General features: G+C 47.2%; 101 protein-coding genes (2 of these 101 running past the window's edge). 44 read left to right on the top strand and 57 right to left on the bottom strand.

Going from position 1 to position 115,343, the window contains the following annotated elements:
* A protein-coding gene (locus ACOJUO_RS06105) for a fumarylacetoacetate hydrolase family protein (RefSeq protein ID WP_422135842.1) crosses the window boundary here: on the bottom strand, positions 1-357 show its 5' portion. The gene continues 306 nt to the left of window position 1, outside the view; 357 of the gene's 663 nt are visible here — the first part of the coding sequence; the start codon lies at positions 355-357; the stop codon falls past the left edge of the window.
* A gap of 153 nt (positions 358-510) precedes the next feature.
* Between ACOJUO_RS06105 and ACOJUO_RS06100 the strand changes: the two genes are divergently transcribed.
* Positions 511-771 (top strand): DUF4404 family protein, encoded by a 261-nt coding sequence (locus tag ACOJUO_RS06100; RefSeq protein WP_317144543.1) that lies wholly within the window; start codon positions 511-513, stop codon positions 769-771.
* A gap of 242 nt (positions 772-1,013) precedes the next feature.
* Positions 1,014-2,243, top strand: coding sequence for a phosphoglycerate dehydrogenase (gene serA, locus ACOJUO_RS06095; RefSeq protein WP_422135841.1), 1,230 nt, complete (start codon positions 1,014-1,016; stop codon positions 2,241-2,243).
* A gap of 37 nt (positions 2,244-2,280) precedes the next feature.
* Here the strand turns inward: serA and ACOJUO_RS06090 are convergent, their stop codons facing one another.
* A complete protein-coding gene (locus ACOJUO_RS06090) occupies positions 2,281-2,478 on the bottom strand; it encodes a type II toxin-antitoxin system VapB family antitoxin (protein WP_422139244.1) in 198 nt (65 codons plus the stop codon).
* Positions 2,479-2,744: 266 nt separating this feature from the next.
* Here ACOJUO_RS06090 and dsbB point away from each other — a divergent pair, with 266 nt between their 5' ends.
* Positions 2,745-3,299 (top strand): disulfide bond formation protein DsbB, encoded by a 555-nt coding sequence (gene dsbB, locus ACOJUO_RS06085; RefSeq protein WP_422139243.1) that lies wholly within the window; start codon positions 2,745-2,747, stop codon positions 3,297-3,299.
* Here dsbB and ACOJUO_RS06080 read toward each other — a convergent pair.
* Positions 3,283-3,912, bottom strand: a complete 630-nt coding sequence (locus tag ACOJUO_RS06080) for a helix-turn-helix transcriptional regulator (RefSeq protein ID WP_422139242.1) — start codon at positions 3,910-3,912, stop codon at positions 3,283-3,285. The two genes, dsbB and ACOJUO_RS06080, sit on opposite strands and share 17 nt — an antisense overlap.
* 112 nt (positions 3,913-4,024) lie before the next feature.
* Between ACOJUO_RS06080 and ACOJUO_RS06075 the strand changes: the two genes are divergently transcribed.
* A complete protein-coding gene (locus tag ACOJUO_RS06075) occupies positions 4,025-4,435 on the top strand; it encodes a VOC family protein (protein WP_422135837.1) in 411 nt (136 codons plus the stop codon).
* A gap of 186 nt (positions 4,436-4,621) precedes the next feature.
* Here the strand turns inward: ACOJUO_RS06075 and vapC are convergent, their stop codons facing one another.
* The 8 genes from vapC to ACOJUO_RS06035 all read right to left on the bottom strand — a co-directional run bounded on the left by vapC (position 4,622) and on the right by ACOJUO_RS06035 (position 12,166).
* The gene (gene vapC / locus ACOJUO_RS06070; RefSeq protein ID WP_422135836.1) at positions 4,622-5,035 is read right to left on the bottom strand and encodes a type II toxin-antitoxin system tRNA(fMet)-specific endonuclease VapC; all 414 of its coding nucleotides are present in this window, start codon (positions 5,033-5,035) and stop codon (positions 4,622-4,624) included.
* Positions 5,035-5,274 (bottom strand): type II toxin-antitoxin system VapB family antitoxin, encoded by a 240-nt coding sequence (vapB, locus tag ACOJUO_RS06065; RefSeq protein WP_422135835.1) that lies wholly within the window; start codon positions 5,272-5,274, stop codon positions 5,035-5,037. Before vapB ends, vapC begins: the two co-directional genes overlap by 1 nt.
* A gap of 95 nt (positions 5,275-5,369) precedes the next feature.
* Positions 5,370-6,341, bottom strand: a complete 972-nt coding sequence (locus ACOJUO_RS06060; RefSeq protein WP_422139241.1) for an alpha/beta hydrolase — start codon at positions 6,339-6,341, stop codon at positions 5,370-5,372.
* A gap of 64 nt (positions 6,342-6,405) precedes the next feature.
* Positions 6,406-7,050, bottom strand: coding sequence for a transcription termination/antitermination NusG family protein (locus ACOJUO_RS06055; RefSeq protein ID WP_422135833.1), 645 nt, complete (start codon positions 7,048-7,050; stop codon positions 6,406-6,408).
* A gap of 196 nt (positions 7,051-7,246) precedes the next feature.
* Positions 7,247-8,212, bottom strand: a complete 966-nt coding sequence (gene modA / locus ACOJUO_RS06050) for a molybdate ABC transporter substrate-binding protein (protein ID WP_422135832.1) — start codon at positions 8,210-8,212, stop codon at positions 7,247-7,249.
* A gap of 304 nt (positions 8,213-8,516) precedes the next feature.
* Positions 8,517-9,680, bottom strand: a complete 1,164-nt coding sequence (locus ACOJUO_RS06045) for a phosphoglycerate kinase (protein WP_422135831.1) — start codon at positions 9,678-9,680, stop codon at positions 8,517-8,519.
* Positions 9,681-10,008: 328 nt separating this feature from the next.
* The gene (gene metK, locus ACOJUO_RS06040; protein WP_422135830.1) at positions 10,009-11,172 is read right to left on the bottom strand and encodes a methionine adenosyltransferase; all 1,164 of its coding nucleotides are present in this window, start codon (positions 11,170-11,172) and stop codon (positions 10,009-10,011) included.
* Between the two features lie 22 nt (positions 11,173-11,194).
* A complete protein-coding gene (locus ACOJUO_RS06035; RefSeq protein ID WP_422135829.1) occupies positions 11,195-12,166 on the bottom strand; it encodes an ArsR/SmtB family transcription factor in 972 nt (323 codons plus the stop codon).
* Positions 12,167-12,482: 316 nt separating this feature from the next.
* Here ACOJUO_RS06035 and ACOJUO_RS06030 point away from each other — a divergent pair, with 316 nt between their 5' ends.
* The 3 genes from ACOJUO_RS06030 (at position 12,483) to tkt (ending at position 16,275) form a co-directional block, all read left to right on the top strand.
* The gene (locus ACOJUO_RS06030; protein ID WP_422135828.1) at positions 12,483-13,007 is read left to right on the top strand and encodes a MerR family transcriptional regulator; all 525 of its coding nucleotides are present in this window, start codon (positions 12,483-12,485) and stop codon (positions 13,005-13,007) included.
* A gap of 80 nt (positions 13,008-13,087) precedes the next feature.
* Positions 13,088-14,110: an ACR3 family arsenite efflux transporter gene (gene arsB, locus ACOJUO_RS06025; RefSeq protein ID WP_422135827.1), complete on the top strand. Its 1,023-nt coding sequence runs from the start codon at positions 13,088-13,090 to the stop codon at positions 14,108-14,110.
* 167 nt (positions 14,111-14,277) lie between these two features.
* Positions 14,278-16,275 (top strand): transketolase, encoded by a 1,998-nt coding sequence (tkt, locus tag ACOJUO_RS06020; RefSeq protein WP_422139240.1) that lies wholly within the window; start codon positions 14,278-14,280, stop codon positions 16,273-16,275.
* 257 nt (positions 16,276-16,532) lie between these two features.
* Here tkt and ACOJUO_RS06015 read toward each other — a convergent pair whose 3' ends face one another.
* The 4 genes from ACOJUO_RS06015 to ACOJUO_RS06000 all read right to left on the bottom strand — a co-directional run bounded on the left by ACOJUO_RS06015 (position 16,533) and on the right by ACOJUO_RS06000 (position 21,743).
* Complete coding sequence (locus ACOJUO_RS06015; protein ID WP_422139239.1) at positions 16,533-17,891, bottom strand: SET domain-containing protein; 1,359 nt, start codon at positions 17,889-17,891, stop codon at positions 16,533-16,535.
* Between the two features lie 498 nt (positions 17,892-18,389).
* Positions 18,390-19,325 (bottom strand): ankyrin repeat domain-containing protein, encoded by a 936-nt coding sequence (locus ACOJUO_RS06010; protein ID WP_422139238.1) that lies wholly within the window; start codon positions 19,323-19,325, stop codon positions 18,390-18,392.
* 449 nt (positions 19,326-19,774) lie between these two features.
* On the bottom strand, positions 19,775-20,950 hold the full coding sequence (locus ACOJUO_RS06005; protein ID WP_422139237.1) for an ankyrin repeat domain-containing protein: 1,176 nt from the start codon (positions 20,948-20,950) through the stop codon (positions 19,775-19,777).
* A gap of 121 nt (positions 20,951-21,071) precedes the next feature.
* Positions 21,072-21,743 carry a thiopurine S-methyltransferase gene (locus ACOJUO_RS06000; RefSeq protein WP_422135822.1) on the bottom strand — a complete coding sequence of 224 codons (672 nt, stop codon included), beginning with the start codon at positions 21,741-21,743 and terminating at the stop codon, positions 21,072-21,074.
* A gap of 330 nt (positions 21,744-22,073) precedes the next feature.
* On the opposite strand from ACOJUO_RS06000, the gene ACOJUO_RS05995 reads away from it, so the two are divergent.
* The 5 genes from ACOJUO_RS05995 to ACOJUO_RS05975 all read left to right on the top strand — a co-directional run bounded on the left by ACOJUO_RS05995 (position 22,074) and on the right by ACOJUO_RS05975 (position 27,800).
* Positions 22,074-23,390: a Bcr/CflA family multidrug efflux MFS transporter gene (locus ACOJUO_RS05995; protein ID WP_422135821.1), complete on the top strand. Its 1,317-nt coding sequence runs from the start codon at positions 22,074-22,076 to the stop codon at positions 23,388-23,390.
* A 118-nt stretch (positions 23,391-23,508) separates the two neighbouring features.
* Complete coding sequence (locus ACOJUO_RS05990; RefSeq protein ID WP_422135820.1) at positions 23,509-24,519, top strand: type I glyceraldehyde-3-phosphate dehydrogenase; 1,011 nt, start codon at positions 23,509-23,511, stop codon at positions 24,517-24,519.
* A 135-nt stretch (positions 24,520-24,654) separates the two neighbouring features.
* Positions 24,655-26,052, top strand: a complete 1,398-nt coding sequence (gene ahcY, locus ACOJUO_RS05985; protein WP_422139236.1) for an adenosylhomocysteinase — start codon at positions 24,655-24,657, stop codon at positions 26,050-26,052.
* A gap of 88 nt (positions 26,053-26,140) precedes the next feature.
* A complete protein-coding gene (metF, locus tag ACOJUO_RS05980; protein WP_422135818.1) occupies positions 26,141-26,992 on the top strand; it encodes a methylenetetrahydrofolate reductase [NAD(P)H] in 852 nt (283 codons plus the stop codon).
* Between the two features lie 82 nt (positions 26,993-27,074).
* Positions 27,075-27,800, top strand: coding sequence for a 16S rRNA (uracil(1498)-N(3))-methyltransferase (locus ACOJUO_RS05975; RefSeq protein WP_422139235.1), 726 nt, complete (start codon positions 27,075-27,077; stop codon positions 27,798-27,800).
* Here ACOJUO_RS05975 and ACOJUO_RS05970 read toward each other — a convergent pair.
* From ACOJUO_RS05970 to ACOJUO_RS05945, 6 genes are all read right to left on the bottom strand, one after another.
* Positions 27,766-28,266: a chemotaxis protein CheW gene (locus ACOJUO_RS05970; protein WP_422139234.1), complete on the bottom strand. Its 501-nt coding sequence runs from the start codon at positions 28,264-28,266 to the stop codon at positions 27,766-27,768. The genes ACOJUO_RS05975 and ACOJUO_RS05970 overlap by 35 nt on opposite strands.
* 12 nt (positions 28,267-28,278) lie before the next feature.
* Positions 28,279-34,428: an Hpt domain-containing protein gene (locus tag ACOJUO_RS05965; protein ID WP_422139233.1), complete on the bottom strand. Its 6,150-nt coding sequence runs from the start codon at positions 34,426-34,428 to the stop codon at positions 28,279-28,281.
* A 56-nt stretch (positions 34,429-34,484) separates the two neighbouring features.
* Positions 34,485-36,572 (bottom strand): methyl-accepting chemotaxis protein, encoded by a 2,088-nt coding sequence (locus ACOJUO_RS05960; protein WP_422135814.1) that lies wholly within the window; start codon positions 36,570-36,572, stop codon positions 34,485-34,487.
* A 137-nt stretch (positions 36,573-36,709) separates the two neighbouring features.
* On the bottom strand, positions 36,710-37,255 hold the full coding sequence (locus ACOJUO_RS05955; RefSeq protein WP_422139232.1) for a chemotaxis protein CheW: 546 nt from the start codon (positions 37,253-37,255) through the stop codon (positions 36,710-36,712).
* Positions 37,252-37,626 (bottom strand): twitching motility response regulator PilH, encoded by a 375-nt coding sequence (pilH, locus tag ACOJUO_RS05950; RefSeq protein ID WP_422135812.1) that lies wholly within the window; start codon positions 37,624-37,626, stop codon positions 37,252-37,254. The genes ACOJUO_RS05955 and pilH overlap by 4 nt, the downstream gene beginning before the upstream one ends.
* 311 nt (positions 37,627-37,937) lie before the next feature.
* The gene (locus ACOJUO_RS05945) at positions 37,938-38,297 is read right to left on the bottom strand and encodes a response regulator (protein WP_422137046.1); all 360 of its coding nucleotides are present in this window, start codon (positions 38,295-38,297) and stop codon (positions 37,938-37,940) included.
* A 453-nt stretch (positions 38,298-38,750) separates the two neighbouring features.
* On the opposite strand from ACOJUO_RS05945, the gene ACOJUO_RS05940 reads away from it, so the two are divergent.
* Both ACOJUO_RS05940 and ACOJUO_RS05935 read left to right on the top strand, forming a co-directional pair.
* On the top strand, positions 38,751-40,121 hold the full coding sequence (locus ACOJUO_RS05940; RefSeq protein ID WP_422139231.1) for a TolC family outer membrane protein: 1,371 nt from the start codon (positions 38,751-38,753) through the stop codon (positions 40,119-40,121).
* A 176-nt stretch (positions 40,122-40,297) separates the two neighbouring features.
* Complete coding sequence (locus tag ACOJUO_RS05935) at positions 40,298-40,600, top strand: PTS fructose transporter subunit IIB (RefSeq protein ID WP_422135810.1); 303 nt, start codon at positions 40,298-40,300, stop codon at positions 40,598-40,600.
* 7 nt (positions 40,601-40,607) lie between these two features.
* On the opposite strand, the gene ACOJUO_RS05930 is transcribed toward ACOJUO_RS05935, so the two are convergent.
* Both ACOJUO_RS05930 and ACOJUO_RS05925 read right to left on the bottom strand, forming a co-directional pair.
* Complete coding sequence (locus ACOJUO_RS05930) at positions 40,608-42,344, bottom strand: hypothetical protein (RefSeq protein WP_422139230.1); 1,737 nt, start codon at positions 42,342-42,344, stop codon at positions 40,608-40,610.
* Positions 42,345-42,367: 23 nt separating this feature from the next.
* Positions 42,368-43,894 carry a hypothetical protein gene (locus tag ACOJUO_RS05925; RefSeq protein ID WP_422139229.1) on the bottom strand — a complete coding sequence of 509 codons (1,527 nt, stop codon included), beginning with the start codon at positions 43,892-43,894 and terminating at the stop codon, positions 42,368-42,370.
* A 433-nt stretch (positions 43,895-44,327) separates the two neighbouring features.
* Between ACOJUO_RS05925 and hslO the strand changes: the two genes are divergently transcribed.
* The 7 genes from hslO (at position 44,328) to rsd (ending at position 54,931) form a co-directional block, all read left to right on the top strand.
* On the top strand, positions 44,328-45,248 hold the full coding sequence (gene hslO, locus ACOJUO_RS05920) for an Hsp33 family molecular chaperone HslO (protein WP_422139228.1): 921 nt from the start codon (positions 44,328-44,330) through the stop codon (positions 45,246-45,248).
* Positions 45,249-45,493: 245 nt separating this feature from the next.
* Entirely contained in the window at positions 45,494-47,095 is a 1,602-nt protein-coding gene (pckA, locus tag ACOJUO_RS05915) for a phosphoenolpyruvate carboxykinase (ATP) (RefSeq protein WP_422137045.1), read from the top strand.
* A 1,032-nt stretch (positions 47,096-48,127) separates the two neighbouring features.
* Positions 48,128-49,312, top strand: a complete 1,185-nt coding sequence (locus ACOJUO_RS05910) for a hypothetical protein (protein WP_422139227.1) — start codon at positions 48,128-48,130, stop codon at positions 49,310-49,312.
* Positions 49,313-49,625: 313 nt separating this feature from the next.
* The gene (locus ACOJUO_RS05905; protein ID WP_422139226.1) at positions 49,626-51,962 is read left to right on the top strand and encodes a Tex family protein; all 2,337 of its coding nucleotides are present in this window, start codon (positions 49,626-49,628) and stop codon (positions 51,960-51,962) included.
* Between the two features lie 210 nt (positions 51,963-52,172).
* Complete coding sequence (gene gshA / locus ACOJUO_RS05900; RefSeq protein WP_422135804.1) at positions 52,173-53,747, top strand: glutamate--cysteine ligase; 1,575 nt, start codon at positions 52,173-52,175, stop codon at positions 53,745-53,747.
* A gap of 40 nt (positions 53,748-53,787) precedes the next feature.
* Entirely contained in the window at positions 53,788-53,991 is a 204-nt protein-coding gene (locus ACOJUO_RS05895) for a hypothetical protein (RefSeq protein WP_422139225.1), read from the top strand.
* Positions 53,992-54,460: 469 nt separating this feature from the next.
* Positions 54,461-54,931, top strand: a complete 471-nt coding sequence (rsd, locus tag ACOJUO_RS05890) for a sigma D regulator (protein ID WP_422135803.1) — start codon at positions 54,461-54,463, stop codon at positions 54,929-54,931.
* A 69-nt stretch (positions 54,932-55,000) separates the two neighbouring features.
* On the opposite strand, the gene ACOJUO_RS05885 is transcribed toward rsd, so the two are convergent.
* Positions 55,001-55,708: an FKBP-type peptidyl-prolyl cis-trans isomerase gene (locus ACOJUO_RS05885; protein WP_422139224.1), complete on the bottom strand. Its 708-nt coding sequence runs from the start codon at positions 55,706-55,708 to the stop codon at positions 55,001-55,003.
* A gap of 422 nt (positions 55,709-56,130) precedes the next feature.
* On the opposite strand from ACOJUO_RS05885, the gene ACOJUO_RS05880 reads away from it, so the two are divergent.
* A complete protein-coding gene (locus ACOJUO_RS05880; RefSeq protein ID WP_422135801.1) occupies positions 56,131-56,601 on the top strand; it encodes a hypothetical protein in 471 nt (156 codons plus the stop codon).
* A gap of 267 nt (positions 56,602-56,868) precedes the next feature.
* Complete coding sequence (locus ACOJUO_RS05875; protein ID WP_422139223.1) at positions 56,869-58,770, top strand: ATP-binding cassette domain-containing protein; 1,902 nt, start codon at positions 56,869-56,871, stop codon at positions 58,768-58,770.
* 173 nt (positions 58,771-58,943) lie between these two features.
* Here ACOJUO_RS05875 and ACOJUO_RS05870 read toward each other — a convergent pair whose 3' ends face one another.
* Positions 58,944-59,177, bottom strand: coding sequence for a cell division protein ZapB (locus tag ACOJUO_RS05870; protein ID WP_317144590.1), 234 nt, complete (start codon positions 59,175-59,177; stop codon positions 58,944-58,946).
* Between the two features lie 533 nt (positions 59,178-59,710).
* Here ACOJUO_RS05870 and ACOJUO_RS05865 point away from each other — a divergent pair.
* From ACOJUO_RS05865 to ACOJUO_RS05835, 7 genes are all read left to right on the top strand, one after another.
* On the top strand, positions 59,711-59,938 hold the full coding sequence (locus tag ACOJUO_RS05865; protein ID WP_317144591.1) for a hypothetical protein: 228 nt from the start codon (positions 59,711-59,713) through the stop codon (positions 59,936-59,938).
* Between the two features lie 253 nt (positions 59,939-60,191).
* Entirely contained in the window at positions 60,192-61,349 is a 1,158-nt protein-coding gene (gene metX, locus ACOJUO_RS05860; RefSeq protein WP_422135799.1) for a homoserine O-succinyltransferase MetX, read from the top strand.
* On the top strand, positions 61,346-61,948 hold the full coding sequence (gene metW, locus ACOJUO_RS05855; protein WP_422135798.1) for a methionine biosynthesis protein MetW: 603 nt from the start codon (positions 61,346-61,348) through the stop codon (positions 61,946-61,948). The genes metX and metW overlap by 4 nt, the downstream gene beginning before the upstream one ends.
* Before the next feature lie 4 nt (positions 61,949-61,952).
* Positions 61,953-62,429: a DUF4426 domain-containing protein gene (locus ACOJUO_RS05850; protein WP_422139222.1), complete on the top strand. Its 477-nt coding sequence runs from the start codon at positions 61,953-61,955 to the stop codon at positions 62,427-62,429.
* Positions 62,426-63,046 (top strand): XTP/dITP diphosphatase, encoded by a 621-nt coding sequence (locus tag ACOJUO_RS05845; RefSeq protein WP_422139221.1) that lies wholly within the window; start codon positions 62,426-62,428, stop codon positions 63,044-63,046. Before ACOJUO_RS05850 ends, ACOJUO_RS05845 begins: the two co-directional genes overlap by 4 nt.
* Positions 63,047-63,118: 72 nt before the next feature.
* Positions 63,119-64,258: a radical SAM family heme chaperone HemW gene (gene hemW / locus ACOJUO_RS05840; protein ID WP_422139220.1), complete on the top strand. Its 1,140-nt coding sequence runs from the start codon at positions 63,119-63,121 to the stop codon at positions 64,256-64,258.
* A gap of 83 nt (positions 64,259-64,341) precedes the next feature.
* Positions 64,342-64,671 (top strand): DUF3392 family protein, encoded by a 330-nt coding sequence (locus ACOJUO_RS05835; RefSeq protein WP_422135794.1) that lies wholly within the window; start codon positions 64,342-64,344, stop codon positions 64,669-64,671.
* A gap of 48 nt (positions 64,672-64,719) precedes the next feature.
* On the opposite strand, the gene trmB is transcribed toward ACOJUO_RS05835, so the two are convergent.
* The 9 genes from trmB to hemC form a co-directional block, all read right to left on the bottom strand.
* Positions 64,720-65,436, bottom strand: coding sequence for a tRNA (guanosine(46)-N7)-methyltransferase TrmB (gene trmB / locus ACOJUO_RS05830; protein ID WP_422135793.1), 717 nt, complete (start codon positions 65,434-65,436; stop codon positions 64,720-64,722).
* Between the two features lie 81 nt (positions 65,437-65,517).
* On the bottom strand, positions 65,518-66,030 hold the full coding sequence (locus ACOJUO_RS05825; RefSeq protein WP_422139219.1) for a hypothetical protein: 513 nt from the start codon (positions 66,028-66,030) through the stop codon (positions 65,518-65,520).
* A gap of 6 nt (positions 66,031-66,036) precedes the next feature.
* Positions 66,037-66,495, bottom strand: a complete 459-nt coding sequence (locus ACOJUO_RS05820; protein WP_317144599.1) for a hypothetical protein — start codon at positions 66,493-66,495, stop codon at positions 66,037-66,039.
* A 66-nt stretch (positions 66,496-66,561) separates the two neighbouring features.
* Positions 66,562-67,044: a DUF29 domain-containing protein gene (locus ACOJUO_RS05815; RefSeq protein WP_422139218.1), complete on the bottom strand. Its 483-nt coding sequence runs from the start codon at positions 67,042-67,044 to the stop codon at positions 66,562-66,564.
* Positions 67,045-67,100: 56 nt separating this feature from the next.
* Entirely contained in the window at positions 67,101-67,481 is a 381-nt protein-coding gene (locus ACOJUO_RS05810; protein ID WP_422135791.1) for a DUF423 domain-containing protein, read from the bottom strand.
* Complete coding sequence (locus ACOJUO_RS05805) at positions 67,478-68,725, bottom strand: heme biosynthesis HemY N-terminal domain-containing protein (protein WP_422139217.1); 1,248 nt, start codon at positions 68,723-68,725, stop codon at positions 67,478-67,480. The genes ACOJUO_RS05810 and ACOJUO_RS05805 overlap by 4 nt, the downstream gene beginning before the upstream one ends.
* Positions 68,722-70,068, bottom strand: coding sequence for a uroporphyrinogen-III C-methyltransferase (locus tag ACOJUO_RS05800; RefSeq protein ID WP_422135789.1), 1,347 nt, complete (start codon positions 70,066-70,068; stop codon positions 68,722-68,724). Before ACOJUO_RS05800 ends, ACOJUO_RS05805 begins: the two co-directional genes overlap by 4 nt.
* Positions 70,065-70,841 carry a uroporphyrinogen-III synthase gene (locus ACOJUO_RS05795; RefSeq protein WP_422139216.1) on the bottom strand — a complete coding sequence of 259 codons (777 nt, stop codon included), beginning with the start codon at positions 70,839-70,841 and terminating at the stop codon, positions 70,065-70,067. Before ACOJUO_RS05795 ends, ACOJUO_RS05800 begins: the two co-directional genes overlap by 4 nt.
* A 13-nt stretch (positions 70,842-70,854) precedes the next feature.
* Entirely contained in the window at positions 70,855-71,775 is a 921-nt protein-coding gene (hemC, locus tag ACOJUO_RS05790; RefSeq protein ID WP_422139215.1) for a hydroxymethylbilane synthase, read from the bottom strand.
* 177 nt (positions 71,776-71,952) lie between these two features.
* Between hemC and ACOJUO_RS05785 the strand changes: the two genes are divergently transcribed.
* The gene (locus tag ACOJUO_RS05785; RefSeq protein WP_422135786.1) at positions 71,953-72,444 is read left to right on the top strand and encodes a DUF29 domain-containing protein; all 492 of its coding nucleotides are present in this window, start codon (positions 71,953-71,955) and stop codon (positions 72,442-72,444) included.
* 18 nt (positions 72,445-72,462) lie between these two features.
* Here the strand turns inward: ACOJUO_RS05785 and ACOJUO_RS05780 are convergent, their stop codons facing one another.
* Both ACOJUO_RS05780 and ACOJUO_RS05775 read right to left on the bottom strand, forming a co-directional pair.
* The gene (locus ACOJUO_RS05780; protein WP_422135785.1) at positions 72,463-73,197 is read right to left on the bottom strand and encodes a LytR/AlgR family response regulator transcription factor; all 735 of its coding nucleotides are present in this window, start codon (positions 73,195-73,197) and stop codon (positions 72,463-72,465) included.
* On the bottom strand, positions 73,175-74,275 hold the full coding sequence (locus tag ACOJUO_RS05775) for a sensor histidine kinase (RefSeq protein WP_422135784.1): 1,101 nt from the start codon (positions 74,273-74,275) through the stop codon (positions 73,175-73,177). The genes ACOJUO_RS05780 and ACOJUO_RS05775 overlap by 23 nt, the downstream gene beginning before the upstream one ends.
* 255 nt (positions 74,276-74,530) lie before the next feature.
* Here ACOJUO_RS05775 and argH point away from each other — a divergent pair, with 255 nt between their 5' ends.
* Complete coding sequence (argH, locus tag ACOJUO_RS05770) at positions 74,531-75,910, top strand: argininosuccinate lyase (protein WP_422135783.1); 1,380 nt, start codon at positions 74,531-74,533, stop codon at positions 75,908-75,910.
* Between the two features lie 152 nt (positions 75,911-76,062).
* Complete coding sequence (locus ACOJUO_RS05765; RefSeq protein WP_422139214.1) at positions 76,063-77,145, top strand: Fic family protein; 1,083 nt, start codon at positions 76,063-76,065, stop codon at positions 77,143-77,145.
* Positions 77,146-77,341: 196 nt separating this feature from the next.
* Here ACOJUO_RS05765 and ACOJUO_RS05760 read toward each other — a convergent pair whose 3' ends face one another.
* The 4 genes from ACOJUO_RS05760 to ACOJUO_RS05745 all read right to left on the bottom strand — a co-directional run bounded on the left by ACOJUO_RS05760 (position 77,342) and on the right by ACOJUO_RS05745 (position 82,426).
* Positions 77,342-78,376, bottom strand: a complete 1,035-nt coding sequence (locus tag ACOJUO_RS05760; protein ID WP_422139213.1) for a polysialyltransferase family glycosyltransferase — start codon at positions 78,374-78,376, stop codon at positions 77,342-77,344.
* A gap of 357 nt (positions 78,377-78,733) precedes the next feature.
* Entirely contained in the window at positions 78,734-79,273 is a 540-nt protein-coding gene (eda, locus tag ACOJUO_RS05755) for a bifunctional 4-hydroxy-2-oxoglutarate aldolase/2-dehydro-3-deoxy-phosphogluconate aldolase (RefSeq protein ID WP_422135780.1), read from the bottom strand.
* A gap of 5 nt (positions 79,274-79,278) precedes the next feature.
* Positions 79,279-80,700 carry a cytidylyltransferase domain-containing protein gene (locus ACOJUO_RS05750; protein ID WP_422135779.1) on the bottom strand — a complete coding sequence of 474 codons (1,422 nt, stop codon included), beginning with the start codon at positions 80,698-80,700 and terminating at the stop codon, positions 79,279-79,281.
* Positions 80,701-81,694: 994 nt separating this feature from the next.
* Positions 81,695-82,426 (bottom strand): lipopolysaccharide kinase InaA family protein, encoded by a 732-nt coding sequence (locus ACOJUO_RS05745; protein WP_422135778.1) that lies wholly within the window; start codon positions 82,424-82,426, stop codon positions 81,695-81,697.
* A gap of 312 nt (positions 82,427-82,738) precedes the next feature.
* Between ACOJUO_RS05745 and ACOJUO_RS05740 the strand changes: the two genes are divergently transcribed.
* From ACOJUO_RS05740 to ACOJUO_RS05725, 4 genes are all read left to right on the top strand, one after another.
* Entirely contained in the window at positions 82,739-84,418 is a 1,680-nt protein-coding gene (locus tag ACOJUO_RS05740) for an endonuclease/exonuclease/phosphatase family protein (protein WP_422139212.1), read from the top strand.
* A 96-nt stretch (positions 84,419-84,514) separates the two neighbouring features.
* Positions 84,515-86,101 carry an acyl-CoA ligase (AMP-forming), exosortase A system-associated gene (locus ACOJUO_RS05735; RefSeq protein ID WP_422139211.1) on the top strand — a complete coding sequence of 529 codons (1,587 nt, stop codon included), beginning with the start codon at positions 84,515-84,517 and terminating at the stop codon, positions 86,099-86,101.
* Entirely contained in the window at positions 86,098-87,324 is a 1,227-nt protein-coding gene (locus ACOJUO_RS05730; protein ID WP_422139210.1) for a pyridoxal-dependent decarboxylase, exosortase A system-associated, read from the top strand. The genes ACOJUO_RS05735 and ACOJUO_RS05730 overlap by 4 nt, the downstream gene beginning before the upstream one ends.
* 377 nt (positions 87,325-87,701) lie before the next feature.
* Positions 87,702-88,556: a hypothetical protein gene (locus ACOJUO_RS05725; RefSeq protein WP_422139209.1), complete on the top strand. Its 855-nt coding sequence runs from the start codon at positions 87,702-87,704 to the stop codon at positions 88,554-88,556.
* A gap of 60 nt (positions 88,557-88,616) precedes the next feature.
* Here ACOJUO_RS05725 and ACOJUO_RS05720 read toward each other — a convergent pair whose 3' ends face one another.
* The 4 genes from ACOJUO_RS05720 to ACOJUO_RS05705 form a co-directional block, all read right to left on the bottom strand.
* Positions 88,617-88,892 carry a BrnA antitoxin family protein gene (locus tag ACOJUO_RS05720; RefSeq protein ID WP_422135772.1) on the bottom strand — a complete coding sequence of 92 codons (276 nt, stop codon included), beginning with the start codon at positions 88,890-88,892 and terminating at the stop codon, positions 88,617-88,619.
* A gap of 25 nt (positions 88,893-88,917) precedes the next feature.
* Positions 88,918-89,157 carry an acyl carrier protein gene (locus tag ACOJUO_RS05715; protein ID WP_422135771.1) on the bottom strand — a complete coding sequence of 80 codons (240 nt, stop codon included), beginning with the start codon at positions 89,155-89,157 and terminating at the stop codon, positions 88,918-88,920.
* A gap of 490 nt (positions 89,158-89,647) precedes the next feature.
* The gene (locus ACOJUO_RS05710) at positions 89,648-90,652 is read right to left on the bottom strand and encodes a glycosyltransferase family 2 protein (RefSeq protein ID WP_422139207.1); all 1,005 of its coding nucleotides are present in this window, start codon (positions 90,650-90,652) and stop codon (positions 89,648-89,650) included.
* A 101-nt stretch (positions 90,653-90,753) separates the two neighbouring features.
* Complete coding sequence (locus tag ACOJUO_RS05705; RefSeq protein ID WP_422139206.1) at positions 90,754-92,139, bottom strand: O-antigen ligase family protein; 1,386 nt, start codon at positions 92,137-92,139, stop codon at positions 90,754-90,756.
* Between the two features lie 113 nt (positions 92,140-92,252).
* On the opposite strand from ACOJUO_RS05705, the gene ACOJUO_RS05700 reads away from it, so the two are divergent.
* Positions 92,253-93,389 carry a glycosyltransferase gene (locus ACOJUO_RS05700; RefSeq protein WP_422135768.1) on the top strand — a complete coding sequence of 379 codons (1,137 nt, stop codon included), beginning with the start codon at positions 92,253-92,255 and terminating at the stop codon, positions 93,387-93,389.
* Between the two features lie 34 nt (positions 93,390-93,423).
* Positions 93,424-94,806, top strand: a complete 1,383-nt coding sequence (locus ACOJUO_RS05695; RefSeq protein WP_422135767.1) for a PIG-L family deacetylase — start codon at positions 93,424-93,426, stop codon at positions 94,804-94,806.
* Here ACOJUO_RS05695 and ACOJUO_RS05690 read toward each other — a convergent pair.
* From ACOJUO_RS05690 to ACOJUO_RS05650, 9 genes are all read right to left on the bottom strand, one after another.
* Positions 94,803-95,729, bottom strand: a complete 927-nt coding sequence (locus tag ACOJUO_RS05690; RefSeq protein WP_422139205.1) for a glycosyltransferase family 2 protein — start codon at positions 95,727-95,729, stop codon at positions 94,803-94,805. The two genes, ACOJUO_RS05695 and ACOJUO_RS05690, sit on opposite strands and share 4 nt — an antisense overlap.
* Positions 95,726-96,673, bottom strand: coding sequence for a lipopolysaccharide kinase InaA family protein (locus tag ACOJUO_RS05685; RefSeq protein ID WP_422139204.1), 948 nt, complete (start codon positions 96,671-96,673; stop codon positions 95,726-95,728). The genes ACOJUO_RS05690 and ACOJUO_RS05685 overlap by 4 nt, the downstream gene beginning before the upstream one ends.
* 1 nt (position 96,674) lies before the next feature.
* Positions 96,675-97,439, bottom strand: a complete 765-nt coding sequence (locus ACOJUO_RS05680; RefSeq protein ID WP_422135764.1) for a lipopolysaccharide kinase InaA family protein — start codon at positions 97,437-97,439, stop codon at positions 96,675-96,677.
* 628 nt (positions 97,440-98,067) lie between these two features.
* On the bottom strand, positions 98,068-99,156 hold the full coding sequence (locus tag ACOJUO_RS05675) for a HigA family addiction module antitoxin (protein WP_422139203.1): 1,089 nt from the start codon (positions 99,154-99,156) through the stop codon (positions 98,068-98,070).
* A gap of 186 nt (positions 99,157-99,342) precedes the next feature.
* The gene (rfaP, locus tag ACOJUO_RS05670) at positions 99,343-100,152 is read right to left on the bottom strand and encodes a lipopolysaccharide core heptose(I) kinase RfaP (protein ID WP_422139202.1); all 810 of its coding nucleotides are present in this window, start codon (positions 100,150-100,152) and stop codon (positions 99,343-99,345) included.
* The gene (locus ACOJUO_RS05665; protein ID WP_422139201.1) at positions 100,152-101,294 is read right to left on the bottom strand and encodes a glycosyltransferase family 4 protein; all 1,143 of its coding nucleotides are present in this window, start codon (positions 101,292-101,294) and stop codon (positions 100,152-100,154) included. The genes rfaP and ACOJUO_RS05665 overlap by 1 nt, the downstream gene beginning before the upstream one ends.
* Complete coding sequence (gene waaC / locus ACOJUO_RS05660; protein WP_422135759.1) at positions 101,291-102,298, bottom strand: lipopolysaccharide heptosyltransferase I; 1,008 nt, start codon at positions 102,296-102,298, stop codon at positions 101,291-101,293. The genes ACOJUO_RS05665 and waaC overlap by 4 nt, the downstream gene beginning before the upstream one ends.
* On the bottom strand, positions 102,295-103,338 hold the full coding sequence (gene waaF / locus ACOJUO_RS05655) for a lipopolysaccharide heptosyltransferase II (protein WP_422135758.1): 1,044 nt from the start codon (positions 103,336-103,338) through the stop codon (positions 102,295-102,297). The genes waaC and waaF overlap by 4 nt, the downstream gene beginning before the upstream one ends.
* Before the next feature lie 289 nt (positions 103,339-103,627).
* Positions 103,628-104,554, bottom strand: coding sequence for a branched-chain amino acid transaminase (locus ACOJUO_RS05650; protein WP_422135757.1), 927 nt, complete (start codon positions 104,552-104,554; stop codon positions 103,628-103,630).
* A 13-nt stretch (positions 104,555-104,567) separates the two neighbouring features.
* On the opposite strand from ACOJUO_RS05650, the gene ACOJUO_RS05645 reads away from it, so the two are divergent.
* A complete protein-coding gene (locus ACOJUO_RS05645) occupies positions 104,568-104,915 on the top strand; it encodes a hypothetical protein (RefSeq protein WP_422139200.1) in 348 nt (115 codons plus the stop codon).
* Here ACOJUO_RS05645 and glnE read toward each other — a convergent pair.
* Positions 104,879-107,824 carry a bifunctional [glutamate--ammonia ligase]-adenylyl-L-tyrosine phosphorylase/[glutamate--ammonia-ligase] adenylyltransferase gene (glnE, locus tag ACOJUO_RS05640; RefSeq protein ID WP_422139199.1) on the bottom strand — a complete coding sequence of 982 codons (2,946 nt, stop codon included), beginning with the start codon at positions 107,822-107,824 and terminating at the stop codon, positions 104,879-104,881. The genes ACOJUO_RS05645 and glnE overlap by 37 nt on opposite strands.
* Positions 107,824-108,702, bottom strand: a complete 879-nt coding sequence (locus tag ACOJUO_RS05635) for a LysR family transcriptional regulator (protein WP_422139198.1) — start codon at positions 108,700-108,702, stop codon at positions 107,824-107,826. The genes glnE and ACOJUO_RS05635 overlap by 1 nt, the downstream gene beginning before the upstream one ends.
* A gap of 104 nt (positions 108,703-108,806) precedes the next feature.
* On the opposite strand from ACOJUO_RS05635, the gene ACOJUO_RS05630 reads away from it, so the two are divergent.
* Complete coding sequence (locus ACOJUO_RS05630) at positions 108,807-109,490, top strand: pirin family protein (RefSeq protein WP_422135753.1); 684 nt, start codon at positions 108,807-108,809, stop codon at positions 109,488-109,490.
* Between the two features lie 26 nt (positions 109,491-109,516).
* Positions 109,517-110,137, top strand: a complete 621-nt coding sequence (locus ACOJUO_RS05625) for an isochorismatase family protein (RefSeq protein WP_422135752.1) — start codon at positions 109,517-109,519, stop codon at positions 110,135-110,137.
* Between the two features lie 37 nt (positions 110,138-110,174).
* Here ACOJUO_RS05625 and ACOJUO_RS05620 read toward each other — a convergent pair whose 3' ends face one another.
* On the bottom strand, positions 110,175-111,836 hold the full coding sequence (locus tag ACOJUO_RS05620; protein ID WP_422139197.1) for a hypothetical protein: 1,662 nt from the start codon (positions 111,834-111,836) through the stop codon (positions 110,175-110,177).
* Positions 111,837-111,945: 109 nt separating this feature from the next.
* Positions 111,946-113,640, bottom strand: a complete 1,695-nt coding sequence (locus ACOJUO_RS05615) for a hypothetical protein (RefSeq protein ID WP_422139196.1) — start codon at positions 113,638-113,640, stop codon at positions 111,946-111,948.
* A gap of 99 nt (positions 113,641-113,739) precedes the next feature.
* On the opposite strand from ACOJUO_RS05615, the gene ACOJUO_RS05610 reads away from it, so the two are divergent.
* Both ACOJUO_RS05610 and aceE read left to right on the top strand, forming a co-directional pair.
* A complete protein-coding gene (locus tag ACOJUO_RS05610) occupies positions 113,740-114,129 on the top strand; it encodes a hypothetical protein (protein WP_422135749.1) in 390 nt (129 codons plus the stop codon).
* Positions 114,130-114,907: 778 nt separating this feature from the next.
* A protein-coding gene (gene aceE, locus ACOJUO_RS05605) for a pyruvate dehydrogenase (acetyl-transferring), homodimeric type (RefSeq protein ID WP_422139195.1) crosses the window boundary here: on the top strand, positions 114,908-115,343 show its 5' portion. It continues 2,222 nt past the right edge of the window; 436 of the gene's 2,658 nt are visible here — the first part of the coding sequence; the start codon lies at positions 114,908-114,910; its stop codon lies beyond the right edge, outside the window.

Below are 115,343 nucleotides of genomic sequence, written 5' to 3'. Positions count from 1 at the left end.
CCATGGCAGTCCTTTTTCTTTTAGCCGGGACTGAACATCCCGGAGTGTCAGATCCAATGCCAGCCCTATTGCCTTGATGGCATCAATGCTCTCATTCTCGCTGGCATTCTGGAGTCGGGTGTCCATCAGAATTGCTATTTCTGTTTCGTGGTGAACTTCACCGCGATCGACGGGAATGGCAAAGGGTATTTCCAGAGCTGTCAGTGATGTTGAAGGTTTGATAAACAACACGGGATCGTCGGGCAGCGGATTGTTCAACTCCCGAATGTGCTCGGCATAATTTCGGCCGACACACACCACTTTGCCGGCCGGCAGATCAATGCGGTCGCCACTTAGCCAGTGATGCCTGTACTTCATAGGGCGTCCTTCTTGCTTGTTTGTTCTTGTGTTTTTATTTTGCTCATGGCCTGGCACATCGCTAGTATTTATCAGCCGGGTACGACTGCTGAAGCTATCATTCACAGTACAAATATTGTGTTTTCCAGATTAACCTGATCACAGGAGCACGTCATGTCTGAAGAACTCCACCTGAATATCCAGAATCTGCATGACCTGCTTGAAGGACAGCCTGTGGACGAATGTACTGCAGGGGCTCTCAAGCAAATTACCGATGAACTGCAGCTGGCTCTGGCTCAGGCAGAGGGCGATATTCCTCTGCAGGACTACAACGAACAGCTCGAGCAGGAAGCGATCAAGTTTTCCGAACAACATCCTGCATTGTCTCAGGCCATCAGACAGATTCTGACTACGCTATCAAGCATAGGTGTCTGAAACAGAAAACACATAATAACTGCTCTGCACGCGAGGTTTAAGTCCTGCAGTGGTGATTGGACAAGGAACATCTGATTCATACACTCAAGGTAAGGGTTTTTCTCTTTTTTATGCTATTATCCACACCCCGGTCGGTTCTGAAACCAGATGACTCGGGTTGTATTCAGCCATTGACAGTATTTCCCACTCAATCTGGCTGAAGTACTTTTCAAGGTAGATTAAAAGACATCCGAGCTATTGTTATGCCCTCTATTTCCCTGGACAAGAGTAAGATTCGATTCCTTCTTCTGGAGGGGGTTCATCAGTCTGCTGTGGAAGTGCTTGAAGCTTCCGGCTACACCAATATTGATTATGTTTCCAAGTCCTTACCAGACGATGAGCTGAAGCAGCGGATTTCCGAAGCGCACTTTGTAGGCATTCGATCCCGAACCCAGCTGAGTGAAGACGTCTTTGCTGCAGCCCAGAAGCTGATCGCTGTTGGTTGTTTCTGCATCGGTACCAACCAGGTAGAGCTGGATGCTGCTACGTCACGGGGAATCCCGGTCTTTAATGCACCTTATTCCAACACTCGCTCTGTTGCTGAGCTGGTTCTGGCTGAGGCCATTCTTCTGTTGCGGGGTGTGCCTGAAAAGAATGCCGTTGCTCACCGGGGTGGCTGGCAGAAGAGTGCCGCCAATTCCTATGAAATTCGCGGTAAAAAGCTGGGTATTATTGGCTACGGCAGTATCGGAAGCCAACTAAGTGTTTTGGCTGAATCTATGGGCATGGACGTTTATTACTACGATGTGGTGACCAAGCTCTCCATCGGTAATGCCAGTCAGGTCGGCAGTCTCAATGATCTGCTGTCCATGTCTGATGTTGTCAGCCTGCACGTTCCTGAAACACCCGCCACTCAATGGATGTTTGGCGAAGAGCAGTTTGCGGCTATGAAGGAAGGCAGTATTCTGATCAATGCTTCTCGCGGAACTGTTGTCGACATTCAGTCCCTGGCTTCGGCGATTGAAACGGGCAAGTTGCTGGGGGCTGCAATCGATGTTTTCCCGGAAGAACCACGTTCTAACAGTGATGAGTTTGTCAGCCCTCTGCGTGGACTGGATAACGTCATTTTGACACCTCACGTGGGTGGCAGTACTCAGGAAGCGCAGGAAAATATTGGTCGTGAAGTCTCCGAGAAGTTTGTTATGTACAGTGATAATGGTACAACATTGTCGTCTGTTAACTTCCCTGAAGTCTCATTGCCTGGGCATCCGGACAAGCATCGTATCCTGCATATTCACAAGAATATCCCCGGAGTTCTGGTAGCCATCAACAAGGTTTTCTCCCTGAACAATATCAATATCAGCGGTCAGTTCCTGCAAACCAATGAATCCGTGGGTTATGTGGTCATTGACGTAGATGCCGATCACAGTGACATTGCGCTGGAGAAGCTGAAAGAAATCGACGGCACCATTCGTTGCCGGGTTCTTTACTGAGTTTGATGTAGCCGGGCCGCAGGCCCGGTTTCCAGGGTTAGTCATCGTCAACTCTCAGGCAATCCAGATCGCCTTCCCAGTTGAGCTTTCCACGATATTGTCTGATCAATTCTTGCCTGCTCAGCTTGATCAAAAGCCTGAGTCCTTTTTCAATAGCCTCACGCTTCGTTTTTAACCCGGTTATTTCAAGGGCATCACGCATGAGCGTTTCATCAATGACTGTATGGATTCTCATAACAGCGTCTCGTATAGAGCATATGTTGAGTTGATTCTCTGGATATGTTTTAGACTGTAAATCAGAAGTCGGGAGAGAATTTCTTAATTGCTTTGAAGTCTTCTGAAAATGTCGATAAACAGCTCCTATGGAAACAATTGATCCCGTCAGTTTCTTGTAATGTGTCTTACACTCAACAGGGGCATGCAGTATCTTTAGCTGTCGGACTCCAAGTTGAGTCTCCAACCTACTCAGAACAATATACAGGCTTTTGGAGAAGCGCTGTTTTGACGAAACTCTCTCATCTCTGGACTGATTTCAGAACGGATCCTCTTGGGGCTATCCGTGACTGGCAGAATGCCAGAACCACCTGGCTGATCATGCTGCTGACGGTTGTTTTTCTGGAGTCTGTAGCCCTTTATTTTCAGTACGTCATGTATCTGGACCCCTGTGAACTTTGTGTTTATCAGCGTCTGGCTGTATTGCTGATTGGCCTAGCAGCCCTGATCCTGCTGGTGGCGCCACGAAACAAACTGGCAAGAGGTCTCGGATACATCATCTGGATTGCCGGTGCTGCCTATGGGTTGGATGCTTCGATCAAAATGCTGGGCTACTACACGTCTGCAGACTTGTTCATGACCTGCAAGGCTCTGCCTAGCTTCCCATTCGATCTGCCGCTTTATGATTGGTGGCCTCAAATGTTCCTGCCGTCCGGTTTCTGCGGGCAGGATGGCTGGCTATTCCTGGGAATGAATATGGCTCACTGGATGACGTTTATCTTTGGCGTTTATATTGCGGCTTATATGCTTTGTCTGATCAGTCTGTTCAGGAAATCAAAGTAATCGAGTAAGCACACCTTCGGGCGCCCCGGAGTATATGTTCCAGGCGCTCAACCCTTGCCATCCCCTCAAAAAGTTCTGCAAACACTTTTAATTCTGACTGGCAGAACCCCTGACAGGCCTTGGCTGCTGAGCAGATCGGGCAATGGTTTTCATAGAAGATAAACCCCACATCGGTGGCTTCGTAATCTGCCATGTATCCTTCCCTGGAGCGGACCTTGGCCAGCGCTTTTATTTTGCCTTCCAGATCTTTATGGCTATCGAGTGCCTCATGATATTGTCGGCCTGTTTCTTTCGAGCGATGTTCTATCAGTTCATCCAAGCCCTGTTCACCAAATACATTCTTGATGGAAATCAGCATGTCTACCGTAAGCTGATCATGACGATCAGGAAAGTGTGACTGCGACTTTTCCGTCAGCCGCCAGAGCTTCTTGGGGCGACCGACTCCTTTACAGACTTCCTCACTGGATACCAGGCCTTCTTTCTCCATTCTTTCGAGATGTTGTCTGGCACCCATGCTGGTGATGTCGAGTGTCTTGCCCAGTTCCACGGCAGTTTTTGCACCTTCCTTCTTCAGGAGCTGGAGGATTTTGTTTTGGGCTTTTTCACTTTTCATGGCCTCAGTATATGAGGGGGGACTTAGTTAGTAAATAAAAAACTTTACAAATTAAAACCGTTGCCATAGCCTGAATATGTAAATAAAAAACTTTACATATCTGGAGAGGGTTATGAACGCCTATCTTGAACATGCCAATATCACCGTCCCCTCAATTGATGAAGCCACTCGTATTTTGGGTGCGGCTTTTCCTGATTTTCGGATAAGAGGTGGAGGAGAGTTCCGTGGCCGCCGCTGGGTACATTTTGGCAATGACACAACTTATATGGCGCTGAATGAATACCCTGAAGGTAAAGCGAGTAAACCAGACTACAGTCACTTTGGCGTTAATCATATTGGCTTTGTGGTTAAACAGCTTGATGAGCTGGATCAAAGACTTAAGGAAGAAGGTTATAAGTTGATTCCGGACTTTCAGGAGGAAGGCGATTTCCGCAGACGTCATTACTATTGCGACGGTAATGGTATGGAGTGGGAGTTTATTGAGTATGCAACCGAAGACGTATCAAAAAGAAATCATTACTGAATTAAAACTAAGGCACTAAAATAATAAACCCTGTGTCGTTTATTAGTCTGCTTCACTGAGGATTACCTTCGTTTATTTTGGTTGCCGGTGCTTCTAACTTAAACGGGTAAGCCTCCGTATTGAAGAAGGCAGTGTCAGATCCTGTCTATCTCCAGCTAGCTGGCCGTTTTGAGCTTCGTTTGTCTTTTATTGCCCTCTTTGCTCAAGCCAGTTCTCGACCCGTAGCCCTTCTACGCGATCAAACTCTCTTACATTATTGGTTACAGCAATCAACCCTTCACTGCGTGCATGAGCGGCTATATGCATATCATTAACATCTATCACCAATCCCTCTCTTTCAAGGTTTGCACGTGTATTGCCGAAGTGAGCAGATGCCTTAGGGGTATATTCCAGGACCTCCAGCCTGCTGACAAAGCTCTCGACGTTATCCCTGTTTCTTTTCGGATTGGCGCTTTTTTCTACACCGTGAAGTAGCTCTGACAATGTGATGGAGCTTATAGCAATCTGTCCATCATAAGCATTGAAAACAGATTGCAGTTCCGCTGGCCTGCGTTTTATCACGTAAATCGAGATATCAGTATCAAGTAAGAACTTCAACATCAGAATTCCTCTCGACCTCTCTGATCCTGAGAGGCTCGTTCAGCCATAAACTCATCGGTGACGCCTTCTGCAGGGTCTGCATTAAAGAATGAGTCCCAGGTCTTTCCCAAAGGAGAGAGAATTCGATCATTGCCACGAACCCTGACGCTGACTTTTTTGACGCCATCAGGAAATTGGGTTTCTGCGGGGAGTCGAACAGCCTGTGTCCGGTTGTTAACAAAGACAGTACCCTGAGCCATCGTTGCCACCTTTAGGTTGATGATATATGCAAAATTTTTATCTCAATGACTATATGGCAAGTTTTAAAACTTTGGGACTGACAGCAAAACTGACCTCAGGCTGACTGGGCATTCAGCTTGCTGGTCAACCAGCTGAGATAATCATCAATGGTTTCGTCCAGCTCATTGGGCAAGTGGTGTCGGGCATCTTCTAAATAGTAGACACTGGGCTGGGTATAGAGCTTCTCAAGTACAGGAATATTGTGTTTGGCATCGACCGTACGGTCGAATGTACCCTGCAGAATAAGCGGGCTGACCGATGATTTTATCTTGCTGGATTCAATGCGCCTGATCCAGCGATCCATCGCCAGTACCCATTGTATGGGCAGAATGGTGGCGGACAGAGGATCGTTGTGGGACAGCTCTAGAAACGATTTTTTTCTGGAATTTCGGGTGTAAGTCCGGGGCAACTGGGTAATGAACAATTTCGCCAGCTGCAGCTGCAATCGTCCCAGTGTCCAATTCCAGGGCCTGACCAAAGGAGCGGATAAAATGACCTGTTCGAAGGGACTGGCCTTGTGATGGGCCTCGCGGTTAATCAGGCAGTCTGTCAGGATCGCGCACCCTGTACTCTGGCCAAAAGCATGCCAGGGTTTGGGCAGGTGACCTTCACAATGTGTCAGTATGTCTTCAAGAATCAGAGTGTAAACAGAAAAATCCGGGATAGTGGCGGGCTTGCCGCTGGAGAGCCCATGACCGGGCAGGTCATAGGCCAGAACATTGAAGCCCTGTTCAAGGAGGAAGCGGATGATTCGGGCGAAGAGTCCAACATGGTCGTAGTAACCATGAAGAAGAAAAAAAGTGCCTCTGGCATCGCACTTCTCAAACAAATGGCAGGCCAGCTTGTAGTTGCAGCTGTCGATTGTCCCCATAAAGTGACGAACATCCGCTGATCCGGTTTCAAAATTGATACCATAGAAATCAAGGTATGCTTTGATGTCCGGATTCTGGCCAGCGATTGAATCCCGGGCTCCCAGAGGAAAAACCAGAGGTTTGATCTGTTCCTTAAGGTTTTCAGGATTCAGCATAGGGTGCTCTGTTCCTATGTTGGGCTCAGGGCTGTCGTTAATCCTGAACGGGTTGCACCTTTCATCAGGCTTTTTCCAGATCCTCTAGCCTGACTTCTATTTGCTTCTCGGAAACGACTTCACAGACGGTATCGCCTTGTGTATTTCGCTGCATTTTGATGTATTGCACCAGAATCATACCCCGAGCAGACCCGACGTTATTTATAAACGTCATCTCCAGTTTTTGATAGAGAGGATGATTCATAATGACTTTGTCACCTTTTTTAAAGCTGACCCCTCTGCCTGAGCCCGTACCTTCACTTTCTGCATGACTATTAAGCGTTTCGACAATTAACCGGATATCCTTGATCACTTCATGGCCATTTGGGATAGGTTTTGGCAGCAGGACTTGCACATCCTGCTCCTGACTTTTGCTCAGGCGACCATCTTTATGGAGCTGGCGGGTAATCCGGTTAAAAGAGATGATCTCGCAGACGCCTCGGGTGGAACGTATCTTGTGGAAACGATCCAGATCCTTGAGGTCCAGGTAAAGAAATACATAACCGGGAAAGAGAACCTCTTCCTTCAAAAGGCCCCTGATTCGAACCTTTACCATCGGGCAGTATGCATCAAATCCTTGGGTTTCAAGGTTTTCCTGGGCTCTCTGCTCTTGACGAGGCCTGGTTTTAAGCAGGTACCATCCCTCTTGCAAGCACTCTTGATTCTGCATACATATTCCCTGAATGCTTTCTGCTATATAAAACGAAAGTGCAAATAACCTGATGTGGAACTATCTGACAGTGACTTTTAACGGTCACGCGTTAACTGTCACATCAATAACGGCTATTGAACTGATTGCACTTTGATCTGAGCAGCCACATCTCGATGTCTATTAAAAGTGCCTCATTATAATTCCCATGGTCGAACTATGCACCGCTTAACATCCACATTGCTGTATTTAACCAGACGATAACCAGCGCAGCTTTGGGGTAGCGTGACTCGCGTTTGTGGAGAGACACTGCGGGACTGGGGACAAGGTTTAAATCCTGTTTTTTGGCAGCTGCTCTTTGATAACCATTGTACCCAATGAATCTCTGCGTTTCATCGGAGAGAAGGTATTCGACCAGAGTTTTGGCAGCGGCCTCATGCTCGGTAGCCTTGAGGATGACCAGCTCTTGAAGCAGTGGTGTGTAAAGTGACTGCGGGACTAAAGTTACACTCACTGGGAAAAGAATGCTATTGAAGTCGACTTCTTTCACCTGGGAAAAAGGCGCAAAACCAGCATCGGAAGAATTTTTTATATTGGTCCATGTTTCCCTGACATGGTCATTGTAAGAGAGCCTATCCTGATCTCTGATTATTCGGTAAAGATAATATTTTTGAAGGACGGACACAGCGGCGTGCCGGTAGGGTGCAGCTTCCCGGTCTGCAATGTGAATTGTTGGAGGGTTGTTATCTATAAGGTAGGTTTTTATGTCGTTGGGTTTTAACGGGCTCCGCTGACCGTGCCAGAATGCCAGCAAACCCTGGGCATAGATCTTCCTGGAATTTGCTAGAATCTTATTCATTTGTTCCAGTTCTGCCGTCTTTAAATTGTCAGCAGATAGAAACAGATCAAATTTCTGAGTGTTGTCACTGACCCGGTACCTCAGGTCTTGAGAAGTGCCATAGTACAGTTCCAGGGTGTGACCATACCGTGACTGGAACTGCCCTTTCAGGCTTTCCAGAACATGTTGAAAGCTCGCTGCCACAGCAACCTTGATAGTGTCAGCCTCTGATAGGGGAGTAATGGTGAGCAGGCATCCAAAAATGAAAGTCAGAATCGGCAGGTCAGGAATGGCTTTCAATTTAGAGAAAGATTTTGGGTGTCTAACAAAACGAAAGTGAAACAAGATTTTTCTCCACAACCCATTGAGCGAGTTACAGAGCTTAGTTTAGGTTCCAGGAGGCTGACCGAGAATAGACTGCCCCACGCGGCAATTGCTTTAGCTCCTGAGACCATGCAGCGGCAGCAAATTGGTCTGAAAATCCACTTTTGTTCGTCAAATAGCTCGCTATTTTCCCCACAAAACCGAATTTTCGTCCTCAATTTTCTGCCGTCCTCGCTACGGGGTCGCCTAGACGGGGTCGCCTAGACGGGGTCGCCTAGACGGGGTCGCCTAGACGGGGTCGCCTAGACGGGCGCTATTCTCTATTTTACTGACAGGCTTCTTCCAGCATCGCCACAGCCGGGAGCTTCTTGCCTTCTACAAACTCCAGGAAGGCACCGCCGCCCGTAGAAATGTAAGATACTCGGTCTTTAATTCCATACTTGTCGATTGCGGCCAGAGTATCACCTCCACCGGCGATAGAGAAAGCGTCAGACTCGGCTATGGCCAGAGACATGGAGCGAGTGCCTTCACCAAACTGGTCAAATTCAAAGACACCCACAGGGCCGTTCCAAAGAATGGTTTTAGAGGACTTCAGAATTTCATTGAACAGTTTCTGGGTTTGGGGGCCTACGTCAAAGATCATGTCGTCGTCTTCTACTTGTGATACCTGTTTAACGACAGCGGTTTCATTTTCATCAAATTTCTTACCGCAGATTACATCTACAGGCATAGGTACGTTAACCTTTTCCATCAGTGCCCTGGCATTAGGGATCAGATCTTCTTCGTAAAGGGATTTACCGACATTGTGACCGGCAGCAGCGAGAAAGGTGTTGGCAATACCGCCGCCCACGATCAGCTGGTCGCAGACGTCAGATAGGGATTCCAGTACCGTCAGTTTGGTGGAAACTTTGGAGCCACCCACGATGGCACACATTGGACGCTCAGGGTTTCCCAAGGCTTTACCCAGGGCATCCAGTTCACCCGCCAGCAGGGGGCCTGCACAGGCAATTTCAGCAAATTTACCCACGCCGTGAGTGGATGCCTGAGCACGGTGTGCGGTACCGAATGCATCCATTACATAGACATCGCACAGGGCTGCCATTTTTTTAGACAGTGCTTCGTCATCGTTCTTTTCACCCCTGTTGAAACGCACGTTCTCAAGAATGACCAGTTCACCCTCGGCAACGTCAAAACCACCGTCGACCCAGTCTTTGATCAGGCGAACCTCTTTGCCTAGCAGGTTGCCAATGTAGTCTGCAACAGGCTTCAGGGAGAACTGTTCGTCGTATTCACCTTCTGTCGGACGACCCAGATGAGAGGTTGCCATGACTTTGGCACCGGATTCCAGAGCGCGCTTAATGGTGGGCAGAGAAGCAAGGATTCGTGCATCGCTGGTGACTTTGCCATCTTTGACCGGAACGTTGAGGTCTTCACGGATCAGGACTCGTTTGCCAGCCAGATCCAGGTCGGTCATTTTCAATAGGTTCATCAGGGTCTCTCCCTATGCACGGGGTCAATGAAGATCGACTGCTGTCTGGATGAGACAACAGTACTGAAGGGTAGAATTGGCATGGACAATAGCACAAAAATATGGCGCCCGGTACGTACCTTTAGCCTGATATGAACCAAATCAACAGGCTTTCAGGAGTTAACGCGGGACAACAAAAATTTCATTGTAAAATCGTCGGTCAACAGACTCGGAAGGAAGGTTTAACAGAATTGGATAGAATATGTGATCAGTTGCTGAACCGGCATTTATACAAAAGCTGAAAGGGCTGCACAAAGCAACCCTTTTATTATTTTATTAAATGTATCGATTACAGACCTGCTGCAGCTCTCAGTGCGTCAGCCTTGTCGGTGCGCTCCCAGGAAAATTCTTCCTCTTCACGACCAAAGTGACCGTATGCGGCAGTAGCCCGATAAATTGGACGCTTCAGGTCCAGCATATCGATCAGACCCTTAGGACGCAGATCGAAATGCTCACGAACCAGCTCTTCAATTTTGGCATCAGCAATCTTGCCAGTACCGAAAGTGTCGATAGAGATAGATGTGGGCTCCGCAACACCAATCGCATAAGACACCTGGATCTCGCACTTGTCAGCCAGGCCAGCAGCCACAACGTTCTTGGCCACGTAACGACCTGCATAAGCAGCAGAGCGGTCAACCTTTGACGGGTCCTTGCCAGAGAAGGCACCGCCACCGTGACGAGCCATACCACCGTAGGTGTCTACAATGATTTTGCGCCCTGTCAGACCACAATCACCCACCGGGCCTCCAATCACGAAAATACCGGTTGGATTAATGTGGTAACGGGTCTCTTCATGGAGCCATTGCGCTGGTATAACCGGCTTGATGACTTTTTCCAGAATTTCTTTCTGCAGCTCTTCCTGGGAGATGTCAGGGTGGTGCTGTGTCGACAACACCACGGCGTCCACACTTTGTATTTTGCCTTCGCTGTCGTAACGCATGGTGACCTGGCTTTTGGCATCCGGGCGCAACCAGGGCAGGGTACCGTTTTTACGCAGCTCGGCCTGACGCTTAACCAATGCGTGAGAGTAGTAGATAGGGGCAGGCATCAGTACCGGTGTTTCATTGGTCGCGTAACCAAACATCAGACCCTGGTCACCCGCGCCCTGTTCATGCCCATCTGTTTCATCAACACCGACAGCGATGTCCGGAGACTGTTTGCCAATAGCATTCAGAACGGCGACACAATCACCGTCAAAGCCGAGGTCGCCATGGTTGTAACCAATGTCAGTGACCACTTTACGAACCAGTTCTTCGATATCAACGTAAGTGTCGGTACGCACTTCACCCGCTACAATCACCATGCCGGTTTTTACCATGGTTTCAACCGCGACACGGGCTTCCGGGTCATCCTTGAGGATGGCGTCCAGAATAGCGTCGGAAATCTGGTCGGCAATCTTGTCCGGATGACCTTCGGAAACCGACTCGGAAGTGAATAGCGTGTAATCTGCCATAGTCGTCTTTCGCCTCTTGAAACTATTCAGCCCAGGGTTTAAAAAACCGCCTGACCTGAATCTGAAAACCATTACGCAGCCCCAGATACTGGGACTCACCTATTGCCAGACCTGCATCCAGTGCCCAACCGTCAAGGTCTTCAACACTGAATCCAAGCCACAAATCGCCACAGGATTCCCGCACCCAATCCTGATTGTGACTGCTGAGTTCACTGACCAGCATACTGCCACCGGGCTTCAACAGTTCTGAAACGCGGGTGAAAATACCAGAAGGACTGGCTACATGGTGTAACACCATGTTAGCCACTATGCAGTCAAACTGACCTTCCAGCGCATTCAGGGTATCTATTTCCCCATGAATGCACTCAACGTTTTTCAGACCCCGCTCTTTTACCCTCTGTTGACTGATGGCCAGCATTTCTGCGGAATTGTCCACAGCATAGACCCGCTGAAAATTCTCACTCAGCGTTGCCAGAAAATCGCCCTCACCCGGTCCCAGCTCCAACACCCGCTGATGGTCAGGCAGTTCAGTTTTTTCCAGAACGTCGGCCACACATCGGGCGTAGAGATCATGATCAGCAATGAGTTCCTGATGCTGACGAAACTGATCCACATTACGGGCAAAGAACGCCATGGATTGCTCCGCCCTTTGGCCTCTGACTTTTAATAGACGACCGGTCAGGGAAGGCGACAACGACAAAGTGTCGACCGCTGAAAAAAGGGAACGCATGACATCACTACTGATTCCTTCCGGAGGGGGCAGCGCCCGACGGTAAAAAATGGTATTACCTTCCTTGCGGGTACTCACAAGTCCGGCCTGAGAGAGAACCTTGAGATGGTGGCTCATGGCAGGCTGACGCATATCGAAGAGGCTGCTGAGTTCAAGCACCCCGAAAGAGTCTGTGCTCAGAACTCTCAGGATTTCAAGCCTCAGTACGTCGCCATAGGCTTTTCCCAGAGCGGCAAGCTGTTCGACTGATCCTGATTCCGACACGCAAGGCTCCTCACCGCTGCACCGTTGACTTCTCGCAGACGGCCAGAAGATCCTATTCCGTCTATCCAAGGCGGAAGTCTAGCAAGCAGTACATGGTATATCAAAACTTTTTGATATAGATATTCATACGGGACGGGGTGATTTAACCTATGTCGACCTGTCGTGTGGGTTTATCACCGCGACAATGCAAATTGAGTGTGCAAATTGGATGCAAGCAATAACCTTAGTTGACTCGGATGAATTTGCTTTGATTTTCCGTTGACTCGTCTATTAGTGTAGGGCTGAGAATTGACCGCGTATTCACCGGAGAGGCCAGATGCTTACGGTTACCCAATTGGCCAGAAAGTTCGATATATCTCGCACTACCATTCTCTACTATGAGCGTGAAGGTCTGTTAATGCCTCACACTCGATCCGGGAATGGCTACCGATGGTATGGGCAACATGAAATCAAGCGCCTTGAAGCGATTATGGCTTATCGTGCTTTCGGAATACCGATCAGCAATATTGTACGGCTTCTCGACGGTGAAGACGAAATGGAGCAGGAACGCATTTTGCGTGGCCAGCTGATGGCTCTTGAGCACGAGATCCAGAAGTTGCGTCAACAGCAAAAGGCTATCGTGTTGCTTCTTAAACAACCTTCATTACTGGAGCAAAATATGGTCAACAAAGATCGTTGGGTAGAGATTATGAAAGCGGCCGGGTTCAGCGAGGAGGATATGAAAAGCTGGCATCAGCAGTTTGAAAAAATGGAGCCGCAGGCACATCAGGAATTCCTGGAGTCCCTGAGCATTGATAAAGAGGAAATCGATAAAATCCGCGTCTGGTCCAGGCAACCCTGAAACCGATAGACTTTCCACCCAGTCCACCGATAATAGCTTTTGCCGCGACATCTGGCGATTTAAGAATATGAGGTCAGCTTATGGGTATTTTTGAACGCTATCTCAGCCTCTGGGTTGCTTTGGGTATTTTTGCAGGGCTTTTTGGTGGACTGCAATTTCCAGAATTTTTTGAGGTTCTGGGTCGATGGCAATACGCCAGCATTAATCTGGTCATTGCTGTACTGATCTGGCTGATGATCTATCCAATGATGATGCAGGTGGATTTTTCTGCCATTAAAAACGTTCGTCGTCGTTCAAAAGGGCTGATCGTTACCGTCACTGTTAACTGGCTGATCAAGCCTTTCACCATGGCACTGCTGGCCGTATTGTTTATTCGCTATGTTTTTGGCGACTGGATCAATCCTGAGCTGGGTAAAGAGTACATTGCCGGTATGATTCTACTGGGTGTCGCACCCTGTACTGCCATGGTTTTTGTCTGGAGTCAGTTGACCAGGGGAGATCCTAACTACACTCTGGTTCAGGTCGCCATCAATGATCTGATTATGCTTATTGCGTTTGCGCCTCTTGCCGCCTTTTTGCTGGGAGTAACAGAAGTATTTGTACCCTGGAATACCCTGTTTCTGTCCGTAGGACTGTTTGTGGTGATTCCAGTGCTTGCAGGCTGGTTGACCCGTAAAGCTGTTCGCAGCGAACAAACACTGAGTCGATTTTTGACAGGCACCAAGCCCTTTTCGATCATTGGATTAATTGGCACGGTCATTCTTCTTTTTGGGATCCAGGCCAACACGATTATTGCCCATCCCCTGAATATCTTCCTGATTGCCATACCCCTGATCATCCAGACCTATCTGATTTTTGCCATCACCTATTTATGGATGAAGAAGTGGAAGCAACCCCATAACATTGCCTCACCCGGTGCAATGATTGGAGCCTCCAACTTTTTTGAACTGGCTGTTGCCGTGGCCATCAGTCTCTTTGGACTGAACTCCGGGGCCGCTCTGGCAACGGTTGTGGGTGTGTTGGTGGAAGTGCCAGTGATGTTATCGCTGGTCGCCTATGCCAATCGTACACGACAGTCATTCACTGAACGGGAGTCTTCCTGATCACTGACTTTCGACTTGCCGACGCCCCATATTTTCACAGGCAATAGCTATCAATAAAATGTTCAGGTGATTCAGGATAGTCATATATAGCGATTTCAGTTTCCGACTGAAGGCATTAGAATAGCGCCAATTTTAAAACAGACTGGATCTTCGGAGCCCTGATTCCTATGTCCTCACGTCGTGAGCTAGCCAATGCCATCCGCGCCCTGAGTATGGACGCTGTACAGAAAGCCAAGTCCGGACACCCCGGTGCCCCAATGGGTATGGCTGATATTGCTGAAGTATTATGGCGTGATTATCTGAATCACAACCCGGCTAACCCCCAATGGGCTGACCGTGACCGTTTTGTTCTGTCCAACGGTCATGGTTCCATGCTGCTTTACTCTCTGCTGCACCTGAGCGGTTACGATGTGTCTGTTGAAGACCTCAAGAGCTTCCGCCAGTTGCACTCCAAAACCGCAGGCCACCCTGAGTACGGTTACGCTCCGGGCATCGAGACCACTACCGGTCCTCTGGGGCAGGGTATTGCTAATGCCGTGGGTATGGCTGTTGCTGAAAAGACCCTGGCTGCACAGTTCAACCGTGAAGGTCACGAAATTGTTGACCACAACACCTATGTCTTCATGGGCGACGGCTGCATGATGGAAGGTATCTCCCACGAGGTGTGCTCGCTGGCAGGGACTCTGGAGCTGGGTAAACTGATCGTTTTCTACGACGACAATGGCATCTCTATTGATGGCGAAGTAGAAGGCTGGTTCACCGACGACACCGTTCAGCGTTTCGAATCTTACAACTGGCACGTTGTTCCAAATATTGACGGTCACGATCCGGAAGCGATCCGTGCTGCTATTGAGGCCGGTCGAGCTGAAAAAACCAAACCTACCCTGATCTGCTGCAAGACTGTCATCGGTTTTGGTTCTCCCAATAAGGAAGGCAAGGAAGAGTGCCACGGTGCACCTCTGGGTGACGAAGAGATCAAACTGACCCGCGAGCGTCTGGGTTGGGAACACCCTGCTTTCGAAATCCCGTCCGACATCTACAGCCAATGGGATGCCAAAGAAGCCGGTGCTGCCAAAGAAAGCGCATGGAACGAAAAGTTTGCTACTTATCAGGCTGCTCACCCGGAACTGGCTGCTGAATACCTTCGTCGTCAAAAAGGCCAACTGCCTGCTGACTTTTCTGCAAAGGCCGATGATTTCATTAAATCCTGTCAGGTAGAAGGTGAGAAAGTGGCCAGTCGTAAAGCTTCCCAGAATACTCTGAATGCTTTTGGTCCTTTGTTGCCTGAACTGCTGGGTGGTTCTGCTGACCTGGCGGGCTCAAACCTGACCTTGTGGAGCGGTTCCAAAGGCGTTAAACCTGCTGATGCCAGCGGCAACTATGTGTTCTATGGTGTGCGTGAATTCGGCATGACCGCGATGATGAATGGTATTGCCCTGCACGGCGGTTTTATCCCTTACGGTGCCACCTTCCTGGTCTTTATGGAATACGCCTGCAATGCTGTGCGCATGGCCGCTCTGATGAAGCAGCGCGCTATTCTGGTTTATACTCACGACTCGATTGGTCTGGGTGAAGACGGCCCTACTCACCAGCCGGTAGAACAGATTGCCAGCCTGCGTATGACACCAGACGTGAATGCCTGGCGGCCCTGTGACACCGTTGAGTCGGCGGTGGCCTGGAAACATGCGATTGAGCGTGAAGATGGCCCCACTGCACTGATCCTCTCCCGTCAGGGTCTGCCCTGTATGCACCGTGAAGCTGATCAGGTGGCCGACATTGCCCGTGGTGGTTATGTACTGAAGGATTGTGAAGGCACTCCCGAACTGATCCTGATCGCTACCGGTTCTGAAGTGGAACTGGCCATGAACGCTGAAGCTGCCCTGACTGCCGAGGGTCGCAAGGTTCGCGTGGTATCCATGCCATCTACTGACGTCTTCGATGCTCAGGATGCGCAATACAAGCAGAGTGTTCTGCCTCTGGAAGTCCCTGCCCGTATCGCGATTGAAGCCGCTGCAGCTGACTTCTGGTACAAGTACGTTGGCCTGGACGGACGGATAATCGGCATGACCACTTATGGTGAGTCTGCGCCGGCCGGTGACCTTTTCCCATACTTCGGGTTTACTGTAGAAAATATTGTTGCTGCGGCTGAAGAGATTCTGGACTGATAAGTATCTGGCCAGTTGGTTTAGCATATTCTGGCGAGTGGATTTTTTCATCCTTCAAGGCGCAACGACGGGCGCGTAGCCATAGCTACGCTACCAGAGTTGGAACGCAGAAGGATGGAAAAAGCCGCAGTCCAGAATATGCGAAACCAACTGGTTAGGTACTTGGCAATAGCAGGGAAATCATTGCTCTGAATGGCTTTTAAAAGTGTTTGAAAAAACGGCAGATGATTGATATCAACTGCCGTTTTTTTGTTCTGCTATAAGAAGAAGTTTCTCCATTTTAATTGTGAAACGGTAACCCAGGTTTGTTTTCCATTAAAAATTGTATTCGTTAAATGCTCTTTCAATTCTTCAATACTTTTAGGCGTTAATTTATCTATAAAAGTTTTTTTTCGTTGTCCGGTTTTCCCCGGAAATAGATGTGAAGCCAGATCATTTAAAATTGAAGATTTATCAGAAAAAATGATTTTGAGAAGGATCTTCTGAGAGAGAGCTAATTCTGTATCAATGTCATTAAGAGTTGCGGGTGCATCATTTGTTTTGTGAATCTCGTGTAGTGTTTGTATGATCTCATCAATTTCATCAGCAAGTTCTTTTGGCAGTATAATCTCTTTGTTCATTGTTTTTGCTGATCTTTTTTCCCCAGTGTGTAAATCTTTTAGATTCAGCTTTTTAACCCTGTCGATTATCTTGTTTCTTTTTTTTTCGGTTGTTTTTTCCACATCTGACTTGCTGAAGTCTATTTCAGAGTCTTCCTTATTTTTATCGTAATCGAATAAAAGTTCTTCTCCTGGTTTAATATCTTTTGTAGTGACCACTCTCAGTTGAAGACTGTCCTGATCCCCCCATTTTACAGTCATACTGCCTGAATAGCGTATAACGATATTGGGATCCTTGGAGTGATTAAGGAATCGGATATCCTTCTTACCGTCACGACCAATTTCAATGGCCGGTCTGCCAGATTTTGCAATAGACGCGCCCGACCATACGACAAAGGAGTCATTTTCCGGGAATTCGATCTTACTGTTCACAGTGTTCATCGTAAAGACATGATATTTGCCGGTATTAGAATTACGGATTCTGTACACCAATGGTCCTTCGTAGTCACATACTTCCTCATCCTTTTTGAAGCTCCGGGTAGCAATGACACCGGTACCGTGAACCACGCCTGCTGTTGAGGTTTTGATACCGGGAGTGGATTCAGTGCCTGGAGATGATGGAGTTGTTGCTCTTTCTGAATCCGGAGATTCAGGGGAATACATCGCTTCTTGTCCATTAGCAAAAGGGTTCCCATTACTCTGAGTAAAACGGAGAAGCTCAGAGGATATCAAGTCGCTGAAAGATGACAGGCTTTTTATGATGTTTGAATAATTTTCTCCGGGAACTACCCTGGTCTTTCTGGCTTTTAAAAGAACCATTGTATGGTTAAGTATCGTCTCTGTATCATCAAAACAACCACTATTGCAACTGGATGGCAGAGATTTCCCGGCTGCTGCGTTTCCTTCAACTTGCCGCAAGCATGATTTCTTTGCCGGGGGAGCAGCCGTGTCTGTTTCGTCAAATCGACGTAAGGTTGGCATTAGGCGAAGATCTGATCCAGATCCAGTGGGTTGCATTGATATATCCTCAATGGTTTTCTTGATATTTCACTGTTATTGACCGTAATAATCGTTTTAAGTTCAAAAGCGTCTCAGGTGCTACCTCAAAAATAGTGATCTACCCAATTCATAATTATTTGTATCGCTGTTTCTTTACAAAAGTGGTCAGCCACGTATTCAGCCATCAACCCATGGTTATGTGCTGCCTCTACCCATGTTCGGATGAGCACAACGGTAGATTGGTCTGAAAAAAACAGCCACCCCAAAAGTGCTTCTAACGCTGGAAACTCTGTTCCCATACAACTATTTCCCATCTGTTGGAAGGGTATAAGTTTGGCTCAGTGTCATGCATCTAACAAACTAAAACCTGACTGTGATTTGAGGCTCGCTTGATTTGGCAGATCAATGGATTTGACTTAAGGAGTTAATCTTTTCATAGCAAGGGCTGTTACATTCAAGCATTTAAGGAGTTAACCGGAATAGATGCAAGAAAAGTCATGGGTTATACACCCATGATTATCTCTCTAACATAGCTCTGATAATAAGCTGGGCATGAGAAGGAGGTATATTATTATTTATATCAATGTTTGTTACTCCAGAGTCAGGAAGGAAGGAAATTTGAACATCGGATTCTCTAAAAGGTGGTAGATTCCTTTCATTACGATAGTCTGTGAGTAATTTTTTGATTTCAGAGAATGAAGCGCCATTATCTTTGTGACTAAACGCACTATTAAGAACGTCAACACAATGGCCCGCTCCATCAAGAATTTGAGTGTTGGCTTCCCACGTTAATAATTGCTCCACAACATTTGGATACCTACCAATAACTGCAAGCATGAGTGCTGTTCGTCCATTAGTTCCATTTACTACTTCAAATGTCTGGTCCAATTGTTCCTGATTCACATACAAAGCCTTCACTAAATCCAGTTTTCCGAATCTGCAGGCAAGAGCAAAAGGAGTAATTGCAGAGTAGTAAAGATTATTAATAACATGAAATGATCTTGTGCACTTGGAAATTTCATCGGCTCCATACTCGGATATCAACCTTTTAGCTTCTGCAATATCAGCGTCGGTACTATCAGCGTTTGTAATGACCCATACGAGTCTATCCACAAACTCTTCAAGCTTCTCACGGCCTGTAGAGGTAGCCATGGCATCACTTTTCGTCGTTTTGCGCGGTTGAGATTCGGTATCCGGGTCATCATGGGATGGTCTTCTTTGTGCTTCGAAATTATTCTCACCGTCGCTTCGATGAGCATCATATGCCAGAGAGGGCACATCAATGATGCGATCCGCGATGGGAGTAGCAGATGCCTGGTTATATTCTTGTGAAATCATTTGTGACTGTGGGCCGATGATTGCGACAGTGACACCTAAAAAAATCGCACCACTCTCATCTAGTGTCATTGAAACATTCACATCAATCAGACGTGGTTGCTGTATGTCAGTCATTGGGATATTCATATTTAAACAAGTCCGTAAGTAATTGTGTTTGAAAACGGCTATGAGCTTTAATATCTCAATGTCTCTGACAATACTAATTAACTAAAGTTCCTTCTTGCATTTCGAAAAATGCAAATTACTCAAAAAAGAATGATCATTCAAGATAAAACGCCATGTCTTGACGCCAGGATATTCTTGGCAGCGTTAATTTTGGAATGCTCGGCACGACTACAGGCAATATATTTAAAACCTACTTTTGACTTGCGGTTGTCTTCATTTTGTAGATCAATCTCACTGACTTAAGCTGTTAAGCTTTTCGCAGCGAGGGACAACCAGATTCAAGCACCTGAGAAATTGACCGGAATAGATGCAAGGTAAGTCATAGGTTACACACCCATGACTATTCCTTGGATAAAGGTTCATCTGTCTTCTGTCATCTGAAAGTTACACACCCATGACTATTCACTGGATAAAGATTCGAGAAGGTTCGGGTTTTCAGAAAAGAGGTGTTCCAGTAGCTCCGGGGTTTCACGACGGAGACGACTGACAAAACCCGGATTTTCAGAAAAGAATTTTTCAAGTGCCTTCGGCTGTGTAGTAAGGAGATATACCAGAAACTCCGGGCTTTCACGACCGATCTGCATGAGACAACCCGGGTTTTCAGAAAGGTATTTTTCAAAAATTTCCGGATGTTCAGAAAGGAATGCTGGAAGGTTAATAGTAGCACTCATTTCCCCAGTATCTTTAATGTAATAACCATGAATAGCGGGTTCTTTAAAAGGTGGTAGATTGTTTTCTTTGCGATAGTCTATTAATAATTCTCTGATTTTAGTGTATGTATCTTGTTTGCTGCTGTTAAAAACTGAATTAAGCTTATCAGCACAATTGTTATCTTCATCAACAATTTGAGGGTCAGCCCCCAAGTCTAATAATTGCTTCACTACATCTGCATGGCCATGATTAACTGCAAGCATGAGTGCCGTCCTTCCATTAACCCCATTTTCCATATCAAATGTCTGGTTTAATTGTTGCTGATTCACGTACAGAGCCTTCACTAAATCCAGCTTACCGAATCTGCATGCAAGAGCAAAAAGAGTAATAGCAGTGTAACGTCTAGTGATATTTGTATGATAAGAAAACGGAACTGTTAACTTGGCAAGTTCATCGGCACCGTACTCGGATATCAACCTTGCGGCTTCCGAAGTATCAGCGTCAGTGCTTTCAGGGTCTGTAATCACTTTAAAAAGGCTCTCTGCAAAAGGCTCCAGATTGTCGCGCCCGGTAGAGATAGCCATAGCCTCACCTTTCATTGATTTGCAAAGTTGAGATATGGTGCCCGCGTCATCACTGAATGGCCTTTTTTGTGCTTTGAAACTATCACTACTATCACTTTGAGCCGTTTCATTTGAAGTTGAAGCTTGTGCATACGCTTCAATATTACGATCCACGATGGGTGTAGCAGAGTTTTGGGTATAACTTTCTGGTAAATTTACTTGTGGTGGTAGCTTCAAAGTTGAGAAAACGTAAAACGAAGAAACCTCATCATTCTTATCTAGTGTAACTTTAGTAGTCACTTCTCCAATAGTCGCACCATCATAATTTAATGGACCAATGCCAGTTTTTGATATATCCATGTTCAAACATCTCCGTAAGTTATTTAATGTAAATACGCTTGGGAATTTCATTCCGTTGTCACATGTAGACAGCGATAGTCAACCAAGGTTCCCTCTTAGTTTTGAAAAAAACGCAAATTTCTCAAAAAAGACCGGGAGGCTGAGAACTTAATGCGAGTTTGTAGACCACTTCAATCAGCTCGTTGACGCCCTTCTCTCTCAGGTTGGTTGATGCCGGTGCGCTGTGTGTGTCCAGCTTAATTACTTCAAACTGCGGTGAATAAAGTGCTCTGACTTCATGCTCCTCGACTGAGAAAGGCGGGCCGGACACCAGGTCCTGATCGTACTCAACAGTGATTAATAGGCCTTCTTGTAAATGGGGCGCAGCGTTTGCCAGATGGTTGACATACTGCTGCCTCATCTCCCGGGGCAATGCAACCAGAGCAGCACGGTCGTAAAAAACGGTGCTTTGGATGGAACCTTCCGGCAAAGCAAAAAAATCACCTTCGAGGATATGGATATCATCGGCTTGCCAATGTCGGTAACCCTGAGCCTCTTTCACTGCCGGTTGCAGTGCCTGCTCCTGATAGAAGGACTCAACCGCTGTTTTTACCAACTCGGTGCCGATCACTTCCAGTCCCTGCTGCCTGAGCCAGACCATATCCAGGCTTTTGCCACACAATGGCACCAGCACTGACCGGGCTTCTGACAGGTTCAGTTGGGGCCAGTATTTCAATAATGTCGAGTTGAACTCAGATCTGTGGAAACCAATCCGTCCTTCTTTCCAGCGATTAACCCAGTCAGGATTGCTCATTGTGTCCTCTCATGCATTCAAGTCGTATTTGGTTTGATTTTGGCGATCAGCACTGACGAAACACTGACAACGGCGAAGCTCAAGAGCCTATACCAGAGTGCAACCCTGATATTATAAATTTACCTATCAAATATATTTTTTTATGTCGATAAGATTTAAGATAGCGGTGTAAAACTGCCATCTCTTCTGTATACGACAGCGAACTTATTTTTATTCCTCAATCCTGCGACGGCAGTGTCGCAACCTTTCACTTGTGCAGCTCAAACAGAAGGAATACAGCACAAACATTTAATGATTTCAGCGCCTCATCCGCTTGATCGAAGGAAGTACATGACCATCAATATCGAAAGCAGTCCTGAGCCAAAAGCAACCAGGCAAGAAGATAAAAAGCAGGGCATTTCAATGAGCCATAGCCGTGACAGGCTACTTTTCATATTGACCCTGGGCGCTTTAACCGCACTTGGCCCTATGGCAGTGGATCTCTATCTCCCGGCAATCCCCGCGATAGCAGAAGATATGGGAGAACCCCTGAGCATTATCCAGTATACACTCAGTGCCTATACCGTAGGCTTTGCCCTGGGACAGCTGTTGTACGGACCTCTCTCAGACCGCTTTGGTCGCAGAAAAATCATGTTTCCGGGTCTGGTTGCTTTTCTTGTTACCAGTGTCTTGGCTTCACTCTGTGAAAACGGCTTGCAACTGATTATTGTCCGGGTTCTGCAAGCTATGGCCGCCTCTGCGGTTATGGTCACTATTCCTGCCATGGTTCGGGATCTGTTCTCAAGGCAGCAAAGCGCAAAGATTATGTCGTCTATTTTAATGGTCATGACAATAGCTCCTCTGATTGCTCCCCTGCTGGGAGGTCAGATGCTTAAATTCATGGGTTGGGAAAGTCTGTTTATTTTTCTGGCTGTCATGTCCGCACTTGCCATGGTGCTGGCCGCTTCAAAAGTTCCGGAAACCCTCCCGGAGGAGAAAAGACTGGTGATTCCTGCCAGTCAGCTGTTCCTGATCTATCTGTCCGTCCTGAAAAACCGGGAAGCTATGGGCTGTATCCTCTGCCATGGGTTTTTCTTTGGCGGTATGTTTGCCTTTATTGCCGGCTCACCCTACGTGTATATCGAGCTGTATGGGGTCAAGCCAGAGCATTACGGACTGCTGTTTGCTGTCAATATTATGGCCATGATGGTCATGAATATGATCAATATCCGTCTGATAGATCGCCTGCCACTGTTCACTATCCTGAAAACAGGGAGCATTCTTGCCAGTATCAGCGCAGTAGTGATGTTGGTTAATGCAAAGTTTGAGATCGGCGGGCTGGTTGGGTTGATGATTCCTGTCGTGATTTACGTCAGCTGTATTGGTCTGACAGGCCCTAACTCCAACGCTCTGGCCCTGTCTCACTTTCCAAGGTCTGCGGGCACAGCCAATGCTATGTCCGGTGCACTTCGCTTTACCATTGGCGGTGTTTCTTCTGCGGTGGTTGGTCTTTTGCATAATGGAACTGATGTACCTATGACAGCGGTAGTAGCCGTTTGTGGTTTGCTCTCCTTCGTATCCTTGCTAATAGTCAGGAATAAGGGTGTGCCATCGGATGAAGTGATGCCGGAAGACACATCCGATTCTGAAGTCCGGACTTCCGCCTGATCATCAGGAACAAGCGCCCTGCCCTGGCAACAAGGTAGGGCAAATATTTTTTATCCCTTCACTAGTTGCGCTTATAATACCGCCTCAATTCAGCAGTAATGAGCCTGACAGCAAGACTATGTTTCGAATAGCCATCAACGGGTACGGCCGTATCGGCCAGTGTGTTCTTCGTGCTCTTTACGAGAATGGTTATCGCAAAGACTTGCAGGTTGTCGCCATTAACGAGTTGTCCGATGAGGACACCCTGACCTATCTGACTCGCTATGACACCACTCACGGTCGCTTTCCAGCCAAGGTAGAGTCGGAGGAAAATCAGCTCATAGTGGCAGGCGACCGGATTCAGCTTATTCACGAAGCCCGGCCTGAAAATATTGACTGGAAAAGTCTCGATATTGATCTGTTGCTGGAGTGTTCAGGGTCGTTTAATGACAGGGCAATAGCAGAGCAACACATAGAGAGTGGAGCCAGAAAGCTGCTTTTTTCACAGCCCGCTCAACCGGATGTAGACGCCACTATTGTCTACGGTATCAATGAGCAGGATCTCAGTCGTGATCAGCGCATTGTGTCCAGTGCTTCATGCACCACCAATTGCATTGTTCCTGTTATCAAGACACTGAATGACGCCCTTGGTATTGAGTACGGTAGTATCACAACTATTCATTCGGCGATGAATGATCAACCGGTGATTGATGCTTATCATCACAGTGATCTCAGGCTGACCCGCAGTGCGTTGCAGTCCATCATCCCCGTAGATACCGGCTTGGCAAAGGGCATCGACAGATTGCTTCCTGACCTTGGCGGCTGCTTCAAAGCCAATTCAATCAGGGTGCCCACCATCAATGTTTCCTGCATGGATCTCTGCGTTCATGTCAATCAGGAAACAACCGGAGAGGAAGTTAACCGGATTCTGGAACAAGCTACCCATGGACGTCTGGAGGGGATTCTGGGTTTCTCTAATGAACCCCACGCATCCGTAGACTTCAACCATGATGCCCGCTCATGTGTGGTCGATGGTACCCAGACCAAGGTGACTTCAGGCAAGCTGATCAAGCTGCTTTGCTGGTTTGATAACGAGTGGGGGTTCTCCAACCGTATGCTGGATGTGGCCAACCACTGGCTGAGGCAATAGGAAAAAGCTGGCCGGTTGATTGAATTCCCGACCTGTTGCTTATTTGAAATCTATATCAAAAAAAATTGATATAGGTTGGTGCGACTGTTAGACTTCAACCTGTTTTCGGTAATTACGCATAACAGGATCATACCCATGAGCGCTACTCCTGCAGTTGTTCAGAGCTTTACTGACTATCGAGTTGCCGACATTTCCCTGGCCGAGTGGGGTCGCCGCGAAATTCAGATCGCAGAAGGTGAAATGCCTGCACTGATGACTATTCGCCAGAAGTACCATGATCAGCAGCCTCTGAAAGGCGCGAAGATCATGGGCTGCATTCACATGACCATTCAGACCGCTGTACTGATTGAAACCCTCGTCGATCTGGGGGCTGAGGTCCGCTGGTCTTCCTGCAACATTTTTTCCACCCAGGATCACGCTGCTGCAGCAATAGCAGCTGTGGGTATCCCTGTATTCGCCTGGAAGGGGGAGACGGAAGAAGAATTCTGGTGGTGTATCGAGCAGACCATTCTGACAGAAGAAGGCCAGCCCTGGGATGCCAATATGATTCTGGACGACGGTGGCGACCTGACTCTGATGCTGCACGACAAGTACCCTGAAATTCTGGATAACATCCACGGTATCTCCGAAGAGACCACCACCGGGGTTCATCGTTTGCTGGAAATGCTGGAAAAAGGCACTCTGAAAGTACCGGCGATTAACGTTAACGACGCAGTTACCAAGAGCAAGAACGACAATAAATACGGCTGTCGTCACTCATTGAATGATGCTATCAAGCGGGGTACAGATCACCTGCTGGCGGGCAAAAAAGCCCTGGTTATCGGTTACGGTGATGTTGGTAAAGGCTCTGCGGCTTCACTGCGCCAGGAAGGCATGATCGTTAAGGTCACCGAGATTGATCCTATCTGTGCCATGCAGGCTTGCATGGACGGCTTTGAAGTGGTTTCTCCTTACATTGACGGTGTCAACGATGGCACTGCTGCCAGCATCAACAAAGACTTGCTGGGTACTACCGACATGCTGGTAACCACCACCGGTAACTTGCATGTTTGTGATCGTGAAATGCTGAAAGCGCTGAAGAGTAGCTGTGTTGTCTGCAACATTGGTCACTTTGATACCGAAATTGATACGGCTTTCATGAGAGAAACATGGGAGTGGGAAGAAGTTAAGCCCCAGGTCCACAAGATCTGGCGTGACAAGGGCAGCAATGATCATCTGATTCTGCTCTCGGAAGGTCGCCTGGTCAATCTGGGTAACGCCACAGGTCATCCATCGCGTATCATGGACGGTTCATTTGCCAACCAGGTCCTGGCCCAGATTCATCTGTATGAAGAAGGCTTTGCCAATCTGCCCCCTGCCGAGAAGGCTGAGAACCTGTATGTGAAGGTTCTGCCCAAGAAACTGGACGAAGAGGTGGCAAGCTATATGGTTCAGGGCTTTGGCGGGGTAATTACCCAGCTGACCCAACAGCAGGCAGACTACATTAATGTCGCTGTTGAAGGTCCATTCAAAGCGGATGAGTACAAGTACTGATCTGCACTGAGCCTGCGTCTCTGCGCAGGCTCCTGACGCTTATAGAGAACCGTAAGCGACAGAACAGTGATAAAGGTTTTAATTAACGATGACAACTAATGATAAAAAGCTGACAATCAGCTTTGAATTTTTTCCGACCAAAACGGAAGAGGGTGCTAAAAAGCTCGATCAGACAGCGATTGAGCTCTCCGAATGTCAGCCAGAATTCTTCTCTGTGACCTATGGTGCTGGCGGTTCCACCCGAGACAGAACCCTTGATACCGTCATAAGCGTTCGCAACTGCACTGATATTCCTGCTGCGCCTCACCTCTCTTGTGTGGGCGATAGCAAAGCGCAATTGAAAAGTTTGCTAGAGCAATACCAGAGTCTGGGAATTAATCGTATTGTTGCTTTACGCGGCGATCTGCCATCGGGTATGGGGCGCTCAAACGGTGAGCTGCAGTATGCCAATGAACTGGTGGAATTTATCCGGGCCGAAACCGGTGATCATTTTCATCTGGAGGTTGCTGCTTATCCGGAAGCCCACCCCCAGGCGCAAAACTTTGAAGCGGATCTGATGCACTTCAAACGCAAGGTTGATGCCGGTGCCAGTTCAGCTATTACCCAGTACTTCTTTAACGCTGACAGCTATTTTAACTTTGTTGATCGTGCCATAGGTCTGGGGATTGATCTGCCGATTATCCCGGGTATTATGCCTATCACCAACTACACCCGTCTGGCTCGTTTCTCCGATGCCTGCGGTGCAGAAATTCCTCGCTGGATTCGCAAGCAGCTGGAAGCCTACGGTGATGATATCGACAGCATCAAGCAGTTTGGTGAAGAGGTAGTTACCCGGATGTGTGAAAGGCTCATTGAGCAAGGGGTTCCGGGGTTGCATTTCTACGCCCTGAATCAGGCTGCACCCTCCAGAGTCATCTGTCAGAACCTCAGGCTGGTCTGATCCTGCGGCCAACGCTTCTGGCCGCACGCAGTCCATAGCCTTTCTGTACTCCTGAGAATTACGGCCTCGCCATGAGAACGTCATGAGAAACCCTCGAATCTATACCGATCAGCCTCTGGTAAAAGATCAAGTCGTTGAGCTAAGTGACAGTGCTGCCAATCATGTCGGTAAAGTCCTGCGCATGAGGCCTGAAGAGTCTCTTATCCTGTTTAATGGGCAGGGCGCTTCATGGCAGGGTAGAATCAAGTCTGTGGCAAAAAAAAACGTTGCAGTTGTCCTGGAAGCAGAAATAAGCCTGGTCACGGAATCCCCCTTGAAAGTCCACGTCGGGCAGAGTCTTAGCAGGGGTGAACGAATGGATTACGCTATCCAGAAGGCTACCGAGATGGGCGTGACCGAAATAACGCCGCTCTTTTCCGAGCGCTGTGAAGTCAGGTTGAATGCCGAGCGCCAGGAAAAGCGAGCCAGACACTGGCAACAAATAGCCATCAGTGCCTGTGAGCAGTGTGGCTTGAACAGAGTTCCGGTGATTCACTCGCCCGAGCCTGTTGCGGATTGGATGGCAAAGCAAAACGCTGACCTGAAATTTGTGCTTCACCATCGGACCGATAAAAAACTGGAGGGGTTCGTTCCTCCAGAAACGGTTTCTCTTTTGATCGGTCCCGAAGGTGGGTTGACTCAAGAAGAAATTACCAGCGCCGAGTCGTTAGGCTTTCATGTCCTTGCACTGGGCCCGAGAGTCCTGAGAACGGAAACCGCCCCGGTCACTGCAATCAGTGTGATGCAGTATCTTTGGGGCGATCTGTAAACATTGCCGAGAGCTGTTGTTCCACTTTTTCAAGATCAGGAATGGCAGCAGGAATTTCCTTGATAATGACCCTGAATGTTTCTGCTGAACCTGTATCTGCCTCGATAGCGGGTTGAACGTCACCCGCTGTCAGATCTAATGTTCTGGGGATACCCTGTATCACCATGCCATAAAAAGGCAGCTGCTCATTTCCGGTACTGCTGTGCATTACTGCAATCCGTGCCGTTGCAGAGAACTCTGCAAAACGACCACCGTTGATTCGTTCAAAGGAAATCAGGGGTAGTGTTTGTCCCCGCCAGTCAATTTCACCGAGAAACCATGAGTTTTTCTCTCTGTTACCCGATGGACGACTGTAGTCTACAACATCGGCAATACAGGAGGCAGGCAGCAGAAGTGGCTTCTGCTGCATCGGGATCAAACCGGACTTCAGGCTTCTGCTTTCCATAGGTTCAGGACTGCCCGTCATGACGCTACTCCTTTATTCATTGTTGTGAGCTTTGGCACTGATCAATTGCTCGATGGAGGCCAGCATTTCATGTTCCTGGAAAGGTTTACCCAGATATTCATTAACCCCCAGGCTGAAGGCTCTGGCTTTATGTTTCTCACCAGTTCTTGAGGTGATCATGATGATCGGCAAAGACTTCAGGCTGTCATCATTACGCACGGCACTGGCCACCTCATAGCCGTCCATCTTCGGCATTTCGATATCCAGAAGCATGATGTCGTAGCGGTTTTCAGCCAGTTTGGCCAGAGCTTCGATACCATCCCTAGCACTTTCAACCAAATAGCCATTACGTTCTAACAGACGGGTGGTCACTTTACGTACAGTAACCGAGTCGTCCACTACCAGAACACGTTGGATGGTTTCTGCTTCTTCATCCATCTGGCTGGCCAGTTCTACAGAGTGCTGTTCAATCCGATGTCTGCGAAGCAGTGTGACAGGGTCGATAATGATGGCAACACGACCATCACCAAGAATGGTGGCACCGTTGACACCGACCAGACCTGCGAACTGCGGGCCCAGACTTTTGGCAAAGATTTCAGTACCGCCAATGATTTCATCCACATGCAGGGCCAGATTCTTGCCGCCCCGCTCGATGATCACAACCGGGCACTGCCCGGACTGAATTCTGGGGGTTGCATCACCCAGAATTTCACCCAGGAACATGAGCTGGTGTTCGATACCCCCATAATGCAGAGGGGTGTTGTTCTGGTAGCAGTCGATCAGGACACTGGGGTCCACTACCGTAATACCATCAATGGACTGCATGGGCAGGGCGTAAAGGTTGTCTGCAACCTGGACCATCAGAGCACGGTTTACCGACAGCGTGAAGGGTAGACGGAGCTTGAAAGAGGTTCCCTTGCCAGGCTCGCTGTCAATCTGAATACTACCACCCATCTGACGTATTTCTGTATTGACCACATCCAGACCTACACCTCGACCGGAAATCTGGGTGACAGATTCCGCAGTACTGAAGCCTGGTTCCAGGATCAGCTGAGCAATTTCCTGGTCGGTCAGCTCATCTTCCGGAGTGATCAGATGTTTTTCCAGTGCCTTGGCGTGAACAGCCCGAAGATTGATGCCCCGGCCATCATCGGCCAGTTCAATAACAATATCGGCACCATCTCGGGCAATGGCAAGCGTTAGATTGCCGGTTTCCGGTTTACCCAGTGTCAGGCGGTCCTTAACGGAGGCTTCAATACCATGATCAATGGCATTTCGCAGCAGGTGCTCCAGTGGTGCGAGGGTCCGCTCCAGCATGGTACGGTCCATCTCACCTTCAGCATTGCTGACATTCAGGTTGATCGGCTTGTCGAGCTCAGTCGACAACTGACGGGTAATTTTTCGCAGGCGTGGCAGCAGACGACTGAATGAAACCATTCGGGCCTGCATCAACTTTTCCTGAAGCTCTACCAGTGTTCTGGACTGTTGAAGCAGCAGGGTTTCTGCATCACGATTTTTTTCCTGGATGTCTTCCTTCAGGTCCTGGAGGTCAGTCGCGGACTCAACCAGAGAGCGGGACAGCTGGGTCAGTTCTGAATACTGGTCCATTTCCAGGGGATCAAACTCAGGATTACTGCCGTACTCTTCTTCAAAGGTGGAAATAACCTGGGCCTGGGTTTCGGTATCCAGACGACGCAGCTGTTCTTTTACCCGGTCGATGGTACTGTTCATCTCCTCAAGAATGTTCCCCATGTCCTGAATCTGCTGCTCGATTCGACCACGATGAATACTCGACTCACCGGAAAGGTTGATCAGCGATTCCACAAGCTGCGCAGGGACACGAATCATCTCAACACCTTTGAAGGTATTGGCTGCGCTGCTGGTAACCGGTGTGTTTATTCGTGTTGATGCAGGGGCAGTCTCTTGTGCGATCATTTCAGGCGCACTGGTACAACTCTCTACGGATTCAGACACTCTGGTGACGCCTGTGTTCCGATTTTCTTCATCAATAACCAGAGCATCGTCTATTACTATTTCTTCGGGCTGTTCGCAGGTCGTGTCAGACTCTTTTTTGATCTGACCCAGGTAGTCAGGGAGAGCTTCTACGTGCGCTTCAGCCGTTGCAAGAGAGGGTAATTCTGCTTCATAGTCATGATTGAGAGTCCATTGCTCCAGCTGTTCTACCATCGGGATGACAGAATCGGGTGACTGCTGATTTTTCAGGGCAAGCAACATCTGGTCAACCTGATCATGAGCAGCCTGTAGCAGGTGTATCGGTGCTTTATCTGCAGAACTTCTGCCCATGGCAATAGCACTGTAGATAGCTTCGATGGCATGACTGAGGTCACCCAGTTCCGGCTGGTCTGCCATTCGGGCACTGCCCTTGAGGGTATGCAGAGAGCGCTGCAGATCGGTCAGAGATGTCAGGTTTTGACGATTATTCAGCCAGTCTTCCAGAGCATGATGGCAATCTTCTGCCAGATCAGAGGCTTCTTCCAGGAACAGTTCCAGCAGTTCAAGGTCATGCTCTTCCACTTCTACTTCTGTTTCAATGGTGAGAGCAGGTGACATCCCTGAAACTGAGGGCTTTAGAAGCAATTCTTCAACATCTTTGGCATCTTCAGCATCTTCAACAACGACAGCAACTTCAGCCTCTGGCTTAACAGCAGGTTGCTCTTCAATGGCAGGTTTTTCTGTCAGCGACTCCAGGATGATTTCTTCAACTTCAGGGTTCTCAACCACTGGCTCTGGAGACGGTGCCTCCTGAACAATCTTGTCAATTTCAATATTTTCAGGGACGACTCTTGCCTGAATCGGTTCAGCGATGAGCAGAGCTTCCAGAGACTCCCTGAGTTCTGTGAATACTGATTGCGGTGGAACCGGGGTTTGCTGGGCCGCAATCATATTCATCATATCGACCATGGCTTCGAAGCCGTTGGACAGAGGTGCCGCAAGAACCCCGGGTAGATTGTCTTCGTACTTATCCAGATAGTTCATAACATCCAGAAGCACGTCACATAGTTCAGTCAGAGCGGTGAGTCGTGCTTCGGTTGCCCGTTCGGCCAGTGTTGTCAGTTCTTTCTGGAACATTACCAGCTCATCTCTGGGCAGAGCGATGCGCCAGGTAGAGAGGTACTCATCGGCATCCAGCAGTAAACCCAGGTCGCTGTGAGCAAACAGCCGGGTGTCCTGACCGCCAGTGTATTTTCTGTTGGTAGACTGTGCTTTATGCTGTTCGGTGATGAGCTGGGCATGAAGCGCTTCCAGCCAGGACAGGTAATTTTCAGAATCCAGTACCGGTTGTCTGGGTGAGAGGGCCAGCTGTTCGAGGCCATCCTGAATGAGCTCAAGACCCTTTTCCAGCATACTGATCACCCGGTCATTGGCCGGAATCAGGTGGGCTCTGAAATCCTTGATGTTCTTTTCAAGGGCAACAATGATGCTGGCCAGCGGCGCTATTTCTGCCATCAGGGCTATGCCCTTCATAGTATGGAGAGAGCGTTGTACCTGATCACTGATCTGGCGCTTTCCACCCTGGACTTTCACCTGCTCAACAAAGGATTGAACGACTTCCAGATGAACTCTGGACTCGCCGAGGAATACGTTAAGCAGCTGGATGTCGTAAGCTTCCTGTCCGACAGATTGCGAAACGTCTTTCTCAACATCTACATTTATTTCTGGCTCAGATGATGGCTTGGATAGCGCATCAATAGTGGCCCGCTCTGCTGCCTGTGGGACAGGTTCTTCCGCTCGTTGAAAATCGATATCCGGGTCATTGGCGATGGCGTCATCAATGGACTCTTCCTCGTCCTCAATGGTGTATGCTTCACCTCGGGACAAAGCGTCAGCCTGTTCCATGCAAACCAGAACTTCGTGGGTCAGAACCTGGCTCTGCTCAGCAAAGTCGGAAATCAATCCTGGCAGCATATGGGTAACGCGGCTAACCAGATTGCTCAATTCAGGGCTGTTATGAACGGTTCTCTCGATCAGGCGGTTTAACATGTTCTCGATGGACCAGGCCAGTTCACCCACAACGCTCGCACCCACCATACGACCACTGCCTTTCAGAGTATGAAAAGCCCTGCGGATATCTTTCAGGGTGTTCAGATCATCCTGATGATTGATCCAGGTAGTTACGTCTTCGGTCAGCTGCTTCTGAACTTCGCCAGCCTCTTCAATGAAGATGATCAGCAATTCATCGTCGATGATGTTCTCTTGTCGGTCCTCTTTGACTTCGACTTGCGGAGTGAGGGCTTGCGCCTGCTGCGGTCCAGCCAACCGTGAAGCTTCACCTGGAGCCTCTGCCTCAACGCTGCTGTTGCTAGTGTACTTGAACTGAACTACATCGTATGGGCTGACTTCGACGGGTCTGTTTCTGTTGGTCAGGGTCAAAGAAGTCTTAACTTCCAGATCAGTGGTTTTTGCAGAACTTTGTTTTTCTTCCGTTGAGGGCTCTTGTACTTTATTTTCGTCCAGAGTGATGGGCATCGAGCCGTCGAGAAAGCTCTGCTCATCAATCAGCAGTTCAAGATCTGTCTCACGCAGGGCAGACAGGCTTTTGTCTGCAACATCCAGAATGGCGTCATGTTCTTTCTGATCTCTGTCACCCAACCTTTCAAGGTAGTATTCAATACTGGTCAATGCATCAGCCAGGTGTTCCAGTTCCATCTTTTCAGGTGTTTTACCGTTTTCTATCCACTCTTTCCTGATGTGATCTGAACAGGCTCCGACCAGAGCAGCGGCCCGGGTCAGAGGTGTCATGGACAAACCGCCTTGCACTTTACCGAGCAGTTCGGGTATCGGGCTCAGGAAATCCGGGTGATGATGACTGTCCACAAAATCGACGATGGCATCTTTGCCCTGCTCAAGATAGTGGCGAGCCTCTTTGACAACCGCCTGATAGACCTCTTCCAGCAGGGGTGCGCCTTCGCCTGCCTCCAGACTTTCACCTGCAGCATACCTGGATAGCGCAGTCTCAAGGTCAAGAATGGTGCCAGCAACGTCCATCAGATGCTCTTCAGCGTTCTGACCGGTATTGATCACACTCTGGATCAGTGCTTTTTTCTGCTTCAGGCGATTTTTAAGATCTTCCATGCCCAGGATGGTCAGGGTATCTGCCACCTGCTGAATGACCGGCAGCTGGTTTTCCAGAACCAGTGGATCAGGATCGGTTGAGAGAAGGTAAAGGTCCAGTGCTTCCTTGATACCTGTCAGCTCGTAGTTCAAAGCTTCAACAACAGGTTTTGTAGCATTCACGCCCGTCAGAACATCGGAAATACCAGCCTGAGCTCGTTTCAGCTCATCTTTCAGGTTATAGCGTGATTTCAGTACTCCAGTGAAACCCCCACGGCCTTCGGAAGTGGCAATGTTGTACAGCAACCCCCGGAACAGTGCATCATTTGGATGACTATTGACAAAGGGAGCGCCCTGTCTGATGAACAGACGGATCTGGCCATCCAGTTCCCTGAGCAGGTTAGCAACATGGATGTTCTGTTCGATCGACTCATTATCCAGCCCTTCAGTCAGCGCAATACTGGCTTCCCAGAGAGGAGAAAGAGGGGTGCCCCAGGAAAGGTCCTGAAGTTTGGCAAACAATTTGGCCAGAATTTTAATCTGCTGAGGTCTGTTCTGATCTCGAAGATAGCCTGCCAGTGTTAGCTGATACTTCTGTCTTATTTTTCTCAGTAACGGTGTCAGTCCGCTCCGTTCAAGGCTTTCCAGTTGTGGTGACGCAATAGGATCGATCAGCGAGCGGGTATCCGGAAAGAAAAAAGTAGCTTCCGGGAGAGGGTCTTCACCTCGCAGACGTCTTAGTTCATTGATCAGTGGCAGAAGTGTCAAGGGACGATCAACGCCACTGTTCAGAGTTTGTTGAATGTAACCTGTCAGCTGCAGAGTGGCCTGCATCAGGACTTCCAGAGCCATTCTGACATCAGGCACTCGCTCACTGATCAGGGCCTCGGACAGTTTGCTCATTTCCAGACTCAAGTGGGTTGCGCCTACATGCTGCAACATTTTGAGTGTGCCATGAACCTGACTGAATGCGCTCTGCCCGGCATTGATGTGGGCTGGGTTGCCTGGCTCTTGCTGGTAATTTTCCAATGCCTGGCCAGCTTCAATGAGCGTCTGCTCAATCTCTTCCTTAACCCAGTCCAGGCCTGCATAATCCTGTTGTTCAGCCATTGCCGGCCCCCGCTATTCCGTGCCAGCAACCTGGGCTGCTGGAATAAAAATACTCATCAAACGGTGATTTCGTCTTCTTGCGCTCTAGTCACTGCTTCATTTTCTGCTACCGAAGGCAGGCGGAAGCCGGATACAGACTGACGCATTTCCAGAGCCATTTCTGCCAGGTTGCCTACTGAACCGGCTGTTGCTGTGGTACTGGAGGCTGTATGGGTGGTGATGTCCCGGATGGTGGTCATACGCAGGGCTATCTGTTCTGCTGAGCCTGTCTGCTTCTTCGCTGTGTCGGAAATGTTCCGGATCAGGTCGGCGAGGTTACTGGATACTTTCTCAATTTCTTCCAGGGCAACACCCGCATCCTGTGCCAGTCTGGCACCGTTTACCACCTCGGAAGTGGTTTGTTCCATGGAAATAACGGCTTCGTTGGTATCGGTCTGGATGGCCGATACCAGTGCTTCAATCTGCCTGGTCGCGCCGGATACTCGTTCCGCAAGACGCTGTACTTCATCCGCTACCACCGCGAAGCCCCGACCGGCTTCTCCCGCCATGGAGGCCTGGATGGCGGCGTTCAGGGACAGAATGTTGGTCTGGTCTGCGATATCGTTGATCAGGGCAATGATGTCACCGATTTCCTGGGAAGACTCACCCAGCCGCTTGATACGCTTGGAGGTGTCCTGAATCTGTTCGCGGATAGTATCCATGCCCTCGATGGTATTACGAACCACCTGACCACCGCTGGTGGCAATTTCTACTGATTTTTCCGCTACATTGGCTGACTCGGAAGCGTTCTCGGATACCATGGTCATTGATTTGGTCATGTCATTGACCGCCTGACTGGCATAGTTTATTTCCTCTGCCTGATGCCCTGCTGCTTCAGCCAGTTGTTTCGCGGTACTCTGTGTTTCCTGAGCTGAGGTATCTACTTCCACCGCCGTTTCGTTGATGGTTTTAACCAATGCCCGGAGCTGTTCAATAGAGAGGTTAATGGAGTCAGCGATGATACCGGTAAAGTCTTCGGTTACTGTCGCCTGTACTGTCAGGTCACCGTCCGCAAGGCCATCCATTTCATCGAGCAGTCGCTGGATTGCAGCCTGGTTGGCTTCGTTCCGGGCTGCAGTTTCAGCCAGACGCCTGCGGGTGTCTCTTACGATGGCCACGGCGATTATCAGCACAGAGAGCAGGGCAACGACACCGGCAATACTGATGACCGTGTTGTTGATCAGGCGCTGGTCAGTCAGACTCTCGAAAGTGTCCACGAGAATAGAAGTCTGTTGCAGCAGTTGCTGGGAGTCTGTGAAAATCTGGTCAGAAGCGGCACGCACCTGGAACAGTTCCGGGGAGGTCTCCAGAATCTCGTCAACACTGCCTTCTACAAATCCGAACAGGTCGGAGATTTCGGCCAGACGATCAGTGGCTTCTTCATCGGTGACCTGACTGATACGCATGGCCAGGTTACCTTCCAGCATACCGTTCAGTACCCGACCAAACAGCTTGGCGTCACGACCAAAGCTGTCTGCAGCCATGATGGAGTCTTCACCCCCTTCCAGTACTTTTGAGACACTTCGAATAATACGTTCTGCGAGCCATGGCTGACGCTGTGCCAGTGCGATCTGCTCATTGGGAGCATTGCTCTCGAGGAGAATCTCTACCACCTCATCATACTCAACCTGCAGCTGGGGAATAGTTTCACCCAGTGTTTTTGCCACTTCGTGCAAAGCTAAAACGGTTTCTTCTGCAGCCAGAATGTTATCTGCCTCTATTTTCAGTTCAGACCAGGCAGCGTCCAGTGTGTCGATCCGTGTTTTAGCGATACTGTCACCGGGGCTGAGAAATGGAGCAACAGAAAGCCTGGTGTCTTTCAGGGAGCTAAAACGTGCATCGAACTCATTGCGTGCTTCACGCAACAGGACGAAAGCTTCTTCTTTACCGGCCGATGCCTCGGTGGCACTGGTCGCAATACGCTGAGAGAGTACCCGGAGCTCACCGGCGTCAGTCAGGTGCTGTTGATCAAGTTCACTTTGCTGGCTGAGATAAATAAATGAGCCGGTGATTACGGAAAGAGAGACTATTAACAGGATAATCGAGGCCAGAATGGCTCGGCTTGCCCCTGCTCCCTGGGCTTTGGTTGCGGTATTGCCTTTCATTATTGTGGTCCCCGGTGACTTCTTCGGAATGCTCGCTTTTTGGATTGTTTTTATTCGAATACTTTTTATCGTTTGACCCCTTTCGTCACCTGTGGTGAAGAAAGACGGTTCCTGTCACTTATCCAGCATGAAGCTGATTACGCTATGGCTGCTTTCAGAAAGCGGGGATCATTCACCAACCGCTGTGTGTTGAATACCATGTAATCTTTTTCTTGCTGGTAATGACCAACGGTAAACGGTTTAACTTCGTCAAACAGATAGTCAGGTACTGCATCATTGAACTGGCTGGTGGAAAAATGCACCATACCCTGCACCTCATCAACGATGAGACCAACTGATACTTCCCTCTGCTCGACAATCATAATCCGGTTGGCCGATTTACCGCTGTCTCTGGCCTGACCCAGAAACTCTCCCAGATCTATGATCGGAAGTAAACGTCCACGTACGTTTGAAATGCCCTTTGCCCAAGGTTGAACACCTGGCAGGGGTGTAGTGGATGGAACTGGAAGAATGGCCGTTACCTCACCAACCTGCAGTGCAAATTGCTGATTATTCAGTGTGAAGCCAAGTCCACTCCAGGACTCAACCTGTGTTTGCTTTTCAGGAAGCTCAAAAGCATATTTGCTGATCCTGGCATCCAGCTCTACCAATGCCTCAAAGGGGCTTGTTTGGGAGGTATTCATGCAAGTTTGGTTTCCAGAACATTACCCAGTGTTTTGAGCAGTGTTGCTTCACGGATAGGCTTGGTCAGATAATCCTTTGCGCCTTGCCTGATTCCCCAGACCCTGTCGGTTTCCTGATCTTTGGTGGTGACAATCACGACCGGAATATGGGAAGTATTGTTATCTTTAGACAGTTGACGTGTAGCCTGAAAACCATTCAGACCAGGCATGACAATATCCATTAACACAGCATCGGGATGTTCGGCCCGGCACAGTGCTACACCGTCGGCACCGTTTTCTGCAGTCAGCACACTGTGTCCGTGTTTTTCGAGCATGGCTTTCAATTGGAACAACTCAGTGGGTGAGTCATCAACAATGAGAATGTTTGCCATTATTTTCCCCTGTTACTGTTTTTGCCCAAATCCTCAGGGCCAAGCTTTTTTCATTGTTATTAGCCGTTCTTTTTTTACCATGGAAATACCGAATGTTCTTCGTTGCAATCTGGGTATTTCCCTGCGCTGGCTGCAGACTGTTTCTGTTTCGAAATAATCAGGTTCCTGCCAGAACCATTGGTTAGAAGGCTCAGTACATGTTTATAACAGATTTTTTTAACATTTTTTACTACGAAAATGCAGCTCACGAGGACTTTGTTGCCTTATTAATTCTCTGTACGGAGCCGCATCAAGGCTCAGGGCTGTTTTTATCAATCATTGACTGGACAGAAATGTCTGATAGTACCCAGTAGTTCATCTTTGCTGAAAGGTTTGGTCAGGTAATGATCGGACCCGGCCACACGGCCTTTCGCCCGGTCAAATAGTCCGTCCTTACTCGATAGCATGATGACAGGGGTTTCCCGGTATGAATGATTGTTCTTGATCAGTGTGCAGGTCTGGTAGCCATCCAGGCGTGGCATCATGATATCAACGAAAATAATGTTGGGCTGGTTTTCAGCAATTTTTGCCAGGGCATCAAAACCATCAGTGGCTGTTACCACTTTACAGCCTTCTTTTGTCAACAACGTTTCTGCGGTTCTGCGAATGGTTTTACTGTCGTCTATCACCATGACTTTCAGTTGCTCAAGACTGACATCCCGCTTCTTATGACTCGCCGGTGATGCAGCGTTTGACTCATAGCTGTTCATGCTTCTGTCCATATACACTCTGATCACCCGAACCCTGATCCTTTGGCTTCAGATGCTTTTATTTTTATTTACCATGAAAATGCTGATCGGATGTCAGCCTTTCCGCTCATGGCAGTTTTTTTGCACCCTTCTCAATCCTGATTGAGAAGAAGAGTATTGATGACTCAAAATTTTTGAACTTTTTTATGTCCATTCTGAAAGGAATTTATTTCATTCAGACTTTCCCATCTTTTAACACAATTTGCCGGTGAATAGCCAGACGGCGAGTGGCTTAATAGCCTGACAAATGGGGGGGAAGTTCACTAAAGCCAACTCCTTAAAAGCCGATGTATTGAGACATCGTTCAACTGAACTGTCTGGCGGAGGGGGATGCTTATGAAATTCAGTCCGAGATCGTCTTTGAGGCAGGTGCACCTGCTTCGCCTACCCCGTTTATGCCTGTTGGGCATGTCTCTGGTCGGTAGTGTTTTATTCAGCAGTCTTTCAATGGCAGAGACCCTGAGTGAGGTGATCAATAAGGCTCTGGTCAGCCACCCTCAGGCTCAGGCTGGCTTGAGTCGGTACCGGGCCGCTATTGAAAATATTGATGTAGCCTGGGGAGGCTGGTGGCCTTCTGTCGATGTCGCGACAGGGATTGGCGGCCAGAAAAAGAGTTACCCTGATGATCAGCCTAACGAAGCCCTTGGTGACAAGAGCTTTACCCGTAAGGAAGCCTCTTTTTCTATTAGCCAGAATCTGTTTTCCGGATTTAATACCAGCCGCAGTGTTGACCGGGCTCGACATAGTGCTGCTGCAGAATACCTGCGTCTGAGGAATACTCTGCAGGATCTGACTCTGGACATCACCGATGTCTACCTGAAGGTTCTGGAAAGAAGGGATATGGTGCAGCTGGCCGAAGAGAATCTGGAACTCCACAATTCCATTCTCAAGCAGATCGCCCAGCGCAGCCGTCAGGGTGTTGCCAGAAGTTCAGACCTGAACCAGGTTGAGGGAAGGGTAGCAAGAGCGACAGTGAATGTGATAAACGCCCGCAATAATCTCATGGATGCCGAGAGCGAATATTACAGTCTGGTAGGCGTCATGCCAGGCGATCTGAAGCAGCCAGACACCTACGAGCTGGCTGTTTATGAAAGTTTTGATGAGGCTCTTCAGGCCAGCGTCAAAAGGCATCCGGGCATCCTGGCGACGGAGAAGGACATCAAGGCTTCCGAGTCAGAGGAATCTGCGACTGACAGCAGCTTTTTCCCGTCATTGGATATCAATATTGATAAGAGCTGGAAACATAATGCAGATGGTCAGCTGGGCACTCACGCAGATACAACGGCTGTACTGAAGCTCAGTTATAACCTTTTTCGTGGCGGTTCTGACAGGGCCCGTTCCAAAGAAAGCGCCTACAGGACCCAAGAGAGCAGGGCCCAACGGGACAGGATGCTGAGGAATGCCGAAGAAACCTTGAGGTTGGCCTGGTCTGCCCGTGAGTTTATTGGTGAGCAGATGGAGCACCTTCGTCTCCATGAAGCATCCAGCAAAAAAACCGTTAAGGCTTACCAGGAGCAGTTCAATATCGGTAAACGAACTCTTTTAGATTTATTGGACAGCGAAAATGAACTTTTCCAGTCCAGCCGCAGTTTGACCAGCGCAGTCTATCAGGAGGTTTTCGCACGATTCCGGATTGTTGCTGCTACCGGTGAGCTTCTCGATAATCTGGAGATTATCCTCCCCGCAGACTGGCAAGAGCAGGATTAACCCTTTCAGTTTGCTGCATCGGAGCGAACCATTGCTCTGGTGCTGATTTGATCTAATCTCTCCAAGTCGTGATTATACCAATCAAACTTTCCCACTCGTGAAATCTTCTACTAGCCTTACTGGGGAAAATAAACAGGTCTGCTCAACTGGTAAAAGCGGTTCCAGAGGATCATTCAATGAAAATACTTGCTGTAACGGCCTGCCCAACCGGTATTGCTCATACCTATATGGCTGCCGAAAAACTCACCGAAGCTGCACTCAATCAGGGACATGAGATCAAGGTAGAAACCCAGGGGGCCATGGGCATTGAGAACGAAATCACGCCTCAGGATGTAGAAGAGGCAGACGTTGCACTTCTGGCAGTGGATATTACGGTGGATGGTGAGGACCGTTTCAGGGATCTCAGGATCATCAAGGTGCCTGTATCAGAAGCGATCAGGAACCCGGAAGCGGTGATGGCACAATTGGGTCAGGGATAAAGCGTGGTCAGTACTCGTCCTCAAGGTCGTCCTCAAGGTCGTCCTCAAGGTCGTCCTGATTGTCCCAATCATAGAAGTTCTTCAGATGCTCATAATTGAGCATCCACTCCCTCTGTCGCGAGTACTCACCGGCGGCAGTGGGAGCGGCGGGGGGGATGACTTTACCAATAAATTCCAGAGGTTCTCCCTCTCGATAGATCTGGAAGTCAGTGATTTCCTCCTGGTCTTTGAGGCCTTGTAGCCAGTAATGACAGAGTTCAGTCAGGTCGATTGAGATATCAGTTGCCTGATCCAGCCGATTTTTTTCGAATATCAACTGTTTGAGCATCTGATAAATCTCAAGATCCTCTACCGCTATCTGTTTATTAAACCGGCTCATTTCAAGCCTCTCAATATCCCGGACTATTGAGGCTGGAAGACTGTTGGAGAGCGCTGTTTCGGGCTGTTCGAAGCCGATATGAAGACGGGGCTGATAGCTACCAGTGACGTCCATGGCAACTACTTTGGCTACTTCCGGGTGCACATCTTCAAAATCAGTCAGCAGCTTTTGACAACGTTCTCTCTCTGTATCACTGCCGTTGCCTTTGAGGAGCTTAGCGGTATTTGGCGAGGTAGCAGCGAGTCCCACCTGATAGGCATAGATGGCTTCTGTGGGAAACTCCCGGGCTGCAGGATGCTCATACTTTCGCATTAAATTCATGAGTATGGGGAACAACATCGCTTTTCTTGCTGAATGTGCCAAGCCCTGGCGGTTGTCGTTTTGTCTCGGTAATAAAGCCGGAGTCCCGACAGAAGCTTCTTCCATGAGCGGGTCGTCCTGCCTTAACAGAACGGCCAAATCTCCCTTTGCGTCAAAATCTTTGGCGGGAGTGTCATCTTGATAAAGTTCTGCTTGATAGTACTTAAGCGTTGCGATGGCTGGGTCACTGCTCTGAGTCGCCAGATCCGGCTGCGGGTCTTCTTTCAAAGACGGAAGTTTCAGTTTAGAGGTCAACGGGTCAAGCAGAAGTTCCTCACTACGGTCATCTGTCTCCGAAAGATGTTGTGGCACTGCATACACACCAGGCCTGTGGCTATCTGGTCTGGAAAACTCTGGTGATTTCTCCAGTAAGGTTGGTTCAATGCGAATACCTCTTCCTTTTAAATTTGGTTGAGGTAAGGGAAGTCCCATGTCCAGCAAAGTTTGCTCGCTGCTTTCCAGTTCCCTTTTTGCTTCGGCGAGGTCCTTTTGCAGAGCGGCTTTTTTTTCTAAGGTGTAATACCGGCTGACTTCCGTGAACGTCTTTGCCAGTGATTCCCTGATTGCGCTTGCAGCCTGAGAATCTCCCATGTTCTCGTCGGCAGGGATAATATTGGTCATCTTGCCATTACTGCCAACGTGAATGACCAGAAGAGGTGTCTCGGTACTGTCAGGGATGCCTGAAGCAATCTGTTGGCTCAAGCTGGCTGCAGATCTGGCCAGCGTTGCACGGGTTTCAAGAGCTTCTACCCTGAAGCTTTGCTGAATGAAATGCTTTTCGGCTTCTTCCGGGGTTGTCGGAGAAAGATTTGCAGGCCCGGGCCTGGTGTCGGGAACAGGTGCGGTTTTTGCTGTTTTTCGCTGCCCCAGAGACGTTTGCGGCTGATGATTCTCTCCCCTGGGAAGCACAGGCCTGGTTTTATCGTCTGGCTGACTGCCAGGCCTGTTGGGTGGCTGTGAGCCGTGAACGCCAGGCTTATGGGGATGGGAAGGAGGTATGCTCATAGTATGCTTCCGTTGAAAACCGGTCAGAGGCCATATTCGTATTGGACTTCCCTGATCGTATTGCGATCAGGACTGATTACATCAAAGTAATCTCTAATACCCTCTCGAATGGCATCTGCTACTTCCTCCTCACTGGCTTCAGGGTGACGATAAATATCGTCAACAAATACGCCGGTGCGAAGAACAGGTAGGGTGGGGTGACCTTCCCGGGCTGCCCAGTGGTTGTATTTGTCCTGTGTAGTAACAAGATTTTTAGCGGTTAGCCGGACACTTTGGAGAAAGTGATCTTTGTTATCAAAATGGACACTAGAACCGTTCGGAGGCACCACATAAATCATGGCGCGGTTCTTCCTGATACCGACCGGACAGTGCTCATCCTTGAAAACGTTGACAAGGACAGTCCCCTGATTTTCCCGTTCGTCGGTGACGAAACCATACATGGCTGCCAGAGGCGTACCATCAGTGAACTCTTTGTGAGAAAAGACAATTTCCGAGAGTCTTTCGCCGTCTTCAATTTCTGAGCGTCCTTCGCCCTCTTCAATTTCTGGGTGTCCTTTATTCACTTCTGAGCGTCCTTCGCCCTCTTCAATTTCTGGGTGTCCTTTATTCACTTTATTCACTTCACCCTCCGGTTTTGCCAAAAAACCCTGCTGAGCCTTTCTTATGGCTTTTTGCTGGGCAGAGGTGAAAAATTCTCTAAACCGGGCATTTATTCCGTCGGCTTCTTCTCCAAATAGTGAGTCGATAGAACCTGCGTTCACAGAGGCGATATTCCCTGTTTGCCCGTGATCAGCCTCAGTCTCCCTCGTCAGGTAGATATCTGAAAAGTCACCTCCCAGGTTCACGGGTAGCTGGCGCTCTTCGGGCCTCACAAAAATGCTAAGCGGTTCGTGAGGTCCAGTTGGCCTGATGCGGGTGTCTTCATCAGGAATGTCTTCATCAGGAATGTCAAAAGGCATAAACGGTCTGGCTGTGGAAGGGGGCATGCGTCTGGAATCATCTTTTGGAATCAAAAGAAACTGACCTTCAGCCGATTGTTTGCCGTCGGGTTCGCCGGGGTTAATTGGTCTTGCCGGAGCCCGGACGGTGAACTGGTTTTCGTCAATGACCAGTGTGATTTTTGGGATCGGGGGAGTAGGTACGGTGCCACCGTTCTCTTCGATGTCTCTACTGATATGAATCAGTTTTTTTTCGGTGTTTTCTATCTGTTTTCTGAGTGCAAGTTTCTCTTCGGGACCATTCTTTTGGCCAATCACTGTGAGTTTTTTCTGCAGTGACTCCCTGAGTTTGATGGCTTTTTCCGAGTCGGTTGGCAGCTCAGGGTCTGGCGGTAATACGGAGGTCATTTTGCCATCTTTTACGTAAACAATTTCAAAAGGCAGGTTATCCTGAAACCGTGATGGATTATGAAGGTGGTTTTTCAGGTCAGGGATGTAGTCCAGAAAATCGCGCTGGGCCTGAAAGCAAAGAATCTGATTGAACTGTTCGTGATATTCATTCTCCAGCGCGTTTAACAGACTGAGTCGGGGCGTGGCGGACGTCGGTAGCATTTTGCGTCTGCTGATCGGGGTATCAGGTGCTTCGCGGTGACCAACGGGGAGTGCATTGGGTTTTGTGTGCGGTGTGATCTCTCCTGTGCCTGGCGAGGAGGGAGTTTGAGACTCGGGCACAAACGGGATAGATCCCGGACGCTGCGAAGGAGGTATATTTCCGCTACCAGTTGACATAGCTTATTCCCGAATTAGTTGACCTTAAAATGCTTTTCTGTACTCACGAGTGTTTAACTTGTTGCTTTGTTATCGGTCGGTAGAAGCAACAAATGAGATAGGGAGATGAAATCGCTATAATGTCGGGTTAAATGCCCCGGCAATGCTCGCAGCCTCTTATATCAGAGTCTGACGGCACAGGCTGGAAAGGCGGTCAGCTATTCCCGATCGGACGCAGCTGACCAGCCAGGAGCGAAAGCAACCGATAGAGCCGTTGATGAGTAAACAAGATACAGACTTGAACCAGAAAGAAGCCGTGAGCCAAAAAGACTGTGCTCAGCGATTTATATTTGAGAATGCCGACCTTCGTGGAGAGATTGTCTCCCTCAGTAGCAGTCTGACAGAGTCTCTGTCAGCTCACGACTACCCGGTAAATGTTAAGGCATTGTTGGGAGAGCTGGCGGCTGCTGCCGTCCTGCTAAGTTCCACCCTCAAGTTTGAAGGTATTCTGAGCCTGCAGGCCAAGGGCGATGGTCCTCTGTCGTTGTTGATGGTTGAGTGTACCGATCAGAAAACCTTTCGTGCCCTGGCGCGCTGGGACGAAGAGAATATCGACAAGCTGACCGCAAAAGGCCTGTCAGGTCTTCTGGGGAATGGTCAGCTGGTAATGACGATTGATCCTCACAAAGGCAATCGTTATCAGGGTATTGTGCCTCTGCATCATGAAACCCTCGCAGAAGGTCTGAATGCTTACTTTAAACAATCCGAACAGCTGTCAACCCGTTTATGGTTGGCCAGTAATGGTGATCAGGGAGCAGGTATTCTGTTGCAGGCTTTGCCAGCCAGTATTGAGCAGGAAGAAGATGAGCGTCAGGAATCCTGGCGGCGTACGGTCATGCTGGTGGATACGGCAACCGAAGCAGAGATGCTCGAGCTGGAACACGAGACTCTTTTGCTCAGACTGTTTCATGAAGAAGAAGTACGGGTTTTCGATCGTCAAGCGGTGACCTTCAGCTGCAACTGTTCACGTCCTCGCAGTGCAAAAATACTGGCCAGTCTGGGTCAGGAAGAAGCTGAGTCCATGGTAGCGGATCTCGGAAAGATCGAGATGGGTTGCCAGTTCTGTAGTCAGACTTATACTTTTACGGTACAGGATGTGGCTGAGATCTTCCGGGGTAATGAACCCAAGACGCACTGAATGGCCTCGCAGCTTTTGCGAATCCTCGTTTCGGCCGGAGAACTTCCGGCCAAATCCTCACTCCATTGAACTCAGACAATCAAACTTTAACAGAGAAACAGGCTATTTAAGCGTTTATCTGAACCAATATATCCCCTATCATAGGTGCCCCTTCATCGGTTATCATAGAATCACAAATGCAAACATAACAACTTTTTTGAAGCTTGGGAGAGCTCTTAATGGCAGAAGTTAGCGCAAATGTTGAGCTGAACAAAGAAGCTCTGGCCAGTCTTGGTATCAGAGACGTGGCGGACATTGTTTACAACCCGTCCTACGAGCTTCTATTTGAAGAGGAGACACGTCCTGAGCTGGAAGGTTATGAGAAAGGCGTGGTAACCGAATTGGGGGCTGTCTCTGTGGACACGGGCATTTTTACTGGCCGTTCCCCTAAAGATAAGTACATAGTAAAAGATGATACGACCCGCGATACTCTGTGGTGGTCTGACCAGGGTAAAAATGACAACAAGGCGATCACCCAAAGCGTCTGGACTGATCTGAAAGGCCTTGTTACCCAGCAGTTATCCGGCAAGCGTCTGTTCGTGATCGACGGTTTCTGTGGTGCCAACGAGGAAACCCGCCTGAGTGTTCGTTTCATCACTGAAGTAGCCTGGCAGGCACACTTCGTTAAAAACATGTTTATTCGTCCTTCACAAGGTGAGCTGGAAGGTTTCGAACCTGACTTCGTAGTCATGAATGGTGCCAGGTGCACCAATCCAAACTGGCAGGAGCAGGGCCTGAACTCTGAGAACTTCGTAGCCTTTAACCTGACTGAGCGGGTTCAGATTATCGGTGGTACCTGGTACGGTGGCGAGATGAAAAAAGGTATGTTCTCCATTATGAACTACCTGCTGCCACTTAAAGGTATGGCTTCCATGCACTGCTCAGCAAATGTTGGTAAAGACGGCGATGTTGCAATATTCTTCGGCCTGTCCGGTACCGGTAAAACCACCCTGTCTGCCGATCCAAAGCGGGCGTTGGTAGGTGATGATGAGCATGGCTGGGATGACGATGGAGTCTTCAATTTTGAAGGCGGTTGCTATGCCAAGACCATCAATCTGAGTAAGGAAAATGAGCCAGACATTTTCAATGCTATTCGTCGTGATGCGCTGCTTGAGAATGTGACGGTCCTTGAAGACGGTACGATTGATTTTGCTGATGGTTCCAAGACGGAAAACACTCGTGTCTCCTATCCGATTGAACACATTGAAAACATTGTTAAACCTGTCTCAAAAGCAGGTCATGCGAGCAAAGTGATCTTCCTGACGGCTGATGCGTTCGGTGTGCTGCCTCCGGTATCCAGACTGACACCAGAGCAGACCAAGTATCATTTCCTGTCTGGTTTTACAGCCAAGCTGGCCGGTACTGAACGTGGCATTACTGAGCCAACGCCAACCTTTTCTGCGTGCTTTGGGGCAGCTTTTCTAACCCTGCATCCGACCCGATACGCTCAAGAGCTGGTTAAAAAGATGGAAGCTAATGGTGCCAAGGCTTATCTGGTTAACACCGGTTGGAATGGCACTGGCAAACGTATCTCCATCAAGGCTACCCGTGCCATCATCGATGCCATCATTGATGGCAGCATTGATGAAGCAGAAACAGTGACAGTTCCTTACTTTGGTCTGCAAGTTCCAACTCAGGTTGAAGGGGTGGAAGATGGCATCCTGAATCCTCAGGATACCTATGAAAACAAGGCGGATTGGGATAATAAGGCCCGTGATCTTGCTGATCGCTTTATCACCAACTTTAACAAGTTTACTGATACCGACGAGGGCAAGGCTCTGATCGCCGCTGGCCCGTCACTGGACTGATGCAAATAAAAACTGTCGTTCAATAGCTGTTGTAAATGCTATTGTCCGGCAGTCTTTTTATGTTCGCAGTTTTTCCACAAAAGGAAAACAGCCCGGTGCTATCCGTTATTTTACCTTTCGGAATCATCAATTGGCCGACTATTGGTGAAAGACAGTGATAAGGTAATTAACCTTTCTCAGGCTCATGAGTCTGGCGATAAGTACCTGGCCAGTTGGTTTCGCATATTCTGGCGAGTGGATTTTTTCATCCTTCAAGGCGCAACGACGGGCGCGTAGCCATAGCTACGCAACCAGAGTTGTAACGCAGAAGGATGGAAAAAGCCGCCGTTCAGAAAATGCGAAACCAACTGGTTAGGTACTTAAAGCCATAATCAAAAAACAAGATTTACCCCGATCTTGTAATAATTTCATTCATTTACTGGCAATTTGATGATTTAGTGCCATCCTGTTGATCTGCTTTTAGTGCAATCTGAGAGAAGCGATGTTTTAACATCAGTGGTATGAATATGCTCTGGATGTAGTTTCTCGATATCTATTGCATGTTGTTTACACAAGTCAGGCTACAAGTAATGTTTGCATTGCTTAGCGCGTTTTACTGAGCTTGTAAAAATTTAATATGGTCATTAACTGATAGAGTTTTGTTTTATGTTAAAAAAAAGAACTTTGTCTAACGTCGTCCATTTTCTTGTATTGCTTCTTGTTTCTTTAATATCGGCAGCAGGCCACTGTGATGAGACTTATCACATGTTTTCCCAGCCTTATGCCCCCCCGTTGATCCATGAGCTGAGGCCACTCCCACCCAATGTTTTGAGCATGATGCTTAATTTTCATGGAATACAGGGCAAGAGTGTAGTGTCGGTGGATTTATCTGGCCATGAGCCTTCAATAAGCTATGAAAAGTTCATGCGCTGGGTAGATACATTTTTCTTATCCGGCCGCTTCAAGGATTATTCCTGGATAGTCAGGCCAGTGACTGATGGGGCTGGCACATCAAAAGAGTCATCAGAGACTGTGCCCAGCAATAGTAATGAGGTGGAAAATGGTGGCCATTCAGAAACACAGCAGTCAGCAGCAGATCCAGACACTCAGCAGTCAGCAGCAGATCCAGACACTCAGCAGTCAGCAGCGGATTCGGGCACTCAGCAGATAGCAGCAGATTCAGACACTCAACAGCCAACAACGGAAAATGAGTCTGTTGTAGACGAAGCTCCTGTTGCTAAGAGAAAAAACGTCAGCAAGCGACGTAACAAAAAAGCGGTTAAAAATTCAGCTAACACTCCCGAGGTTGAGTTGAGGCTACAGGCACTCAAAGTTGAGGCAGCTTTTCTGGGAATAACGTGGGAAGAGGTTACCACAGATCATATACCTGAAAATTGTCCTTTGATCGTATGGATGATAATGCATGAAGTTGATGATGCACTAAGGTCTATCCCGAGCTCTGACGAATCCAATGAGGACTTCTCCGAAATGCTGGCAAAGTTCGACCCGGCATTAGAGCTGGTATTGAGAGCAATGTTGGAGGTAACTGAAGGCAGCAGAATAGCAAAACTCGCCAAGCTCTGGATCAAACATGGGCTCATAAAAAACAACAATCATTTGGATGTTGAAAGTTGGCTGCTCAAGGAAAAAGATTTGTCTTATTTTAACTTTGAAATTGAGGATGTATCTCTGTTTTACGAAAATCGTTTAAGATCATGGGGAAAGGACTACATGATTCACAACGGGGTAACATCTAAACAATTGTATGCTAATAAGTTGAACAAAAAAGATTTCCGTTCGCAGGTATTATGGAACCTTCTTTTTCACTTTAGCGAAATAGAAGGATACATAGAGAATAAATCCCTAGCTGAATTTAAAGTGTTCGAGAACACTATCCTGTCTGTTTTAGATGATTTATTCCGTGAGACCAACAATATGAAGCACACTGAATTGGCTCTGATGGTATTATGGCTCGACATGGAAATTGACAGATGCGATATCGATTTTAATTGGAGGGATAAACTCTGTGAACTCAGGATAGACAGAAGTAGTGCTGCAGGCTTGAAGCGTCGGCAAAAAAAATCACTATCCAGCCATGCTGCCAAAAAGCGTAAATCAGAGGATGATGATAAAGATAAAGGAGAGGCAAAACGCAAGCGTTCTAAAGACACGGATGAAAACCCTGTTTCAACCAAGTCAGGGCGTAAAGTCGTTGTTCCAGTGCGATTCAAGGAATAGATTTGCACAGAAGTTAAGGCTGCCTCTTTCACAAACAGACAAAGAAGGATTAAGATAACGCTGGTCGTTTTATCACTAACTTCAGCAAGTCTACTGATACCAAAGAAGGCAAGGTCCTGTACGCTGAAGACCTGACGCTGGACTGATGTAAAAAACTGTCGTTCAATAGGTGCTTTGGTGAGCAGTTGTCCGGCAGTTTTTTGCCGGGAGCTTTTGTACAGCAAGGAAGGTCCACAGAAAGGAAGACAACTCGCTGCCATCCGTTATAATTCGCCTTTTCGATAAATTCAAAGCTAACAATTGAGTGGGTTTTATGGAGATCATCTTTCAGCGTATTGCTGAAGAGCTGAACGTTCGTCCTGCGCAGGTCACCAGTGCTGTTGCGCTGCTGGATGATGGCGCTACAGTCCCTTTTATTGCCCGTTACCGTAAAGAGGCTACTGGTGCTCTTGATGATACCCAACTGCGTACGCTGGAAGAGCGTCTGAGGTATCTTCGTGAGCTTGAGGAGCGTCGTGAAACGGTTCTGAACAGTATTCGGGATCAGGAAAAACTGACGCCTGAACTGGAAAAGGATATTCGTGCTGCGGACACTAAAACCCGCCTTGAAGATCTTTATCTTCCTTACAAACCGAAGCGCCGTACTAAAGGTCAGATCGCCATTGAAGCCGGTCTGGAGCCACTGGCTGATCGATTGTTCAACGAGCCGGATACTGGTCCGGAAGCAGCCGCCGCTGATTTCGTAGATGCTGATAAAGGCGTTGCTGACAGCAAGGCGGCACTGGAAGGCGCACGCTACATTCTAATGGAAAGGTTCAGTGAAGACGCCGAGCTGCTGGGTAAACTCAGGGATATGCTATGGAGCCAGGGCGTTCTTTCCAGCCGTGGTGTTGAGGGTAAGGAAGAAGAGGGAGCAAAATTCCGGGATTACTTTGAGCACGATGAGCCGATCAAACAGGTTCCTTCTCATCGCGCCCTGGCTATTTTTCGTGGCCGCAATGAAGGTGTGCTCCAGTCTGGCATTCGTCTCGAGAATGAACCTGAGTCGCGCCTGGAAACACATCCCTGCGAAAAAGTCATTGCTGATCACTGGAATATTTCAGATCAGGGCAGAGCGGCTGACAAGTGGCTTAAAGATGTCGTGCGCTGGACCTGGAGAGTTAAGCTCCTTACTCAGCTTGAAACCGATTTGATGACCCGTGTCCGTGAAAGTGCAGAGGAAGAAGCGATCAAGGTGTTTGCCAAGAACCTTAAAGATCTGCTTTTGGCAGCCCCTGCAGGTCTGCGCCCAACCCTGGGTCTTGATCCGGGTTTGCGTACGGGTGTCAAAGTGGCTGTCGTCGACGCTACGGGCAAACTGGTAGAACACACCACCATCTTCCCTCATGCTCCTCAGCGCCAATGGAAAGAAGCTCTGGGAACTCTGGCCACTCTCTGTCTGACACACGGTGTTGAGCTGGTCAGTATTGGCAACGGCACAGCATCCCGTGAAACGGATCGTCTCGTTGCTGAGCTGATGAGAGCTTATCCAAAACTGGGGTTGACGAAAATTGTCGTCAGTGAAGCCGGGGCGTCGGTTTATTCTGCTTCTGAACTGGCAGCTCGTGAATTTCCTGACCTGGATGTTTCTATCCGTGGTGCAGTGTCTATTGCCCGTCGTCTGCAAGACCCACTGGCTGAGCTGGTTAAGATTGAACCTAAAGCGATTGGTGTGGGCCAGTATCAGCACGATGTCAGTCAGACTCAGCTGTCACGCTCTCTGGAAGCAGTCGTTGAAGACTGTGTAAACGCTGTCGGCGTTGATGTAAATACAGCTTCCAGTGCTTTGCTGACCCGTGTGTCCGGTTTGAATAGAACGCTGGCAGATAACATCGTTGCTTTCCGTGACCAGAACGGCGTGTTTTCCGATCGTGAAGCGCTCAAGAAAGTAGGTCGTTTTGGTCCCAAAGCCTTTGAACAGGCAGCAGGTTTCCTGCGCGTCATGAACGGTGAAAACCCACTGGATGCTTCAGCGGTTCACCCTGAGTCTTATCCTGTTGTGGAGAAGATTGCCCGTCAGTCTGAGCGTGCAGTGCATGGCCTGATTGGCGATTCCCTGTTCCTGAGGTCTCTGGATCCCAAAACATTTACGGATGAAAGCTTTGGTCTGCCCACCGTGACCGACATTATTTCTGAACTGGATAAGCCGGGACGTGACCCCCGCCCGGAATTCAAGGCGCCAGAATTCCAGGAAGGCGTTGAAAAAATCAGTGACCTGAAGCTGAACATGGAGCTGGAAGGCGTTGTCACCAATGTAACCAACTTTGGTGCCTTTGTTGATGTCGGTGTTCATCAGGACGGTCTGGTTCATATTTCTGCGCTGTCCGATAAGTTTGTAAAAGATCCCGCTGAAGTGGTTAAGGCCGGTGATATCGTCAAGGTGAAAGTCATGGAAGTAGACGTCCAGCGCAAGCGCATTGGACTCTCTATGCGCATGAATGACAAGGCGGAAGAAGTGACTCAGGCCAGTCGGCAACCTCGTGGTGAACGTTCCGGTGGCACAAAGCCTCAGAGTCGTGGTAGCAAAAGAAACAACCATCAGGCTAAAAAAGAGCAGTCCGCCGGGTCTTTTGCTGACCTTTTTGCCAATGCTAAAAAGCTGAGAAAGTAAATAGGCAACAGGAGCAGCCCCCAGGAGGCTGCTCAAGGTCTCGAAGGTTTCGCGGTCATTCGATGGGTGCAAGGCCGATTCTAACGTTATATAGTCCGCCCTAAGAAATGATTACCGCCTTCTGCAATGCTCGCAGGCTCCTAGGCGACCCCTTAGCGAGGACGGCAGAGTGTTGATCTCGAAAAAACGCATCTGGATTGGAATTGTATTTTGACTAGCCAGTATGAGTGTCGTCTGCAACTACTACAGCAGTCGTCCAACCAAAACCTGCTCAGTGGTATACAACACGGAATCGAACGTGAAGGCTTGCGGGTATCGGCTGATGCACGTTTGTCGCAGTTTTCTCATCCGGAAGTGCTGGGTAAGACCCTGACGCACCCCTATATTACGACTGACTACTCTGAAGCTTTGCTGGAGTTCATCACTCCGGTCTACTGCAAGGTGGAAGATGTTATGAAATTTCTGGAAGAGCTGCATAGCTACACCTGCAAAAACCTTGATGGCGAATTGCTCTGGGCGGGCAGTATGCCAGCTCTGCTGGAAGGTGAGCAGAGCATTCCTATTGCCCGTTATGGTGACTCCAATTCAGGCAAAATGAAGACGATCTACCGTGAAGGGCTGGCGCATCGATATGGCAAGGCGATGCAGACTATTGCCGGCATTCATTATAACTTTTCCTTGCCAGAATCATTCTGGCAGTTGTTGTCTGATGCTGAATCTTCAGATCGTTCTCTGGAAGATTTCCAGTCAGAATCCTATTTGGCAATGATCAGAAACTTTCGTCGTTATTCCTGGCTGCTGATGTATCTTTTCGGCGCTTCGCCCGCTGTCAGCAAGAGTTTTTTTACTCAGGAAAAAGCCTTCGAGTCGCTGGCACAGCTGGATGAAGACACCTTGTATTTACCCTGGGCAACTTCTTTGAGAATGAGTGATCTTGGCTATACCAATAATGCCCAGTCATCCTTGAGTATTTGTTACAACACTCTGGGAGAGTATGTTTCCAGTCTTGCTAAAGCCATTAAAACGCCCTATCAGCCTTATGAAGAAATCGGACTCAAAAATGGTGATCGTTATCTACAGCTGAATACTAACCTGCTCCAGATTGAGAACGAATATTACAGCAACATTCGACCCAAGCGAATTGCCAAACGGGGTGAGAAGCCTCTGACCGCATTGTCGAACTATGGTGTTGAATACATTGAAGTGCGCTGCATGGACATCAATCCCATGGAGCCACTGGGTTTGTCTTCGGCTGATGCTGCTTTTCTGGATGTGTTCCTGGTGTTTGTCGCATTGATAGACAGTCCTGAAATTGATCATGCAGAGTGTCAGAGGGTGACTGAGAACTTTGCCCTGACGGTTTCAGAAGGAAGACGTCCCGGACTGAAGTTAAATGATGAGCAGGGTCCGGTCCCTCTGACTGACTGGGGATTGTGTTTAATCGACATGATGGTGCCCGTTGCCCAGATGCTGGATAAGGCAAATGAGTCTCATCTCTTCTCGGAATCTCTGGCTCAACAGAGAGCGAAGCTGCTGAATGCTGAGAATACACCTTCAGCCAGAATCTTGCAGGCACTGAAAAACAGCGGAGACAGTTATATTGATTGGATGCTCAAGCAGTCTGAAGCACACGCCCGCTATTTCAGTCAGCAAAATATTCAGCCTGAAAGGTTGGAGTATTTTGGGCGCATAGCCGCCGAATCAAGGGAGCATCAGGAGCGATTGAAAGCTTCTGATACGACGCATTTTGATGAGTTTCTGAAACGTTATTTTGAATCTGAATGATTCGTAATTTTTTGAAAAACCGGATCTGGTGAGTAAGCAAATGACCATCAGATCCCATCATATTCTCTCACGAACAGGGCTTTTTTCTGACCAGAAAAAGCTTTCTTACCTAGGTAAAAGTTGTTTTTTGCTGGTTACTTCTATTTTGTTTTACCGTGAAAAAATTTTCACCCGTGAGGGAGACAAAAAACTGTTTCAGCTGCTCATGGCTGATTTACGCGATCGATCAAGCTCTGTTTTTTGAATCGCTCTGGAACTCACCGAACGGGAGTCAGAATCCCATTTTTTTGACTGCTTTATTAAATAATTTTTTTGAATCAAGGCAGGCCCTTTTATCTTTTATAGAATTAAAAAACCCTAAAAACCCTGAAAAAAACGACTTTTGGTGCGATCGTACAAATATAATCAAGATCGAAATTGACTGTAAATTGAAATTACCTCTTGCCGCAAAAAATCCACTGTCATAACCTAGCAACTGAGTCGCCGTTTCCAAGCAGCCTGTCGGACTTAAGACTGTCCTACTGCGGTTGCAATAAATTGGTCTAAAAATCTCTGTTTCTTCGTCAAATAGCTCGCTATTCTCCTCAGAAACAGAGATTTTTATCCTCAATTTCTTGCAATCCTCGCTACGGACGCTTAAGTCCGACAGGCTGCAAGGGGCGAGAAAGTGATCCCGTTTCAAGTAGATGAGATCCAAACGAAGAGGAATAGTCATGCTGGAGGGGTGCAAAACGGCCAGAGAACGTTGGGGTGGCGTATCGGAAATCATTGACCGCTGGCTAAACGAGCGGCAAGCGCTGATCGTTCTCTACTGCTCAATCAATGGAGTGAATCAATTTCACGATGATAAAAGACCTGTTGCAAACAAACTGAAAGAAATGTGCCAGATTCTGGTTGATTATGTTTCAGCGGGTCATTTCGAAGTTTACGAACAACTGATTCAGGAAGGTATTGATTTTGACGATGGGGGAGTAGAAATGGCACAGTCCATTTTGCCGAAACTGGAAAAAAATACGCAGGCTTGTCTGGATTTTAATGACGGTTGTGAGTCCCTCAGCAGTGTCATTATGCTGCAGACCCACCTGTCCGAACTGGGTGAAGCTTTAGAAGAACGGTTTTCTCTGGAAGACCAGATGATTGAAGTGCTTCACGAATCCCACAGAGAATTGCTTGCCTCGCAATAATACCGCTGGCAGATAGTCCGAATATCTGCCAGCAGTATTAAGGAAACTGCTCGACCTGCGGTGGTCTGATTACTTCTTTTTCTCTTCTTTTCCCTGCGATTCTTTTTTCACACTCAGCAACTCAACTTTAAAAATCAGCACCTCATTAGGCCCAATCCTTCCGGGAATTCCTCCGGGACCATATGCAAGCTCTGAAGGAATATAAAGCTCCCAGACGGAACCTTCCTGCATCTGTTTCAGACCTTCATTCCAGCCTTTGATGACCTGATTCAGTTTGAACGTTGCCGGTTGGTTTCTGCTGTAAGAACTATCAAAGACTTTGCCATCCAGAAGGCGTCCTTCGTAATGGACAGTCACTTCACTGTTCTCTGCTGGTTTGATGCCTTGACCGTTCTTAATCACTTTGTACTGAAGGCCACTTGCCAGTGTTTTGATACCTGACTTTTTGGCGTTATCTTTCAGGAAAGTCTGACCCCTTTCAAGGTTCTTTTTTGCCTCCTCTGCCAGTTGGGCCTGACGCTTTTTCTCCTGATCTTTACGAGCCTTTTCGATCAGCCTGAACATTTCCTGCTTGTCAAAAGCCAGTGGTTTGTTCTCCAGAGTATCCTCTACTCCCCGGGACAATGCGTCCGCGTTGATGCCCTCAAACTGTTTGAGTTGCTCGGCTAAAATTGCACCCAGACTGTAGCTGAGTTTGTCTGCCTCTGTTTCCAGAGCAGTAACTGATTGCAGGGAAAAGGACATCAGGGCGATGCCAGCAAGCACTTTTAGTCTCATGAAGTTTCTCTATTTATTTTTAAAGTGCAGCTCTTCCTGACTTTGCAGTTATTGTTGTCATGTTCCGGTCAAGCTGCACTTCCGGCTCATGGCTATTTGTGTTAGCTCGACTCACGAAGGGTCAGATTTTTTTTTGGTACAAGTGTTTCTCTATCTTTCTGCAAACACAGAGAGATAGCAAGTGTTATGGAACATTACTTTTACAAAAAGGCCTTAAATTAAAGGGTTAAATGACTTTCGCCGATGATAAAACGAAAGACGACAAGTTTTTTTTGAAGGAAAAAAAATAATTTTATATAAAAAAATGCATAAAAAAATTTGCAGTCGTGTGATAAGCACTCTATTTTCTAATTAAAACTGGATATAAATTATTCAGCTTTTATATAGAAGTACTTCTAAAGGCAATGACGAGGGATGACCAAATGCCTGTAGCTAAAAGGAAACCAGCCGCCAAGAAGGCTGTAAAAAAACCAGCCGCTAAAAAAACTGTGGCAAAAAAGCCAGCAGCTAAAAAACCAGTCGTTAAAAAAACTGCAGCGAAAAAAACCACTCGCAAGGTAGATCCGGTTAAGAAACTGGAAAAAGAAATTGAAGCACTCAAGAAGAAATTGGATAAGGCTAAGGAGTCTTTGAAGAAAGCAAAGACAAAAGCCAAAGCTGACGCCAAGAAAAAAGCTCCGGCTAAAAAGGCTGCTGCTAAAAAGAAAACGGTAGCGAAAAAAACCACTGCCAAGAAAAAGGCCCCAGCTCGTAAAGCAGCTGCCAAAAAAACGGTTGCTAAGAAAAAGGCACCGGCTCGTAAAGCAGCAGCCAAGAAGGCTGTAGTTAAGAAAAAAGCCCCAGCTCGCAAGACCGCTGTTAAGGCTCCAGCCAAGAAAAAAGCCAAGAGCTAATCGCTACAGCGGTATATGCAGGAGAGGGAAGCCTCTCCTGCAATAATTCTAAATATCTCTCTCCCTCTCGCCATCTGTCTGCGAGTACTTCTTTGTGGCAATGATTCCGTTGCCACTTTTTTGGAAATAACCTGACCCGAATTTTGACCTCGAATTGCCTGACCACTCTGCATGATATTAACGTCTCGTTGTATAGAAATCCCTGTATCCGCAGTGGTTTGATATTCCCGTAGGAATGCCAGTGAAACAGTGTTTATAATGCGCGCCATGATTAATTTGAACTCAGTCAGTTTATTGCGCTCTGGCAAGGTTTTGCTGGAAGAAACCAGTGCAATAATTCATCACGGCCAGCATGTTGGGCTGGTAGGAGCCAATGGGTGTGGCAAGTCGAGTCTGCTGGCCCTAATTATGGGAAACCTGCAAGCGGACAAGGGCGATGTCAGTATCGACACCGGTCGCGGGATTGCTCACATGGCTCAGGAGGTTCTGGCTCTGGACCAGAGAGCCGTCGATTATGTGTTGGATGGAGATGAGACACTTCGGAAAATAGAAAAAGCCATTGAGCGTGCCGAACGAGACGAAGAGCACGGCAATCTTGCTGAACTTCACGAAAAGCTGCTTCAGGCAGATGGCTATACGGCGCGTTCTCGCGCTGAACAATTGCTCCATGGTCTTGGATTTTCCCATGAACAAATTGAGCGTAGCGTAAAAGATTTCTCTGGTGGTTGGAGAATGAGATTGAATCTGGCTCGTACCCTCATGTGTCCTTCAGACTTACTGTTCCTTGATGAGCCAACCAACCACCTTGACCTGGATGCCATTGTCTGGCTGGAAAGTTTCCTTAAACGTTATCAGGGCACACTGATTATTATCTCTCACGACCGTGATTTTCTGGATGCAGTGATTGATATCACCCTTCATATCGAGCATCAGAAACTGAATACCTATCGTGGCAATTATTCTGCTTTTGAACGCATGCGTTCTGAACGTCTTCAGCAACAGCAGGCTGCTTTTGAAAAGCAACAAAAGCAGCGTGCTCACATGGAGAAGTTTGTTGAACGGTTTCGTGCCAAAGCGACCAAGGCCAAACAGGCACAGAGTCGCTTGAAAGCGCTGGCCAGGCTGGAAAAAATAGCACCGGCTCATGTCGATTCGCCTTTCAGCTTCAGCTTTCCTGATCCTGAAAAAATATCTTCACCGCTGTTGACCCTGGAAAAAGCCGAACTGGGTTATGAAGGCAGCACACTTATCAAACTGAAAATGAATATCCTGCCTGGCAGTCGCATCGGTTTGTTGGGGGCTAATGGCGCGGGTAAGTCAACCCTGATCAGGACACTGGCAGGAGAGTTACCCCTGGTAGCTGGCCAGAGGCATGATGGAGAGCACCTGAGAGTGGGATACTTCGCCCAGCATCAATTGGAAAAGCTGGATGCCGATGCCAGCCCATTGCTTCATTTACAACGAATGTCGCCTGAGGCGCGGGAACAAGAGTTGAGAAACTTTCTGGGTGGCTTTGGTTTTCATGGTGACAAGGCCCTGGAAACGATTGCAGGCTTTTCTGGCGGTGAACAGGCGAGGCTGGCATTGGCAATAGTAGCCTGGCAAAAGCCTAACCTGTTATTGCTTGATGAACCGACCAACCATCTTGATCTTGAGATGCGTCATGCCCTGACTATGGCTCTACAGACGTTCGAAGGAGCCGTGATACTGGTGTCGCACGATCGTAGTCTCCTGCGCAGTACTACAGATGATCTTTTTCTGGTTCATGATGGCCGGGTTGAAGCTTTTCAAGGTGATCTGGAAGATTACAGCCTCTGGTTGACTCAGCAGCGCCAAGAAGATAAATCAGAAACCCTTTCTGAAACGGTTCAATTGGCGCACTCTGCACAAGCCCGCAAAGAGCAGAAGCGTCTTGAGGCAGAACGTCGCAAACAACTCAGGCCGCTGAAAAAGAAAGTGGAGTTTCTGGAGCAAAAACTGGAGAAGCAACAATCTATGCTGGCGGATTTGGAGTCTGAACTGGCCAGTCCGGAACTCTATGAAAGTTCAGAAAAAGAGCGTTTGAAATCTTTGTTGGATCAGCAGGCTCAATACAAAAAAACGATTGCACAAATCGAAGAAGATTGGATGGAAACGCTGGAGCAACTGGAAGCAATGGAAAGTGAGTAGGCATCTTTTGCCGCCTGATAATCATCAGGCGGCATAATCAGGGAATATCATACAGAGGAGTAGGAGTTTTCAGAGATCGATCGTAGTCTTTCTCGCAACCCTTTTTGCCTGGCGCAAAATGGGCAGGGACTCCATTCCGGAAAAGCGGGTCATGAATCTGAAGTATGACCTTATTATGCTTGCTCGTATGCCACTTCTTCAGCTTCGTCGGATACACTGTCCAGTTTGCCCAGCAAACTACCCACCCTTTCGCTCCAGGAGCTCAGTTCCTGTTTGAGATGAGTGTTTTCATCTTCCAGACGGGTATTGGTTGAACGCAATTCCTCTAGCTCCATTCGAGTGAGTTCAAGTTTGTCGATCAGGTTCTGAAGTTTGTTTTCAAGTTGGCCTAAGGATTCAATGGACATAATTGTTACTTTTTCACCAGGAATAGTTCGGACGAAATCAGCTTGTCTGTAACCAACAGCCGCCAGCCTGTTCTTTAAGCAGCAGTCCGGCAGGCACCTGTGCAAGTTAAGGGTGGTTTTTGCACTGGCTCTACGATAGCACATACTTCTGGCTAAGTTCAGATAAGTTACTTATATGCAGGCTATACTTGCGAAGTAATTACAAAAGATTGCGAGTGATAGGGGAATGTTTATGACTCTGTTCTGAATTGAATCTATCGCTTCTGAAATGCTTTAAAAACGACGATCATTTTATAATGCCCGGGCAGTCTGCTACCGACATACCAATCGTCTCTTCAAATTCTTTTCCAAAGAGGCTTTTGCGACAGCCTCTAAAGTCGGGACAGCAGGGACGTGTTCGCGGTAATTGAGACCTTGGCGTGGTCCGGTGGAGTTTTAATGACGCCAGTTAGAAATTTTGATGCTTTTCAGAGTTGCACAGGACAGCCAAGTGGGTCCTGTGCGATGAGGTGAGATGCCTCAAGGAGTTTTGCATGAGCGAAACTGCACTACCTGACGCAACCATTGTCTCTGTTCTCAATGTCGAAGACGAGGCCATGAGGGCCTTTTACATCTCCCTGACCTGTAATCAGAGTGTTGACGAATACATTCATGATCAGCATCTTTACTTTTCTTCACGTCAGGTAGAAGGTGTTTTTCTGAGTCATCTGCTGGCTTTGACGGAATTGGCCCTGGATCGCTGCTTTCTGCTCACTCGATGACGGCAATGAGTATTTTCAGGTTGAACTGTCTCTTGTGATACCGGGCTTGCGTACTGACAACTACCCACCAAATAGATACACTTCCCAGCTGCGAATGTAAATGCAGATCGTGCTTCCGGGCTGACTGAGGTCAGTCTGATGTTCGTGCGTACCTGAGGACAATTCGCAAAAAGCACCATGAGCAAAAGAACCGTTTTTCATCACTTGATGTGCTGGAAAGTGTTTCACGGTAACAAGTGATAGATAAGTAACTATGCCAGAAACTATTCCCCCTGACTCGGTGGGCCTGGTCGAACCCGAAACGGTTCATTTTGATCAGCCCCTTCAGTTAAGTTGTGGCCAGACCCTGAACGAATATGACCTGGTAATTGAAACCTACGGTGAGCTGAATACCGAAAAGAGTAATGGTATTTTGATCTGCCATGCGCTCAGTGGCCATCATCATGCAGCCGGTTACCACAGCATGGAAGATCGCAAGCCTGGCTGGTGGGATAACTTTGTTGGACCGGGTAAGCCTCTGGATACCCGGCATTTCTTTGTTGTCAGTCTGAACAATCTCGGGGGCTGTCATGGCAGTACAGGCCCAACCAGTATCAACCCGCAAACCGGCAAACTTTACGGCTCTGATTTTCCCATAGTAACCGTAGAAGACTGGGTCGAGAGTCAGGCCAGACTGGCAGATCATCTGGGTATTCGACAATGGGCTGCCGTTGTGGGTGGCAGCCTTGGCGGTATGCAGACGCTTTACTGGTCTACGGCTTATCCTGAACGACTGCGTCATGCTGTTGTTATTGCTTCTGCACCGAAACTGTCGGCACAGAATATTGCTTTTAATGAAGTGGCTCGTCAGGCCATTCGCTCCGATGAAAACTTTCGGGATGGCCAATATCTTGAAGAAGGAACCCTGCCCAAGAACGGACTGGGACTGGCCAGGATGGTAGGCCACATTACCTACCTGTCGGATGACGCCATGGGACAAAAGTTTGGGCGTGAACTCAAGAATGAAGAGTACAGTTTCGACTATGGTGTTCAGTTCCAGGTAGAGAGTTATCTTCGCTATCAGGGAGAAAATTTCTCTGGCAGCTTTGATGCCAACACCTATCTATTGATGACCCGGGCTCTGGATTATTTTGATCCGGCCCGGAAGTTTAATGATGATCTTGCACAGGCTTTGTCTCCGGCTAAAGCACGCTTTTTGCTGGTTTCATTCACTACCGACTGGCGATTCTCCCCGGAGCGTTCCAGAGAGATCACCGATGCGCTTCTCAAGGCGGGCAAGCAGGTTTCTTACCTGGAAGTGGATGCCCCCCAGGGCCATGATGCTTTCCTGATGAACATTCCCCGATACGTGAATGCCGTTTCAGGCTATATGAAACGAGTCGCTGACGAATGCAAGGAGACTGCCGTATGAGTACCCGTGTTGATTTTGCCATCATCAGTGACTGGATTGGCCAGGGCAGTCGGATTCTTGATCTGGCCTGTGGTGAGGGGGCTCTGCTGGCGGATCTGGGGAGAAACAAGCAGGTCAGGGGTTATGGACTGGAGATTAATCCACAGAATATCCAGAATTGTATTCAAAACGGCGTCAATGTTCTTGAGCAAAACATTGACCAGGGTTTGGGCAATTTTGGCGATCAAAGCTTTGATACCGTGGTGATGACTCAAGCTCTGCAGGCTCTGCAGTTTCCTCATCTGGCACTGGATGAAATGCTTAGAGTGGGTCGGGAATGCATTGTCACCTTCCCGAACTTTGGTCACTGGCGTTGCCGCTGGCATCTGGCTACCAAGGGCAGAATGCCGGTATCCAAATTTATGCCTTATACCTGGTATGACACGCCTAATATACACTTTTGCACGTTTAAGGATTTTGAAGATCTTTGTCGTCAGAAAAAGCTGAAGATCATCAATCGTATGGTAACCGATAGCGCCAACAGGGGAGGCTGGAGAACCCGCCTGCTGCCCAATCTGATGGGAGAAGTGGCTATCTATCATCTGACTCGAGGAGAGTGAAGTCATGGCTTGTGTAAGGCTGCTTAGTTTACTGTTGGCGCTTGCCGTTTTTTCAGGAGCCCATGCTGCCGGGGTGCCTGAAGCCCGTGTCATGAATGACAAACCGGCTCGATTTGGCGATTATGAAGTCTATTACAGTGCCTTCCCCAGCACCTTTATTCAGCCGGGCATAGCCAAAACGTATGATCTGGAGCGCGGCCCAAAAAATGGTCTGGTCAATATGGTTATCAGAAACGTCAGGGACAGCGACGAAGGCAAGGCGGTAAAAGCCTCTTTTGATGGTAATGCCGCCAACCTTCTGGGTCAGCAGTCAGCTCTGAAATTCAAGGAAATAAAAGAAGGTGATGCCATCTATTACCTGGCAGGTTTCCGGTTCAGTAATGAAGAAATGCTAAAATTCACCATCAAAGTACACCCTGAAGGTTCCAGTCAGAGTCATACCATTCAGTTCAGCCAGAAATTTTACGAGGGCGGCCAGTGAGTTCGTTGGTAAAAAAAGAGCCAAAAAAAGTGGTATTGGCCAGTGGTAACCAGGGCAAGCTGAGGGAGCTTCAGCAGATGCTCTCGGGGCTCGACTTTGAAGTCTTGGCTCAAAGTGAGTTCGGTATAGATTCTGTTGAGGAAACAGGGCTGACTTTTATAGAAAATGCCTTGATCAAGGCCAGAAATGCAGCAAAAATCTCAGGTCTTGCAGCTATTGCTGATGACTCCGGAATTGAAGTGGATGCCCTGAATGGCCAGCCAGGTATTTACTCGGCACGATTTGCCGGTGACGATGCCACCGACAAAGCCAACAATCAGAAGCTTTTGCAGAGCCTGGACGGATTACCCAAAGAGCGAAGAACCGCTCGTTTTCACAGCGTGCTGGTCTATATGCGTCATGCCGAAGACCCTACCCCTGTGATCTGTCACGGAAGCTGGGAAGGCTACATTCTGGAGTCGCCTGCAGGCAATCAGGGTTTTGGTTATGATCCGCTTTTTTATGTACCTGATTACAACTGCGCAGCGGCTGAACTCAGTCGGGAACAGAAAAACAGTATCAGCCATCGGGCCAAAGCCATGGCACAGCTTCTGGCGCAGTTAAAAGAAGGCTCCTGATAGACGACTTTTTTTCTTTATGCGGCCGGTGATGTTATCTGGCTGCTTTAATCACCTGACCTGATTCTCGATATGCTCGAACTCCCTCCATTGAGTCTTTATGTTCACATCCCCTGGTGTGTCAAAAAATGCCCCTATTGCGACTTCAACTCCCATGCACTCAGTGATGGTATTCCTGAAGAAGCTTATGTCGACGCCTTGTTGGAAGACTTTGACAGCGAAGTGAGTTCTCTCCAGGGGAGAGCCCTGCATACGATTTTCTTTGGTGGCGGTACTCCCAGTTTGATGTCTGCCAAAGGCTTTGATCGTTTTCTCTCTGAGCTGGAAAAGCGAATCCGTTTCTCGCCGGGTATTGAAATCACCATGGAAGCCAACCCCGGCACCTATGAGCATGATCGGTTCAAAGATTATCGAAAAGCCGGTATCAACCGATTGTCATTAGGGGTTCAGAGTTTTCAGGATGAAAAGCTCAAGGTGCTGGGCCGTATTCACAGTTCGGAAGAAGCACGCAAAGCGATTGAGTCCCTCAGGGGGATGGGCTTTGATAACTTCAATATTGATCTGATGCACGGACTGCCCGGGCAAAGCATTCAGGATGGCCTGTCAGATCTGGAAAAAGCCATTGCACTGGAACCGACTCATATTTCCTGGTACCAGCTCACCATTGAACCCAATACGGTTTTCTATTCAAAAACGCCCATCCTGCCAGAGGATGATACCCTCTGGTCGATCCAGGAAGAAGGGTGGGATTTACTGGCAGAGGCGGGCTATCAGCAGTATGAAATTTCGGCCTACAGCCGACCCGGCAAGCAGGCAAAACATAATCTGAACTATTGGCAGTTTGGTGACTATATCGGTATTGGTGCAGGGGCCCATGGCAAGATCACCCAGCGGGAGACGGGCAGGATTTATCGAAACTGGAAAACCAGGATGCCTTCCGATTATCTGGCAATGGACAAACCCTTTGAATCGGGCAGCAGGATATTGGGTAGGGATGATCTGCCGATTGAGTTTATGATGAATGTTCTGCGTCTTAACCAGGGGGTTGATCACTCATTGTTTGTGCAGAGAACCGGAATGGCACTTTCTGACATAGACGTTCAATGTCAGCTGGCGATTGAAAAAGGTTTGCTGGAGCAGGATCGACTACAGCCAACAAAGCAGGGGCGACTCTTTCTGAATGATCTGTTGGCTTTGTTTACGGATGGGTGATTTTCTCGCTCAGGTAGCGACTGGACGCCATTTTTTTGGAATCTGTTGCGAATTGTTTACGCACTCAAAACGGAGGGTGAACTATGGAATGGATAACAGACGGCATTATTTTTCTGTCAAAGTTGGCTCGTGAGCATCTTGGTGTCATCGCTATGGCTCTGACAGCGGTAGCCGTGGCATTTGTGGGGCGTTTTATTGCCTCATGGAGCAGTGGCTGGATGAATCGGCTGCACGCTGCGGTGAGAATCCCTGCAAGAGCTGTTTTGAATCTTGCCCTGTTTGGCGCCATCTTCTATTTTGTGCCACAGTGGCTCGGCAATTTACTGGGCTACTTCAATCATTACACTCTCGCTCCGGTATTGCTGGTAATCGCAGTCTGTGTCGGGATATTGTCGGAGAAGCTGGGGCATTGAGAAGAGGAGCAGCGATTGAAACTCTGCCCCTTCCGGATGGGGTAAGGTTTATTCCGTTCTTTCGAACAGCAGATCCCAAACGCCGTGACCCAGCCTGTGACCGCGCTTTTCAAACTTGGTCAGCGGTCTGAAATCTGGCCTTGGTGCGTATTGACCTTCACTTTCCTGATTTTTAAACCCTTCAGCGGCCGTCATGACGTCCATCATTTGTTCGGCGTAGTTTTCCCAGTCTGTGGCCAGATGAATAACGCCACCCAACGCCAGTTTCGGTCTGATGGCTGCAATAAATTTGGGTTGAATCAGGCGACGCTTGTGATGACGCTTTTTGTGCCAGGGATCAGGGAAATAAATCTGAACTCTGGACAGGCTGCCGTCGGCAATGCAGTCGCGAAGCACTTCAACGGCATCATCGCAATAGCTGCGAACATTGGTGACGCCTGCCAGCTGGGATTCATTCAACAGACTGCCAACTCCCGGGCGGTGAACCTCAATACCGATAAAGTTTTTGTCGCTTTCGGCTTTTGCCATAGCCACCAGTGACAGTCCCATGCCGTAACCGATTTCCAATACGACAGGTGCCTCCCGGCCAAAGGCTTCACTGATGTTTAATGGCCCGTCTTCTTTCTGTAGACCCCACTTGTCCCAGCATTCATCCCAGCCACGACGCTGCCCTGTGGTCATACGACCTGCGCGCAGGACAAAACTTTTGATTTCCCGACGTTTAGTCGGATCGGGGGTGTGATCAGGATCAACTGAGCTGGTCATGAGAGGTACATAATCTGCAAATGAAAAAGTCGGCGTAAGATACCTAAACTGTGTTGACTTGGAAACCTTTGGCTACCGGATTCAGGTTTGCTCTTTATTGTCATCTGAATGGTCAGGCAGTAAGCCGTAATGGTGTTCAAGGTTCTCTGTGCCTTTGTTCGAAATATATAGCACAGTTTTTCCAACTTCTTCATAGGCAGTTTTGATTTCTTCAAGATCAGATTTGGCTTTATTTGACAGTCCTGATCCTCCCATGAGTACATGACCATTACAGTCAGGATTTCGCTTTATATCCCCAGCAAACTTCACTATGGTGTCAGGGGACAGTTTTCTATCCGTTGTTTTTACATCAATTCTTGTTTTTTCTCTTGGGGCTCTGGACAAGTCTGGCGATTGCAAATTTTCATCCCCGGCTGCAACTCTATGCAGATATGAGAGTAAGCCTTCAGGGTGCTCCAGGACTAAATCCGCACCACCATCGGCGGTATTCGTATTTGTGTGTCGGGTGACATCGCAGTCTTCTTCAGTTTTAACAATATTGGCGAGCGTTATAAGGACTCTCATTTCACCGTCCTTACCTTTATTTTTACTCATGAACCTTTATCCAACCTTGAGTACAGCGGAGTCATCCTTTCTGAACTGGTCGTGCTTTAACTTGAACACGTTTATCAAGTTGGTGAGTGTTCTAAAACGGCTAATTGAGTCTTCAATATCCTCTGAGCTAATGGGGTCAGAGTACTTGGAAGGGAGGTTTTCAGGGGCATCAGGTTCCATCTTGCCATGTAACTTTTTTCCATCTGATTTTAAAATGGATAAAAAAATTTCTTCCAGCTTTCTGATAGCGGCTTCAACATCCGAGTCATTAAAGCAGTCTATTGAATAGTGATCTTCAGAACCTAGAGCTTCAAAGATATTCTTTTCTGCTAAGGAAAATTGATTCTTTAATTCCTCGAGTAAGGATGAAGTGACAAAAGCTGTTTCAATGAGGTCAGCATTGGTTTCGTAGAGCTTTCCATCATTGGCTGCCTCGTATTTAACGAGATTAATACTCAGTGACATGGTTGACCTCCTGTGGAGTCTGGATCAATCAAAAAGCAATGCTCACGTCTCCCTTCAACAACCGGATCAAGGTAGCCAGTCGTCTCCCATTATTTGCTCAAAAGTCCAGGGGCAATCATCCGGGAAGCTGCTGGCATTGAGTTTTCTGCTCTTTTGCTTGATGTACCTGTTCATCTGTTTGATCGCATCGATTCTGGCTTCTGCGTAGGCAGCATGCATCAACTGGCTGGTTTTGGGCTGAAGAGACGGACTTTGTTTGAGTAATTTTCGTATTTCACGCCTGGGATTATCCATGCTGGGGTACCAGGTATGGACGACCATTTCAGCTATCCATCTATCCTCCAGTTGATAGGTTTGGTATTCATATTTCAATAAGTGAAGGAGAAGGGTAGTCAAGTGAGACTCTATCGATCTTGGCTCACTCTTACCCATATCCCCTACTTCCTCAATGAGGTTTTCCAAATCAAGCTGGTCAAACTGGCGGTTAATCAATAGCTGTTTTTGCTTCTGAACCCATTGGTAAAAGTCTGTCTCGTAAAGATTATCCATAAATCACCTCCATGAACTTCCTAATGTAGGCAAAAAGTACCGGAGCATCAAAAACATTAATCATAAAGTTCGGTGACAGCAAAGATGGCCAGAAAAAGCCAACCCAGCATCAACGAGATGCCACCCAGTGGGGTGATCGCACCCAGCCAGCCAATTCCGGTGATGGCAAGAATATACAGGCTACCGGAAAAGAGGATGATACCCGCGAGAAACAGTCTGGCGCTCCATCTCAGCTTTCTGGAGTCTTTGAAGTGGAGGGCAAGAACGGCAACAAGAACCAGAGCCAGACTGTGGTAGAACTGGTAATCCGTCGCTGTTGCCCAAACGTCTATGTAGCGTTCGGACAGCTGATCTTTCAGAGCATGGGCCCCAAATGCGCCCAGAGCCACAGACAAAAAACCACAGAGGGCACCGGGTAACAGGTAGAGTCGGGTCATTTTTTATCCGTAACTTTTGTCGGCAACAGATCAACAACACTCCCCGCTGCAAGTCTCAATCCTTCCTGAAAGTACAGAGAGCTTTTTTCATGATCATCCATATGAGCCATAAGGCGGCCCAACTCGTTATAGGTATCAATCCGTTTGCTGAGTCTCAGGCTGGCTTCAAAGTATTCCCTGGCTTTACCCCAGAGTTCATTACGGAGAGACAGACGACCCAGGGTCAGTAGCAGGTCGGCGTCGTTAGGTCTTTCATTGAGCATGGCTTCGGCAAAATGCAGCTGCTTCTTCACATCCCTGCCCTTAATCTTGCCGTAGAGCAGAGCCATGTCGCTGCAGTAGTGTTTCTTCAGGTTTTCTCTGAGCAGAGCTTCTGCTTTCTCTTCTGCTCCCAGATCTGTCAGGCACTTCGCATATCGATAGATCATGGCAGAGTTGTGTTTTTGACTGGACGACAAACTGTTCCAGATTTGAGTTGCAGGTTTTATTTTCTGCTCCAGAGAGGTAAAACTGCGGCCATTGTTAAAGGCTTGATTGAAAAGGGCCTCAAAGCACTGAAGCTCAGTGGTGCGATACTCTTTATCGGAAACGATTTTTTGCTTTTTCAGCTTGGGTAACAAGGCTGCAAGTGATTGCCAGTCATTCAGACGGGTATAAACCTGCTTCAGCATCTTCAGGACGTAGCAATGTCGTGGAACCTGCTTGTGCAGCTTGGTCAGAGTGGCCAGTGCCTGCTCCAGTTGACCCGATGACAGTTGCAGCTGAGCCTGGGTAATACCAATAGCCAACTCTGCACCGGGCTCCTTGTGATCGGCTCGGCGAAGGTATTCGGCAGAGGCTTCAGGGTCATCATTTTCATGAGCCGCTCGGGCGGCAGCAAGATAATTCAGTAACGGTGACGAGCCATAGTCCGCTGCCTGCGAAAGCAGTCGCTCAGCTTTTTTCCAGTGTCCCTGAGTGAACTCGACAAAGCCGCGGGTTGTTAATTTACGGGCTCGCCTTTCTTTGGCGCCCGAAGTCATTGGATAGATAAAACCAGTGACGTCGAAAATCAGTTTCAGGATAATCCAGACAAGCCATAACGCACCTATGGCAAGACCTATCAGTAGAAACAGTCCCCACAGTGTGCTTTCGAACGTAGTCGTGTTGTAAGAGATAAGCACATAGCCGCTGTCACTGATCATGGTATTTGCCAGACCAAAAGTAATGCCCAGAATCGCCAGGAAGATGATAAAACTCTTCATTTCCGGGGCTCCTCTGAAGAATTAGCAGGTGCTTCTGAGGGCTGAGAATGTTCTGTCCGGTTTTCTGTGGTTGTCTGGTCAGTCACTTCAGGTGCTTTTTCGGCTGGACTGTTCTGGACAGTCTGAGCACTCTGTGCAGATTCAGTTTGTCCTGTCGTATTTTTTTTATTCTCCGGGGTATCGTTTAACTGGCTGGATTTCAGCAAGCTCAAAGCACGGCTGATATTGATGGTTACAGGTTTTACGGTGATTTTGTCTAAAACCTTCAGCTCGTCCAGCATTGCGGTCGCCTGAGACCCTGAAAGGGGAAAGTATTTTTCTATCCAGTTTGAAGCCTGTTGCAAGCTACTGTTGTAGATAGCCTGGTCTCTGGAGAGGACTGACAACTTGGCCTGCTCCAGCATCAACTGTAGGTTTTGGCGAATGATAATATTCTCTTGGGGTGTCAGTAGTGAGGTGATTTTCTGATCGCGATCCGGAGTGAACCTGAACAGGCTGACAAAGCTCTCCCAGGTATTATTCAGCATTGAGAGGGCGACAGTCTGCCACTTGGCAGTTTCTGTAGATGGAGTGCCTGCGGATGGCATGTCAGAAGATTTTGATACGGTTGCTAAAGGTTGTTGCAGGGTCTTTTTTTCCATCAGGGGCAATTGGTCAATCTGCCGGGTGAGCGCTTCAAGCTTCAGGTAGAGCCCTTCCTGATCGAGATCCGGGAGACTGTTGAGAGAAGCTATATCTTCTGCCAGTGCTTCCCGAACGGGATACAAATTATAGTTGTCCAACTCAAGCAGCATCTTGTCAGCACTGTTAAGGAGAGCTTTGGCTGATTGGATATCAGATGACATGAGCAGACGCTGGTTAGCGAGACTGAGCAGGTATTCTACTTCTGCCAGCTTCCAGCCATCCAGACTGCTACCGGTGAGTTCCTGAAGGTTTTTGGTCAGGCTGTCGGTGCGACTGAGCAAACGTTCACTTCGACTTTCCTGTTCGCTCAGTTCGGTTTTGATAGGCGTGAGATCACTGTTTATTTCAGCGAGCCTGGCCTGAAGTCGCGCAATCTGGGTTTGCTGCTGTTCCTGCCCCTCAATAAGGGAGGGTTGTTTCTGCTCCCAATGAATGAGCCGCCAACCTAAACCGCCGCTCAATCCCAGTGCAATGATTGCAAGCAACACGGCCAGGACAGACAGCTTTCGTCCTGGCTTTGATGCTGATTTTTGAGGCTGTTTTCTGGAGCCTGCTGAAGTTGGCTTGCTTTCCTGTTTTTTGGAAGGCCCTGCTGACCTGGCCAGTTCTTTCGGTTCGGTCTGCTCGAGTTTACTGGCGTTCTGATCTTTCTTGCTCACGTTAACCCTTCGCTGTTAATCAGGTTCAGTACCGAGATCATGGCGTGATTGTCGGCGCCGCGAGCGGTATAAACCCGTTTGAATGCTTGAGCCTCTGGCATTCTGGCAATTCTATCGCTGGGAACCACCAGACGGCACTCCTGGCTTAAAGCCGGAGAAAGGTAGTCTGCGGTATTGGCCAGAATCTCACCACTACTGGTCAGTATGACATTAATAGCATGATCTTTGATCAGCCTGTTCAGATAATCTTCCGGGTAATCGGGCTTCTGGCGTTCATAAAGTTCCAGGCAATCCACCTGGGCTCCCCGATTTCTGAGGGTGTTCTCCAGCAGTTCTCTACCACCTTTTCCTTTCAGAATCAGTATTTTTTCTCCGCTGACCTGCTGAAGGCTCTCCAGTCGCAACAGTGCTTCACTGTCACCGGGCTTTTGTCTTATCTCCGGGTAAGTCGCATCAATGCCATTACTCTTAAGCCATCGTCGTGTTTTTGGGCCGACGGCATACCAGTGGATCTTCAAAGGCATTTGTGGCCAGTAGTTCTCTATATGTTCCAGACCCAGCCTGGCGGCATTCTGACTGATCACAACGACTTTACTGTACTGATCGAGCTGTAAAATCCGGTCTCGCAGTGTCTGGCTCTCTGCCAGCGGTTGGATTTGGATCATTGGTAAAGACCATGCCATGGCCCCCTGGTTCTGAATCATGGCAACCAGTGGCTCTGCCTGCTCCCTGGGGCGGGTAACCAAAGCCCTTATCTCACGGCTGTTTATCATGACACGGCTCACATTAATGCAGCAACTCTGCGAGAATTCGGTCTGCACCCTGTGCCAGCAAGGATTCTGCCAGCCGGACCCCGCCTTTCTCACCATCGGAAGGTGCACAATAGACTTCTGCGCTCAGTATGACTTTGCCATCCGGTTGACCCACAAGGCCCCGGATGTAGAGCTGGTCGTCGATGAGTTCAGAGTAGCAACCAATGGGTACCTGACAGCCGCCATTTAATTTTCGGTTCATGGCTCTTTCTGCAAGGACTCGTGTTGCAGTTTCTTCATGATGCAATGGGGCCAGAAACTGTTTGATCGATTCATCGTCAGAACGAATCTCAATACCCACTGCACCCTGACCCGCCGCTGGCAGACTGAGTTCAGGAGGCAGGGCCGATTTGATCCGATTTTTCATCCCCAGCCTGATCAATCCTGCCGCTGCAAGAATGATGGCGTCGTATTGGCCATCGTCCAGCTTGGCCAGACGTGTGTTAACGTTGCCCCGCAGGAATTCAATCTTTAGATCCGGTCTTTTTGCAAGGATCTGGCATTGGCGGCGCAGGCTGGATGTACCCACGATGGCGCCCTCAGGCAGATCGCTCAGCTGGTTGTAGGTGTTGGAAACAAATGCATCCAGTGGGTTTTCGCGAGGGCAGATAACACCCAGCTCGAGCCCTTTTGGAAACTCCATAGGTACGTCTTTCATGGAGTGAACGGCGATATCAGCCCTGCTCTCCAGCATAGCCGTTTCCAATTCTTTTACAAACAGGCCTTTGCCACCGATTTTGGCCAGAGGTGAATCCAGAATCCGATCACCCTTGCTGGTCATCTTTACCAGCTCCACCCGGATACCCGGGTGAAAGTACTCCAGACGCTCTTTTACGTATTCAGCCTGCCAGAGGGCCAGGGCACTTTTTCTTGTCGCGATGCGGATGGTTTTCATGGGGAGGCTTTCAATCAATAAACTTTCAATCTACAAAAAAGGGCAACGATGGCTGAGTGGTCCTATGAAGACTGGGATAATACGATAGTCTGTAGTTGTGACCAACCGTTACTTTTCCTGAAGGCAGTTGCCGGAGGTTAAAATAGCAACTAGCTTGTTATTCCAGTGGAGGCGCTTATGACAGACCTTTATAAAACCGATTACATGCTCTGGATTGAAGAACAGAAAAAGCTGCTGGCTGCCAGGCGTTTTGATGAGCTTGATCTTGGAAATTTGCTGGAAGAGTTAGCTGATATGGGAAAGAGTGAGCCAAGAGCTTTCAAGAGACACCTTATTCAGCTACTTAGCCACTTGTTAAAATGGGACTTTCAGCAGAATCAGGTCAATGACCTCAGGGATATGGATCATTGGTTTCGCAGCTGGGTGGATACAATTCAAATTCAGAGGTATGCCGCAGCAGCGGTCCTGGCAGATAATCCCAACCTGCAGTCAAAGCAACAGGCTATCTACCTTGAGGCTTACCAGCAGGCCCGAATATTGGCTGCCAAGGGGTTAAACAGTTATGTGGATTCAAGACATTTTACCACGAAAGACTTCCCCGAAGATTGCCCATGGACACTTGAGCAGGTTATGGGCGAAGACTTTTTACCACAAGCCAGGCTCAGTTAAGCCTGGCACCCGTAGGCCTCACAGTGATTGCATAAACTTCTTCATCAGTGGCACATGCCGACGGCTTACTGAAAGAAGCTTTTCGACACCACTGAGCTGGATAGAGTAATGACCCTGCTCGTCACGAATCATCCTCTCTATGGCTTTTCTGGCCACCAGAGCGTTCCTGTGGATTCGAACAAATCTGGAACTAAACTCGGACTCCAAGTCTTTCAGTGGGTCATCAATGAGCACTTCACCGTTCTTGTGATAGACCGTGATGTATTTGCTGTCCGCCATAAAGTAGTAGATATCATCCAGAGGAACCAGCTCTATCCCTCTGAGCGTCTTGGCTGCGATATGGCTGCGGGCGTTATCATTCAGATCATCTTTGAGGCTGGCCAGCTGTAATCGATTAACTTTAGCGGCTCCGGTCAGCGCTTGTTGCAGATCTTCAAGCTTGACAGGCTTCAGCAGATAGCCAACCGCCTGAACCTGAAAAGCTTCAATGGCGTGAGTGTCATAAGCGGTGCAGAAAATGATAGCAGGTGGACGCTCCAGCTTGCTGATATGAGCGGCCGCCTCCAGGCCTCCCATAACAGGCATACGAATATCCATCAAGACAATGTCTGGCTGGTATTTACGACAAAGCTCAAGGGCTTCAATGCCATTACCTGCATCGTACTCCAGAGCCTGAAAGCCTTCTAAACGTCCCAACAAATGTCGCAGACGGTCTCTTGCCAGCGGTTCATCATCGGTGATCAGTATGTTCATGGTTATCGCCACCGTAAGGGTAAGTGATCAATGTTTCAAACTCCTGGGTATTTCCACTCTCACCCTCAAACAGCTGAGCTTCTACACTGGCTTTGTTACCAAAAAGCATATTCAGTCTGGAGCGGATATTTGCCAGAGCCAACTGATTACCCTGAGCCCCTTTGGCAAAACTGGAAGGGCTACTCTGGACCGGGTTTCGGACTCTGATAGTGATGTTATCGTTGCTCCTGCGAATATCTACACTCACAGTGCCACCTTTTTCCAGTGGCTGGATGCCATGATAAACCGCATTTTCAACAATGGGCTGCAGAGTAAGGGGCGGAATGTCAACCTCTTCAGGGGTTAACTCAATATTCCACCGGGTCTGCAGACGGTCTCCCAGCCTGTGCTGCTCAATTCTTAAATAGCGCTGACAGAGCTCGATTTCCCGACTCAGGGTAATATTCTTGCCATGATCCTGAAGGCTGGAGCGAAAGAGGTCCGATAAATCTTCAACGGCCTGCTCGGCCTTGTCCTGGTCAATATGAATCAGACTGGCAATGATATTCATCGAATTAAAAAGAAAGTGAGGGCGGATTCGAGCCTGCAAAGCCTCAAAGCGAGCGGTGTGGCTGGCTTTCTGCTCTTTTCTGGCTTCCTGTTGAACATAGAAATAGCGCAGCAGCATGGCTGTGATGATGAGGGCAACAGTGACATGTCTGATCAGCTGGGTCCATTCCGGGTAGGTGTCAATAAAAGCATCCCGCCACAGAAACCATTGGGCTGCGAGCGTGAATATCAGCGTGGTGGTAGCCACGACGCCAAGACAGCTGCTGATGATAACTGTCAGCTTCTGACGCTTCAGAATGGGCCTGAGTCGGCAAAGAACAGCACCTGAGACCAGAGAGATCCACTGGACAAACATGGAAGTCATGGCCAGACGGTTCCAGTCAAGATCACCCGGGCCGGGCAAAGTGAGTACCTGAATAAGGACAAAAAGCTCAGAGACCAGAACCAACATAAAGACGGCACCGGGAGAGCATAAATCCGGCAGGAAAAAGTCGTCTTCATCCTGGTTCCTGGTGGTTTTAAATGGCAAGAGGGAGCATCCTGTCTCTGGTATTTGAAAATTTATAAAAATTCACAAAAATAGAATAATTATTCTTATTTGGTTGGGTGCGCTATGTAAAATTACCCGGTTACCCTTATAATGCCGCAGCCAGCTTCAGTCATCCACAGGCTGGCTATAAAAATCAGAACAATGATGCTGCTGGCATCAAGAAATCAGCCTGCAGAACGCAAAACAGCCATGAGCTAACCAACAGCCATGAGCCAACAAAGAAAGAGGTAGAACATGTCTGATAGCAGCAATCAGCAGTGGGGCGGAAGGTTCAGCGAGGGTGTGGATGCATTTGTTGCTCGATTCACCGCCTCCATTGATTTTGATCGTCGCCTTTATCGTCACGATATAGAAGGCTCGATGGCTCATGCTCGAATGCTGCAAAAATCAGGCATTCTGAGCCAGGATGAGCTGTCAGCCATTCTGGATGGGCTCGAAAGCATTCTGAAAGATATAGAAAACAACAACATCGACTGGTCTATCGAGCTGGAAGATATTCATATGAATATTGAAGCCAGACTGACAGACAGAATTGGTGATGCGGGTAAGAAACTGCACACCGGCCGTTCCAGAAACGATCAGGTAGCGACCGATATTCGTCTGTGGCTCAGGGAAGAAATTGACCATATAGGTGATGAGTTAAAACGTTTGCAGACAGGTCTGGTGAATCTGGCAGAGCAGGAAGCTGACACCATTATGCCGGGCTTCACTCATCTGCAAACCGCACAACCCGTGACATTTGGACATCATCTGATGGCCTGGTATGAAATGCTGGTAAGAGACAGCGAACGTCTACAGGACTGCAGAAAGCGGGTTAACGTATCGCCTCTGGGAGCAGCTGCACTGGCAGGCACAACCTATCCGATTGATCGTGAATTCACTGCCAAGGCTTTAGGTTTTGATCGCCCATCCAGAAACTCACTGGACTCTGTCAGCGACAGGGACTTCGCCATAGAATTTTGTTCGGTGGGTGCACTGCTGATGACGCACCTGTCGCGTATGTCGGAAGAGCTGGTACTTTGGACATCAGCCCAGTTTAATTTTATTGATCTGCCCGATCGTTTCTGTACCGGTTCATCCATCATGCCCCAAAAGAAAAACCCGGATGTCCCCGAACTGGTAAGAGGTAAGACAGGAAGGGTGAATGGTCACCTGGTTAGCCTGCTGACGCTGATGAAATCTCAGCCACTGGCCTACAACAAAGACAATCAGGAAGATAAGGAACCACTGTTTGATACCGTAGATACCCTAAAAGACTGCCTGCGAGCCTTTGCCGATATGGTTCCACACATCCAGTCCAGGAAAGAAAACATGAAAGAGGCGGCTCGCCGCGGATTCAGCACCGCGACCGATCTGGCAGACTACCTGGTCAGACAGGGCGTGCCATTTCGCAACGCCCACGAAGTGGTTGGCAAAGCAGTGGCCTACGGCATTGAGAAGAACAAGGACTTGTCGGAGATGACTCTGGAAGAACTCACGGTCTTCTCAGACTCTATTAAGGAAGATGTGTTTGATGTGTTGACGCTGGAAGGGTCTGTTGCTGCGAGGGATCATATAGGCGGGACTGCGCCGCAGCAGGTGAGGTTGGCTGTGAAGCAGGCTTTAAGTCAGTAATTTCCTTCATTTGCCTGAGCGCTGAACATGTATAAGAAGTCCTGTTTTTCTATACAGATCCAACAAATATGTATAGAGAATATCGGTTTTCTATACATGTTCTGATAACCTGTATAGAAAACGGCACTTTCCTATACATATTGGGAGTAACTGTGGCCCCTTATCAACCGGAAGAGCTTCCCCTGCCCAGAGAAAATGAGCTGGAAACACGGCAGGTATTAAAAAAACTGGCTTTAGCTCACCGGCATCTGGCAGAACTGAAAGGTGTAGTTCGCTCCATTCCTAATGAAACCATTTTGGTCAGCACCCTGACGCTTCAGGAAGCCAAAGACAGCTCAGAAGTGGAGAATATTGTCACAACTCATGATGAACTGTTTAAAAACGACCTGACAGTGTCACCCTACAGCCCTGCAACCAAAGAAGTTAAAAATTACGCCAGAGCATTGAGTCGTGGCTTCAACACCGTCAGGAAAACAGGGATGCTTCGCTTTCAGGATATTCTCGATATTCAGCAAACACTGGAAGAAAACAGGGCAGGCTTACGCAAACTGCCTGGAACTGAATTAAAAAACACCTCTACGGGTGAAGTCGTCTATACCCCTCCTCAAAATCCGGAAAAGGTTGAGTCACAGATGGCAAACCTGGTGGCTTATCTCAACGACCATGAGCTTTCAGACAACGATCCGCTGGTAAAAATGGCGGTTATCCAATTCCAGTTTGAGAGTATTCATCCATTTTACGACGGGAATGGCCGAACAGGTCGAATCATCAATATCCTTTACCTGGTTACTCAACAGTTACTGGACCTGCCAGTGCTCTACTTAAGCCGTTATATTATTCGCAACAAGGCTGAGTACTACTCACGATTACAAGCAGTGAGAGACCATGAGGAGTGGGAAGGCTGGTTACTGTTCATGCTTGAAGCCGTGTCAGAAACATCAAAAGAAACCACAACTCTGATTGATGAAATAAAAAACCGGATGCAGGCTGTAAAGCATAGAATGCGTAAAGAACTTCCCAAAATTTACAGCCAGGATCTGCTCAACCATCTGTTCTGCCACCCTTATACAAAAATAGAGTTTATTGAAAAAGAACTGAATGTCAGCCGACTGACTGCCACCAAATATCTGAATCAGCTGTGTGACAAGGGGTTTTTGAACAAACAAAAAATGGGGCGAAGCAATTATTATATTAACGAACCTCTGGTTACACTGTTTCTGAATATTGGTCAGTGATTGGAGAGCAATTCTCTGGCGAGGGGGTGTTAGTTTAACGTTGGAGCGGGCTGTTCGAGAGATAATATTGGCTGGACTGCGTTTGGGCAGGTGAGGTTGGCTGTGAAGATGGTTAGACGGGGTAACGACTTTCCATTAGCCGATAGGGTGAGGAATAAACTGTCTATAGTGTATTCCTCACGTACAACTAATTAGCTTAAGGCATACAATCTACACCTATCTCTTTAAAATGAGAAACTATTTTTTTAAGCATGGGATGTTCTTTGTAGTTAAATAAATCCTTACCAATGCAGACTATTTTGTTGCTATTTCCATAAATAAGCTTGGCTGTGATGAGTGCTGTGCTGGAGAAACCGATGACATAATCATATTGGTTTTTTATCATCAATAACTCAATGGGGGATGAACCTGAGTATATTTTAAAATCTTCTGAGCAAAACTCTATTTTTTTGTCACTCCTATTTGTTGGGTGTGGGATAAATAGTACGTCTTTTATATTTTCTGAACACAGATAACTAATAAGGTTCTGGCTAATAGCTTTTGAGGAGGCTTCATCAGTAATACCCCAGTTGGTTAGAGGTTGGCCGATGATGAGTGCAGACCTAGAGGATTGATTATTGGGTGATATTGAAAACTCGGTTGTAAAGGGTGGGAGGTCTTTTTTCTTCTCTGTCGGTAAGCTTTCTGACGTTCCTGGAATAGTATAAATATGGGATACCTTGTTGCTTAACATCCCATGTCTGTCTTCCTTAAAAGGCGTGTATTTTAGACCGACTGCTTTATCAATGAGAGACTTCTTTCTTTTATTAACGCGTTTTAACTTGTTTTTTGAAAGGGGATGGATTACCAAGTTATGAGTGCCGTCAGGTATTATATTAAATGTTATTTTCTTTTCTGGGAAGTTCTTCTTTGAAGCTGCAATGAAATAATTGTATCTTGTGCTAGATATTGAAGTTGAATGGAAATTTATAGATTTAGGATTGTTATCTTTAATTATTGAAAAAATGAATCTTATATTTTCTCGGGTAGACAACTTTCGTGCAAATTTTGAAGCTTCTCGGTATTTTAGAAGAAAAACATTTTTTAACCCATAGTCCTTTGCTGCTTCATAGTTTTGTTTCTTAAAGCAGAAGAAAAAAGAACTAGTGTCTTTAGCAATCAGTATTGAACTAACAAGTTGGAATGATGAGTTGATGAAGAAGATGTTGATTAATGAGTCATTTGTTTTCATGGTAGATTAATGCATTCTGTAGATTGAGTTGTTTTTGATAAGAAGGTTGGAGAAATTTAGTAATCTAATTAAGTGGTTTTTTTCTATTATAAGAAATAGAAATATAAGCTATGAATAGGTTGTTTCATTGAGGCATTGTTTTTTTCTGCCTTTTTTACTGGTGATTGATCTTTTGAAAAAAATTCCAGTAACCAATGCAAATTATTCTCCAGCGTCTTATAGATTCTTATCTGAGATAAGTTATATCTGCTGTCTGTGGCTAAGAAAAATTAAATAAGCGGCCCAGTTTTCTCTCTGTAACGTCAGAATAGATCCGAAGTCGCTTAATGTGTGCTTTTTAAGATAGTATCTAATAAGTTATTCATTCATCCAGGTTCCACCGATGCAGTCAACATTTCGCAAACCCAGATAATCTTGAGCTGTTTTCTGTGTAATACCACCTGTAGGCATGAACTTCACGTCTTTATAGGGACCTGACAGTGCTTTCAAGTAGTTTACTCCCCCCAGAACTTTGGCCGGAAAAAGCTTAAGCAGCTTGTAACCATTTTCTCGTGCAGTTTCAATCTCAGAAGGTGTTGCAACACCAGGAATAAAAGGCAGATTGAGACTTTTCGCCTTTTTTGCAACGGTGATATTAAATCCCGGTGCAACACCAAAATCGGCACCAGCGTAAGCAGCCTGTTCTGCCTGCTGCTCCGAAAGGATTGTACCTGCTCCTACTTTAACTGTTGGAAAGTCTTCTTTTATCTTTCGTATCGCATCAAATGCGCAATCAGTTCTTAAAGTCACTTCAAAAACAGAATAGCCATTCTCAATAAGTTTATTAATTCTAATCTTCAAGCCTTTTAGCTCATTAATAATAAGTACAGCAACAATCTGACCATTCAAATAATCCATCAACTTTACTCCTGCAGCATGGCCGTTAATTTATTAAGAACTTCGAATTTGTTATCCTGATATAGATCGGGAGCAACATAGCCCCAGCGAGCATGAACGACTTCCAGATTGCTGACCCAATTACACTTCTCCAAATGTTTGTATGAATCATCAACAAAAATTGCCTTGTTGACACTATTTTCTTTGATAAGTCCATCAATCAAACGGGATTTACAACCGTGTTTCTCATAATCGGAAGCATCATATATTTTGACTTCCCGGCTAACACCATTTGTTTGCAATAGAGCTTGAACTGTTTCTCTGTCTTTTGTTGTGACAATGCAGGAATTTTCATAATTCTCAAGCAGGTCCAAGAAACCTCTCGAGCCTTCATAGAGCTTATTAAGAGCCAGCCAGTTATCCCAGTTGTTTTTTCTGAGATTTTTTCTGACTGCAAAGAAGCTTGCCATAAACTCTTTGGCTTCAGTGCCTGGCTGGTCTGGCAAGAATTGAGAAAATTGTTCAACCAGTTTCTGATCAATGGCATTTAGTAAATAGTAATAGTTCCATGCAGGGCCTATTTGATAGCGTTGAGATAAAAAGGCTTTTGCATGATCGCTATTAATATCAATATCATTTAAATTTTCTGCTTTTCCCGAGGTGATCATTGCAACAGCGTAAGCTTCAATAGCTGAGTCAAAAATCACTCCGTCAAAGTCAAGGAAGACCATTTTATCGGCAAGAACTTTTTTCTCATTAGACTTATAAATGCCAATCAGATCACGAGCTATTTCATAGTCTTCATATTCATCAATATCGATGCCCGCAATTTTAGAAACGCAGGACTTATAAGGTCTGACTCCTAATATATATTCGTTCTTGAGCATATTTTCTTTGCTTGACATATATAGGCCATTTGTAACCCTGTAAATATTTGGCAAATTCTGACTGATGGTATGTTCTTTAGTTGCCTTATAGTTTAACGCTCCATCATCATCCCAGAAGTACTCCTTCAGTAAGTTTACCGAAACCAAACTGTCAAACTTAGTATTTACAGGGAGCACATGCTCTTTGTATTCTCGAAAGCCCTGCAAATACTCCTGAGGACTCATTAAGGGTACAACACAGGTTACCCAAGCGATATGCTCATGGGGAATATCTTTTACTACTCCTACAATAACGTCACTAAAGGATGCCTTGTGACCGTCAGCCAGATGAAATTCACGATGATGAATTTTTACTCCTTCATCAAGAGCAATTGTTTTCAACTCATCAGATTCGGTGCTGATATATATATTCTCAGGTGAAATGACTTTCTTAAGTTGTCGTATTTTCCAGGCTAATAGTGGGATGTTATCTGGACCTACGGGAAGAAGTGCTTTTTGCGATACGCGGGAGCTACCTAAGCGGACAGGTATTACTACTCCGAGATCATAATCTTTATACATACTTTTAACCTTTTTACTCTCAGACATTAATACGGATTAGATAACGAGACTCTATTAATTTTTTATTTTTCAGCCCTTTAAGGTTATTAACTAAACTCGGTTCTTCGAACATTAATACAGAACAGCCTTTACTTTCAGAGAATGAAAAAGCTTTAAACACAGGTATTCTTTCAGTAACCACCCTTGCGATTCATAATCTGCAATATCTCATTGTTCCACGTTAAATCATGAAAGTGCTCGTGTAGCAATGACTTCTTCCAGATCGCTTCTACCTATAGTGACTTTCTTTTGTTTTCTCATCAGGCCTGCTTTATGAGGTTTTGTATTGTTGAAAAAATTGACTGTAATATGTCTAAAGCCGACCAAAATTTTTGCTCCAACATTCTCCGAATTCGACAGCCACCTTCTCTGATCACGACATTAAGCTTTCAGTGAAGTTTATTCTCGATGTGTCAATGTACCCGGCTTGATAATAGAGAATTGTGAAATCAAGTCGTGAGCATTCATGTAGAGGTCTTATCCTGGCGTTGCAGGTATATGAGCATAGATGTATGAATAAGAAAGCAAATACAAGCTATAGATCACTGGTTTCAGGGTTTTCATAAATTCTCCCTGATTTTTTCCGGAATTTAGACGTAGCTACCGCACGAGGGTGCTACGCCAGCATTATATATGCTTGATCTTTGGCTTCAATAGGTATTGATGTGCTTTTTATTGGTCAGGACCGTATAAATAATGCCACAATTGCCGGTCTCATATTTGATCTTCGGTGCTTTTACTTGTATGTATGCGTAGTGGTTTCGTTTGAGATGGTCTTTTTCAGGCAGGCTACGAGCGTTGACGATTGTCGTGTGATTCAGAATAACACGGTCTAGGGAAGTTCTCAGTTTTGATTTGGCTGAGGTCATTGCACGTCAGAGAAACTTATTTTGCATACTCCAAAGTGGCAGTAAGAATGATCAACCCATTTCCCAAGGGCTGAAGGCATGTACTTCTATACGTTTTTGCTGCCGCCCCAAAGATTTTGTTTTTTTACAAGCCTGATTACTTCAAAGGCGAGTGCTTTCTGAGCGTTTTTATCAAATCGCTTATAAGCAAGGTTATAGTGCCTGAAAAAAAGGGCTCTATCCTTAGCAGTAAAATGTTTGAAGGATATTCTCTTAATCAACTGCACCAGGTTCTTTTTCACCAGTGAAAGAGGCACCAGAGAGTGATAGCTGTTGCGCTCGATGTCGATCATGACAAAACGTGAAGGCATGCCAGGTTCCATCAAAATATTGCCTGCGCGCAGGTCTCCATGGACAATACCGGCTTTGTGCATCTGACCAATATAGCGGCCAAAAGCTTTGATCCACTCTTGACGCATGGGTTCATCATTTTCAGGTTTTTTCGTCAGGTATTCAGAGACAGAGCCGCTCGGGCCCGCTGCAGTAATTAAATAGTGATTCTTATTTTTGAGCACCCCAAATGCTAATATTTCCGGAATTTCAAAGCCCGCATCCTCCGCAATCCTGGCCTGTTTCACCCATATTTCACAGCGAGTGCCCCTGAATTTAGACTTCAGAATCTCCATATTGCTTTTGGGAATAAACTCTTTGAAGTAACAAGCAGGACTGCCGTTATAGCGTGCCATTTTGGCCTGTTTGGAACAGCTGACCCACTCCCAATTCTTAGGTAGGATATTGTTTTCAAGTTGGGAAACATCGTGTTCAAAGTTAGGCTGCATAGAACGGCTTTTTTGCTTATTGGCTCAGACAATCTGCTGAAGCGAGAGTATACCAGATCATTGATCTGAGGAGTGATTTCTCCCGAACTTTCTAATGGTCTGGATCAGATCCCATACACATCCCATTCGCAAGAACCAGTCCTGACAGTCATGTAATTGTCGTCTCACTGTTTCTAACTTAAAAAATACCCGGGAGTGACATTTTCCAGCTGGCGCAGGCAGTTCCAAGGAAAAAACGGTACGAAAGCCATTAAGTGGCAAGAGTAATTGTCGATGGCGGATATAAGCAGCAGACTAACCAGAGGAAACTGTATGCCTGCAGTCCAGCCATCTAAAGCACAGACCCATTATCTACCCAGAGATAATGACTATGTTTATTCTCACAACCGCTTTGGTCGTGGTTGCCATTATATTGGCCGGTTTCTGTCCCGACCGGTTTCGCTGGTCGCCGATTCGGCAACAAAGCTTTTTGCCCATGAACGGCCGGGCAAAAGCAACACGACTTCCGAGAGTGAAAAACAGAAGCAAAATGTACCACTGTGGGCCAGGAAAGTAGCCCGGGCGACTGCAGTTACACTATTTCTGGTGCCCTCGCTGGCATTAGGAATGATGGGATTCTCCCTGCGCATGATCGGCAATCTGTTCAGGAACGAAATTTCCCTGATTCAGTCTGCAGTTCCACCCACCGTTTATGATCCTGAGCGGGGCCTGCATTTGATGACCTATAACATTGGCCTGATGCCCTCGTTTATCCGTAATCTGAACGACCTGCGCTCATCACAGCAGCGCAGTCATGAGATTGCCGAAGCATTAACCCGCAATCCTGACGTTGCTCCTGATGTTGTCTGCTTTCAGGAGGCGTTTGACCAGCAGGCGACAAAGCAGCTCTGTAAGGATCTCAGTGGTCACTACCATCATATTGTTCACAGTGTTGCCCCCCGTGAAACCGGATTGAGTAGTGGTCTGGCCATTGCCAGCAAATATCCCGTAAAGGAGGCAACATTCCGGCCATTCTCTGATCTGGCTGCAGAAGACCAGCTGGCCAATAAAGGATTGCTGCGGATCGTGCTGGATCTCGGTAACGATAAAACGGCCGTGGTTTATAATACGCACCTTCAGGCCAAAGACGGAAAAACCTATGAGACGATTCGCTATGAGGAGTTGCTTCAGGTAAGAGACTGGGTTGAGGAGGATAGCAATAACGACAGGCGTAATGACGTACATCATCATGGCACCTTCCTGATGGGAGACCTGAACAGCGCACGGTCAGACGAGCAGGGGGTAATGAGTAAAAAGTCGGAGTATGAAAACGCCATGCAGGCACTGGGGGAAAAGTTCTCCAACAGTTACTACCACACCCATGATAAAGGAAATGATACTCGGCTGCTTGACCGCAGCGAGTCATTTTTTGTCGATAGCGATCAGGAAACGATCGAGCCGAAAGATCGTCTGGAGCCGAATGGCACATGGTATCTTGGAGCCGGAAACAGAATGCATAAATCCTGGGGCAGCAGGCGCTGGAAAGAACATCCCAAGGTGGCAATGCAGTGTATTTATGACTACCAGATGGTGTATGGGGACTCTGAAGAAAAATGGGCAGCCCATGCAGAAATACGGCAAATGGGACTTGATATTAATAATAACCTGGAAAGCGGGCTATCTGACCATTTGCCAGTTTCGGTTATCTACCGGGAAACAGAAGGATTTTCTGATGCCATTGCCAGTTTGAAGCCGGAGGATTTTAACGCCCTGGAGGTCAGGGAACTGGTTAATAAACTGAAGCATGCCTATGGTCATCAACCTAGTGATCAGATAAGTGAGAATATACGTGATCCAGAGTTCGCAGGCGTCAATCCCTTGCGTAAAATTGCTAAACTCAGGGATCAGTACAAAAGGGAATCTTTGATTGTGAACGAGCTTAACCAGCTCGAAAAAATAGTCAGGCAAAGTATGAATCCTGTTTCCGGAACGTCTGGGTCGGACACTGGGTAAACCTCAATTTCTGAAATGCGGTTTTTTACAAGTCGTGCTTTCCAAAATCCATGTTTGTTACAATAGTTGGTCTGCAAAGGTATTACGGATTCATGCATGAGCCAGCTGTTACATCAATTACTGTTTGATCAGGCCGAAAAAGCACCTCTGTCTCAGGCTCTGGGGATTAAATCTCAGTGGTATGATTATGCTTCGGTTGCCCTGCATGTAAAAAGTGTGGCTTCAGGCTTGCAGGGTCTGGGATTATCGAGGCACGAAAGAGTCGCTGTTTATCTGCCAAAAACCGCTGAAGCAGTATTCAGTTATTTTGGAACAACGGCGGCCGGTGGCGTCATGGTTCCTGTCAATCCGGTGTTAAAAGCACCTCAGGTGTTGCATATTCTGACGGATTGCAAGGCCAGTGTTCTGATTACTAATAAGGCTCGCTTCAAGCAGATTGAGGCCTGCCTGACCGATTGTCACGATTTGAGTCATATTGTTTTGGTGGATGGGCACTCTGAAGAGGAAAGTCCTGTTCAGGTTGTTGCCTGGTCAGATTTCCTGAAGGAAGAGAACACCTGGTTGCAACCCCCCTCTATTGATATGGATATGGCTGCGATTCTCTATACCTCCGGAAGTACCGGTAAGCCCAAGGGGGTCGTGCTTTCTCATCGCAATATGGTGACCGGGGCTTATAGTGTCTCTGAATATCTCGAAAATACCCATCATGACCGGCTCCTGTGTGTACTACCGTTTAGTTTTGACTATGGTTTCAGTCAATTAACCACCGCCTTTGCCTCTGGTGCCAGCTGTTATCTGCTGGAGTATCTGCTGCCCGTAGATATCATCAAACAAGTGGCTCAGCAGAACATTACCGGCCTGGCTCTGGTGCCACCCCTTTGGGTACAGCTTTCTGAAATGAGCTGGCCTGAAGAAGCCGCAGAGAGTTTGAGGTATTTCACGAATTCTGGTGGAGCCATGCCATCGTCAACCCTGGATGCGCTTAGAAATAAATTGCCACAGGCTTCACCTTATTTAATGTATGGCCTGACAGAAGCCTTTCGATCGAGTTATCTGCCACCCGAAGACGTGGACCGTCGTCCAGGCTCTATGGGCAGAGCCATTCCCAATGCTGAATTACTGGTTATCAATGAGCATGGACTACCCTGTAAACCCCATGAGCCGGGAGAACTGGTGCATCGGGGAAGTCTGGTGGCACTGGGCTATTGGAATGATCCTGAGCGAACCAAAGAGCGTTTCAAACCCGTGCCTTTGTCGATTCAAGAAATTCCAACCCCTGAGCTGGCTGTCTGGTCGGGTGATACTGTTACTCAGGATGAAGACGGTTATTTGTATTTCGTCGGCCGCAAAGATGACATGATCAAGACGTCTGGCTATCGGGTAAGTCCCAGTGAGCTTGAAGAGCTAATGTACGCATCTGAAATGGTATTGGAAGCGGCTGCTATTGGTGTTTCCCATGACCAGCTGGGTCAGGCTATCGTACTTATCGTGGTATCTGCGACAGATGAGCCTGTTGAAGAGAAAGCAGTTATCAAGTATTTCCAAAAACACATGCCAACCTACATGGTGCCTTTGCGGGTTATTACTCAAAGTGCCTTAGACAGAAATCCTAACGGCAAAATAGATCGAAAAGCCTTGGCTGCAGAGTATGAAAATCTGTTTGTATCCGGAGAAAGTAAATGAGCAAGCAGCATGATCGTCTGCAGAGAATTTCAGTCAGGAATAATCATCTTCAGGTCGCTGGCCGTCCTGCTCAGCAGCTAGTGACCATGGCTGGCGGAACACCTTGTTACATATACGACAGAAAGTCTCTCACTGAGCGAGTTCAGTCCCTACGTTCGGTGATGCCTTCTGACCTAAAGTTGCATTATGCGATTAAAGCAAACCCAATGCCCGCAGTTGTTTATCATCTGGCAGGTCTTGTGGATGGTCTGGATGTGGCTTCCCAGAGGGAAATGATGGTCGCAATAAGTTCGGGTATTGATCCTGAGTCAATTAGCTTTGCCGGGCCAGCGAAAAGAGTCGAAGAACTCAGGGCAGCTGTGGCAGCCAATATCGTGATTAATGTTGAATCCAGTTTGGAACTGGAGAGGCTTTACCAGCTTTCCTCTGAGTTGCAGATAAAGCCCAAGATCGCTTTTCGCGTCAATCCTGATTTTGAACTCAAGTCTTCTGGCATGAAAATGGCCGGAGGCCCGAAGCAGTTTGGTATAGATGCAGAATTAATGCCTGACGTGTTATCCGGGTTGGATACCGAAAAAGTAGACTTTTATGGTTTTCATATTTATTCCGGGTCACAGAATCTGAATCCGGATGCGTTGATAGATGCTCATGGGAAAACATTTGAGTTGGCTGCACGACTTTGTGAGTTGGCTCCTGTTCCGGTTCGGCATGTCAACATAGGTGGCGGACTGGGGATTCCCTATTTTCCGGGTGAGCAGGCGCTGGATGTTGTCCCTGTTGCTGAACATCTGAAAAAGCTGATGGGGGCTCGCTCAGGCCGATTACAAAATGCCGAGATAGTCATGGAGTTAGGCCGATATCTGGTTGGTGAAGCGGGTTACTACTTCTGCCAGATTACGGATAAAAAAAAATCCAGGGGGCAAACCTACCTGATGACCGATGGCGGACTGCATCATCACCTGTCGAACTCTGGCAATTTTGGTCAGGTTATCCGTAAAAACTACCCCGTGCTGATTGCTGATCGGATCGCATCTGAAGAGAAAGAAATCGTTGAGATCGTTGGACCTTTGTGCACGCCTCTGGATATTGTTGGGGCCAAGCTGGAGTTGCCTGTAGCCGAAGTGGGTGATCTGGTTGTTGTACTTCAGTCAGGCGCCTATGGAGCCACGGCCAGTCCGCAGAAGTTTTTGAGTCATCCCGAAGTGAAAGAGATTCTGATTTGAGATGGGTCAGTCGATAGCAACGGGTTTGAGAATAAAACAGATGAGGAAGTATGAAAACTGTTCAGGTAGAGGTGTCGGAATTTCGAGAAAACTTGCAAGTTTGGCTTTCCCGGGTCATTAGCGGAGATAGCCTTGCCCTGTTCAGGGATGGCAAAACTGTCTCCCGTATTATCCCTGAGCCAGATGGGCGGAGTGAGGCCAGGAACAGACTAAACAACATAACTTCCCGGTGTCAGATGGATGATGTTATTTCCCCAATTGGGGAAAGCTGGGATGCTATGTCAGATTTCGTATAAAAAAACGTTCAGGGGGCTGACTTTTCTGATGACCGATCAAGACTTTCTCAGCCGTCCTTATGTCAGGGAATTACTCATCTTATGTCTGCAAAAGATAAACCAAAAGCTAAAGTACGTGAGGCGGTGACTGAGGATTTTGCCCGGGTTTATCCTTTGTTAAGGCAGCTAAACAGCACACGATATACAGAAGCCATATGGAAAAGGCTGTTTACTAATCTTTGGGGACAGGAGAATTGGTCACCGGGTTACGTACTGGATACTGGTGAAAGGATAGTGGGTTTTCTTGGCGGGCTCTATTCTGAGGAAATTGTTGACGGGCAGAGGCAGGTTACCTGTAACCTGACAGCATGGATTGTTGATGAAGCATATCGCAGTTCCTCCTTGATGCTATTGATGCCTTTTTTGCGTAAAAAGTCCGTGGTGCTCACCAGCCTGACCTCTTCACCTGAGGCCTATGCCGTTTATAAAAGACTTGGGTTTAAGGATCTTGATACCCACGCCAGAGTCATTTATCCATGGCCATCTTTTATGCATTCTCCAGAGTTGGTCACTGATCCAGAGAAGGTGAGAAAACTATTGAATGAGCAGGAGCGTCGATGTTTTGATGCTCATCTTCCTTTGGATGTTAGGCAGTGCGTGATCAGGAAGGAGGATCGTGTCTGTTATTTATTGATTACTCGTCGTTTAAATCGAGGTCACATACACCGGCTAGGCGATGTCGAACTGTTCAGAGAAACCATCAGCCAGGTGCGATGGCCTCTCTGTAAAGCATTGAGTGTTAAGGCATTACAGGTTGATGAGCGGTGGCTGGCTGGTAAACGATTGTTGCTGTCTCGTTTGAAACGCTTTTCTCAACCGAAGCAATATAGAGGCAGCATTCCGGCAGACAGGGTGAATGCCAGTTACTCAGAATTGGTGGTGTTGGCAACAAACTGAAGTGCTGCATTTTGTTGCTATAGGGCTGTAGGAATTGTTTGAGTTGGTGGTTTTGTAAGCTTAGATCGTGCCTTGGCTTCGCCTGATCTCATTGGCCAGCCAGTATTTAATCAGTGATTGATAAGGCATATCTCTTTTGTTGGCCTCTTGTTTGATGCCGTCCAGCAAGCTTTCCGGCAGTTGTAAGGTTATGGCCTTGGTTGAAGGCTTCAGGTTCGGCAAGGTAACAGCTTCAGCCTTGCACCAGTCCACATAACCACTTGAGTCGTGGTGTTCCCAGAATGCTCGCTCTTCTTCCTCGGTTTTGAAATCAGGTCGTTTTCGTGTATCGCTCATAGCCTGTTTCGGTACAAAAAATGACTCAGGAAGCCTGATCAATATAGCCCAACAAACTACCAACCGTTTCGAAGATGGTCGCATCAATATCATCATCTGCTACGTTGATGCCAAAAGACTCTTCCATAGCAGTGATCACACCCACTACAGCCATGGAGTCAAACTCAGGAAGAGCGCCCAAAAGCTGGGTCTCTTTGTCAAAGGCCTGGGTGTCGACTTCCAGCACTTCCGCCAGTATCGTTTTGAGTTCGTCAATGTGTGCCATTTATATTTCCTGGTACTGCCGATCTGGAGCCCGGCCCTTGAACAGTCTGTAGAAATAAATCAGAGGGGCAACTCTATAGAGTTTCGGGGTTGGCATCAAGCCGGATATGTTGGCAAGTCTGCTGCATTCTGGTTGGCTTTTTGAGTTTGGCTCAGTTTATTGAGGACAGTAAATAACGTCCATAACCACTTTATCAAAAGGCCTGCCGCCAGCTCTTGAAAATCTGACTCATTAATCTAGCCATTTCTTCATGCAATCACTTCCAGAGAGGCAATTTTCAGGCTATGGTGTTTCTCTGCTGTTTGAACGAAGTACTGGTTTTGGTAGCAGAATAGGATGAGCTGGGCTCATAAGGCGATTGCTCCGTAAAGAGGCTCCGTCCAAATCATCATACAACTCATTATTTGAGGGGTACGATTTGTATTTTTCTCTAATTACCAGGCCAACTGATGGCTAGGAAATTAGCCAGAAATTGTCTAAGCGCATTTTTCTAATATCTTTGATTGGTGATTTTCAAGAAAAGATTGTAAGCTATGACGGTGATTGTATTTGGTATTTTGAATCCTTTTTTATAAGCCCAGCATTTTATGTCATTTTTTATCTCTGGATTGTTCTTTATTAGTCGATATAAAAAATATGAGAAGTTACTCCTGCAGTTGCAAAAAATACTGGCAAGATTATACAGTCTTTCTAAAGTATGTTTGTATTCTTTGAACTCATCTCTGCTGATTTTATGTTTGTTTTTTATTACTTCGTAATGAAAAAAAATTTCTTTTTCTTTAAATGAATAGCCGAAATTTTCTGAGTTTCTTTTTATGGAGCTAGTTAGGGCGGATTTGTTTTTTTCTACTAGCTTTTTAGAAAATTGATTTGAATGTATTCTGTATTTCACTAATGGCTTTTTAATGATTCCTAACTGACATCTACTTTCTGTTATAGTTCTCATTAGGAAATCGTAGTCTTCAGCAAAGTCTATAGAACTATCGAATTGTAAATTTTCTATTGACTCCGCGCTCATCATTACTGTAGAGCAAGGTATAGTTTTTCCGAAAAAAAAGTAATTGAACTTTAGGCTGTTATCTTTCTCTGGATAAGACTTTATTTTGTTTTTCTTAGTATTGAACTCTTTTATCCATGAACCACAAACATCAATATTATTTGATTTCATGTAGTTGATTTGATCTTCTAGTCTGAACGGATAGCATATATCATCAGAATCTATAAGAGCAATATAAGATCCCGAAGCAACTGATAAGCCTCTGTTTCTAGCTTGCGATACTCCAAAATTCTCTTGCTCTAAATACTTTATTCTCTTTTCCCGGTCTTGTATTTTTAAAATAATATCTTTTGTTTTATCAGTGGAGCCATCATTGATAACTATTATCTCAATGTTATTATAGGTTTGGTTTATTATTGAAATTAAGCAATCTTCAATGTAAAGCTCAGAATTGAAAGCGGGTATAATTACACTAATAAGATTTTCTTGTGTGTTCATTGATAAACTTTATCCGCATTGGGGAAAAATCCTTTATTAGATAGAGAATGTGTTAACCCCAGATTCTTTGTTACTTATTTTTAATCAATTTATATAAATTCTTACTGATTTCTTGAAAAAGTTAAGGGCGAAGCACTAATTTTCATTTTAATAGCTATTCCTATTCCTAGAGGTAGCCAGAAATTAATCCAGTATATATGTGGTTTTGTGAAAATTTTGCTTACATCGGTTATGTAAGAAAAAAGTCCTATGCACAGCAAAGCAATTGCAATTTTAGTATTGATGTTTTCTCTACTGGTATATAGGTTTTTAATCAGTAAACATAATAAAAATGCAAACAAAAATAAGCCAATAAAACCTAGCTCATAGAATACTTGAAGATATATATTATGAGCGTGAAAGGCTATAGTTCTATTTTGATTGTATGGTATTTGAAATTTTGCTCCGGCACCGTGACCAAACCAAAACCTTTCAAGAGACCTTTTGTAGGTTGTAAGCCAAATGCTTCCCCTTTCACTAAATGTTTTATTGAGAAAATCCTCTGATTCTTCTAATGACTCCATGAATTTAAACTTTGAACCAGTTGCAATTATTCCAGATGAGACAAGTTCTATTTCGTTAGTGGTATAAGTTGACTGTCTATTGTTTAATGTGTCTGAAATGCCTGTCGATATTTGGTCAGAAAAGTAAATCAAAGAACTTGAAATTGTTATAGCTAGTAGCGCAATGGTTGATTTTTTATTCTTTATAAGAATCCATGAAAGAAAATAAGATAAGAATAATGAGATTATGGGGCCTCTGGACCAGGTAAACATGACATAGGTATTAAGTACTAATAAAGAAATTAACTTTAAGAAAGATCTGGCTTTTGATGATTTTCTATCCGAAAAAAGCACAAATAAAATAGCTGAAAATGATCCGTAATAGATGGCGGCAGGGATTGGGTTGTCAAGATTTCCAAAGCCCCAGTCACCCATGTTACTGATTCTATATTCTCGAACTCCGATGGGTGCATCCAGAATAAAGAAGTGATTCAATAATGAAATAGCTGCACCAATAGAGATTATTAGTGCTGATGTTTCGAGTATTCGGCTGAAGTCCCAATAATCTGAACGAATTAGCATATATATGCTGAATATAAATAATACAATGTATATACCATCTTTGATAAACCTACCTGCATCTTCATCTGTGTCGGACCATAAAAAGGATAGAGTGTACAGAACGATAAAACATAGGGTCAATATTGCTAAGGTATTGACCCTATGTTCTTTGAATACTTCCTTGCCCGAAGTGAAGAGCAGTATAAATGCAGGAAGAATAAGCCAAGTATAAGTTTGAGAGATATGTGAACTGTTGTTTGGAAGTATGATCTGCCCTGTTAGGAAAACAATCATACCAAATGGAATAATCCATTTTAAAATAATGTGGTTGGTTTTATCTTGTAGCGATATATTCATAAATAAAAAAATATAAAATTTTAACACTATATGCTGGCTCTTTAGACCACCACTGGCTAAGTATTTTCCAGGCTGAAGATTTGACTAGAAATACAGCGAATATAAGCATATCCTTCGCTTTTTCTTTATTTGGTAGAGCAATGACTGAACGCAAGAAGCAGATTTTACAGCTTCAGAACAGCTTTAATGTCATGTCTTCTGACTTGGCAGAGCAAATCATCAAGGCGCTGCCATCTGACCAGTACGAAATTACAACAGCCTTTCTGAAAGGAAAGCCAGAAGCGGGTCAACCTGTTAGCGCTGCCGGAAAATCGGTCTATTTTGATTTTAGTAGTAAGCAGCTCAAAGGGATTCGACGCTGGTTTGCTGTACGAAGACTGTTACGCTTTTGTCGAGAACATCATTTTGACGGCATCATATGCCATCGCTTCAAACCGACTCACATCATGCTCAACCTTGCCAGGAAGCTGAATACAAAAGCTTTTATCAGTATCGCCCATGGTTTTGGTGATTATGACCGCTCTTATCGGCAAAAACTGGTAAACAGATTGGCTGATGAACGCTGGTGCTTTGTAGGGGTATCAAAGCCGGTTCAGAGCTATCTTATGAACACTATAAACCGCTTGAATGAGAGCAATACGGCAGTGATCAGTAATGCTATTGATATTGAACAGGCCGTTTCGATACAGCTAAGCCGTGAGCAGGCGAGGCTGGAACTGGGGCTGCCTGAGGATCGTTTTATTTTTGGCACTATAGGTCGATTGGTCGAGATTAAAGGTCATGCTGTAATGATTGATGCTCTGGCTAACATTTACCGGAAATATCCGGCTGCTGCAGTGGCCATCATTGGTTGGGGTGAGGAAGAACAAAACCTCAGGCAGCAGATCAATAACCTTGGTTTGCAAAACAGTGTTTTCCTGCTTGGAAAGAGAGAAGAAGCCATCAAATATGTTAAGGCATTTGATGTCTTCACTCTGCCTTCCTTCACAGAAGGTCTGCCCCTCGCGTTATTGGAGGGCATGTCGGGTGCTTTACCCATCATAGGTTCAGATATAGATACCATAAAACCTTACATAGAAGGTTTAGGGCAGGTTACTAAAGCGGGTGATCCAGAGAGTTTGGCTAAGGCCATGGAATATTATCTTTCACTGCCACCTGCTGCTATGGCAGAAGAAGGTCGTCATCTCTACGAGGCACTTTGTACAAGACACAATATTAATGATTTTCGTGAGTCCTATCACGATCTGTTGGATAAGATGCTAACCCGAAAAAGTTGAGCCATACGTAATAAAAAACTGATTAAATTGAAATATGAAATCGTTATTCAGAGCTTTGGAACTATCAGGCATTTTTGCGGTGCTGGCTGTAATTGGTGCAGGCATGTACCTATACACCAGCTGGCTTTGGATAATGCTTTTCTTTATGGCCTATATTTTACACGGGCTATTTTTTGCAGATCATATTTACTATCGACGACGCTGTGATTATCAGTGGGAAGTCGATAGCAAAGATAGCCAGCAAGCCGTGTTTAATGACTCTGTTTTGATGTTACCTGAATCATTAAGAACGGGGGGGCACACTGTTTTTCTCAGAGTTAAGATCAGTGCGAAATTTTCCGGAAAGCTTTTTGATCCTGCTCTGAGGATTCTATCCAATGGTCAGAAGTACGCCCAGTTCTTTGAGCGCAGTTGTAAAGGCTTCCGTTATATCAATCTAACCCCTGCTATAGAAGCGTTGGAGTATGCAGAGACACTGAGTCTCAGTGGCAGGCATTGTCGATTTGACAAAAAAAATGCCGAACTGATTGCTTTTAAAAAGCCTGATCTGGTGGGCAAAAAAGTTTTATTTATCTCACCCCACGCGGATGATGCCGAAATTGCGGCTTTCGGTCTCTATAAAAATACCGACAGTCTTGTTGTAACCATTACCGCCGGAGAGGCTGAACCAGAAACTTTTGATCGCTACATCAGTGATAATAAACAGGCTGCCATTATGAAGGGCAGGGTAAGAGCCTGGGACAGTATCATGGTGCCACAATGGGCAGGACTGAAGAGTGATCGTGTTATTCAGCTGGGCTACTTTTGCAAGCATTTAAAGAAAATGTACGACAGCCCAGAGCAAACCATTTCATCTGAGTATGCAGGGGTATCGGATACCAGGGTTTTTCGGGAGTTTAATCATATCAAACTGGCTTCTGATAACCATGGCACAGCCAGCTGGCAGCAGCTGGTTGATGACCTTGCAGAGCTGGTCGCCCTCTTTAAGCCTGACTATGTGGTGACACCACACCTTAATGTAGATGCTCATCAGGATCATCGATATAGTACTGCGGCGATCCAAGAAGCGATTATAAATAGTCGGCGGACAGATGTTTTTTTCATGTATTACGCCAACCACTTGGCCAATACAGATATGTACCCGTTTGGTCCTTCTGGTTCCATTGTATCCCTGCCCCCTGTCACTGGCGATGCAGTGAAACTGTCGGGAGCATTCTCCTACACCCTGAATGACTCAGAGCAAAAAAATAAGATTATGGCCATAGAGATGAACCATGACCTGCGAAGGCCTGTCCGATTCAAAAAGTGGTTGAGAAAGTGCCTGCAAAAAGCTCTGATCAAGCGTTATCAGCCAGACTATGGTGAAGATGAGTTTTTCCGAAAGGCAATCAGAACTAATGAGTTGTTCTTCTATTAACGCCTTGTTGGTCCTTTCCAGCTGAATAGCAGAGCTCTCAATGCTTTTCTGAAGTAACTCGGTTCAAAAAAAGTAAAAGGTGATCGACTGATTGCTTGCCAGTAATACTTAAGGGCTTGTCGGTAGTCACCAGCAATGTAGAGTGATCTGAAAATAGAGAGCAGTCGTCTGGTTTCGTACATTGGTTTCAGTGACATAAAGCGCCAAGGTATTCTTTCCGTGCTGAACACCTCATCAATAAGATCCAGGCCAACAGAAAGGTCCAGCGTCACGTCGTTTCTCATGCTGTCGTCGTGTTTGTGTATTTTAGCAACAGGCTTGTTAAGTGTGATGCATGGATAGTTAGCCAGCACATAGGCAAACATGGGTATGTCTTCAACACATCTGAAGTGAGCAGGGTACTGGTACCCGTCAAAGATCTCCCTGTGCATGGCCGTTGCACCATTGGCGATAGGGAGTTCATCTTTCAAAAGATACATTTTGAAGAGGGCTGCATTATCTTCTGGAGCCTTTGGTCTGGGTCGAAAGCGTTCTCTCCCGTCCGGTTCTACAGCAATATGAGCACCAATTACCATTCTTGCATCAGGGCGTGAATCAATGGCTTGACTCAGACTTTCAAGAGCGTTTTCGGCCAGCTCATCATCGGCATCAAGAAACATTAAATATTGGCCAGAGGTCTCTAAAACGCCGCAGTTTCTTGTGGCAGCCAAACCTTTATTAGGTTGAGTAATGGCCCGAAAAGTGTTCGGGTATTGTACGGTCAACTCGCTAATGACCTCTTCCGTATTGTCTTTGGAACCATCATTAATGATCAGTAGCTCATAGTCCTTGCAGTTTTGCTCTATGACAGATTTTACAGAGCGCTTCAGAGTATGGGCGTAGTTATAGCAGGGTATGACAATACTGAATAATGGGACAGTCATAATGAGGAAGGATCGACAATATCCTTGCTGAGTTGGTTGATGACAGGTGTAAAGAAAGTACGGGCTTGAGGTTCATCTTTCCAGTTTCGGGCGAAGCGTGCCAGATCTTTGGGGTATTGCCTGAAATAGGTAGACGAGCAAGGATAGCTGGTTAAAGAGTCCAGATCTATCAATAAAGGCTGGTGATTCTGAATAATGAAATTCTGTCCTTTCAGGTCACCATGAATAATCAGAGATCGTTTCAAGGTATAAAGGATGTCATCTATTTCCTGAGCAACCGCAGGCCATTCAGGCTGAGGCTCAGCGCCTTCAGCAAAATATTTCATAGCATGAATACTTTCGACATATTCATGAATAACATAGCTGGTCTGTTTAAAAGGCCCCCAGCGCTTTTCCAGGAGAGCGACGGGCCGTGCCGTCGGGATGCCAATGCTCTCCAGTAACTGAGCAGCATGCCAGGTTACAGCTGCTCTTGATGGAATAAGGCTGCGAGTCAGGCTATAGAGAAACCCTTTTGAATTGTACCTTTTGATGAAATACTGTTTTTTCCCGAATGTCACAACAGCAACGGTCGTGGCTTTTCCTGTCTTAATGATATGGCCTTGTCGGATAAAGGGGTCGGGGTCAGCAAGAAGGTTTGAAAGCTCCGGGCATTCATCTCTCTGATCGGTAATAGCCAACTGAAACCAGGACTTCTGATAACTAAATCCTCTCCTGGGCTTTAGACATTCTTCCAGCTTTAATTCTTTCTGCTTGCGAATACGTTGTATTTCCTTCAACAGTTCGAGTGGGGCTTTATGCGTCTCAAGGAGGCGATCAAACTTGGGTGGTAGTTCGGCAAAATGTTCAGGGCGTTCATTAGCCACCATGGCGTGGCGGATAAACTCGGACTTTTCGGAATCAGAGCTCAGTGACTGCCATTTCTGAAGGAATGGATCAGGCATATCACTCCCTTCCTTCAAAGAAGTTGAGGATTTTGCGGATTCGAACCTTGTCACTTGCCCTCAGTCGGCCTCCACAATAGAGCCGATAAAATCTTAGCCGTTGAGTGCGTGTAAGATGCTGCTTGCCCATCTTATCCAAACAGGCCAGGTCTTTGATAATGCCTCGCTCCAGGAAAAAGGGAAGAACCTTCTGGCCAGCAGGACAGTCAATGAAACAGATTTCAGGCTCTTCATTCTGGGAAACCAGAATATTTCGCCATTTGAGATCAGTATGGATGAAGCTCTGGCTATGCATGGTCCTGACGGCTGGCGCTAATTGTTCAATAACTTTGGCTATCCAGATCCGATCTTTTAGCCAGGGAATACTGTCTCTGACCATCTGGCGAAGATCCAGTGTATTGGGAGCCTCTTCAGTCACCAGAGCACCGCGCGTCATGACACCCCATTGGATCTCCTGCCCATAAGCGACCACTTTAGCTGCAGGAATACCGTGTTCATGGAAAAACAGCATACTTTCCCACTCACCCCGGATACGACTTCTGCCAATGTAACGGCGAAGATTTTTTCCGCCCCCGGTATATCGTTTGAGATAGTAGCCTTTACCATCAATTTCGGTGCGGCACATGGAGCTGATGATATCCCGGGTAATTTCAACGCCGGTCATGGCAAACGTGCTCTCGAGCGTAGAGAAAGCATTACCAACCGGCGTGTCATTGTAGGATTCCGACAATGTCCAACTGGACGACATCAAAAAAGGAATGCGCATATTCTACATGGCCCATAACTGGGCGGAATCTTCACAAGTTCAAAGCTTGGATATTTCAGTGCAGATGGGGATTCCAAACGGTTTTTCTCATCAGGAATCGTAGTGTTGACATCCTCCCCGCCTAAAGAGGCTGTCGCAAAACTCTGGTTCCCATGCTCCAGCGAACCCATACCTATCTCGCGCTGCAGAGTACGCTTTTCAGGGGAGGTATGCATTCCCACGCAGAGCGTGGGAACGAGTTGTATGACCAATTGGATTTTGTCAGCATCTATGCCCCATTTCTTTTCGGCGCATTCGTTTGTACAGTTTTGTCGTTTTCATTTCTGCTGTTTTTCACCGGTTCATATATTGTTCCAGAGCTTCTCTCAAAGGCATGCTGTTTCACGCCTCTGGTATATCGTTTCAGGTAGTAGCCTTTATCACCAATCTCAATACGGCACATGGAGCTGATAATATCCCGGGTGGTTTCGCACCAATCACGGTATAAGTGCTCTCGAGCGAAGCGACAGCATTGCCAACCGGTGTGTTATTACAGGATTCCGTCAGTGTTCAACTGGATGACTTTGGCTCCTGTTTTGCCAAGGGGCAGTTATTTGCCTTTGACAGAGAGAGTTACGGCTCATATATGTTAGGGGTTTTGCCACTTGAAGCGAACTCTGTGGAAATTAGAAGTGTGAGGTAGCTTTTTGTTGTATTGAAGGCGTCCAGAGATAATACCGGGAAAAATGCCTATTGCTTGAGAGAATTGGCTGATAGCAGCTTTAGTGAAAACCCCTTCTTTCAAGAAAGCAGAGTATTCACTTTCAGGAATTAATGTTGTCTGTGCAAATTTATCTGCTTCAGACTCTTGTCTGATATATTGTTGATCTTTAGAATCATTTTCCAAGAATGTGATTCTTTTATCATGTAGCAAAATGTGTCCAATTTCATGCATTAAACTAAACCAAAATATATCAGACCAACTACCTCTCATAGACATCATTATTACAGCCTTGCTTTTGCCTATCCAGTAAGTTGCACCTGTAGTATAAGTTTTTGAGAAATGCGGGATGACAACTAACGCTATGCCACAATCGGCAAGTAAATTACTCAGCTTTTCTAACAGAGTATTTGGCTCTGTTTCAAAAGTAAGCTCTCTCAAAACCGGGAGAGATTGCTGAAGTTTTAATTTTTCAAATTGCCTGACTTCTTTTTTGGACGCAAGAATATGGCCAGCTCTAAGCCAAGCTGCCAGAGCTTCATGAGAAGTACTTTCTTTCTTATTCTGCCTGAATGCAGGAGCGTATTCCTTCACAGAAGTAATATGGAAGAGCGAGGAAACACCAAAAAATTTTCGGAGTTCTTTGACTTTCTCCAAAGGTTTTCTTGTTTTTTCAACAAGGCCTAATTTTGCTATCTCTGTATATGGGTAGGCAGAAGCTAATTGTAGCTCGTCTTCTGCCTTCTTTTCATCTGCAACCTTTGCCATTACCAAGCGATATTCGGACTCAAGATTGCTCCAGAAATACGCAGGCACACCGACAACTTGCTCAAGCTGAAGAGCGGTTTCTGGTGTGATAGCCTTTTCTCCTTTGAGAATCTCATTGATGGCTTGAGGAGGTCGACCCATTCTACGAGCTAGCTCTGCTTGGGTAATATCCATCTCTTCAAGCACTTCCTCCAAATACTCACCCGGGGGAATGGCCAAATCGGACACGTAAGTCTGTTCAGTCATCATAGTGCTTGCTCACTTCTTCAATCATTGCGATATTCAGCGTGTCACCCTCGACGGTGAATATCAGTCTATAAAACCCCGTCAGATTAATAGCATTCACCAGAGCACCGCACGTCATGACACCCCATTAGATCACCTGCCCATAAGCGATCACTTTGGCTGCAGGAAATGAAGGTTTAGGGCTAAGTTTTAAGCGTCACTCTTTCCCGCTTTTCGTTCCATGCGCTGATACAGTTTTACGGCTTTCTTCTCAATGCGATTGAGCAAAGCGCTGTATTTTTTTAATGTGTCTCTGAGAGACAGCCCTGTATAGGCTTTCAAAAAACGAAAAACATCATTTCGGCTGATGCCATAATCCATGGCAGAGAAGTAGAGTCCAGATAAGTCTTTGAGTCGCCAGCGCTCGGGAATTTTATCCCGAATCTGGGCCCGGTGAAGGTCAATCAGATAAAACTTCAAGTGTTTCGGATCAGGGGCCTGAGTTTTTGGCATCATGAAATGGCAAAGATAGTAATCACGATGATTGACGCCATTATCGTGGAGTTTTTTGCTGATTTCTGCCAGCTTCAACGTTATAGCCTGCTTCAATCGAAAGGAAGGAGGAGCGCTTTTCCAATGCTCGCAAAAATCCTCCAGAGTGACCATATTCGCCAGCTCTTCTGTCACCAGAAAAGAGCGAAGTGTGGCAGGGTTATTCCCGGTTTCTCCATAGGCGACAGGTGTCATAGTATCAATGCCAATCTCATGGAGTTTGTTCAGAGCTTCCCATTCGTTTCTTGCACCAAGAACGGGTTTACGCAAATGCATAAAGTTCTCAAGAATTTCAAACCAGCCGACACCGCCATGCACTTTGGCAAAATAGCCTTTGCCATTCAGTTCAAATCGAAAGGTACGGCGAGCTTCAAGTGCTCTGTAGACCTCTCCATCCATTGTTTCCAACAGGGATTGGGGGTCCTTGCCTTGCCAGGCTTTTTTAAAATCGTCTCTAAGATATAGCATTAAGAAATCGAGAAGTGGCCAGACTTTCGATCAGCCTGTTCAATAATAATATCAGCGGCCCGCTCAGGCAGGCTATACAGGTCCTCAGAGCGACTGAAAGCAATGGCATTGTTTTGCCATTCCAGCCAATGCTCTGAATCAAGCATTGTGCTGACAGCCTCATTCAGAGAAACCTGATTAAACGGACTTGGTAGTACAGTACCTGCTTTGGCGTCTTCGATATAGTGCGCATAGCCACAGACATCGGTGGTCAGCACAGGCAGCCCGGCAACCAATGCTTCTAGCAGAACGGTGCCGGTATTCTCGTTGTAAGCTGGATGGATCAGCAAGTCGGCACCCAGCAAAAATCGGGGCACATCATCTCGGCCAGCAAAAAAGCGAAGTTGGTGCTCAATACCTAATTGTTTGGCCAATGACTCAAAGGGTTTTTGTTTGTCCTGACCTATCACAAAGAAACGAGTGCTCTGTTTTTGACAAGCGGGTAATGAAGCAATAGCCCTGATGGCTCGATCCAAACCTTTGGTTTTGAAGCCAGAACCCACCATCAGAACGAGCTTGTCCCCATCAGTGAGTGAAAACTCTTTTCTGAATTTTGCCCTTACGGCCTCGGCATTTTCAGGTCGACATCGATCCTTTGAAATACCCGGAGGCAGCAAATGAATGCGCTCTTCAGGGGTATGGTAATACCGCTGAAAGACAGGCTTTTGCAGTGCAGATATCAGCAGGGAAACGGTTTTGCTTTCCTGAGAGAAAACCGCTTCCTCAAAGGCTTGGTAATATCGAAAGCGTGATGTGAGTCGATACCACCAGCCTTTTGATTGGGCTTTGTCCAGATAACAGGTGTCGGCGGCATAATAGATATCCAGCCCCGGCATTTTATTAAACCCTGTCAAAATGACTTCTGGCTGGTCGGCTAATGTTTTGCCGATCTGTTGTTGGAAGCTCTTCATCCTGACATGGTTTGAATGACCGTTGACTTTAAGAACCCGGATATCAAAACCGTCAGGCTTTTCGCCCTGCCAGCAGGTGGTAAAAACAAGAACTCTATGGCCTCTTTTCTGGCATTCAAGCGCAATCCTCAGAAAATCTCTCTGTAACCCCCCAAAAGGAAAATACTTATAAAGCGCAAAAGCCAATATCATGAAGACGCCTCTTGCAGAAGCTTCTCCAGGTAGGGCCAGACATAATCCGGGGTCATAGGGGTGAAAATGTCCGGGTCGGCTTTTGGAAGCTGGCATTCAGGGCACTGGTCAACGGTCAGATGAATCTGTGAGCTTCCGTAGGCTCCCACCCGGTCAGGACGGGTCGGGCCGTATAGAGATACAGCGGGTGTTTCCAGAGCTGCCGTCAAATGGCCTAGTCCTGTATCGACAGCAACCGCCGCTTTAGCATTTGCTATGACCCCGGCAATACCACTCAGGCTGAGGCGTGGCAGCACCTCAATATTATCGGAACATTTTGCGATGCAGTTGGCTCGTTCTTGCTCTTTTTCGTTGCCCCAGGGAATGACGATATGCATTCCCGCTGCCTGAACTTTATGGGCCAGTTGGCACCAGTAAGTTTCTGGCCAGTGTTTGGTGGGCCATGTGGTGCCATGAATAAAAACGACATAGGGTTTATTTTGAATCAGGTCGCCATCGAATCGGGATTGGTCGAGCAAAAACTGTCCGGGTTCTGTTGGCAATTCGTAGTCCAGTGATTTGGCAAACAGCTGTCGTACACGCTCGACGGCGTGTTGCCCCCAGTTAACCGTTTTTGGGAAGTCATAAAACTTGGCAGAAACGGGTTCCCGGGCTGAGTTTTTATTCAGCCCGAACTTGGGGCCCCGCGCCATTCGCGTAATAAGAGCGCTTTTCAATAATCCCTGGGCATCGATAACTGCATCGTATTCTCTGAATTTAAGATCTTTGCGAAAACGACGCCACTCGCCTGAGTGGACTGTGTTCAGGATCGATTTTCGCCATCTTCTCACCGCGACAGGTATGACTTTATCGACAGCAGGGTGCCAGCGCGGGATTTCCGCAAACCCTTCTTCTACGACCCAGTCAAACCGGATGCCCGGAATCGCTTTGGCAGCATCGGTGAGGGCTGGAAGTGTGTGAATCACATCGCCCATGGAGGTGGTTTTTACAATAAGAACTTTCAACCCTGAATCTCCAGAGTCTGTTCACCAGACAGTCGTTCCAGGGCGTCCAGAACCATTTCGGGTCCCAGCTTTTTCATGCAGTCCATGTGTTCCAGAGGACATTCACGTTTAAAGCAGGGGCTGCATTCCAGTCCCAACCAGAGTGTTTCACTGTTGTCGTTCATTGGCGGGGTATGAGCAGCAGTGGTCGAGCCATAAACAGCCACCAGAGGTCGAGAAAGTGCGGCGGCAATGTGCATAAGGCCAGAGTCATTGGAAACCACAGCATGGGCCAGAGACATCAGGTCAACGGCATCCGCCAAAGTGGTTTGTCCTGCCAGATTAAAACAACGTTTATGCAGGTTCCTGGGCAGGTAGCCCATGATTTCCTGGGTGACGGCATGGTCTTTTTCAGAGCCGAACAACCATATTTGCCAGCCTTTCTGAGCCATCGTCAAGGCCACTTCGCCGTAGTAACCGGCAGGCCATTGTTTCGAGGGGCCAAACTCAGCGCCAGGACAAAGCGCCAGAATGGGCAAGTCATCAGACAGTTGATAGCGATGCAATGCTTTGGCAACACTCTGGCTGTCAACACTCAAGGCAGGTTTGGGTAGAGGGGAGGGCAGTGGTGACTTATCCGGATAGGCCAGAGCAACAAAGCGTTCAACCATAAGAGGGTATTGCTCTTTGTCCAGAACTCTCAGGTCGTTAAGCAGGCCATACCTCATTTCTCCCCGCCAGCCAATTCTGACAGGAATGCCGGCAAGGAATGGAATCAGGGCAGACTTCAGTGAATTGGGCAGAAGAATGGTCCGGTCATACCCTTGTGCTTTCAGGTCTCTGGCTATTCTTCTGCGCACGGCCAGATTCAGGCTGCCATGGCCTACGGGCATATCAATCCCGTTCCGGACTTCAGGCATGCGCTCAATGATGGGGCGGCTCCAGCCTGGTGCCAGTACGTCGATGACAGCCTCTGGATGTTGTCGTTTCAGGGCAATGAACAAAGTTTGAGCCATTACCATATCCCCCACCCAGGAGGGACCGACAATCAAGTACTTCACGTTGCTGCAGTTCCTGTTTCAGGGAGGCTTCTGGAGCCTCCTGGGGATCGATCCGGAATCGATCTCTTGTAATTGGGCACGCTACCGCCCTCAGTGAGAGCACGCTGTCACCGATGGCAGAATATGCACACTGGACAGTGTCCAGTTTCAAATATGCAGGGTACCCCGTCTGAAGATAGGCCGGGGATACATTACATCCATGTAAATAAAAAGCGGCGTAGATTATACGCCACTTTTTCTGATCAATAACTCAGTAATTCTTACAGCTTATGGAATGAAAGCCAGTGATTCAGATCACATGAGCCAGCCACTCAGGGTATGCTTCCCGCTGGCCCTGAACCTGATCAAAGTACATAGTTTGCAGCTGTTCGGTGATGGGGCCACGTTGACCACTGCCGATGATGCGGCCATCGTGCTCGCGAATAGGCAGTACTTCAGCGGCTGTTCCGGTGAAGAAAGCCTCTTTGGCAATATAAACTTCGTCACGGGTAATGCGCTTTTCCCTGACTTCCAGACCCAGTTCCCCGGCAAACCGGATAATGGTGTCACGGGTAATTCCTTCCAGACAGGAAGTCAGCTCAGGTGTGTAGAGAATACCATCTTCTTTGACAATGAAGATGTTTTCACCACTGCCTTCCGCCACGTAACCTTCGTTGTCCAGCAGCAGAGCTTCTTCGCAGCCGCTGTCCAGTGCTTCACGCAGTGCCAGCATGGAGTTCATGTAGTTACCATTGGCCTTGGCCTTGCACATGGTGATGTTTACGTGGTGACGGGTGTAGGAAGAAGTACGGATTTTGATACCTTTCTCTTTGGCGTCAGGGTCCATGTAAGAAGGCCAGTTCCATGCAGCAACGATGCAGTGAACAGTTAGCCCTTCTGCACGAAGGCCCATGCCTTCAGAGCCCAGGAAGCACATGGGGCGGAGATAGGCACTGTCAAGACCGTTCTCACGAACCACCAGCTTTTGAGCTTCGATCAGCTCTTCACGGGAGTAAGGGATCTTCATACCCAGGATATGAGCACTTCTGAACAGTCGATCCGTATGTTCTTCCAGACGGAAAATAGCAGGACCCTTGTCGGTGTTGTAGGCTCGAACACCCTCAAAGACGCCCATGCCATAGTGCAGGGTATGGGTCAGAACGTGGGTTTGTGCTTCTCGCCATGGAACCAGCTTGCCATCAAACCAAATAACGCCATCTCTATCGGCGAAGGACATGCGAAAACTCCCGATGCAATCCAGTAATTTTAACCATGAGAATGTAGCTAAGTTCATCGCCAAATGGGCAGCTTTGTTTTCTCACGGTGGTATTGTGATTTTATTGAAGACCCTTAGTGAAAGTCTTGTCATCACTTTGGGTGACAAAAGTCTTTCTGTGCTCATGGTTGTTTCGTGTTCATGGCTACTCAGCCCGGTGGGTCTCAAGCCAGGCTTGCAGGCCGCTGTGGGTAAGGCGGCCATGATTCTGTCTGTGCTTCGGTTATCTGCAGGCAGACGAGTATTGGATCATACTTTGCCACTGATTCCAAACCGCCGGGACATTCATTCCAGCCATAGCTGCCAAAGCGCTTCAACCTGACGGGTGAAGGGCTCCACCAGGGGAATTTCCACAAAGGATGGCTCGTTTTGCAAAGCTTTCAAGTGAGCCGCTTTTCTCAAGACTTTATAAGCTTCTCTAAGCCCTTTGCCTTCACTGGCTGTCAGGTAGCCGACTTTTTCCAGTGACTCCGAGATTCGAATGTTATCCGGAAATTGCGCAATTTCCGGGTGAGTGTGAGCATGGGCTAATACGGCGTATTGCATAAGAAACTCAATATCGACAATGCCGCCGCGATCGTGCTTTAGATTAAAGAGGGGTTGCCCCTGTTCATCCCGTCGGGACTTTGTCAGATGCTCTTGCATTTTATGGCGCATCCTGATGACTTCTGCCTTCAAGGTGGCAGGGTCCCTGCCAATGGCCAGAATACTTTTGCGAAGTGATTCAAACTTTGCTGTCAGCTGTTTATCGCCAGCTACTGCCCTGGCCCGGACCAGAGCCTGATGCTCCCAGGTCCAGGCGTCATTGCGCTGGTACTTTTCGAAAGATGTGAGTGAACTGACCAGCATTCCTGAAGCGCCTGAAGGGCGCAGACGCATGTCGACTTCATAGAGTCTTCCGGAAGGGGTTTGAGCGGTGAGAATGTGTATGATTCTCTGTCCCAGTCGTGTATAGAAGGTAGAACTTTCTATGGAGCGCGAGCCGTCTGTTTCTTTATTGAGAGCGCCGTTATGCACGAACACCAAATCCAGGTCCGATCCCGGACTGAGTTCAATGCCACCCAGTTTGCCGTAGCCAATGATGATAAAGCCAGGATCGCAGATGGAACCGTCTTCACCCACAGGGTGCCCATGTCGCTCAACCATGGTTTTCCATGCGAGGCCGACCACTTGATCCAGCAAGGCTTCGGCAATCCAGGTCAGGTAATCGCTTTCCTTCATTAAGGGTAATGTACCAGCAACCTGTGCTGCCGCTACTTTCAAAAGATGTGACATCTTGAAGTAGCGCAGCGCTTCCATCTGGGCCTCCAGATCATCTTCCGGAATATGAGTCAGTTGTTGTCTGAGGTCGTGCTCAAGTTCCGCTTTTTTGGGTGGGTTATAGAGATCACCAATATCCAGGAACTCATCCAGCAAGGCCGGATGTCGGGCAATCTGGTCTGCTATCCAGGGGCTGGCGGTACAGAGGCTGATCAGGTGCTCCAGAGCTTTGGGGTTTTCCATCAGCAAAACCAGGTAAGCCGTTCGGCGTAAAACACTTTCAATAAGCGGAAGAATTCGGGTCAGTGCCAGATCAGGCTGTTCGCTACGACCGATATGTTCCAGCAGCGAAGGCATGAAGTGGTCAAGTCGCTCACGGCTTTGGCGGCGGATTCTGGTGATGGCTCTGCCATCCCTGAGCGCTGACAGACGTTGCCTCGATGCTTGTGGCTCTGAAAAGTGGTTCTCCTGGAATTGTTTTAATTCCTCGTCTTCGTTGAGATTGCCCTGCCAGAGCAGCTTCCAGTGCTCCTGAACCGTCTGTTCCTGATCGTTGGATGTATCCGGTAAGGACACAACCTCATCAAAGTGTCCCAAGACCTGCTCTCTGTGATGATCCAGCTTACTCATCAGGGAAGACCAGTCCTGGTGCCCTGCAATAAAAGCAACTCTTTCCTGTTGCAGGGTATCGACCGGCAGTTCCTGAGTCTGTCTGTCTTGCAGCGCCTGAATAGCATGCTCTAAATTTCGAAGGTATATGTAGGCTTCAGTTAACGCCTGTGTAACGAACTCTGGCAGGTAATGCGGCGAGAGTCGGTTGAGAATGTTGAGCAGTCCCTTTTCCTGAAGGCTTCGATCCCGGCCACCGTGGATCAGCTGAAATGATTGGGCAATAAATTCAATTTCTCTGATGCCGCCGGGACCTAATTTGATGTTGCCCTGCATGCCTTTGCGCTTTACTTCTCTTTGAATCAGGGCCTTCATATCCCTGAGGGCAGAAATAGCACTGAAATCAATGTACTTTCTAAAAGTGAATGGCTTCAGAATGTTGAGCAGATTCTGACCTTCCGGGATATCTCCGGCAATGGCCCTGGCCTTGATCATGGCATAGCGTTCCCAGTCTCTGCCCTGATCCTGATAATACTGCTCCATAGCGGAAAAACTCATGGCCAGTGCACCGCTGGTACCATAAGGCCTCAGTCGCATATCAACCCGGAACACAAAGCCGTCCACCGTTTGATTGTCCAGGACTTTGATCAGACGTTGCCCAAGCCGGATAAAGAACTCCTGATTATCCAGAGAGCGAGCTCCACCCAACGTTTCACCCTTATGGGGATAGGTGAACATCAGGTCGATGTCGGAAGAAAGATTCAGTTCCTGCCCACCCAGCTTGCCCATGCCGAGTACGATCATCTTTTGTGGTTGAGGTGTTTCTCCATAGGAAGCCCCCATCGGGGTACCCCAGGTTTTGCAGGCTTCTTCATACAGCCAGTCCATTGACTGATCGACGCAGGCATCCGCCATAGCAGAAAGATCCAGTGTGGTTTCCTGCATGGAGCACAGGCGGTTGAGGTCACGCCAGATGATTTTGACCATCTCACGGTTTCTGTAGACCCGGAGTTGCTGCATCAGGTCATTTTCGTTGAGGACTTCCTGAGTCAGCAGGCGGAGGGCATCCTGATGCCTCTCGGGTTTGGGGTTTTTTAATAAATCCGGATTCTGATGGAGTTGGAAAACAAGATCCGGATGCTTCAGGCATTGTTCAAAAGCAAAGTCGCTGCCCGCCCAGGTTTTATAAAGTTGGGAGAGAAAATCGGGAGATAATGAGTCAGATCTGTCAGCCAGATCTTTTGCTCGACAGGTTTCCAGAAACTCGTCCCATTGCTTGTTCAGGATGCTTTTTACCGATGCAGGGCAGTTCATTCGCTCAAGGCTTTTGATTGACTCAAGGCTGTAATCTGGCGACGCCATTAGTGGAAGCCCTCTTTAGCAAGGTGGGTGAGCAGTGCTCGAACTTTGGGGGTTGAGCCACGGTGACTGGGATACAACGCATATAAGTCCACAGGCTCGAACTGCCAATCGGGCAGAATATTGATGAGCGTACCTGCTGCCAGGGCATGCTTTGCCATGTACTCTGGCAGTTCGGTGATACCCAACCCCCTGATGGACATTCTCATCAGCATGGAAAAGTCATCGCAGCGTAGACTCGGCTCAAACTTCAGGGTTCTATTTTCTTGTCCGCAAAAGAGATGCCAATCGGGATTGCGCTCCTTTGCACTCATCAACATTAGCGGATGCTCTAATAAGTCGCCCGGCGTTTTGATTTTATGTTTTGCAAAACTCGGAGCCGCATAAAGACGCAGATGGATGGAGCAGAGTTTCCTGGCAATCAGTCCAGAGTCTGGCAAGTCTCCAATTCTAAACGCCAGATCGTACCCCTCTTCAATCAAATCAACACGTCGATTAGTCAAACTAAGATCAAGTTCAACCTCAGGATAGAGTTGGCAGTATTCGGCAAGGTGGTCACCAAGCAGTGACTGTCCAACCCCGAGAGAGGTACACACTCGCAAACGGCCCTGAGGTTTTTCCAGCATGGATTCCACTGCACTGCCTGCAGCTTCATATTCCTCTTTGATTCTTTTGCAGTACTGATAGTAGCGCAGACCGATTTCAGTCAGATGCAAGGTTCTGGTTGAACGTTCCAACAGCCGCACACCCAACCGGGACTCCAGCCGGGTGATCTTGCGGCTGATGTTGGATTTCGGTGTATTCAGTGCTTCTGCTGCCTGAGTAAAGCTGCCTCTCTCGACTACCGTTGCAAATACCATCAGATCATTAAGGTCAGTCATTTGTTATCAAATATTGAACAGTGTTTTGTATGAATGAATATATATCAACTTTGGATAACAAACTAATCTGGTTTCATCACTGACTGGAAAACAGGGATTGAGCGATGGAAATTTTGACCTTAGAGCAACTACCACAGGGCGGTTTTGCCGGACTGGAAGAAAAACAGGTCGTCACAGATCAGCGAGTATTTGGTGCTCGAAAGCGACCTGAGACGGCTAACGGCATAGGTAACTTCGTTTATCTTGCTGATGCCAGCTTCTTGCCCCACGGCGAGACAGGTATGCACCCCCACCAAGAGATCGACGTCATCAGTGTGATGGCAAAAGGCCGGATAAGCCACGCTGGATCTTTGCAACACGGCAAAGGTTTAGTGGCCCCGGAGGCGCAGGTACAACGAGCGGGAGGTGAAGGGTTTGCACATAACGAAGTGAATCCGGATGAAACCCCCAATCAATTGATTCAACTGTGGGTTCTGCCAGAAACAAAAGGCGAGCCAGCCGGTTACAAGGCTTATACCCCGGAAACCAATGTCAGAACACGCATCTATGGAGGAAGTAAAAAACAGACGAAAACGTTTGATAGCCACACCGTGGTAGAAATGGTTCAGGCCACCGAAGGATACCAGACAGAGCATAGCGGTGAGGTTTTGGCTTATCTCAGTACTGGCAAGGCAAGCATTAATGGCGAAACCATTCAGGCTGGCACTCTGGTAAGAGCGACGGAATTGAACTTTGTCGCCCAACAAGAGAGCCAGCTGATTCTGATTTTTACCGAATCTTTTGAATGAAACAGAGCACTGATAAGGACATGACCATGACAACAAAATACTCTGAGTTTTTAACGCCGGACAACGCTGTATTAACAATGATCGACCACCAGACGGGTTTGATGGTCGGGCTGGGTGATGAACACCCGACGGTGCTGAAAAACAACATTGTTGGCCTGACCAGAACGGCAAAAGCCATTGGCTTGCCATCGGTGGTGACTGCCAGCTTGCCTGAGGGGCCAAATGGTCCGGTGATGCCTGAAATTACCGACGTACTGGGCGGGGAAGTGATTGAGCGTGAAGGGCAGATCAATGCCTGGGATAGCCTGGCGTTCAGGCAAGCCATTGAGAAAACAGGCCGCAAAAAAATCATCATGGCCGGTGTTGTAACGGACGTATGTTTATTATTTCCGGCATTGTCCGCCATTGAAGAAGGCTACGATGTGTATGCCGTGATCGATGCCTCGGGTACCTGGAATAAAACGGTTCAGGAAGTCACGATACAGCGTTTGGCTCAGGCGGGTGTGAAAGTGACGACCTGGGCTTCGGTTCTGGCAGAGCTGATGAACGACTGGCGCAGTGAATACGGTGAAGCGTTGGGGCAGGTATTGGCTGAGCATACGACCAAATACGGTTATGTGATGAACAGTTATTTCGCAAGAGGATAGTCATGGGTGGCGAGCTCAACAGCTCGCCAGTTAACCATCATTGGGTAGCACTATTTTCACGACTTGTTGAGGCAGTGTCCTTATCCGGAATTAAAGAGTTCTTAAGCTGGTTAACCAGTCTTTGTAAATGCGTAATATCTTTTATATTTCTTACCGAATAATAAACGTATTTATAAGTGTCTGTGGGTTCAGTTGTGAACAATCTGGAGTATTCAGGGGAGGGATTGTCCTGAGTTATCCTGTTGCCATCTGCATCTTTAAAACAAGCCTCCCAGAAAAGATCAATGGCTGCATCTCGTTTGTTGGCGGAAAGGGCAAAGAAAATTAATGCAAAATTACCAACCGCCTCATACTTGTCTTCCAAGGATGAGCCTTGTTGAAGAATAATGTTTACACGCTCTGTCTCTTGACGGGCAACCTTCTCTACCAGAGCCTGTCGATCTGTATTCAAGCCTTTGATGACATTTTCTTTGAACTGATGCAAGTTAAAGCTTTTACGTGCATGAAATTTTCTTGACATCCTGGCTATACGGGTGAGGGAGTGGCAGAAGCCAAAGCGGAAGGTGTGGGTACAACTGGCACAATAATCAACAATATGTTCATAGTCTTCCCCAAGGGCGTTGCACATTGCAGCAGCAAGATGTACATATACGTCGCCGATTGCCTGTTTTTCCGTGAGCCTTTTGCAATTCAGCACAAACATAATTGGATTGACGAAAGACTTTTCTAAAACTTTGAAAGGTATTTCTTCATCATCCTCTGAAAGGTCAAGATTGGGTTGATGAGTATTCGGGGACGGGTCATAACCTATATGACCAAACGACGGACGAGGTATCGGATGTTCAGTCTCTCTTTGAGCACGGGAAGGAGAGTTTTGCTGGTCCCCTCCAGCCAACCCGCTACCACCGGATGGCGGTTGGACTTGACAAACGCCATGACAGGAACCGACGTAACAATTGAAACCGTACGTGTGCCGGTGTTGTTCAGGGCCCTGGTTACCGCCGCCAGAGCCGGAAAACGTAAACCTGAAAAAAGAGCTTCTAGGTTGGGTGGTTGATCCAGAGGCCTGCTGACCGGATGATGCTGATGGCGGGTTTTGTTGGCCACTATTTTGTTGGCCACTTTGTTGTTGACCCTGCCCGGGTAGCATCATAGTGGTGATGTCAAATGGGTGATCCTGACCTGACTCCGATTGATCCACTGGGCTGAACTGCGGCGAATCGTAGTTCCAATATCTTTCCAATAGCCAGCCAACGGTGACAAACACTTCTAATGGTATTCTTGAATTGGGTTTCACGTTCAGAGCGGCGTCGCTGGTGGTCATCATCAGTTCATTAGCAACCAGAAAATGAGCGGCGTGAATCAATGGCCAGGAGATCGACTCAAAAAAGGCAGTTTCTACCCCATAACCACCAGGTCCGAGTGGTTTGTCATCAGGCAGAAAAGTTGACTCTGCGCAGCCGTTAGTGTCGGCAAGGTGAAACGGGGTACCCGGCAATTTATGTTGGTCTGGCTTTATAAACAAGCTCTCTTTTGAAAAGGCTCCATCCTGTTGAAACCCGAGAACAAAACGTCTTGTCAATGGTTCGGCCTGACAAACGACAGACAACCATGTAAACAGTAACAGCAGCGCCATAGACAACGAGTTTTTCATTAATCCCACTTTGATAGTCTGTTGCTTGTAGTAGTGCTTAGGCATTCATTTTCTACAGGGCAAAGTTAGACCAAGAAAGTGATAGATCAAAAAATAAGCGTGTTTTTTTCAAAAACAAACAGTGTCATCCCTGACCTATGCTGGAATAAATCTATCATTCATCGTCGGTTTTCTGGTTGGGCTTATTTTCACTGCTTGTTGAGGTAGTGCCCTTATCCGAAATTAAATAGTCTGCAAGCTGATTAACCAGTCTTTGTAATTGAGTAATATCTTTCATATTTCTTACTGAATAATAAACATATTTATAAGTGTCTGTGGGTTCAGTTGTGAACAATCTGGAGTATTCAGGAGGGGGATTGTCCTGTGTTATCTTGTTGCCATCTGCATCTCTATAACAAAGCTTCCAGAAAAAATCACCCGCTTCTTTTAGATGATTGGCGGAAAGAGCAAAGAAAATTAATACAAAATTACCAACCGGCTCATACTTATCTTCCATCGATGAGCCTTGTTGAAGAATAATGTTTACACGCTCTATCTCTCGACGAGCAATCTTCTCTACAAGAGTCTGGCGATCTGTGTTCAAGCCTTTGATGACATCTTGTCTGAACTGGTGCAAGTTCAAGCTTTTATTTGTATAAAAGTCTTTTACCACATTGGCCATACAGCTAAGGGAGTGGCTGAATCCAAAGTTGAAGTTATGGGTAATATTGGCACAACAATGAACAATGTATTGATATTCTTCGCCCAGGGCATTGCACATTGCAGCAGCAAGATGTACGTATTCGTCGTCAGTGTCGTGTTTATTCACAAGGACTCTGTAATTCAGAAAATTTAAAATTGGACTAACGAAAAATTCAGATACAAGTCTGGAGATTTTTTTTTCAATTCCTGAAAGATCAAGTTGTTCAGAATCTGATAAAGCCCGGGTTTCTCGAAGAGCCATTCTGGCAGTACACTCTTCAAGGCTGGGTAAATGAGGACTTCGGGACGGGTCACTACCTATGTTACCAAACAACAGACGAGCTATCGAAGGTTCAATCTCTCGTCGAGCAGGGGAAGAAGAGTCTTGCTGGCCCTCTTCATCCGAATCACTGCTATCGGGTTCTGAATCCCTGCTATCGGGAGATGATCGTAGTTTACAAATGCCATGACAGGATTCGACATGACAATTTAAACCGTATGTATGTTGGGGTTGTTCAGGGTTTTCGCCACCATCGCCAGAGTCGGAAGGCGTAAGCTTGAGAGAGGAGCCTCCAGCTTGGGTGGTTGATCCAGAGGCCTGCTGACCGGATGATGCTGATGTTGGGTTTTGTTGGCTACTTTGTTGTTGACCCTGCCCCGGGAGCACCATAGTGGTGATTGCAAATGGGTGATCCTGACCTGACTCCGGTTCACCTATTGGGTTAAGCTGCGGCGAATTGTTGTTCCAATATCTTTCCAAAAGCCAGCCAACAGTGGCAAATACTTCTAATGGTATCCTCGAATAGGGTTTGGGGTTCAGGGCGTCACTGGTGGTCATAATCAGTTCATTAGCAACCAGAAAATGAGCGGCGTAAATCAATGGCCAGGAGATCGACTCAAAAAAGGCGGTTTTTACCCCGTAACCGCCAAGTCTGAGTGGTCTGTCATCAGGCGGAAAAATTGACTCTGCATAGCCGTTTGTGTCGGCAAGGTAGGTCGGGTTGCCCGGCAATGTCTGACGGTCTGGCTTAATAGAAAAACTCCCATCTGGCAAGCTTCCATCCTGTTGAAACCTGACAATATAATCTCTTGTCAATGATTCGGCCTGACAAACGGCAGACAACCACGAAAGCAGCAACAGCAGTGTCGCAGAGAACGAATTTTTCATTAGAACCCACTTTTAAAGCCCGTTGTTCGCAGTGCTTGGTTATTCATTTATCGGTAGAGGAAAGTTAGTCCAGGAAAGTGACAGATCAAAAAAATAAGCGTGTTTTTTCAACGACACCATAGGTACAGCTGGGGCCAGATTCTGTTCCCGGCACAGGTTTCGCAAACCTTCTTTTTCGGCATCGATGATGAGCTGGCCAGCAAGGTCAGTGCTTCCCTTGATCCTGAATACAATGCCAGTAAAAAAGATACGCCTCTCTGGCAAGCTATACCTGCCACTCCAATGAATCATGGTCGATTTAATGATGTTCTGGACATGGAAGAAAGAGAACAGATTGCCAGTGAGATTGATCCTGCTCAGCAGCTGAGCATCAGCTTTAGAACAAGCTCCAGCTGGAAGCAGAAAATTGCTTTTCCATTAGCTGGCATCAAAGCGGATCAAAGTCGGCTCCGGGGTATCAGCTCATGGCAGGAAGATACGCCAATATAGTGAGAGGTTTTACACTAATTCGATGAATCGTCAGCATTTTTCTTTTTCCAGTAGGGATTTTCGACTTTTCTCTGCGTAAATTCAGAGTAAAGTCCAGCGCGGAAATTTCTATCGGGGTATGCGCTGATAGAGTTTTTTCTTGTTTGATAATAATTATGTCATGGGAATTTCATGGATAAATGTAATGATGTAGCGGCTTTTGATATATTTCTGTAACTTTACTGTGCCTAAGTACTGGTACTCATTGCGGATTTTGCTTATCTTGTAGTTCAATTACAAAATTGATCGAAATCAATTTTCTGAAGTTTTAAGCTCTGTCTTCTTTGCACCCGGTTAAATCTCCATCCAGGGCCAATCGTCCGGCTGGAAGCCTGATGGCACGGTGGTCGAACCTTACGCTCAAGCAGACAGGACAGATTTTTCATAGATAACAGTTTGGCGCTGGGAGCCGCGACAGGGGTAGCCCTCGAGCAATCTTTTCTTGTTCGGACTCCTCGGATCATTGGTTTTCACTGGTGGTATGGGCTGAAAAAAGCGGCCCCTTAGAGCCTCGACTATCCTGACAGACAGAATTTCACTGGCTCATTGATGAATAACCGCCATTTGAAAATGTGGTTGTCCATCTCAGATTGAGGCGATTTATTTGCTCAAGGCTGAGTTGCTAAAGTGTACTCCTGTCCGGGTAATCGTAATGGAAAGATGCATCAGTGGCTGATGATCCCTTCACAGATGCTTTTTTTAGAACTGGTTACAGCGCTCAATTCTCGGAGCAAACTATATGCACGACATTGATCCCATCGAAACCCGGGAGTGGCTGGAAGCCCTGGATTCCGTTCTGGAAAAAGAAGGGGAAGACCGGGCTCATTACCTGATGACCCGACTTTCCCAGCATGCCAGAGCGAAAGGCACCCAGCTGCCCTATGCGATTACTACCCCTTATCGCAACACCATTCCGCCTGAGAAAGAGGCGAGAATGCCGGGTGACTTGTTTATGGAACGCAGAATCCGTTCCCTGGTTCGTTGGAATGCGTTGGCAATGGTCATGCGTGCTAACCAGAAAGACAGTTCACTGGGTGGCCACATCTCTTCCTTCGCTTCCAGTGCAACCCTTTACGATATCGGCTACAACTACTTCTTCCACGGTTACAACAATAACCGTGAAGGCGATTTGGTTTACTATCAGGGGCACACGGCTCCGGGTATTTATTCCCGTG

This window comes from Endozoicomonas sp. ALC020 (genome assembly GCF_049275935.1).
Lineage (GTDB): Bacteria > Pseudomonadota > Gammaproteobacteria > Pseudomonadales > Endozoicomonadaceae > Endozoicomonas_A.
Note: the sequence above shows the minus strand (reverse complement) of the source record. Positions and strands in the feature narration are given on the sequence as shown.

Bases quoted from the DNA above. Each gene is read 5' to 3' on its own strand.
- ACOJUO_RS06100 (WP_317144543.1), top strand. From the start codon at position 511: ATGTCTGAAGAACTCCACCTGAATATCCAGAATCTGCATGACCTGCTT.
- serA (WP_422135841.1), top strand. From the start codon at position 1,014: ATGCCCTCTATTTCCCTGGACAAGAGTAAGATTCGATTCCTTCTTCTG.
- ACOJUO_RS06090 (WP_422139244.1), bottom strand. From the start codon at position 2,478: ATGAGAATCCATACAGTCATTGATGAAACGCTCATGCGTGATGCCCTT.
- ACOJUO_RS06080 (WP_422139242.1), bottom strand. From the start codon at position 3,912: ATGAAAAGTGAAAAAGCCCAAAACAAAATCCTCCAGCTCCTGAAGAAG.
- ACOJUO_RS06075 (WP_422135837.1), top strand. From the start codon at position 4,025: ATGAACGCCTATCTTGAACATGCCAATATCACCGTCCCCTCAATTGAT.
- vapC (WP_422135836.1), bottom strand. From the start codon at position 5,035: ATGTTGAAGTTCTTACTTGATACTGATATCTCGATTTACGTGATAAAA.
- vapB (WP_422135835.1), bottom strand. From the start codon at position 5,274: ATGGCTCAGGGTACTGTCTTTGTTAACAACCGGACACAGGCTGTTCGA.
- ACOJUO_RS06060 (WP_422139241.1), bottom strand. From the start codon at position 6,341: ATGCTGAATCCTGAAAACCTTAAGGAACAGATCAAACCTCTGGTTTTT.
- ACOJUO_RS06055 (WP_422135833.1), bottom strand. From the start codon at position 7,050: ATGCAGAATCAAGAGTGCTTGCAAGAGGGATGGTACCTGCTTAAAACC.
- ACOJUO_RS06045 (WP_422135831.1), bottom strand. From the start codon at position 9,680: ATGAACCTATTGAAAATGACCGACCTGGATCTGGCTGGCAAACGAGTC.
- metK (WP_422135830.1), bottom strand. From the start codon at position 11,172: ATGGCAGATTACACGCTATTCACTTCCGAGTCGGTTTCCGAAGGTCAT.
- ACOJUO_RS06030 (WP_422135828.1), top strand. From the start codon at position 12,483: ATGCTTACGGTTACCCAATTGGCCAGAAAGTTCGATATATCTCGCACT.
- arsB (WP_422135827.1), top strand. From the start codon at position 13,088: ATGGGTATTTTTGAACGCTATCTCAGCCTCTGGGTTGCTTTGGGTATT.
- tkt (WP_422139240.1), top strand. From the start codon at position 14,278: ATGTCCTCACGTCGTGAGCTAGCCAATGCCATCCGCGCCCTGAGTATG.
- ACOJUO_RS06015 (WP_422139239.1), bottom strand. From the start codon at position 17,891: ATGCAACCCACTGGATCTGGATCAGATCTTCGCCTAATGCCAACCTTA.
- ACOJUO_RS06010 (WP_422139238.1), bottom strand. From the start codon at position 19,325: ATGACTGACATACAGCAACCACGTCTGATTGATGTGAATGTTTCAATG.
- ACOJUO_RS06005 (WP_422139237.1), bottom strand. From the start codon at position 20,950: ATGGATATATCAAAAACTGGCATTGGTCCATTAAATTATGATGGTGCG.
- ACOJUO_RS06000 (WP_422135822.1), bottom strand. From the start codon at position 21,743: ATGAGCAATCCTGACTGGGTTAATCGCTGGAAAGAAGGACGGATTGGT.
- ACOJUO_RS05995 (WP_422135821.1), top strand. From the start codon at position 22,074: ATGACCATCAATATCGAAAGCAGTCCTGAGCCAAAAGCAACCAGGCAA.
- ACOJUO_RS05990 (WP_422135820.1), top strand. From the start codon at position 23,509: ATGTTTCGAATAGCCATCAACGGGTACGGCCGTATCGGCCAGTGTGTT.
- ahcY (WP_422139236.1), top strand. From the start codon at position 24,655: ATGAGCGCTACTCCTGCAGTTGTTCAGAGCTTTACTGACTATCGAGTT.
- metF (WP_422135818.1), top strand. From the start codon at position 26,141: ATGACAACTAATGATAAAAAGCTGACAATCAGCTTTGAATTTTTTCCG.
- ACOJUO_RS05975 (WP_422139235.1), top strand. From the start codon at position 27,075: ATGAGAAACCCTCGAATCTATACCGATCAGCCTCTGGTAAAAGATCAA.
- ACOJUO_RS05970 (WP_422139234.1), bottom strand. From the start codon at position 28,266: ATGACGGGCAGTCCTGAACCTATGGAAAGCAGAAGCCTGAAGTCCGGT.
- ACOJUO_RS05965 (WP_422139233.1), bottom strand. From the start codon at position 34,428: ATGGCTGAACAACAGGATTATGCAGGCCTGGACTGGGTTAAGGAAGAG.
- ACOJUO_RS05960 (WP_422135814.1), bottom strand. From the start codon at position 36,572: ATGAAAGGCAATACCGCAACCAAAGCCCAGGGAGCAGGGGCAAGCCGA.
- ACOJUO_RS05955 (WP_422139232.1), bottom strand. From the start codon at position 37,255: ATGAATACCTCCCAAACAAGCCCCTTTGAGGCATTGGTAGAGCTGGAT.
- pilH (WP_422135812.1), bottom strand. From the start codon at position 37,626: ATGGCAAACATTCTCATTGTTGATGACTCACCCACTGAGTTGTTCCAA.
- ACOJUO_RS05945 (WP_422137046.1), bottom strand. From the start codon at position 38,297: ATGGTGATAGACGACAGTAAAACCATTCGCAGAACCGCAGAAACGTTG.
- ACOJUO_RS05940 (WP_422139231.1), top strand. From the start codon at position 38,751: ATGAAATTCAGTCCGAGATCGTCTTTGAGGCAGGTGCACCTGCTTCGC.
- ACOJUO_RS05935 (WP_422135810.1), top strand. From the start codon at position 40,298: ATGAAAATACTTGCTGTAACGGCCTGCCCAACCGGTATTGCTCATACC.
- ACOJUO_RS05930 (WP_422139230.1), bottom strand. From the start codon at position 42,344: ATGAGCATACCTCCTTCCCATCCCCATAAGCCTGGCGTTCACGGCTCA.
- ACOJUO_RS05925 (WP_422139229.1), bottom strand. From the start codon at position 43,894: ATGCTACCGACGTCCGCCACGCCCCGACTCAGTCTGTTAAACGCGCTG.
- hslO (WP_422139228.1), top strand. From the start codon at position 44,328: ATGAGTAAACAAGATACAGACTTGAACCAGAAAGAAGCCGTGAGCCAA.
- ACOJUO_RS05905 (WP_422139226.1), top strand. From the start codon at position 49,626: ATGGAGATCATCTTTCAGCGTATTGCTGAAGAGCTGAACGTTCGTCCT.
- ACOJUO_RS05895 (WP_422139225.1), top strand. From the start codon at position 53,788: ATGACCATCAGATCCCATCATATTCTCTCACGAACAGGGCTTTTTTCT.
- rsd (WP_422135803.1), top strand. From the start codon at position 54,461: ATGCTGGAGGGGTGCAAAACGGCCAGAGAACGTTGGGGTGGCGTATCG.
- ACOJUO_RS05885 (WP_422139224.1), bottom strand. From the start codon at position 55,708: ATGAGACTAAAAGTGCTTGCTGGCATCGCCCTGATGTCCTTTTCCCTG.
- ACOJUO_RS05880 (WP_422135801.1), top strand. From the start codon at position 56,131: ATGCCTGTAGCTAAAAGGAAACCAGCCGCCAAGAAGGCTGTAAAAAAA.
- ACOJUO_RS05875 (WP_422139223.1), top strand. From the start codon at position 56,869: ATGATTAATTTGAACTCAGTCAGTTTATTGCGCTCTGGCAAGGTTTTG.
- ACOJUO_RS05870 (WP_317144590.1), bottom strand. From the start codon at position 59,177: ATGTCCATTGAATCCTTAGGCCAACTTGAAAACAAACTTCAGAACCTG.
- ACOJUO_RS05865 (WP_317144591.1), top strand. From the start codon at position 59,711: ATGAGCGAAACTGCACTACCTGACGCAACCATTGTCTCTGTTCTCAAT.
- metX (WP_422135799.1), top strand. From the start codon at position 60,192: ATGCCAGAAACTATTCCCCCTGACTCGGTGGGCCTGGTCGAACCCGAA.
- metW (WP_422135798.1), top strand. From the start codon at position 61,346: ATGAGTACCCGTGTTGATTTTGCCATCATCAGTGACTGGATTGGCCAG.
- ACOJUO_RS05850 (WP_422139222.1), top strand. From the start codon at position 61,953: ATGGCTTGTGTAAGGCTGCTTAGTTTACTGTTGGCGCTTGCCGTTTTT.
- hemW (WP_422139220.1), top strand. From the start codon at position 63,119: ATGCTCGAACTCCCTCCATTGAGTCTTTATGTTCACATCCCCTGGTGT.
- ACOJUO_RS05835 (WP_422135794.1), top strand. From the start codon at position 64,342: ATGGAATGGATAACAGACGGCATTATTTTTCTGTCAAAGTTGGCTCGT.
- trmB (WP_422135793.1), bottom strand. From the start codon at position 65,436: ATGACCAGCTCAGTTGATCCTGATCACACCCCCGATCCGACTAAACGT.
- ACOJUO_RS05825 (WP_422139219.1), bottom strand. From the start codon at position 66,030: ATGAGTAAAAATAAAGGTAAGGACGGTGAAATGAGAGTCCTTATAACG.
- ACOJUO_RS05820 (WP_317144599.1), bottom strand. From the start codon at position 66,495: ATGTCACTGAGTATTAATCTCGTTAAATACGAGGCAGCCAATGATGGA.
- ACOJUO_RS05815 (WP_422139218.1), bottom strand. From the start codon at position 67,044: ATGGATAATCTTTACGAGACAGACTTTTACCAATGGGTTCAGAAGCAA.
- ACOJUO_RS05810 (WP_422135791.1), bottom strand. From the start codon at position 67,481: ATGACCCGACTCTACCTGTTACCCGGTGCCCTCTGTGGTTTTTTGTCT.
- ACOJUO_RS05805 (WP_422139217.1), bottom strand. From the start codon at position 68,725: ATGAAGAGTTTTATCATCTTCCTGGCGATTCTGGGCATTACTTTTGGT.
- ACOJUO_RS05795 (WP_422139216.1), bottom strand. From the start codon at position 70,841: ATGATAAACAGCCGTGAGATAAGGGCTTTGGTTACCCGCCCCAGGGAG.
- hemC (WP_422139215.1), bottom strand. From the start codon at position 71,775: ATGAAAACCATCCGCATCGCGACAAGAAAAAGTGCCCTGGCCCTCTGG.
- ACOJUO_RS05785 (WP_422135786.1), top strand. From the start codon at position 71,953: ATGACAGACCTTTATAAAACCGATTACATGCTCTGGATTGAAGAACAG.
- ACOJUO_RS05780 (WP_422135785.1), bottom strand. From the start codon at position 73,197: ATGAACATACTGATCACCGATGATGAACCGCTGGCAAGAGACCGTCTG.
- argH (WP_422135783.1), top strand. From the start codon at position 74,531: ATGTCTGATAGCAGCAATCAGCAGTGGGGCGGAAGGTTCAGCGAGGGT.
- ACOJUO_RS05760 (WP_422139213.1), bottom strand. From the start codon at position 78,376: ATGAAAACAAATGACTCATTAATCAACATCTTCTTCATCAACTCATCA.
- eda (WP_422135780.1), bottom strand. From the start codon at position 79,273: ATGGATTATTTGAATGGTCAGATTGTTGCTGTACTTATTATTAATGAG.
- ACOJUO_RS05750 (WP_422135779.1), bottom strand. From the start codon at position 80,700: ATGTATAAAGATTATGATCTCGGAGTAGTAATACCTGTCCGCTTAGGT.
- ACOJUO_RS05745 (WP_422135778.1), bottom strand. From the start codon at position 82,426: ATGCAGCCTAACTTTGAACACGATGTTTCCCAACTTGAAAACAATATC.
- ACOJUO_RS05740 (WP_422139212.1), top strand. From the start codon at position 82,739: ATGCCTGCAGTCCAGCCATCTAAAGCACAGACCCATTATCTACCCAGA.
- ACOJUO_RS05735 (WP_422139211.1), top strand. From the start codon at position 84,515: ATGAGCCAGCTGTTACATCAATTACTGTTTGATCAGGCCGAAAAAGCA.
- ACOJUO_RS05730 (WP_422139210.1), top strand. From the start codon at position 86,098: ATGAGCAAGCAGCATGATCGTCTGCAGAGAATTTCAGTCAGGAATAAT.
- ACOJUO_RS05725 (WP_422139209.1), top strand. From the start codon at position 87,702: ATGTCTGCAAAAGATAAACCAAAAGCTAAAGTACGTGAGGCGGTGACT.
- ACOJUO_RS05720 (WP_422135772.1), bottom strand. From the start codon at position 88,892: ATGAGCGATACACGAAAACGACCTGATTTCAAAACCGAGGAAGAAGAG.
- ACOJUO_RS05715 (WP_422135771.1), bottom strand. From the start codon at position 89,157: ATGGCACACATTGACGAACTCAAAACGATACTGGCGGAAGTGCTGGAA.
- ACOJUO_RS05710 (WP_422139207.1), bottom strand. From the start codon at position 90,652: ATGAACACACAAGAAAATCTTATTAGTGTAATTATACCCGCTTTCAAT.
- ACOJUO_RS05700 (WP_422135768.1), top strand. From the start codon at position 92,253: ATGACTGAACGCAAGAAGCAGATTTTACAGCTTCAGAACAGCTTTAAT.
- ACOJUO_RS05695 (WP_422135767.1), top strand. From the start codon at position 93,424: ATGAAATCGTTATTCAGAGCTTTGGAACTATCAGGCATTTTTGCGGTG.
- ACOJUO_RS05690 (WP_422139205.1), bottom strand. From the start codon at position 95,729: ATGACTGTCCCATTATTCAGTATTGTCATACCCTGCTATAACTACGCC.
- ACOJUO_RS05685 (WP_422139204.1), bottom strand. From the start codon at position 96,673: ATGCCTGATCCATTCCTTCAGAAATGGCAGTCACTGAGCTCTGATTCC.
- ACOJUO_RS05680 (WP_422135764.1), bottom strand. From the start codon at position 97,439: ATGCGCATTCCTTTTTTGATGTCGTCCAGTTGGACATTGTCGGAATCC.
- ACOJUO_RS05675 (WP_422139203.1), bottom strand. From the start codon at position 99,156: ATGATGACTGAACAGACTTACGTGTCCGATTTGGCCATTCCCCCGGGT.
- rfaP (WP_422139202.1), bottom strand. From the start codon at position 100,152: ATGCTATATCTTAGAGACGATTTTAAAAAAGCCTGGCAAGGCAAGGAC.
- ACOJUO_RS05665 (WP_422139201.1), bottom strand. From the start codon at position 101,294: ATGATATTGGCTTTTGCGCTTTATAAGTATTTTCCTTTTGGGGGGTTA.
- ACOJUO_RS05650 (WP_422135757.1), bottom strand. From the start codon at position 104,554: ATGTCCTTCGCCGATAGAGATGGCGTTATTTGGTTTGATGGCAAGCTG.
- ACOJUO_RS05645 (WP_422139200.1), top strand. From the start codon at position 104,568: ATGCAATCCAGTAATTTTAACCATGAGAATGTAGCTAAGTTCATCGCC.
- glnE (WP_422139199.1), bottom strand. From the start codon at position 107,824: ATGGCGTCGCCAGATTACAGCCTTGAGTCAATCAAAAGCCTTGAGCGA.
- ACOJUO_RS05635 (WP_422139198.1), bottom strand. From the start codon at position 108,702: ATGACTGACCTTAATGATCTGATGGTATTTGCAACGGTAGTCGAGAGA.
- ACOJUO_RS05630 (WP_422135753.1), top strand. From the start codon at position 108,807: ATGGAAATTTTGACCTTAGAGCAACTACCACAGGGCGGTTTTGCCGGA.
- ACOJUO_RS05625 (WP_422135752.1), top strand. From the start codon at position 109,517: ATGACAACAAAATACTCTGAGTTTTTAACGCCGGACAACGCTGTATTA.
- ACOJUO_RS05620 (WP_422139197.1), bottom strand. From the start codon at position 111,836: ATGCCTAAGCACTACTACAAGCAACAGACTATCAAAGTGGGATTAATG.
- ACOJUO_RS05615 (WP_422139196.1), bottom strand. From the start codon at position 113,640: ATGAAAAATTCGTTCTCTGCGACACTGCTGTTGCTGCTTTCGTGGTTG.